Source organism: Clostridium nigeriense (assembly GCF_050585265.1).
In the GTDB taxonomy this organism is placed as follows: domain Bacteria; phylum Bacillota; class Clostridia; order Clostridiales; family Clostridiaceae; genus Clostridium; species Clostridium nigeriense_B.
Genome location: NZ_JBNOOE010000007.1, coordinates 57,672 through 173,014, shown reverse-complemented (window position 1 = coordinate 173,014; position 115,343 = coordinate 57,672). Strand labels below are relative to the sequence as shown.

The following is a 115,343-nucleotide window of genomic DNA, read 5'->3' as shown; positions in this document are numbered from 1 at the left end:
TAAAGGGCTAAATTCATTGCAGCTGAATATTGAAGAGCATCGTTATTCATAACCACGGGCTTTTTGTCCTTTGGATGAACTATACAACGCTTAAGTTCAAAATCTGGTTCCTTACTCGATAAGGAATCTAGTAGTACTGCCAAAAATGTCATATCATAATTTAAAACCATTCTAGGTATATTGCCTGCACCACTTTTTAAATGTAGGCATAATCCACAATAATAACTTCTGAATTTTGTAAAATCCTTTACTTTAAGTTCTGCTTTTAGAGGAGTTACGTATCCAAACAATAAAAAACACTCCTTAATATTAGTTTAGATTAATTATACAAAAATAAAATATCATTAACAATAATTTAATAAAAAATTAGGAATTATTAAAATATAGAAAGAACTAAAATTATATTGACAAAAAAAAGATGCGATGTTATATTTTGGATATATTTATAAAAATGGAGGAATTATGAAAAAGTTTTTTATAGTTATTTCAATAATAGTGTTTATAATATGTTTATTAGCTTTTGTAGGGAAAGATTTTTATAATAATATTGGAACCCATGTAGAAGAAAATAATACTGATAAAAATAAAATAATAGAAAATAATGAAGATAATAATGCTGATAAACTTAATGAAGAAAATGTAGAAGAAAAAAAAGATGATTACATAACTTTAGATATAAATGAAGTGAGGATTCCGATACTTATGTATCATTCTATATCAGATTTAGATCCTAATAATAGTTTGTTGGTTCCGGTAAAACAATTTGAATCAGAAATTAAATGGTTAAAAGAAAATGAATTTACTCCAATGTTATTAGATGATGTTTTAGAGGCGTATAGTACTGGATATGTTCCAAAGAAGCCAGTTGCAATAACTTTTGATGATGGATATGCGGATAATTATACAGATGCATATAGAATTTTAAAAGAAAATAATATGAAAGCAACATTTTTTATTATTACAGATAAGACGGATGTAGATAGTTTTTATATGAATTCAACTATGCTTAAAGAAATGAGAGATGCTGGAATGGGGATTGAAAATCATACTTCAAGACATATTGAGTTCACAAATATTTCTAGAGAAGAAAAAGCTATTATAATTCAAGAAGGTATAGATGCATTAAAGGAAAAGGTTGGAGTAGATAGTAAATTTATTTGTTATCCAGTGGGAAGATATGATGAAGAAACTATAGAAGTAGAAAAAGAAATAGGAATAAAAGCAGCGGTTACAACAAAACCAGGAATATCTACTGTTAATGATGGGATGTACTCTTTAAAAAGAGTTAGGATTGCTCCAATGGAAATCGATTCATTCAAAGAAATATTTCAAGAGTTTTTATAAAAATGAATTTTGATGAGGAACTAAATTTTAGTTCCTTTTTTGTACTTATAAATTAAAAAGTAATATAGTATATTCTTTGATTAGTTTTAGAAATTATATATGGTATATCTAGCTGATTAAAGGGAAACAATACAATCGTAATGATGATTTAAGTAAATTAGTAAGTGTTTTACTTGTATAGATTTAGGATTAAATATATTATAAACAAAATATAAGTAAATTTAAAAAATAACAAAAATTAATTTAAAGTATTTTAAAAAAGGGCAATTAATGGGGAAAAATAATATTATTTGTTGAAATAACGAATTATATATTGTATAATCTCTTTGAAAGTTCGAAAAATGAGTTTTAGGCACTAACGATAAGGAGGATTTTTATGAAGAAAAAAGTAATAGCTTTAGCATTATCAGCATTAATGGTTACAGGTTTAGTAGGCTGTGGTAACACATCAAGTGCAGAGGGAGAAAAATTAAAAGTAGGTATGGTTACTGATGCAGGAACAATAGATGATAAATCATTTAACCAAGGTACTTGGGAAGGTATATTAAAAGCTCAAAAAGAGTTAAGCGTTGATAGTAACTATATAAAACCTTCTGGAACTACTGAAGCAGATTACATGAAAGAAATAGGAAATCTTTATGATACAGGATATAAATTTATAGTAACTCCTGGATTTAAATTTGAAACAGCAGTATTTAATTCTCAAGATAAATATACAGATGCTAAATTTGTAATAATTGATGGTTCTCCAAACAATGGTAAGACTGGTGAAGAGAGAGTAGAAAAATTAGGAGATAATACAGTTTCTATTTATTTTGCAGAACAAGAAGCAGGATTTTTAGTAGGTGTTGCAGCAGCTACTGAACTAAAAGAAGGAGACTTAGGTTTTATTGGAGGTATGGAAATTCCATCAGTTCAAAGATTTAATTGGGGTTTCCAACAAGGAATTCAATATGCTAATGAAAATCTAGGAACTAATATGACTATTAAAAAAGAAAATATAGTTTACCAAGGTTCATTTGATAATGTTGCAGCAGGACAACAATTAGCAGCTACTATGTATGATAATGGTGTTAAAGCAATATTTGTAGCAGCTGGTGGTGTTGGAGTTGGTTCGATAAATGAAGCAAAAGCTAGAGTTGCATCTGGAAAAGAAGCATGGGTAATTGGAGTTGACGTTGACCAATATGATGATGGTAAATATGATGGAGATAAATCAGTAGTATTAACTTCAGCAATGAAGAAAATTGATACAGCAACTTTTGATGTTATTAAGGATGATTTAGAAGGAAACTTCCCAGGTGGAGAAACATTAACTTTTAATGTTAAAAATGATGGCGTTGGTCTTCCAGATGAAAATCCAAACTTAAGTGCAGAAACTATTTCAAAAGTAGATGAAGTTTATAATAAAATAAAAAATGGTGAAATAGAAGTTAAGAGTGATCAAGGTATTTAATTAAGTAATTTATAAAAGCTTAATAAAAACATAGGAAAGGCGGATTAACCGTCTTTTTCTTCTATAAAGATGTAATTAGATTAATTTAACATAAAAAGATAATCTAACCATTATATATGGAAATAGTAAATAAGAGAGGGAGGATACTCATGAGTTATGTAGTGGAAATGATTAATATCCGTAAAGAGTTTCCTGGTATTGTAGCAAATGATAATGTTACTTTACAACTTAAAAAGGGAGAGATTCATGCTCTTTTAGGGGAAAATGGAGCGGGTAAATCTACATTAATGGGAATGTTATTTGGAATGTACCAACCTGAAGCAGGGAAAATTAAAGTGAATGGAAAAGAAGTTAAAATAACTAGTCCTAATGTAGCAAATGAATTAGGTATAGGTATGGTTCATCAACATTTTAAATTAGTTGAGAACTTTACGGTAACTGAAAATATTATTTTGGGTTTAGAACCTAAGAAATTTCTGACTGTAGATATAAAGAGTGCAGCAAAGAAAATAGAAGAATTATCTAAGGCTTATGGATTAAATGTTGATCCATATGCAAAAATTGAAGATATATCTGTTGGTATGCAACAACGTGTTGAAATTCTTAAGATGCTTTATAGAAATGCAGATGTTCTTATTTTTGATGAACCAACAGCTGTATTAACACCTCAAGAAATTGAAGATTTAATTGTAATTATGAAAAATCTTATAAAAGAAGGTAAATCAATAATTATAATTACACATAAATTAAAAGAAATTAAAGAAGCAGCGGATAGGTGTACAGTAATAAGAAGAGGAAAGTACATTGGAACTGTAGATGTTAAGAAAACTTCAGAAGAAGAAATGGCAAGAATGATGGTTGGAAGGCAAGTATCATTTAAAGTTGAAAAAGATGAATCTAAGCCAGGAGATATAGTTTTAAAAATAGAAAATTTATCAGTTAAAAATAGTAAGAAAGTTTTAGGGTTAAAGAACTTTAATCTTGAAGTTAAAAAAGGTGAGATTGTTGGTATCGCTGGAGTTGAAGGAAATGGCCAAACGGAATTAGTGGAAGCTATAACTGGAATGAGAAATGTAGATTCTGGAAAGATATTTTTTAATGGAAAAGATATTACAAAGGATTCTATTAGAAAGAGAATAGATGAAGGTATAGCTCATATTCCAGAAGATAGACATAAAAGAGGACTTATTTTAGATTATACAATGGAAGATAATATGGTACTTAAAGCTTATAAGAATCAACCTTTTTCAAAGAATGGGTTAATAAATAGAGAAGAAGTAAGAAAGTACTCGGATGAAATTATAGAAACTTTTGATGTTAGATCCGGAGAAGGGGGAGCATCAATAGCAAGATCTTTATCTGGTGGTAACCAACAAAAAGGAATAATAGGTCGTGAAATTTTGTCAAATCCAGATTTGTTAATTGCTGTTCAACCAACTAGAGGTTTAGATGTAGGTTCTATAGAATACATACACAAAAGACTTGTTGAACAAAGAGATAATGGTAAAGCTGTACTTTTAGTATCTCTTGAATTAGATGAGGTTTTAAATGTTTCAGATAGAATAGCTATTGTTAATAATGGTGAACTTGTAGGAATTGTAAATTCTTCTGAAACAGATGAAAATGAAGTTGGACTAATGATGGCAGGAATAAAGAAAGGAGAAAGCTAATGGGAAAAAATCAAGGTATTAAATCCATAATGGCTGTGTTATTAGGCCTTTTAGCCGGAGCTTTATTAATGCTAATTATGGGCTTTAACCCTGTAGAAGGATATAGATATTTATTTAAAGGCGGTTTAATGAATCTAGAAAGAATAGGTAATACTATTGCAACAGCTACACCTTTAATGCTTACTGGACTTTCAGTTGCTTTTGCATTTAAAACAGGATTATTTAACATAGGTACTCCTGGACAAATGTTATTTGGAGGATTTTGTTCTATAGCAGTAGGATTAACTTTAGATTTGCCTAGAGGAATACTACTACCTATAATTGTTCTTTCTGGAGTTCTTGGAGGAGCAGTTTGGGGAATAGTTCCAGGATATTTAAAGGCTAGATTCAATGTTCACGAAGTTGTTTCATCAATAATGATGAACTGGACAGCTTATTGGATAATTTATTATATGGTTCCAAAATATTTTAAAGGAGAGTTCTTAGAAACTGAATCTAAGATGCTAGTAGAATCAGCTACGTTAAGAGTAGATTGGTTAACAAACATATTTAAAGGATCTTATATAAATTTAGGAATTTTCTTAGCTTTAATAGCAGTATTAATAATATGGTTTATTTTAAATAAAACTGTTTTAGGATATGAATTAAAAGCTGTTGGATTTAATAGATTTGGTGCAGAATATGCAGGTATGCCTGTAAATAGAAATATAATTATTTCTATGATGATAGCTGGAGCTTTATCAGGACTTGCAGGAGCTATACAATACACAGGTAATGCTAATATAATGCAAATTGGAGTTATGCCAAGCCAAGGTTTTGATGGGATAGCTGTTGCGTTGCTTGGAGCAAGTAGTCCAATAGGAGTTATATTCTCTTCTTTATTCTTTGGAGTTTTATATGTTGGTAAAGGCTTTATGAATGCTGCTGTAAAAGTACCACCAGAACTTGCAGATACTATAATGGCTACAATAATTTATTTTGCAGCTACAAGTATGGTAATGGACAGAGTAATAAAATGGTTTAAAAAGAAGAAAAACAAAGGAAAAAATGATAAAGATAAATCCTCTGAAAGGGTGGTGGAAAAATAATGTGGAGTATAATTGAACAAATTTTTCCATATGCAGTTTCTTATACAATTCCTTTGCTAATAACAGCATTAGGAGCACTTTATTGTGAAAGAAGTGGTGTTGTAAATATAGGTTTAGATGGACTTATGATAGTTGGATCTTTCGCAGGAGCACTAACTGTTTCTAAATTACAAGCAAATGGAGTTGCAGGAGCTTTATGGATAGGTTTATTAGTGGCAACTTTAGTTGGAGTATTATTTTCATTACTTCATGCATTTGCAAGTATAAATTTAAATGCAGATCAAGTTATAAGTGGTACAGCTATAAATATGATAGCAGGAGCATTAACAGTATTCTTAGCAAGAAATATAACAGGAAGTGGTAATATAAGAGTAACTAATGGATTTATTCCAAAAGATATTCCTGTGCTTTCTGATATACCTGTAATAGGTCCGCTTTTATTTACAAAGAGCTATGCAACTACTTGGTTAGTATTATTAATTTTAATTTTAAGTACATTTATAATTTATAAGACTAGTTTTGGATTAAGATTAAGAGCGTGTGGTGAGCACCCACAAGCAGCAGCGGCAGCTGGTATCAGTGTATTTAAAATGAGATATATAGGTGTTATGATATCTGGAGGACTTTCGGCTTTAGGTGGAGCTATAATTCTAGTAACATATTCAGGAGAGTTTAATGGAAGTGTTTCTGGGCTTGGATTCCTTGCTTTAGCAGCTTTAATATTCGGACAATGGAAACCTCTTGGAATACTTGGAGCAACTTTCTTCTTTGGATTTGCTTCTACTATTGCCAATGTTTCTCAAGCAATTCCATCATTAGCTCAAATACCAGGAGTTATACTTAAGATATTCCCATATGTAGTAACACTAATAGCTTTAGTTCTATTCTCTAAATCATCACAAGCACCAAAGGCAGCTGGTGAACCATTTGATGCAGGAAAAAGATAGGTTTAAAGTTAAATATATTAAGAGTTAGATTATATATGTTATGAATTTAAAAGTAAGAAATACTATATTATTTTAGTGATATTATATGGTATCACAAGATATAGAGTATTTCTTACTTTTTACTATTTTAAAGTTATATTTTTAAATTATTTATGAGAAGTAATAATGGTAAATTATGAAATAAATTAGTATAATGTATATGTTAGCAATAAGTAATTATAGAATTATTAAAAAAATTAAGGGGGAAGCGAAATGAAAAAAGTCAAAATTGCTTTAATGGGGCTAGGCAATGTTGGACGTGGTGTTTGGATGATATTAAATTCAAACACAGAAGAAATAATGAAAAGATCTGGCTACGAAGTAGAAGTAGCCAAAATTTTAGTTAGAGACATTAATAAAAAAAGAGGTTTTGAAGTACCTAGAAATATTTTAACTACAGATTTCAATGATATTATTGAGGATGATTCAATTAAAATTGTAGTTGAAGTAATGGGGGGAATTGAACCAGCTAGAGAATATATGCTGGCAGCTATGGATAGAAAGAAGCACATTGTTACAGCAAATAAAATGCTTCTTGCAACAGGTGGAGATGAACTTTTTGAAAAAGCTGATAAAGAAGGGGTTATGTTCAATTATGAAGCTAGTGTAGCTGGTGGTATTCCAATAATTAATGGAATAAACGAGAGTTTAACAGCTAATAAGGTAGAAAGATTATATGGAATAGTAAATGGAACTACTAATTATATCTTAACAAAGATGGAATATGAGGGGTTAGACTTTTTAGAAGCTTTAAAAGGTGCCCAAGATATGGGATATGCTGAAGCAGATCCTACTTCAGATATTGAAGGATTTGACTCCCAATATAAGCTTGCTATATTATCTTCATTAGCTTTTGGAACTAAAATTAATGTAGAAGATGTATATAGAGAAGGAATAACAAAAATTGAATCTATAGATATTGAATATGCTAAAGAATTTAATAGAGTAATTAAATTACTAGCTATAGTTAAAGATAATGATGGGATTTTAGATCTTAGGGTTCATCCTACCATGATACCGGAAAACCATCCTTTGGCTAATGTTAATGATTCATTTAATGCAGTTTTAATTAGAGGAAATGCAGTTGGAGATTTAATGTTTTATGGTAGAGGAGCAGGAGATCTTCCAACAGGAAGTGCTGTGGTTTCTGATATTGTTTCAATATTAAGAAGTAATATTGATATTGATAATTTAAATCCTGTAGTGAAAAATAACTTATGGAAGAAGAAATTTAATGCTATTAATGAAATTAATAGTAAATACTATATTAGACTAACGGTTGAAGATAGACCAGGAGTATTAGGAGAAATAACTTCAGTTTTTGGTGGAATGAATGTTAGTTTAAAGTCAGTTATTCAAAAAGGAATAGAGTCTTCTGAAAATAAAGTTACTCTAGTATTAGTTACTCATGATAGTAAAGAAGTAAATATTAATAATGCAATAAATAGTGTATGTAAATTAAAATCAGTTTATAAAATAAATAATTTAATTAGAATGGAAGATTTTAGCTGATTTATTAGAGGGGCTAGTTATGATAGCTCCTTTTTGTTATCTAAAATTAGAAATAAAGGAATAACTTAAATATAATGATTAAGTTGAGAATACTAAACTTAAGTACTATAATAGTATAAAAACAATAGGAGATAAGAATATGGGTATTAAATCAATAAATAGTAGTCAAGCTGAAAAACTAATTAAAAATAATAAGGAACTGGTAATTTTAGATGTTAGAAGACCGAATGAATTTAAAGAATCAAGAATAGCAAATTCTATAAATATACCAGTGGAAGAGATTGAGTGGGAGATAGAGGAATTAGAAGAATATAAGAATAAACCTATTTTAGTATATTGTAAAGTAGGTGTAAGAAGTAGCGTGGCTTGCGCATTTTTAGAAGAAGAAGGTTTTGATAATTTATATAATTTAAGAGGTGGGATATTAGATTTTAACGGTGAAATTGAGTAAAATATTATTATATTTACATAAAAATATTGTATAAAAAATTTAATTTTTGTATAAAATAAATATGAGAAAATAATTGACAATAATAAAAAACAATGATAAAATAAATAATGTATTTAAGTAGAAACAGCCGTTTCTCACCTTACGGCAATGCTTAGTAGGGTAATTAGTTGTGTAATAATTACTAGTTGTATTAACTAGATTTTTATAATTACTAGAGGACGGCATTATATGTCCTCTATTTTTGTTGTGTTTTTATTTAAAATTTTGGAGGTGACTTGATATAAGTAAGGATTTTACTTGTAATGAAGCTATAAGAGTTAAGGAAGTTAGATTAATTGATGCAGATGGTGCTCAATTAGGAGTTGTTCCTACAAAGGATGCTCAAAAAATTGCAGATGAGAAGGAATTAGATTTAGTAATGATTTCTCCAAATGCTATTCCACCAGTATGTAAAGTAATGGATTTAGGAAAATATATTTATGAGCAAGCTAAAAAAGAAAAAGAAGCAAAGAAAAAGCAAAAGGTTACTACAATTAAAGAAATAAGATGTAGTTTAACTATTGAAGAAAATGACATTGCTATTAAAGCAAAAAATGCTAGAAAGTTTTTATTAGATGGTGATAAGGTTAAAATCACTGTTAGATTTAAAGGTAGAGAAGCACAATTAGGACATATTGGACAAAGAATTTTAGAAAATTTTGTTTCGAAACTAGAAGATGTTTGTGTAGTTGAAAAACCAGCTAAACATGAAGGAAGAAATATGACAATGGTTTTAGGACCAAAAAAAGCATAACCTGAGAGGAGAATAGTATCATGCCAAAAATGAAAACCCACAGAGGTGCAGCAAAGAGATTCAAGAAGACTGGAACTGGAAAATTAAAAAGAGCTAAGGCTTTTAAGAGTCATATATTAACAAAGAAAAGTTCTAAGAGAAAGAGAAACTTAAGAAAGTCTGCGTACGTTTCAACTACTCAAGAAAAAGCAATGAAGAAATTATTACCATACCTATAATATAGAGGTTTTTTAGGAGGATTAAAATGGCTAGAGTTAAAAGAGCAACAAATGCTCGTAAGAATCATAAAAAAGTATTAAAGCTTGCAAAAGGTTACTACGGTGGAAAGAGCAGATTATTTAAGACTGCTAACGAATCAGTAATAAGAGCTTTAAGAAATGCTTATGTTGGAAGAAGATTAAAGAAGAGAGATTTCAGAAGACTTTGGATAGCTAGAATAAATGCAGCTACAAGAATGAACGGACTTTCATATTCAAAATTCATGAATGGAATTAAGTTAGCTGGAATAGACATGAACAGAAAAATGTTATCTGAAATTGCAATAAACGATCCAAAAGCATTTGCAGAGTTAGTTGAATTAGCAAAAAATTCTGTTAAATAATATATAACTATCTTAGTAGTTTATGCTAAAATTAGCCTATATAGTAGATTATATCTACTATATAGGCTTTTCATAATTTATATAAGAAATAATAAGTTAATTAAATAACGTTCAAAAATTCTAAAAATTTTAATATAATATTAATGAAGTAAAGAGAACAAATGGGCTATAATTAAAATATAATAAAATACAATTACTAACATTATAAAAGAGGGGATTACTATGAAGATAGGCTTAGTTTTATCTGGAGGGGGAGGAAAAGGAGCATATGAGCTTGGGGTTTGGAAGGCTTTAAAGGAACTTAATATAGATAAATACATAGAGGTTTTTTCAGGAACATCAATAGGAGCCTTTAACGCAGTCTTATTTGCTCAGGATAATATGGAAGCTGCTGAAGCCTTATGGGAAGAGGTAACAATGGATAAGCTTGTTCCAATAAGTAAATTTGATTTGTTAAAGAAGGGAATAGGACTTTTTATTGGTGGGAAAAGTATGAATTTTGCTAAAAAATATATGAATCAGAAAATAGATGAGGGATCGGTATCTAAAGATGGTGCTAAAGAAATAATAGATAAGTATTTAGATATAGAAGCGGTTAAAAAGAATAATAAAATATGTTATGCAGCTTGTACTGAACTACCAGATTTTAAGGTTAAATATTTTAGAGTTAATGATCATGATTTAGAATTAGGAAAAAATATTATAATTGCATCAGCATCTCTTCCATTAATATATGAATCAACTGAGGTGTTGGGGGAAAGATATATAGATGGTGGTATAGCTGACAATACACCAATACAGCCGGTATATGGGGAAGGTTGCGATATAATTATAGTAGTATTATTATCAAAAGAAGCAAGAATAGATAGATCATTATATCCAAATACGCATATAATTGAAATTTATCCTAGAAATTTAAATGAAAGTGTTATAAATGGAACATTAAATTTAGATGAAGAAGCTAAGAAAAATAGAATTAGAGAAGGTTATATGGATACAATGGCTCTTATAGAGCCTATTATGAAAATGGCTGAATGTAAAATTAAGATGGAGGAAGAAAAAATACATCCAAGATTATATAAATTTTATAATTTCTTAAAGAAAGTTTTTGAAGAAAATAGAAATGATAAGTTAGTATAAGTATTTATAATGATATTAATATATACTTCTGACCTATATATAGAAATAATAAGATTATTAAAACGGTGTAACTTTATAAGATACACCGTTTTTCATTTTAATAAATAACTTTAATTATAATTGCTAATAAATAAGAGTATAGTTAAAATATTATTTTAAAATTAATATTTTAACTTATTTTATAGTCATAAGTTAATCCTTCATATATAAATTCTTTATGATTAATATTTAATAAATCACTAGGTTTAGTTAAACTAGGAACTTTGTTTGAATCATATATATTACTTTGAATTAACAAATGGGATACAAATTCGGAACAAAAATATCTATTAGGTCTCTTTATAGGTTTTTGCAGTGCTACACCTATTAATCCAAGCAAGCTATACTTGTACTTTTTTTGATCTTTTAAAAATTTTTCAAGCTCTTTTATAAGTAAAGAATATTGTCTATTACTTACTTGAATTTTATAAATCACACATTGACTATTTTGAAATCTTTTATATACTCCATCTTTTAAATTTTCTTCAACAAGCCCTCCTATAAATGGGTTGCTAGGGAAAATTCTTCCGAAGGAATACATTTTCTCAAAAGAATCATCTAAGCTTAAAGAGACATGTACATATTTATCTTTTGTATAATAATTAATACACTTTGATAGTATTGTTCCTGTATTAGAAAATACCAGATATATATACTTTTTACTCATTATAATAAATCATCCTCCAATAAAAATAAGTTTATAAAAGATAAATATATATAATTATATAATATAAATCTTAATATATCCTTAAGAAAATATGAAAAATGTTAAATGTATTAACAAATTATATAAAAATAATAAATTAATTATGAATATATTAAATAAAAAACTCTTTTTTACTAAAAATAGAAATATATAAATTATAAATGTTATAATTTATAAATAAGGATTTACAGTATATTTGTTAAGAGGTGAGAATTTGAAAAAAAATGCAATGCAGAGGGAATTTAAAAAATTAAAATCCCAAATTAATCATATTGAAGAAATTGCTCATAATTCCAAAGTAGGAGCATTAATAGAACTAGAATCTTCCTTAAGAAAAAAAATAAGACAACTAATAGAGATGGGAAGTGAAGGTTTTAAGGAGTATTCAGATGTTAGAGAAAGGTATGAGGATCTTTTAGAATATGTATCTAAAAGATTATTAGATGATTATAATAAGAAAAACAATACTGATTTTGAATTTTATCAAGTTATTAGAGGAAATTATAATAGCTTTATTAATTCGGGTTTTATGTCTGTTTTAACTAAAAAGCATATACCTAAAATAATATCTAAGGAATTTGAAGAAAACTTTCCTGAAAATCCAAAGGATGAGTATAAATTAGCAAGAAATATAATTAGAAAGATATATATTCATTTAGGCGAGACCAATACTGGAAAAACTTATACTGCTATGGAAAGATTAAAGGAAGCAAAGCATGGAGTTTATTTATCTCCTCTTAGAATATTGGCTTTAGAAAATTATGAAAAATTAAATAATAGTAGAATTTTATGTAATCTCTTAACAGGAGAAGAGGAGATTATTAAAGAAGGGGCAACACATACATCTTGCACTATAGAAAAGGTAGATTTAAAAAAGGAATATGATATTGCAATTATAGATGAAATTCAGATGATAGATGATTCCCAAAGGGGTGCAGCGTGGACAAGAGCATTATTAGGATTAAGGTGTAATGAAATTCATATATGTGGTGCTTTAAATGCAAGGGAATTAATTGAAAAAATATTAGAAGATTGTAATGATGAATATGAATTTAAGGAATATAAAAGAAGTATACCATTAAAAGTACAGGACAGAAATTTTAGCTATAAAGATGTTGAAGAAGGGGATGCAATAGTAGTTTTCTCTAAGAAAAAGGTTTTACAAATAGCTCAGCAATATTCTGAAGAAGGAATAAAAGCTAGCATAATTTATGGAGATTTACCACCAGAAGTGAGAAGAAAACAATATGATATGTTCATAAGTAAGGAAAATAAAGTTCTTATAACTACAGATGCTATAGGAATGGGGGTTAATTTACCAATTAAGAGAATAATTTTCTTAGATATTCAAAAATTTGATGGGGAAGAAATTAGAAATTTGACATCACAAGAAGTAAAACAAGTAGCAGGAAGAGCTGGAAGAAAAGGAATTTATGAAACAGGCTATGTAGCTACTGTACGAGATAATCAAAAGTTTATTAAAGAGAAACTTGATGAAAAAGATAGAACAATAAGAAAAGCTGTTTTAGGACCTTCGGAAGCTATCTTAAATATTAAAAGCTTACCTTTAAATGAAAAACTGGCATTATGGGCTACAAGGGAAGATACACTAGATTATTATAGAAAAATGGATATAAATGAATATTTAATTATACTAGATAGAATTAAAAGGTATAAGTTAAAAGAAGAAATTCAATGGGAATTATTAAAAATACCTTTTGATATATCTAAAGATGAAATTATGAATACCTTCTTGGGATATGTAGAAGAATTATTTATTCTTAAAAATAAGGTTATAAATAAACCCCAATGCTTTAAGGGAAATTTAGATGAATTAGAGATTTACTATCAAAGAATAAATATGTATTATTCATTCTGCAAGGTGTTTAATTTAGAATTTGATTTTACATGGATATATGAAGAGAGAATTAAAGTAAGTGAAGAAATAAATGAAATATTAATTAGATTATAGTTATTATGGTATAATATATTTAATTAAGCATCGAAAGGAAGAGATGAATGGAATACAAGTTTAGTTTTGATGAAAAAGAGTACAAATTAGGAGAAGATAATTTAGAATACTTTGCTAATGATGAGAATGAAGAGCTTAATGGAATAGATGTAGGAAAAATTTTAGAACTAATTTCAAATAGTGATGAAGTTGATTTCCAAAATGCCTATTATGAAAGTTGTTGCAGTAACTGCAAAGCTGGAAAAGAAGAAAAGAAAAAAGTATTTGATTTCTTAGAATATTATTTCTATGCATATGGAAAAGACAATAATTTTATAACTAGTAGCATTGATTCTGAATATAATAAAAAGTCCTTTACTAGATTAAATAGAGAAGGTGTAGTAGATAAAAGTTATTTAGTAACTATTATGGTATGTAAGAATTGTGGAACATATGCAATAGAAATTGAAGAGTTTGAAGTTTAATATAGTTAAACAATAAATGTATTAAAATTTATTTAGGGTATAAAATACATTTGAAAGGATGTGTTATTATGCCGAAGAATACTAAAACAGAAACACCTAAACAAAAAGGACAAAGAAGGCAAAGGTTGCATAAAAATCAAAATAACGTAGGAAATGATAAAAATAAATCAGAATATACAGATTTTGATGGAAATCCAATTTAAGAAAAGGGCTGTGAAAACAGCTCTTTTTCTAATAGTTAAGAAAAAATTAAAAATATATTGAGTTAGTAATAAAAATATAAAAGTATGGTAATATTTATTATAATTAAAAAATAAAGAGGTGAAACTTTGAAAAGATATATAGATTTAATAATAGGTATTATTATAATTTTGTATGGGGTAAGTATAAATTTAATATTTGGCAAAATAACTTTTAGTGAAATTTTTCTTCTTATAGGTGTTATATGTGTTATATATCATTTTATGAAAAATAAACTAATGATCTTAATAAGTAGAAATAATATATTGAAAATAGGATATAATGTATTTAGATTTTTACTTTCAATAGGAATAATAGTATTTATAATTATTGAAGCTACAATAATTATTTTCCCTAAACAAAATGATTTATATTCAAATTATGTAGTTATATTAGGTGCTGGTGTAAATGGTGAGACTCCAAGTTTAACCTTAGTACAAAGACTAGAAAAAGCTATTGAATATGTAAATAGTCAAAAAAATGAAGTTAAAATTATTGTATCTGGTGGACAAGGGACAGGGGAAGATATATCAGAATCAGAGGCTATGAGAAGATATTTAGTGGAGAATGGAATAGAAAATGAAATAATAATGGAAGATAAATCTACTAATACTAGAGAAAATCTGCTTTTCTCAAAAGAAATTATAGAAAAGGATTCTAATAAAAATATTGAAGATATAAATATAAAGATAATTACCTCAGATTTCCATGCTTTTAGAAGTAACTTAATTGCTAAAAACTTAGATTATGAAGAGAGTAGTTTCTTAACTAATAAGACATTAACAGCATTAGTACCTGTAATGTATACAAGAGAATTTTTTGCTCTTATTAAATATTTTTTAATAGAAATATTATATATTTTTTAATTATAAAAAGGTAAATTCAACTTTATGTAGAATATAAATTATAGTAATGCAATTTATTAATACTGAAGCTAATATCATAATAGTATTTAGGCTTAAAGGGGGAAAAAGTAATGAGTAAAGTTGCAGAATGTTCTATAATTATAAAAGATGATTTTAATAATATTTTTATAGTTAGAAAGAAGACGAAAAGGAATCAACCACAATTATGGTATATTGTAGGAAGAAAAATAAGAGGAAGAGAAATAGAAGAAAAATGTATATCTCGCGCTGTAAAAGATGATTTAAAGTCTATAGTTTTTAATCTATTAAGAGTAGGAGAATACATATTAGATGAAAATTCAAATGAAGTTTGCGCAGTATATGAAGGGGCATTAAAGGAAAAGGTAGTTTATGGAAGTGATATCGTTGAAGGTAGATGGATTAGCATAAATGAATTAGATAATTTTGATTTTGCAGAGGGTGAAAAAGAAAAAATTTTAATGTATATAAAATAATTAAGTAGACTAAGCACTTCATATAAAAATGAGGTGCTTTTATAAACTTAAAATATTCATAAGAGATTAAGTATTGACATATTTATATGCAATATTTATGATGTAAATATAGAATGATAAATATTCATTTAGGTAGAGATTTTTTATCTTTACTTATTTGATATTATTATCTTTGATAGCATAAAAATAAGTATTTATCTAACAAAAAAGAGAAATCTAATTTGAAAGAAAATAGAAATAGTATATTAATAATAAAGGTTATAAATTAATTTTTAAATATTTTTATTTAAGTTAATAGCTTTTATTATTAATATTTCCTGTTTTCTTTTAGTGGAAGACAGGCTTTTTTATTTTGGGGGAAAAGATATTTCAGTTAATTAATTAGTTTAGGGGAGTGAACTATGAAGATTGGTGTAATAAGTGCAATTTTAGAAAAACCAAGTAAGTGCAATGCAGAATTTAATGAGGTGGTTGCTAGTTTTAGAGGAAGCATAAGAGGAAGAATGGGGATACCATTAGAAAATGAAACCTCAATTATTTCAATAGTAGTTGTTGGAAGTTTAAATGAAATAAATAGTTTAACAGGAAAGCTTGGAAACATAGATGGAGTAACAGTCAAAACAGCTATTAGCAAGAAAGAGATAACATAGCAAAACTTACTAACATATTTATGGAGGTATATTATGAAGGTTAAAAATATTATAGATAAGCTTTATAAAGAGAATAATGCTAGTGAGGAGGAATTATTATTTTTGCTAGATAATTTAAGTGATGAAGATAAAAATTATTTAGTTCAAAAATCTCATGAAACTAGGATGAAAAGCTATGGCAATACAGTTTATATGAGAGGATTAATAGAGTTTACAAACATTTGCAAAAAAAACTGTGTTTACTGTGGCATTAGAAGAGAAAATAAACTTGCGGATAGGTATAGGCTTACTTTAGATGATATTTTAGAATGTGTAGAAATTGGAGATAGACTTGGTTATAAGACATATGTACTTCAAGGTGGAGAAGATGATTATTTTACTGATGAAAGAATGGTAGAAATCATTAAAGAAATAAAAAAGAAATATCCTAAAAATGCTATCACCCTATCATTAGGAGAAAGAAGCTATGAGTCATATAAAAAGATGTTTGAAGCTGGTGCAGATAGATATCTTTTAAGACATGAGACTGCAACTAAAGAACTTTATGAATCTCTTCATCCTGGTGCAAGTTTTGAACAAAGAAGAAAATGCTTAAGAGATTTAAAAGAAATAGGATATCAAGTTGGAGCTGGTTTTATGGTGGGGCTTCCAAATCAAACTAATAAAGATTTAGTTAATGATTTAATATTTGTAAAAGAGTTTGAGCCCCATATGTGTGGAATAGGACCATTTATACCCCATAAAGATACACCATTAAAGGATGAAGAGGCTGGAACTGTAGAAAAGACTACTACAATGTTGGCTTTAATTAGATTATTACTTCCAAATGTTTTATTACCATCAACTACTGCTCTTGGAAGTATAGATCCGGTGGGAAGAGAAAAAGGATTAAAGGCTGGAGGAAATGTAGTAATGCCAAATCTTTCTCCAACTAGTGTAAGAGAAAAATATTCATTATATGATGGAAAAATATGTACAGGTGATGAAGCAGCAGAGTGTAGAAAGTGCATAGAAGGAAGGATAAATAGGGCTGGTTTTAGAGTTGAGGTTACTAGAGGAGACAATATAGCATGGGCTAAAGATAATGGGTACTATAAAGTTACTAAAGGAAATATTCAACTTGAAAATATTCAATTAATATAAAAATTATAATTTAGGAGTGTTTTATATGTTTATTGATCATAAGTATATTGAAAGAATTTTAGAGGAAGCAAAGGGAGCAACAAGTGAAGATATTAAAGGTGTTTTAGAAAAAGCTAAAAAAAGAGAAGGCTTATCTTATGAAGATATTGCAGTTTTACTTCAAGTTGAAGATAAAGAAGATTTAAATGAAATATTTAAATTAGCTGGAGAAATAAAGGATTCTATTTATGGAAAAAGAGTTGTTATTTTTGCTCCATTATATGTTAGTGATTACTGCGTAAATAATTGTGTATATTGTGGATATAAGAGAACTAATGATTTTTGCAGAAGAAAATTAACTATGGAAGAAGTAGCTGAAGAAGTTAAGATATTAGAAAAAATGGGACATAAAAGGCTTGCATTAGAACTTGGAGAGGATCCAGTAAATGCACCTATAGATTATGTGTTAGAGTGTTTAAAAACCATTTATGCAACTCAAAATGATAATGGAGAAATAAGAAGAGTTAATGTAAATATTGCAGCAACTACTGTAGAAAATTATAAAAAGCTAAAAGAAGCAAAAATAGGAACATATATTTTATTCCAAGAAACCTATCATAAACCAACTTATGAGAATATGCATCCAAAATCTTTAAAAGGAGATTATAATTATCATTTAACTTCTTTTGATAGAGCAATGGAAGCCGGAATAGATGATGTTGGAGCAGGAGTATTATTTGGATTAGCTGATCCTAAGTTTGAAGTTATAGGACTTATGATGCATAACAAGCATTTAGAAGATAAGTATGGAGTAGGATTCCATACAATATCTATGCCAAGATTAAAGCCAGCTTCGGGGGTAACATTACAAGAGTTCCCTCATTTAGTTGATGATGAAATGTTTAAGAAGTTAGTTGCAATTATAAGAATAGCAGTTCCATTTACAGGAATAATAATGTCTACTAGAGAAACAGCAGATATGAGAAGAGAATTATTAAGATATGGGGTATCTCAAATAAGTGCAGGTTCAAGTACAGGAGTTGGTGGGTATAAAGAAAGAGAAGAGGGAAAAGAAGCTCTTCAATTTAAAACTTCAGATGATAGAACTCCTTTAGAAGTTATTAAATCTGTTTTAGATGATGGATATATTCCTAGCTATTGTACAGCTTGTTATAGAAGAGGAAGAACTGGAGAAAGATTTATGAAGCTTGCAAAGAGTGGGGAAATTCAAAATGTGTGTGAACCAAATGCAATAACTACTCTTTTAGAATTCGCAATAGATTACGGTGATAAAGAAATTTTAGAAAAAGCTGAATCTGTTATTAATACTGAAAAAGAAAAAATTAAGAGAAAAGATATAAAAGATTTACTAGAAAAGAATTTAGAAAAATTAAGAGCTGGTGAGAGAGATCTATACTTATAGGAGGTGTATGTAATGAATTCGACACCAAATGCAAATAGAAAGCATATTGCTATTTATGGCAAAACTAATGCAGGTAAATCATCATTAATTAATAAGTTTTTAGGTCAAGAAGTATCTTTAGTTTCAGAAAAGGAAGGAACTACTACAGATCCAGTTCAAAAAGCCATGGAATTAATACCTGTAGGACCAGTTCTATTTATAGATACAGCAGGATTTAAAGATGAAAGTATCCTTGGTGAAATAAGAGCTAAAAGAACTCTAGATATTTTAAAGAGAACAGATATAGCAATATATGTTTTTGATGCTATGGACATAGATTTAGAAGAGTTTGAAAATATAAAGAGAAGTTTTAAAAAATATAATATTCCATATATAGTAGTTATTAATCAAATAGATAAATTAAAAAAAGAAGAACTAGATTTGGTAAAAGAAAGAAATAAGAACTATCTGTTTCTATCTTCATTAACAGGAGAAGGATTTGATAATTTAAAGGAAAAGCTTGTTAGCATATTAAAGGAAGAAGAAGAGGAACTTCCTATAGTTGGAGACTTATTACCCTATGGTAGTAAGGTAGTAATGGTTGTTCCTATAGATTCAGAAGCTCCAAAAGGTAGAATAATACTACCACAAGTTCAATGTATAAGAGATTGTTTAGATCATGGAATAAAGAGTTATGTAGTTAGGGATACTGAACTGGAGTCAGCTTTAGAAGATATAAAAAATGTAGATTTAGTTATAACAGATTCTCAAGCATTTAAAGAAGTGGATAAAATAGTTCCTAAAGATATTAGATTAACTAGTTTCTCAATGCTATTTGCAAGGCAAAAGGGAGATTTTGAAGAGTTTATAAAAGGAGCATTTAAAATTAAAGATTTAAATAAAGACTCAAAAATATTAATAGCAGAAAGCTGTACACATAATGTATCTCATGAAGATATTGGAAGAGTGAAAATTCCTAAGTTAATAAATAAATTTGTTGGATCAGAACTAAGTTATGACTATAGTATTTTTCATGATTTTCCAGAAGATATAGATAAGTATGATTTAATTATTCATTGTGGAGCATGTATGATTAACAGAAAAACGGTTATTAATAGAGTAAAAGAATGTAAAAATAAAAATGTTCCTATTACTAATTATGGCATAGTTTTAGCATATTTAAATGGGATATTAGAAAGAAGTTTATCTTTGTTTAATATAAAAATAGATGATATAATATAAAAGCTAAAATTATACAAATGAAAAGGGGGAGTTAGAATGAAAGACTTAGTTTTAGAAGCAAATAGATGTTATCTTTGTAAGAATCCAAGATGTAAAGCAAATTGTCCAATAAGTACTCCTATACCGGAAATAATAGAATTATTTAAGGAAGGACAAATAGCAAAGGCTGGGGAAATATTATTTAATAATAATCCATTATCTTTAGTTTGTTCAATAGTTTGTCCTCACGAGGATCAATGTAAGGGAAATTGTATTAGAGGAATTAAGGGCGAACCAGTTAGATTTTGTGATATCGAAAGGCACATATCAAAATATTATTTAGAAAATATTAAATTAGAAAAAGAAGCAGAGTTAGAAGAACGAATTGCAATAGTAGGTGGAGGACCAGCTGGAATTACTATAGCATTTATTTTAGCACAGAAGGGATATAAGGTTACTTTATTTGATGCTCATGAAAAAATAGGTGGAGTATTGAGATATGGTATTCCAGAATTTAGATTACCGAAAAGTATAATAGATCACTATGAAGAACGATTATTGGAATTAGGGGTAAAAATAAGACCTAATACTTTAATTGGACCAGTATTAACTTTGGATAAGCTTTTTTATGATGGATACAAAGCTATATTTATTGGAACTGGGGTATGGAATCCAAAAACTTTAAACATAAAGGGAGAGACATTAGGGAATGTACATTATGCTATTGATTATTTAAAATCTCCTGAAGTGTATAATTTAGGTAAGAAGGTTTGTGTAATAGGTGCTGGAGATGTGGCAATGGATGCTGCAAGAACTGCTAAAAAGAATGGAGCAGATGAAGTATATATATTATATAGAAAAGGAATGGAAAATATACCTGCAACTAAGGCAGAACTTGAAGGTGCTATTTCAGATGGAATTAAGTTTGAATTATTTAAATCACCAGTTGAATTATTAGAAGAAGGTATAAAATATATTGAAACTAAAAATGAAATAGATGAAAATGGTAAAGTTAATACAGTAAATATTGATGGAAAAGAAGGTATTTTTAAATGTGATTCCATAATAGTTGCAGTAAGTCAATCTCCAAAGAATAATATAGTTTCAAACACAACAGGACTTGAAACTAATAAATGGGGATTGCTATTAACAGATGAATTAGGTCACACTACAAAAGAGGGCGTTTTTGCATCAGGAGATGTTGTAACAGGAGCTAAGACAGTAGTTCAAGCTGCAGCTCATGCTAAGGTAGTTGCTGATGAAATAGAAAAATATATAAAAAGTAATAAATAGAAAGAAAAACTCAAGATTGAATGCTTGAGTTTTTCTTTTTTATGTTCTAGTAAAAAACTTTCTACATATAGATGAAAAAAATTTACTTTATAATGAGCAAGTTATTAAAATACATAAAATTAATAGGAGTAATTTGTTTTACAAATTTTTATTATAATATTAAATAAATGATTATAAACACACTGTTTTCAATAAATTCATAGTAGGAATATTATAAAAAATATGTTATAATAAAGATAAAAATAAAGTAATATGTAAAGAGGAGGAGCTATTAGTGGCTTTGTATAATTTAATTGAAAAGAAAAGAAAAGAGAAAAAAAGAAAATTAGTTAGAACTGCAACAGTTTCAACAGTTATTGGTGGAGCAGTAGGAGTTTTATCAGGAGTATTATTGGCTCCTAAGTCAGGAAAAGAAACTAGAAATGATATAAAAGAAAAAGTCGATGAAGTTAAATCAATGACTATGGAAAAATCAAAGAATATAAAAAGTAATGTAGAAGAAGCTAAGTATAAAATAAAAGATTATTTAAAAGAAAAGAAGGATAATTTAAATAAAGAAGAAATCATAGTTGAAGAAAATAATGAAGGAAATGATTTAGAGTAGGTATAAATAATGTATATTAGTTTAGACGGACTTTATAAATTTACAATTTTTTCACTATTAATATTTACATTAGTATTTGGTATTATTATATTATTTAAGTTAAATAAATTGATAAATAATATTTTTCAGCTAATAGAAAATAATAAAAGAAATATTGAGAATACATGTACTGATTTACCTGTTATAACTAAAAATATAAGTGAAATAACTGAGAATATTAAAGATATAAGTGAGGTAGCAACGGAGTTTACTGCTGATGCTATTGTAACGAAAGAGAATATTGTTAATAATTATGAGATTTTAAAAGATATTTTAAAGATAATAAAATCAGTATTTTTAAAATAAAGAAAAATAAATTTGAAAGAGCCTATTTAATATTTTAGGCTCTTTTTTATTACATTACTTTAAATTTATTATATAATATATATTGAAAAGGATTTATAAAAGGGTGGATGTATATGGTTGCAATGGTTGAATTATTAAAAGAATTATGTGAGGAAACAAAATTAAAAATTAGATTACTAGATAATAACAATAATATAATTTTTGATAACTTGCCTTTAACTGAATCAAATATAACAAGGAAGCTTTCTATAGCTAATAAGACTTTCAAGATAATCTTAGAGCAAGATAATATTAAGCTAATAGCTATGATAGAATATTTACTTAATAAATTAATAGTAAGAGAAAATATTATAGAAGAGCTTATAGAAGGAAGAAAGCAATGGGATGCATTAGAAGAAAAGATTATTGTGAATTCTAGCAAATTATTACTTATAGAAGTAAATAATAAAAATGATGCTATTGAAATAGTAATGGATACCTATGATAATAATGAAGTATATGTGGGAGAAATATACGATAGAATAATATTAATAGGGGAATTAGAAGATGAAGAAGATCATGCTATATCTTTAAAAGAAACTATAGATGAGGTTTTAGGATTAAATGCTAAAATTAGTATTGCAAAATTTGACAAAACCTTTGAAGGCTTTATAAAGGCATATAATGGAGCTGTACAAGCTTTAAAAATAGGTAATAAATTTAAAATGAAGCCTGAAATATATAGCATTAAAGAAATGTATTTAGAAAAGGCAATATATAATTTATCAAAGAATTATTCACAAGAATTAATGGTAGAATATAAAGATGTATTTAAAGGTTTTAATCATGAGTTAATCCAGACTTTAGAAGAAGTTTTAAAATGTGATTTATCTTTAACAAAGGCAGCAAAAAATTTATTTATACACAGAAATACATTAATGTATAGAATTGAAAAAATAAAGAAAGAAACAGGATTTGATATTCGTAATTTCAAAGAAGCAACTTTTCTTTACATATTATATATGAATAGTAAAAATAATATTTGGAAATAAGGAATATGAAAAATAGAATATATTATTGAATAGTTTTATAAGGGGGTAGAATTTTGCCAATAAAAATTCCAAAGGAACTACCAGCGTTTACAGTATTATCAGATGAAAATATATTTGTAATGAATGTAGAAAGAGCACAAACACAAGATATAAGACCATTAAAAATAGCAATTTTAAATTTGATGCCAATAAAAATTCAGGCAGAAAATCAATTGTTAAGATATTTATCAAATACTCCAATTCAAGTTGAAATAAAATTGTTACAAACTAAGACACATACTTCACAAAATACACCTATAGAACATTTAGAAAAATTTTATAATTATTTTGATGAAGTAAAAGATCAAAAATTTGATGGATTAATAATAACTGGGGCACCTGTTGAAACTATGGAGTTTGAAGAGGTTGATTACTGGAATGAATTAAAGGAAATTATGGAATGGAGTAAGAAAAATGTATTTTCAACCTTGCATATATGCTGGGGAGCTCAGGCAGCATTATATTACCATTATAATATAAGAAAAAAAACACTAGAAAAAAAGATTTTCGGAGTTTTCACTCATAAAATAAATAAATATAATGAGAGTTTAACAAGAGGCCTTGATGATATATTTTATGCACCACACTCTAGGCATACTACTACTCTTAAAGAAGATATTGAAAAGATTAAAGAACTTGATATATTAGCTGAATCAGAAGAAGCTGGAGCATTTATTATTGCTACAGAGGATAAGAGGCAAGTATTTATTACAGGGCATTTAGAATACGATAGAGATACTTTAAAGAGTGAATATTTAAGAGATTTAAATAAGGGAGCAGAAATAGATATTCCTAAGAACTATTTTCCAAATAATAATATAAATGAAATTCCATTAGTAAAGTGGAGAGGAAGTGCCAATATAGTTTTTGGCAATTGGTTAAATTACTGTATTTATCAAAATACTCCATTTATGATTGAAAATATAAAATAAATTAGGAAAATGCTATTATAAAATGAATTTAATGTTACAATGACACTTTTTTTAGCTTTAAATAGTATAATATTTTATGAATTATAAAAATGGAGGAAATATGAAATCTAGGGCTATAGTTTTAGGCGAAATTAATGAATATGTATTAGAATTTTGTAAATATCTTATTAAGAATGACTTAGAAGTATATTTAGCTCTTAAAAAGGATCAAGAATTTATTGATTTGAAGGATATTGAAAATACTATACCTATAATAAGATTTAATGACGAATTTGAAGAAATAAGATTTTTATTAAACTCTATTGAGCCAAAAGTTATTTATAATTTATATGGCTTAGAACATAAGAATGAGTTGAAAGAATTATTAGAGAATAGCTATGTAAATGTTATATTATTTTTAGAAGCTTTAAAAACTTCACATAATACTAAGCTAATTAATTTAGTAGATAAAATACAAAGAGATGATAAAGGAAAGCCATTAACTCTTCATACTGCAGTTTTAGATTCTTTAAATAAAGTAACTAAGTTTTACAATGATTTTTATAATGTAAAAGTATTGGTTAAGTCTAAAGATGAGTATAAAATTTAAAGCTACATTTATAATTATTAAATAGTTGAAATAAATATAAATAAAGTATATAGTATTATTTGTATTTAATATTAAATAATAATTTTTATTGGAGCGTGGAGCAGATATGAAGAAATATTTTAATTTATCAATTTTTTATTTAGTTTTAGGACTAGTTATGGGGGTATTCTATAGGGAGTTAACAAAAATTAATGGATTTGAAGGACAAACTATTTTATCAGTTGTTCATACTCATGCATTAACTCTAGGATTTATATTCTTTATTTTGGTATTACTTTTAGAAAAAAGTTTCAATATATCAAATAATAAAGGGTTTAAAGGATGGTGTATACTTTATAATATCTCATTAATATATTTATTAGGAACTCTTACTGCCAGAGGAATACTCCAAGTATTAGGGAATAGTTTTGCTGGCTTAAGTCATATATCAGGACTTGCACATGTATTATTATCAGTTTCTTTAATTTGGTTTGTAATTATAGTTAATAAATCAATTAAAGAATAATAAACTATATATTGGGAAAAATAAATATACTTTAAAATAGAAAGCATTTTTAATTAATAAAATGTTTTTTATTTTTATCTAATTTTGCAGTTTTTATATTTATGTTATATATTTTAATATAAAGTACTTTTTTATAGGATTGGTGCGAAGGGATGAAAGAATTAGTAAAAGCTCAATTAAATAAAATGGAGCTGTTTGATAAAGTAAGTGAAGAAACTAAGGAAGCATTATCTGAATTTGGTGAAACAAAGTGTTATTTAAAGGGAAGCCACATATTTATGGATAAGGAAAAAGTAAACAAGATATATATAGTGTATACAGGAAAGGTTGCGTTATATAAGCTAAATGAATATGCACATAAGAAAGTAGTTTTTATATTAAGTAATGGTGCAATTATTAATGCGGTAGTATTAGATGACTTAGCTTCATCAATAAATTGTGAAATTTTTGAAAAGGCAGAAATATTGTCTTTTGAAAAAGATAAATTTGAAGAACTGATGAAAAGTGATTTTGAATTAACAAAGATAGTTATATCATCTTTAACAATAAAGGTAAGAAGATTATATAGACAATTAAAGAACTCTACTCCAATTAAGGTTGAGAAAAGGGTAGCAGCAAAGCTTTGGAAACTTTCTAAGGATTATGGAATTAAAGTTGAAAAAGGAGTTTTAATTGATTTAAATATAAGTATAACTTATCTTGCTGACATGTTTGGAACTCCTAGAGAAACTATATCTAGGGCGTTGAAAATTCTTCAAGAAAATGATTTAATTATTTTTAAAAATAAAAGGATAATTATTAAAGATAAAGATAATCTCTCTAAATTTTTTAAAGGTATGTCTTAAAATTTAAATTATATAATAAATAGAAATAAAAATAAAAACTGTGATGTTTATCACAGTTTTTATTTTTAATAAGATTTATAATCTAAAAAGAAATTGTTATTTATATAACAATTATTTGTGAGTTTAAAAGCTTTGTATAGTATTTTAAATTTAAAATATTTAAATATATTGATATTTATTTTTAAGTTGATATTTTATAAGTTTAAAAAGCAAATATTAAACTAAGAGGTGTTTAAGATGGGATATAAATTTAAATTAGAGGAATTTAACAAGGGTTTAAAAGAGTTATCGAAGAAATATAAGATATATGCACCAAAGATTTTTGAAGGACAAGGTAAATTTTCAGATACTGATATAGTTAGATATGGTGAAATTTCAAAAATTGAAGAAATTGAATTTAATCAAAAATCAAATTTTTCTTATAAGGAAGTATTACTGCCAATAACTCAAACTTTATTTTTCTTTACAGAAGATGAGGTCAAGGAACCTAATGTAGATGAAAAGTCTATACTAATATTTTTAAGAAGTTGTGATATTCACTCCTTAAGAAGAATTGATGATATATATTTAAAAAATAAATTTGAAGATCCATATTACAAGAAACTAAGAGAAAAAGCAAAGTTTGTACTTATAGGATGTGAAAAAAGCTTTGAAAATTGCTTCTGTGTAAGCATGGGAACTAACAAAACTGATGAATATAGTGCTTATATAAAGAAAAATGGAAATGATGTTTATTTAGATATTAAAGATGAAGAATTTGAAGATTTGTTTAAGAATATAGATAATGAATCCTTGGAAGTTAATCCTGACTTTGTTGAAAGCAATGATGTTAAAGTAAATATCCCAGATAATATAGATTTAAAGATTATAAATTCAAAAGTATGGGATGAGTATTCAGAAAGATGTATAGCTTGTGGAAGATGTAATTTTGTATGTCCAACGTGTACATGTTTTACTATGCAAGATATTTTCTATAAAGATAATGGAAAAGCAGGAGAAAGAAGAAGGGTTTGGGCATCTTGCCAAGTGGATGGTTATACAGATATGGCTGGAGGGCATAGCTTTAGAAAAGAAAAGGGACAAAGAATGAGATTTAAGGTTCTTCATAAGGTTTATGATTATAAAAAGAGATGGGGATATCATATGTGTGTAGGATGTGGAAGATGTGATGATGCATGTCCTGAATATATTTCATTCTCAAATTGTGTAAATAAATTAGAGAAAGCTATGAATGAGGTGAAGTAATATGACTAAAAACGAATATATACCATTTATTTCAAAAATACTAGAAGTTATTAAGCATACTGAAATTGAATATACATTTAGAATGGAATTTAAAGGTGATGTAAAGCCAGGTCAATTTTTTGAAGTATCATTACCAAAGTATGGAGAAGCCCCTATATCAGTAAGTGGGATAGGTGAAAATTATGTTGATTTAACAATAAGAAGAGTTGGTAAAGTAACAGATGAAATCTTTAACAATTATGTAGGAGATAAGTTATTCTTAAGAGGACCTTATGGAAATGGCTTTGATATAAACAACTATAAAGATAAAGAAGTAATAGTAGTAGCTGGAGGAACAGGACTTTCACCAGTTAAAGGAATTGTAGATTATTTTTCAAATAATATTAAGGATTGTAGAAAATTCACTTTAATATCAGGCTTTAAATCTCCAAAAGATATTCTTTTTAAAGATGATATAAAGGAATGGGAGAAGAATATAGATCTTATATTAACTGTTGACGGTGCTGAAGAAGGATATCAAGGAAAAGTAGGACTTGTTACTAAATATGTTCCAGAACTTGATATTGAGGATAAAGAAAATGTACAAATAATTGTTGTAGGACCACCTATGATGATGAAATTTACAGTTTTAGAGTTCTTAAAGCTTGGAATTAAAGAAGAAAATATATGGATTTCACAAGAAAGAAAAATGTGTTGTGGGATTGGTAAATGTGGGCACTGTAAAATAGATGATACGTATATTTGTTTAGATGGACCAGTTTTTAATTATGTAAAAGGAAAAGAATTAATAGATTAGGAGGAGACACTATGGATATCAATACTAAAAAGCTGAAAAAGAATGCCTTTAGAGTAACTAAAAGAAGAGGAATAACAGCTTCTAGAATAAGAGTTCCAGGTGGATTCTTGAAGGCCGAATATTTAGGGTTAATTCAGGAAATTGCAGATAAATACGGTGATGGAACAGTTCATTTAACTACAAGACAAGGCTTTGAAATTCCAGGAATAGATATGGAGGATATTGCTGAGGTTAACATTCTTCTTCAACCTATAATAGAAGGGCTAGAAATAAATCAAGAAGTTCCAGGAAAGGGATATACAGCAGCTGGAACGAGAAATGTATCAGCTTGTATAGGAAATAAAGTTTGTCCATTTGCAAATTATAATACTACAAATTTTGCAAAGAAAATAGAAAAAGCAATATTTCCAAATGATTTACATTTTAAAATAGCATTAACAGGATGTCCAAATGATTGTATTAAGGCTAGAATGCATGATTTTGGTATTATAGGAATGACTGAACCTCAATTTGATAGAGATAAGTGTGTATCATGTGGAGCTTGTGTTAGAGCTTGTACTAAGAAATCAACAGCAGCTTTACATGCAGAAAACTATAGACCAGTCAGAGATCATAGTAAGTGTATAGGTTGTGGTGAGTGTGTAATTAATTGTCCAACAGGAGCATGGACTAGAAGTAAAGAAAAATATTATAGATTAGCTATTATGGGGAGAACAGGAAAGAAAAATCCTAGATTAGCAGAAGATTTTATTGTATGGGTTGATGAAGAAAGCATAATTAAAATAATTTTAAACACTTATAAATATGTTGAACAATATATAGATAAAGCTGCTCCAGGTGGAAAAGAGCATATTGGATATATAGTAGATAGAACTGGTTTTATGGAATTTAAGAAATGGGCTCTTGAAGGAGTTGAACTTTCAGACAAGGCTATACTTAAAAATAATATTTATTGGAGTGGAATAAAATATTAATATAAGTAATTGCTTATATTAATATTAAAATTACCTAGTGGACAAATACAATGTTAAATATGTAAAATAAATATTAGAAGTTTTTAAGACCGCTATATTAGATTAGCGGTCTTAAATTAGTTTATAAAAGAAAAATATATTTAAAATGTAAAAATGAAAAAAATAATTAATCGGTGTATAATAAGGGTAATATAATAAAAACATAGAAGTATATTTGTTTTAGGAGAAAAATTATGATTCAGCTTTTAGGAATTAGGAAAAATACTGGAGTAGAAATAAGAGAAAAACTAACGTTATCTCCAAAAAAGAGAAAAGAATATACAAAGGAGTTACTTCAATATTTTGATGAAATAATTATTTTAAGTACATGCAACAGAACAGAAATTTATTATAATGGTTCTTTAAAGGGAGAAGAAAGCTTATTAAAAATTTTTGAAGTTTTAAATTGGGATATTGATCTTAAAGAAAACTGCTTTTATTTAGACGAAAGAGACACTATAAAGCACTTAATGGAAGTAGTTTGTGGGTTTCATTCTAAGATTTTAGGAGAAGATCAAATTTTGGGACAAATTAAAGAAGCATATTCTTTAGCTATGGAAATAGGATCTTCTAATAGTGAGCTTCAAAGACTGTTCCAAGAAGCAATTACTTGTGGTAAAAAGTTTAGAACAGAAGGAAAATTATATGAAATACCTGTTTCTTCAGCATCTATTGCAGTAAGTGAGGCGATAAAAAGTAACTGCAAAAAAATTATGGTAATAGGATATGGAGAAGTTGGAAGTCTTGTAGTTAAATATGCTCTTTCAAGTAATATAGAAAAGCTAAATTTAGTAGTTAGAACAGTAGAAAAAGTAACTAATATCTATGATGAAAGAGTGGAAGTTATGACTTATGATGAAGGTAGAGAAATAATAAATGAAATGGATTGTGTTATTTCTTGCACATCTGCACCACATTTAATTATAGAAAAAAGACATATTAATGAAGAAGGAAAAGATATAGTTATTTTTGATTTAGCTATGCCTAGAGACGTAGATGAAAAAATTAAAGATTTTAGCAGAATTAAACTTTTTGATATAGATGAAATAAGTTCTATTGATGATGAAAATAAAAATTTAAGAAAAGAAAGAATGCTTCAATATAAAAACATAATTAAGGAACATATAAATAATTTTTGTGAGTGGAAAAACTTAAGAGAAGTATCTGATATAATTAAAAGTATGAAAAAAAATAGCTCTAAAGTTATAAATGAAAGGCAAAAAACATTTGAGCATAAATGTCATGATAAAAAGGATATAGAAATTGCTGAAATTCTTATAAAAAGTACTTCAGATTATTATGTTAATAGAGCTATAGAAGTATTAAAAGAAGAACAATTAAAGGGGCATGGCAAAGAATGTATAAAGATATTGGAAAAGATATTTCTAAAGGAAGTATAGAGTATACATATCTCTCTATTATGTCTAATAAATTTAATGTTGGAATAATAGGTGGAGGCAAGGTTGGATATATTAAAAGTAAAAATTTTTTATCAAAAAAATGCAATGTAGAAGTATTATCCTTAAACTTTGTAGATGATTTTGAACATATAAAAAATATTAAGCTTATTAAGAAAGGGTATTATAAAGAGTTTATAAAAGATAAACATTTAGTTATAATAGCAACTGATAATAAAGATTTAAACTTAAAAATAAAAAAAGATTGTGAGGAAGATTATAAAATATATATATTTGCTGAAGATTACTTAAATAGTATGGCAATTGCCCCCGTACAAAGAAATCTAAATAATATAAGTTTTGCAGTAAACACTAATTACGGAAATCCAAAAGGCTCATTAATGGTAGCCGAAAAAATAATAGAGACTTTAAAAAAATATGATGAATTCATTGGATATTCTTCATTAATTAGAAAAAGTGCAAAAAATATAGAAGAACATAAAAAGCAGATAATAGATTTTGTATGTAGTGAGGATTTTAAATATATGTATGAAAAGAAAAAAGATAAAATAGTTATAGAAATGTTTTTTGGAGAAGAAGTGCTAAATAAAATATATAAGAACTTATAGGAGATATTTTATGGAAATAATAATTGCAACTAGAAAAAGTAAATTGGCTCAAGTGCAAGCAGATAGAGTTATAGAGCTTATTAAAGAAAAAAATAATATAAGCTCAAAAAAACTTTTAGTAGTTACAGAGGGAGATAAAAGACTAGATGTAACACTATCTAAAATAGGTGGTAAAGGCTTATTTGTAAAGGAAATAGAATATGCTCTTTTAAATAAAGAGGCTCATGCAGCTGTCCATAGTATGAAAGATGTTCCTTTTCAATTACCAAAAGGATTTAAACTTTTAGCAATTCCTGAAAGAGAAGATATTAGAGATGTATTTGTATCTAGAAATAATATTCCTTTTGAAGAATTAAAAGAAGGTGCTGTAGTTGGAACTAGTAGTATAAGACGAGCTGCAATGCTTAGAGAAATTAGAAAAGACTTAAAGATAGTTCCAATTAGAGGTAATGTTCAAACAAGATTAGAAAAAATGAAAAATGAAAATATGGATGGTATTATTCTGGCAGCAGCAGGATTAAAAAGACTCAATATGGAGGAGATTATTACAGACTATTTTGATCCAAAGATATTCTTACCAGCAATAGGGCAAGGAGCATTAGGAATAGAAGCTCTAGAAGATGGTGAATATAATCCATATTTAAAAAAATTAGATAATAAAGAAGTTAGAATAGCGGTAGAGGCAGAAAGAAGCTTTATGAAAGCATTAAATGGTGGATGTCATACTGTAATAGGGGTTTATTCCGAAATCAAAGGTAATGATTTATATATGATTGGAATCTTTGATATAGGCGGAAAAATAGTGAAAAAAGATATATTAGGAAATAGGGAAGATAATATTGAGCTTGGAATTAAACTAGCTAAGAAAATAGTGAAAGGATAATTAAAATGAGTAAGGTTTATATAATTGGTACAGGGCCAGGAGATGAGGATTTATTAACTTTAAAAGCTGTAGATACTTTAAAAAAATGTACAGCAGTGTTATATGATAGATTAGTTTCTAATAATATATTAAATTACTTAAATGAAGATTGTAAAATTTTTTATTGTGGAAAGGAGCCAGGAGCTCATTATAAAACTCAAGAAGAAATTAACGATTCTTTAGTAAAATTAGCTAAAGAAGGTCATATAGTTGGAAGAATAAAAGGTGGAGATCCTTATGTTTTTGGAAGAGGGGGAGAGGAGGTCTTAGCCTTAATTGATGAAAATATAGAATTTGAAGTTATTCCTGGGGTAACTTCACCAATATCTGTATTAAATTATGCAGGAATTCCAATTACTCAAAGAGAAATGTCTCAAAGCTTTCATATTATTACAGGTATGACATCGGGAGTTTTAAATATTAATTGGGAAGCTATTGCAAAAGAAAAAGGAACTTTAGTATTTATGATGGGACTTAATAACTTAGGTTCTATAATTGAAAATTTATTGAAATATGGAAAAGATGAAAACACTAAAGTTGCTGTAGTAATGAGGGGAACTTCTTCAAAACAAAGAAAGGTTGTAGGAACTATAAAGGATATAGAAAAAAAAGTTCAAGATGCTAAATTACAATCTCCATGTATAATAGTAATGGGTGAAGTTGTTTCATTAAGTGATAAACTTAATTGGTATGAAAAAAAACCTCTTTTTGGACTAAATATCTGTGTTACAAGATCTAGAGAGCAATCATCTAATTTAAAAAAGAGGTTAAGAGAATTAGGTTCAGAGGTTACAGAAATAAATTCTATAAAAATAGAGCCAAGGAAAGATAATTTAAATGAAGTTAAGGATAAGCTTTCTGATTATGATCATATAATACTTTCTTCGGTAAATGGTGTAAATATGTTCTTTGACTATATTATAGAAAATAATATAGATTTGAGATCAATAAAGGCAAAATTTTCAGTTGTAGGAAAAGCTACAAGAAAGGCTCTTGAGAATAGAGGTATTCAAGCTTTTGCTATGGGAAGAGAATTTGTAGGAGAAGGCTTATTTAAAGCATTAGAACCTCATTTAAGAAGTGAAGAAAAAGTATTGATTCCATGTTCGTCATCAAGTAGAGAATATTTAAAAAACGAAATTGAAAAATTAGGATTAGTTGTAGATAGAATTCATACATATAATACTGTTTGTGGTGAAGTGAAAAATGAAAGAGCATTTGAAGAGGTGGATTTTATATTATTTACTAGTCCAAGTACTGTTAATAATATGATATCATTATTTGGTAAAGATAAAATTAAAGAAAAATATAATATTGCAATTGGTCCTCAAACTTTCAAAGCGTTAAAGGAAAATTCAATAGAAGCACATATGTGTAAAATACATTCGGAGGATGGCTTTTTAGAAGAAATAGTAGAAATATACAAGCATATAAAGAAGGATAAGGTGATTTAAATGATTAAAAGGGGAAGAAGATTAAGAGCAAATTCAGCAATTAGAGATTTAGTAAGAGAAAATGTTTTAAATTCTAATGATTTTATTTTCCCAATTTTCGTTGTAGAAGGAGAAAATATAAAAGAAGAAATATCATCAATGAAAGGAAATTATCATTGGTCTTTAGATAGACTTCCTGAAATAATTAAAGAAGTTGAAGAATGTAATATAAGAGGAGTAATCTTATTTGGATTACCAAATCATAAAGATGATTGTGGATCAGAGAGTTATAAGGATGATGGAATTGTTCAACAAGCAATTAGAAAAATAAGAGAAATTTCTAAGGATTTATATATAATAACAGATGTTTGTATGTGTCAATATACAAGTCATGGTCATTGTGGAATATTAAATGGAAATGAAGTTGATAATGATAAAACTCTTGATGTATTAGGAAAGATTTCATTATCCTATGCTAAAGCTGGAGCTGATATGGTAGCACCTTCTGATATGATGGATGGAAGAATAGGTCATATAAGAGAGGTCTTGGATGAAAATGGATATAAAAATGTAGCTATAATGAGTTACGCAGCTAAATATTCATCAGCATTCTATGGACCATTTAGAGAAGCTGCCCATTCAACACCACAATTTGGTGATAGAAAAACTTATCAAATGGACCCGGCTAATTCAGAAGAAGCATTAAAGGAAATTCAATGGGATATTAATGAGGGTGCTGATATAATAATGGTTAAACCAGCAATGTCTTATTTAGATATTATTAGAAGAGCTAAAGAGTTGGTAAATGTTCCAATTTGTGCGTATAATGTAAGTGGAGAGTTTGCAATGGTTAAATCAGCAGCAGAGGCAGGCCTTATAGATGAAAAATCAGTAGCCTTAGAAATGTTGTTATCTATGAAAAGGGCCGGAGCAGATATTATAATAACTTACTTTGCTTTAGATGCAGTAAGATGGTTAAAGGAGAATTAAGTTATGAGGAATGATGTAATATTTCATGAATCAAAAAAATATATGCCAGGTGGAGTTAATTCACCTGTTAGATCTTACAAAAATACAGGAATGACTCCTCCAATTATAAAAAGTGGAAAAGGGGCAATAATAATAGATGAAGAAGGAAAGGAATATATTGATTTTGTATTAGCATGGGGACCAATGATACTAGGGCATTCTGATAGGGATGTAGTAAAGGCTATAAAGGAAGTGTCAGAAAGTGCAATAGCTTTTGGAGCTCCAACTGAATTAGAACTAGCTATGGCAAAGTTTTTATGTAAAAACTCAGAAAATGTTGAAATGATAAGAATGGTTAATTCAGGAACAGAAGCAACTATGAGTGCTATCAAATTAGCTAGAGGCTATACTAAAAAGAATAAAATTATAAAATTTGCAGGATGCTATCATGGACATTTTGATGGATTTTTAGTAGAGGCAGGTTCAGGTGTATTAACTAATGGAATCCCAGGTTCTTTAGGAGTTCCTGAAGATAGTATTAAAAATACACTAATTGCAGTTTATAATGATAAAGATAGCGTGAAATCTTTATTTGATAAGTATGGAAATGATATTGCAGGAGTTATAATAGAGCCTGTAGCTGGAAATATGGGAGTAATAAAGGCTGAAGAAGACTTTATGAATCTATTAAGAGAAGAATGTGATAAATATGGAGCTTTATTAATATTTGATGAGGTTATGAGTGGATTTAGAGTATCCTATGAAGGGGCTCAAAAACTATTTACTGCAAAGCCTGATTTAGTTACATATGCAAAGATTATTGGTGGTGGTCTTCCTTGTGGTGTATATGGTGGTAAAAAAGAAATAATGGAATGTTTATCTCCAGTAGGTGAAGTTTATCAAGCAGGTACTATGTCAGGAAATCCAATAGTAATGGCAGCAGGGCTTGCAACATTAAATAAGCTTAGAAATAATAAAGAAGAGTATTATGAAAAAATAGATAGTCTTGGAAAGTTATTAGAAGATGGGTTATTAGATATAGCTAAAGAAAAGTCTATTCCATTAACTATAAATAGATATGGTGGAATGCTTACTATATTCTTTACAACTTTAAAAGAAGTAAGAAATTATGAAGATGTAAAAACTTGTGATGCAGAAATTTTCAAGAAGTATTTTAAACATATGATTGAAAATGGAATTAATATACCGCCATCTCAATATGAGGCATTATTTTTAAGTGTTGCTCATACAGAAGATCATATTAATAAATTCCTAGAAGTCTTCAGAAATTTTAATATTTAATAGAGGGATGATTATGTCAAAAGCAATTGTTATTGTTTCATTTGGAACATCTAATTTAGATGGATTAAAAGAGATAGAAGACTTTGAAGAAGAAATAAGAAAAAGTTTTAATGATAAGTACTATGTATGTAAGGCCTTTACATCTAGTATAGTATCTAATATTTTATTTAATAAATATGGAAAGATAGTACCTAGGCTAGAAGAGGTACTATTTAATTTAAGTAATGATAAATATAGAGAAGTATATATACAACCACTTCATATTATAGAAGGTATTGAATTTTTATCTATTGAAAAAACTATAAAAGAATACAATTATTCTTTTTCTAAAATAACTTTAGGTGAAGTTATTATGGGAAATGAAGAAAAATCATTGCATGAAGGATGTAAGTTGATTGTAGATGCTATGGATGAGGATTTAAAGAAAACTCAAAACATAGTATTAGTTGGTCATGGTTCAAAAAGTATAGATACTGAAAGTTATAATGAACTAAAAAATACTTTCATTAAAAAAGGGTTTAAAAGTGTATATATGGGAACATTAGAAGGTGAAATTAAGAAAGCTGATATATTAAAAGAACTTATAAAGAATAATATTGAAGAAGTATCAATGGCTTCAATTTTGATGTTGCCTGGAAATCATATTAAAAAAGATATTTTGGGAGACAAAAACTCTTGGAGAACTTTAATGGAAGAAAATAATATAAAAGTAAATCCAGTAAAAAAATCATTACTAGAATATAAAGAGGTTAGAGAGTTTTATATAAGAAAAATCCATGAAAAAATTAAATAATATAAATGAAAAAAACAAAGTTTTAATTGCAAAACTTTGTTTTTCATTATACAATATTTTTTGGCAAAAATTTAAATTACTACGTTAAGTGATTTGAAAAAAATTAATATTATATAGTGGGGTGCAACATGTACAGCAAAGAAATTCATAATTTAGCCCATTCAGCAGAGGTTAAAAGTAATTTATTAAAAAGAAGTAAGGCTAGATACTTAATAAGTGCTGCTTTAGGAAGCTTATTTGTAAGTTTAGGGATTATGCTAATTTATAGTATAGGTGGAATATTACATCACAATGGAGTAGATACTTATAAAATTCTAATGGGAGCATCTTTTGGAGTAGCACTTAGCTTAGTATTAATGGCAGGTGGAGATTTATTTACAAGTAATGCCATGATTATGACTATGGGAGCTTTAGAAAAAACAGTAACTTGGATAGATGCTTTAAAAATTTGGTTTTCAAGTTGGATTGGAAATATACTTGGAGGAATTATTGGAGCAATTCTATTTGTTCAAGCTGGTTTAGCAAGCGGTAAAAGTGATTATATTGGAGAATTTATAGTTAGTAATGCTCTTGCTAAAATAAATACCCCAGCAGATCAGTTAATTATTAAGGGTATATTATGTAATATACTGGTTTGTTTAGCTGTTTGGATGTGCTATAAGCTAAAAGAAGAAACTGCTAAAATATTAATGATTTTCTGGTGCTTATTTACTTTTATAACTGCAGGATTTGAACATAGTGTTGCAAATATGAGTTTTTTAGCTATGGGTTATTTAATAGATCCAGCAACAATTACTTTGAGGGGATATACATATAATATAGTTTTAGTTTCACTAGGAAACTTTATCGGGGGAGTATTATTTTTAGCTTTACCATATTACTTTATTACTAGTGGAAGTAAAGAAAAATAATTTTGAAAATTAATCTATGAGTAATTTATAAATAAATTATAGAGGGAGATAAAAATCATATTTTTATTGCTTAGAGCTTTAGCAATAGAATAATAAGTATGATTTTTATCTCCTATTTTATTTGTAAGGAATTTGTTAGAAATATTATAGATTATTTTTAAATTTATAACTTAATATATAATTTATAGATGTTATAATTTACATATAATAACTTAAAGCAAAGGGAGAAAAAAATAAAAGTATGGGGAAGTATAATGTTTTAGTAGTTGATGATGAAAAAGAAATAACAGATGCAATTGAAATTTATTTGAAAAATGAAAATATAAATGTAATTAAAGCCTATGATGGAATAGAAGCATTAAATATAGTAAATAAAGAAGATATACATCTAGTTATAATGGACTTAATGATGCCTAAAATGGATGGAATGAGGGCAACTATGAATATAAGAGAAGATAAAAATATACCTATTATAATTTTATCAGCAAAATCTCAAGATACAGATAAAATTTTAGGCTTAAATATTGGTGCAGATGATTATATAACTAAGCCTTTTAATCCTTTAGAGCTAATTGCTAGAGTAAAATCTCAATTAAGAAGATATGTAGATTTAGGTAATTATTCAAGAGAAAATGAGGAGGATATTTTATCCTATGGAATAATAAAACTAGATAAAAAGAAAAAATTATTAGAGTTAGATGGAAAAGAAATAAAAATAACTAAAACAGAATATAGGATTTTAGAATTACTCTTAAGAAGTCCTGGTAGAGTATTTTCTGCAAAAGAAATATATGAAAGAGTATGGGAGGAACCATGCTTTAATACAGATACAGTAATGGTACATGTAAGAAGAATTAGAGAAAAGATAGAAGTAGATCCTAAAAAACCAAGATATATAAAAGTTGTATGGGGAGTTGGATATAAGTTTGAAAAATAAAGGAAACAGCTTAAAGTATTTATTTTTTATTTTATTAGATATTTTACTAATACTATTCATTTATATAGTTCCACAATATAAAACCTTAGTATCTATTATTATACTTTTAACATTATTAAATATTTTAATGTTTATAAAGTTATTTAAAAATAATAGTATGAGCTCTTTTATATGGAGTGGTATTGAAAAGTGGATAAAGGATTTTAAAAATGAAGAAAAATCAAGCTACTATATTCAAAGGGAAGTTTTTAATAAAGAAAATATTGAAATACCTATAGATAGAAATTATTTAAATTTAATAGATAAAATTAATTATATATCCTTAGACTTAAAAAAATCTGCAATAAATATTAGAAAAAATGAAAAAGTTAATATGGAGCTTATAAATAATTTAACAAATAAATTAAATAAGCCATTAGAAGATATAGACACTAATATAAATAAATTAAAGCTAGAAGAAGATAATGATGATGCAATAAAAATTTTAAAGATTAAGTCAAATAACTTAAAAAAATTAGTTGAAGAATTATTTGAAGCTTCTAAAACTGCCACAGGAGATATGGAAATAGAGTTAAATGATATTGAAGTAATAGAGTTCTTAAAGCAAGCAACTATAGAAATAGAAGATAAGTTATTAGATAAAAACTTAATAATTAAGAGTAGTTTTCCGAATGAAGGATTATATATATCCTGTAGTGGAGAAATGCTATGGAGAGTATTTGATATTATTTTTGAAAATATAGTAAAACATTCTTTAGAAAATAGTAGAATTTATTTAGATGTAAAGAGAGAAGATGAAAAAATACATATAATCTTAAAAAATACTTCTAAAAAGGAATTAAATATAGATCCAAAGGATTTAGTATATTTAATTAATAGTAATAAAAGTGAAGATGTTTCTGGCCTTGGCTTAGAAATTGCAAAAAATTTAGTTTTATTACAAAAAGGAGATTTTAAAATAAATATAGATGGAGATTTATTTAAAGTTATTATTACCTTTAATATAAAGTTAATAACAGAAGCTTCCCTAGATAAGGTGGTGAATTAATGTTATTAGATAAGGTGTTATTAAAAAATAATATAAGCTGGCTTAAGGATTATGAAGTTAAAAATTTAAGATTAATAAATGAAAAAGTATTATTAGAGACAATAATAGGTAAGATTTTAATTTTGATTAATTATTTTGTTGTAAGAAAATTAGTTAATACAACAGGTAAAGAGTTTTTACCAAATTACAATACTGAAGGACCTAAATATATAGTTTTATTAACTTGGATAGTTTTCTCTATAATAGTAGCTATTTCAGTAATTCAAATAGTTTTAAAATGTAGAGTGTATAATAAAAGTAATATAGAAGAATATGAAAAGAGATTTTATAAAATAAAAGTATTTGATAGATTAATAAAGATAGTAATTAATGTGATTTTTTATATGATTTTTTATCAAATTATTTTTCAAATAACCATGAAAGGAATAGATATAAAAGAAACTATATTAGTTTGGATAATTATATTAAATACAATTATTGCTATATATCTTTATATAAGTCTTGTGAAAAATAATTTAATAATTAAAAATATAAATTTAGTTTTAGATAAAACGATTAAATATTTAGAAGATGGCAATTTTACTAAGGTTATTGAAATATTGAATGTTAATAAAAGTAATTATGCAATTCTTAATGGAGTTGAGTTTAATATAATGAATAGAGCCATTTTTGATTTTATTTTAATATCTAAGGATATCGAAGATAGAGAAGCTATTTCTAATATAAATAAGATGGATTTAATAACTAATGTATCTCATGATTTAAGAACTCCTTTAACATCAGTAATAAATTATGTTGATTTTTTAAGCAAAGATGATATTAAGATAAAGGATAGAAAAGAATATATAAGTATATTAGAAAGAAAAGCAAATGAAATAAGTGTATTATTAAAGGATTTAAAAGAGTCTATAATTGCAAATTCTGAAACAGTTATTTTAGAAATAAAAGAAATAGACTTAATGGAAGTATTGAATCAAGCTTTGCTTGAAGTAAAGGAGAAATTACTAGAAAAAGAATTAAATATTAATAAAAAGATTTATATTAACTCTAAAGAATTTAGTGTAGAAGAGAAAAAAAAGATTATAGTTAGTGGGGACTATAATAAAATATTAAGAATATATCAAAATATAATATCTAATATTATTAAATATGCCTTAAATCCATCGGATGTTTTTATAATAATTGAATATGATGAAAGTAAGGTTAATAAAAAAAGTAAAGTGATATTTATTAATAAGGTAGAAGAAAATATAAATATAGATGCAGAAAGTTTAGTTGAAAGATTTAAAAGGGGAGATGTTTCAAGAAGTACAGAAGGATCGGGACTTGGATTAGACATTGCAAGGGGATTAGCTGAGGCACAAGGTGGAGATTTAAATATAGAAATTAAAGATAATATGTTTATTGTGAATATTTGTATATAATTACTTTAAATTAAAAGTTCACATATGTAATTTTCCCATGACTTGGAGTGGGTGTATGAATAAGCAAAATTTACATATGTGAATTTTTTTATGGCTTAGTTATCTTTAGATATTTTATCTAAGCAATCATTAAGCCAATCAATGTAATTTTTTTCTCGCATTATAGCTCCGTTTAGAACAATATAGTCCCCAAATCCTGGTGATGATACTTTTGAAACGTCTTTGTCTTTTGATAAATTTTCCATAGCACTTTCTAGATAGGATAATCTTTCAGTATGTTTTATAATAGCACTTTGAAATTGAGCATTTAGTGTTTCTTTATCCATTTCATCACAGAAATAAGCTTTTAATCTAAAAATATCTTTAGGGGTAGGCTCTAAAGGATCATCTTTTTTTAGCCAATTTTGAAGGCTAAGTCTACCTTTTTCAGTAATAGAATATAATTTCTTTTCAAGTTTCTCTCCTTGAATAACAACTTCATAAGAAATTAGTCCTTCTTCTGTTAATTTTTTTAACTCAGGATAAATCTGACTATGTTTTGCATACCAAAACTCAATTAATCCTGAATTAAAAGATTTAGTTATATCATAGCCTGTTAATGGACTTCTATTAACAAGACCTAAGATTGCATATTTTAATGTCCTCATATGTACTACCTTTCTTACAACATTTATATTTAATATTTTAGCATGAAAAAATATAAATTAAAAGATTGATATAAATATAAACATGTAAATATTGACATGTTTATATTGTAGTAATATAATGAATTTGTAAATGTTAATTTTTTAACTAATAGGGGGGAGTTTTATGAATAGATACAAAAAATTATTTGAGCCAGTTAAAATAGGAAAATGTGAAATAAAAAATCGTTTTGCTATGGCACCTATGGGTCCGCTAGGATTATCAGATAGTGAGGGTGGATTTAATCAAAGGGGAATTAACTATTATACTGAGAGAGCAAAAGGGGGAACAGGATTAATAATTACTGGTGTAACTTTTGTAGATAATGTTGTTGAAGAACATGGAATGCCTAATTGTCCTTGTCCAACACACAATCCAGTTCAATTTATTAGAACTGCTAGAGAAATGACTGAAAGAATACATGCGTATAATGCAAAGATATTTTTACAAATGTCAGGTGGTTTTGGTAGAGTTACAATACCTACTAACTTAGGAGAATTTCCACCAGTTGCCCCATCACCGATACAACATAGATGGCTTGATAAAATTTGTAGAGAGTTAACAATAGAAGAAATAAAATCTATAGTTAAGAAATTTGGAGATGGTGCGTATAACGCTAAAAGAGCAGGATTTGATGGAGTTCAAATTCATGCTGTTCATGAAGGATACTTAATAGATCAATTTGCCATATCATTATTTAATCAAAGAAGAGATGAATATGGTGGAAGTTTAGAAAATAGACTTCGTTTCGCTCGTGAAATAGTTGAAGAAATTAAAGAAAGATGTGGAGAAGACTTTCCAGTAACTCTTAGATATTCACCAAAGAGTTTTATAAAGGATTTAAGAGATGGAGCTCTTCCAGGAGAAGAATTCACTGAAAAGGGAAGAGATATAGATGAAGGAATAGAAGCAGCTAGACTACTTGTATCTTATGGATATGATTCATTAGATGTAGATGTAGGATCCTATGATTCATGGTGGTGGAGTCATCCTCCAATGTATCAAGAAAAAGGATTATATAGACCTTTTGCTAAATTAATGAAAGATACAGTTAATGTACCAATAATATGTGCAGGAAGAATGGATAATCCAGATATGGCTCTTGAAGCTATTGAAAATGGAACATGTGACATGATAAGCCTTGGAAGACCATTACTTGCAGATCCTGATTATGTAAATAAGTTAAGAGCAAATAGAATCGAATCAATTAGACCATGTATATCTTGCCAAGAAGGATGTATGGGACGTATTCAACATTATTCTATGCTTAATTGTGCAGTAAATCCTCAAGCATGTAGAGAAAAGGATAATGCTTTAAATCCTATATTAAAAAAGAAAAAAGTTTTAATAGTTGGCGGTGGAGTAGCTGGATGTGAAGCGGCTAGGGTATTAGCATTAAGAGGACATATCCCAGTAGTTTATGAAAAGAGTGACAAATTAGGTGGAAATTTAATTCCAGGCGGTGCACCAGATTTTAAAGAGGATGATATTGCGTTAGCTACTTGGTATAGTAATACTTTAAAAAATTTAGATGTTGAAGTAAATTTAAATATAGAAATTACAAAGGAAGATATTCTTAATTCAAATGCAGATGAGGTAATAATTGCAACAGGTTCTACGCCAAAAGTATTTTCTCTTGGTGATGATAGTAAAGTATATACAGCAGCAGACATATTAATTGGAAAAGAAGATTGTGGAGATAATACTGTTATAGTAGGTGGAGGATTAGTTGGTTGCGAACTAGCACTTGATCTTGTAAAGAAGGGAAAGAAAGTTACAATAGTTGAAGCACTTGATAAAATATTAGCAGTAAATGGACCTTTATGTTCAGCAAATAGTGAAATGCTAGAAAGATTAATTCCATTTAATAATATAGATGTAAAAGTAAATTCAAAGGTTAAATCATATAATAATGGAGTTCTTAAAATAGAAAGAGAAAATGGATTAGAAACTATAAAATGTGATTCAGTTATTCTTGCTATAGGATATAAAGAAGAAAATTCATTATACAATGAGTTAGAGTTTGAAGTGTCTAATATCCACCTTTTAGGAGATGCTCGTAAAGTTTCTAATATAATGTATGCGATTTGGGATGCTTATGAAGTAGCAAATCATATTTAGTTATAAAAAATGATGTATCATCAATGTATGATACATCATTTTTTATAATATCTTAAAATTTTAAAAATAATAAATTATAATTAGTTTACTTCAAAAATCCAACCATCTGGTGCTTCAACATCACCAAATTGAATTCCACAAAGTATCCTATAAAGTTCTTTTATAATAGGGCCAACTTCCTTTTCGCTATAAAATACATGAAGTTTATCATTATATTCTATACCACCAATAGGAGTTATAACAGCAGCAGTACCACAAGCACCAGCTTCTTTAAACTCATCTAGATTATCTACATAAACATCTCTTTCATATACAGGCATATTTAAATAATCTCTAGCAATATCCATTAGGGAGTATTTGGTTATACTTGGAAGGATTGATGGTGATTTTGGGGTAACAAATTCATTGTTTTTAGTTATACCAAAGAAATTTGCAGCACCAACTTCTTCAATTTTTGAATGGGTTGCAGGATCTAGATAGATACAATCAGCAAAACCTCTTTCAGCAGCAATTAAATGTGGATGCAATGAAGCTGCATAGTTTCCACCTACTTTTTGTCCACCTGTTCCTTGTGGGGCAGCTCTATCATAATCTGCTATCATAAAGTTACATGGTGATAAACCTTCTTTAAAATATGGACCTACAGGCACTGCAAACACGCAAAATATGTATTCAGGTGCAGGTTTAACACCAATATTATTTCCAACACCTATCATAAAAGGTCTTAAATATAATGTAGCACCAGTGCCATATGGGGGAACATAATGTTCATTAGCTTTTACAACTTGCATACAAGCATCTATAAATTTTTCTTCTGGTAGTTCTGGCATAAGTAATTTCTTAGTGCTATCATTCATTCTTTTAGCATTTCTATTTACTCTAAATAATTGAACTTTACCGTCTTTTCTTCTATAAGCTTTTAATCCTTCAAAGCATTGTTGACCATAATGGAGAGCTGTTGAAGCTTCACTTATAGTTAACATATTATCTTCAGTAAGCTTACCTTCGTCCCATTTTCCATCTTTCCAAACTGATATATATCTGTAATCAGTTTTAATATAGTTAAAACCAAGATTATCCCAATCAATTTTAACATCTTTATTCATAAATACTACCTCCCTCAGAATTTTAATATTATTTTATCACTTATTAATAAAGTATTAAAGTTTTTATTGGAAAAATATTAAACTAATATAAAAAAATAAAATAAATTACTATAAGAAAAATAAATTGATTTATTTTATGTTGAAGTTTTCTTTGAAACAGTGTATAGTTTTATTAGTAAAAAATGGATATGGATATTTTAAATAAAATCCAATAAAAAATACATAAAAGAAAGGGAGTATATTATATGAAAAAAGAAATTATTTCAACTCCTAATGCTCCAGCAGCAATAGGACCTTATTCTCAAGGAATTAAAATAGGAGATATGGTATTTACTTCAGGTCAAATTCCAGTCAATCCAGTAACGGGAGAAATTGCAACAGAAATAAAGGCTGCTACGAGGCAATCTTTAGAAAATGTTAAAGCTATTTTAGAAGAAGCTGGTACTAGTCTAGATAAGGTAGTTAAAGTAGTAGTATTTATTAAGGATATGAATGACTTTGCAAAAGTAAATGAAGTTTATGGAGAGTATTTTACTGAAAATACTCCAGCAAGAAGTTGTGTAGAAGTTGCAAGACTTCCTAAGGATTGTTTAGTAGAAATAGAAGCTATAGCAACACTTTAATTTTAATAGGGGATACAGTACCCTATTAAAATTAAAATGAATAATTATTTATAAATCACTAAAATTTAAAACCATTAAATCTTAGTGATTTTTTAGTTCTGTTAGGTTATTCCAATATCTTTTAGGCATTGATCTTTTTTGAAGTTTTAAATTATTTCTTTCTTTTATTGAGGTAGATTTAAAATAATTTCTCCAAAGGTTCTCAAATTCATCATTATAATTTTTAAAATAATTATATAAATCATTATTCATTTCTATTACCTCCCAAGAAATCTTATTGTAGATAGAAGCAATATTTCTTTTAACATCATGAATAATCCAATATTCATTAATAAATCTACTTTTAAAATGAGGAGATATTAATTCAAGAATATTATTATCAGGTTCTATTTGAGAATATAAAATTTTATTATTTATTAGTGAAAAACGAACAAACCCAATAAATCTATGGGCTTCTAGGGAAACACGTCTTTCTATTAAGTCTAGTTCTCTAACTTCATTTATATATAAGTGCTTGTGTATATTTGTTCCTAATTTAAAGGCTAGTTTTAAATATTTATAGCATAGTAATCCTTTATTTTTATAATTTGATAAATAAAGTTTATATATTTTATTTAGGGCAAGAGGATCAATTTTTAAAACTATAGAATCTTTAACTTTTTTATATTTTTCTATATCTGTTTCTACATATTCAATTATAGTTAACATATCAACATCAAAATCATCATTAATTTCAATAGAAGTTACTTCTTCTTTAGAGTAAAAAGCATTATAAATTGCACTTAAAAAACCTTCAAAGGAGTCTTCATAAATTAATTTTAACATAAATTCACCACCTTATAATTCTCCAGTAATAGAAGTAAATTTATCATTTGGAAGTATAATCTTTTTAGATTCTGGAATAAGAATTTTACTTTTAGAACTAGTATAGATATCATCAAAAAAGGATAATTGTTTAGAGTTTTCATTATCTAATTTAGGTTTATCCATATACAAAAGCCTAGTTCTAATTTTTTCATCATTAAAGGACACATCTCCATAGTATTTTCCTTTGCAAGTAATAAAATATTTAGCTCTTTTTAAAACTACTCCTATCTTTTTTAAATCTTCAAATGAAAGGGAGTGAACTTTTCGAGCCATTAAAATTCTTTGTGCAGAACGAACTCCTACTCCAGGAATCCTAAGAAGTTCATTATAGGAAACTTTATTTACTTCCATAGGAAAACTATTTATATTATTTAGAGCCCAAGAAGTTTTAGGATCAAAATTTAAATCAAAGTTTTCGCTTTCATTTTTTAATAATTCATTAGCTTTGAATCCATAAAACCTTAATAACCAATCTGCCTGATATAATCTATGTTCTCTAACTAAAGGTGGATGAGTTATATCTGGCAGAGCTTTTTCATCTTTAACAACAGGAACATAAGCTGAGTAATAAACTCTTTTTAAATTAAATTTATTATATAGATTTTCTGATAGATTCAAAATCTTATAGTCACTTTCTTTGGTAGCACCTACAATAAGTTGGGTACTTTGTCCCCCAGGAACAAATAAAGGAGTAGATTTTATATTCCTTTTTAAGTCTTTATTTTCTAAAATTGAATTTTTAATAATTCCCATAGGAGCTAATATATTTTCTTTAGTTTTTTGAGGTGCGAGAAGTTTTAAACTAGAAGAGGATGGAAGCTCGATATTTACACTCATTCTATCAACAAATTTTCCAGATTCTTTAATTAAATACTCATCTGCTCCAGGAATAGCTTTTAAGTGAATATATCCATTAAAATTTTCTTCTAATCTTAGCTTTTTAACAACTGAAAGTAAAAGCTCCATTGTATAATTAGGATTTTTAAAAATAGCAGAGCTTAAGAAAAGTCCTTCAATATAGTTTCTTTTGTAAAAATTAATAGTTAAATTTACAACTTCTTCAGGAGTGAAAGCAGCTCTAGGAATATCCTTAGAGGAAGCATTTACACAATATTTGCAGTTATAAATACAGTAATTAGTTAATAAAATTTTTAATAGAGAAATACATCTTCCATCTGCTGCAAAACTATGGCAGATACCACTATTAGAAGCATCCCCCAAACCATTATTAGTATTTTTCCTTTTAGAACCGGAAGAAGAACAAGATACATCATATTTAGCAGCTGCTGAAAGAATAGTTAGTTTTTCTTTTATATTCATAAAATCACCTACTTAAATTAATTAAGATCATTATACCGAACAAATGTTCTTATTTCAATAGAAATATAAATATAAAAATGTATAAAAAAGAAAATACTAAAATATATAAATTATATGGATATATTTTACTTGCAATAAATAGAATACACTTTATAATAATTATTAGAAAATAATTATTATATTTGAAAGGAAGATTATTAATGAAAAAATCTATTAAGATTTCCGCACTAATTTGTAGTTTAGTTTTAACTTTTGGATTATTCGCAGGTTGTCAAAAAAGTAATAAAAAAACTATAAATGTACTAAACTATGGGGAAAACATATCAGATGGAATAATAGAAGAATTTGAAGACAAGTATAATGTAAAAGTGAATTATAAAACTTTTGATGATATGGAAACTATGTATATAGAAGTTTCTTCAGGAAAAACTAATTGGGATGCAGTTTTAGTATCTGATTATATGGCTGATAGAATGATTCAAGAAGGACTACTTCAAAAGATAGATAAGGATAAAATCCCTAATTTAGAAGAAATGAATGAAAGTGATATGGGGCAACCATATGATCCAAATAATGATTATACTGTTCCTTATATGAATGGTACTATTGGTATTATATATAATAAAGACTTAGTATCTGATCCTGTAGATAGCTGGGATATAATGTGGAATGAAAAATACAAGAAGCAAATCTTTGTATTAGATGCTCAAAGAGATGCTATAGGAATGGCATTAAAAAAATTGGGTTATTCTTTAAATACAACTGATGAAAAAGAATTAGAAGAAGCTAAGAATGAATTAATTGAACAAAAGCCATTAGTATTAAAATATGGTGCTGATGAAGTTAAGGATTTAATGACTTCAGGTGAAGTAGCTATTGCTATGATATGGTCTGGAGAGGGTTTAACTTTATCAGATGAAAATGAAAATTTAGAATATGTAATTCCAAAAGAAGGGGCTAATTATTGGTTAGACTCTTGGGCTATTCCAACTAATGCAAATGATAAGGAAACTGCAGAAGAGTTTATAAACTTTGTAAGCAGTAAAGATAATGCTTACAAAATTGCAGAAGAAATAGGATATACAACTCCAAATAAATTAGCTATGGAAGAGCAGCCAGAGGAAGTAAGAAATAATGAAGGAGCATATATGCCACAAAATATTATGGAAAAATGTGAAGTTTATAAATACTTACCTCAAGAAAAGCTTAAGTTATATGAAAGTGTTTGGGATTCAGTAAAGGCAGCAAATTAATTAAAATTTTATTAAAAAATATTAATATTAAATTAAGTCAATAGAATAAAGTGAGGATTAATAGTATAATATTAATAACATCTATTAAACATATAGGAGTTGATTAATATTATGGATAGAATTATAGATTTTAATGAATTAAAAAATAGAGTAAATGACAAAGATATAGATAAATTTGAATCATATATTTATAATTTATATTATGATATGTCTTCTGGAAAATTAAATATGTCAGATTTCACTAAAAAAATGATGGAGTATATGGAAGAAAATAATATATCCCAAGATAAGTTTCTAAAAATGCAAACTAAGCTTATGGAAAGATATGGATTTGATTCATCTGGAATTGAGGAACAAATTAAATCTTTAGGATTAAGTAATGTTATTCCAGGTGCAGGAGACATTGAAAAAATAAGAAAAAATATGAGCTTTCAAGAAAAATATAAAGATGGAATAAAGGTTTCTACAGTTAATGGTTATTCTATAAAGAATGATAAAAATGATTTAAATATATTAACAGATGGAGAAAAAATTATTTTAACTAGTAAAGGAAAAATAGATTTAAATGATATAGAATTAAATGACTTTTTATGTTCTTATAAAAAAGTTATAGATGATAAAACTTTAAGTATTTCTATTTGTGAAAATGTAAAAGAATATGAATACTAAAATTGTTAAAAAAAATCTATTTATTTTCTTAGATTATAGTTTATAATAGGTAAGGTATGATAATAATCATACCTTATTTTTGTAAAAAATAATTAAATTTTTAATAAATAGATATAACTACGGGAGGCTAGTAAATGAGCGTATTAACAGTTAAAGATATGAGCCATGGCTTTGGTGATAGAGCTATATTTGAAGATGTGTCCTTTAGATTATTAAAGGGGGAACACGTTGGATTAATTGGTGCCAATGGTGAAGGAAAATCAACTTTTATGAGTATAGTTACAAATAAACTTATGCCAGATGAGGGAAAAGTTATTTGGTCAAACAATGTTAGAGTTGGATATATGGATCAACATGCAGCTTTAGAAAAAGGACAAAGCATTAGAGATTCACTAAGAGATGCTTTTAAATATCTTTTTGATTTAGAAACAGAGATGAATTCTCTTTATGAAAAAATGGGAGATTGTACACCAGAAGAATTAGAAAAGATGTTAAATAGAACAGCAGTTATCCAAGATCTTTTAGATCATAATGGATTTTACATAATAGATGCAAAGGTAGAGGAAGTTGCAAAAGGACTAGGTCTTTTAGAGTTAGGGTTAGATAGGGATGTAGATGATTTATCAGGAGGTCAAAGAACTAAGATACTTTTAGGTAAGTTGTTACTACAGAATCCAGATATACTACTTCTAGATGAGCCTACCAACTACTTAGATGAAGAACATATAGAATGGCTTAAGAGATATCTTCAAAATTATGAAAATGCATTTATATTAATTTCTCACGATATACCATTTTTAAATTCAGTAGTTAATTTAATATATCATGTTGAAGAAAGAAAACTAACTAGATATGTTGGTGATTACTATGAATTTAAGAGATTATACGATGAAAATAAAAAGAGATTAGAAGCAGCTTACGAAAAACAGCAAAAAGAAATAGCTAGATTAGAAGATTTCGTTGCAAGAAATAAAGCAAATGTTGCAACTGCTAATATGGCTAAGTCAAGACAAAAGAAGTTAGATAAGATGGAGATTATAGAACTTTCTAAAGAAAAACCAAAACCAGAGTTTAACTTTAAAATTGCAAGAACTTCAGGAAAGACTATATTTGAAACTAAAGACTTAGTTATAGGATATGATTCACCACTTACAAAACCTTTAAACCTTTATATGGAAAGAGGTCAAAAGATAGCTTTAGTTGGAGCTAATGGACTTGGAAAAAGTACATTATTAAAGAGCTTACTTGGAAAAATTCAACCTTTAAGCGGAGAAGTTTATTTAGGAGACTATCAACATATAGGATACTTTGAACAAGAAGATAGAGAAAAAAATACAAATACATGTATAGAAGAAGTATGGCAAGAGTTCCCAAGTAAGACACAATACGAAATAAGAGCAGCCCTTGCTAAATGTGGATTAACAACTAAACAATTAGAATCAAAAATAATGGTTTTATCAGGTGGAGAAGCAGCAAAGGTAAGATTATGTAAGATATTAAATACAGAAACAAATATATTAATCCTTGACGAGCCTACAAACCATTTAGATGTAGATGCTAAGGATGAATTAAAGAGAGCATTAAAAGAATATAAAGGTTCAATTTTACTAGTATCTCACGAACCAGAATTCTATAGAGATGTTGTAACGGAAATATGGAACTGTGAGGATTGGACAACTAAAATAGTATAATAGCTTGCTTTAGTACTATTGGATTTAGGATTATAAATAGTGAATCGTAACCAAATTAAACAGTTAAATTTTATATTTGGCCATGAGAACTTGCTCATATAAAGATACAAGAATTATTTCTTGCTTTAGAAGATATAGAATATATTTTTAATGGGACAATACATTGATTTCGGAGGAATAATATTGATATTATACCTAGAAATTGAGGCATATCTGACAAACTTAAAATTCTGTAGTAAAATAAATGTGTAATAGAATAGTTTAAGTAATTTATTTGAAAAGGAAAGTTATACTATGGGAGAAAATATAAAAATGAGATACCCAGGATATTTTAAAGAATTTAAGTGTATAGGTGGAAACTGCAAAGATAGCTGTTGTGTTGGTTGGGATATAGATATAGATAAGGCTACCTTCAAACAATATTATAAAATTCAAGATAAAGAAATGAAAAGAATGTTTCAAAAAAATGTTCATAACAATGATTTTTGTACAAGTTATGATGTAGATTATGGGAAAGTAAAGTTAAAAGCTGATAAAAGGTGTCCTTTTTTGGATGAAGAGAATTATTGCATTATTTATTCTAAGCTTGGAGAAGAATATCTTTCAAATGTTTGTACATCTTTTCCTAGAATAATTAATAAAATAGATGGTTATTATGAAATGTCCCTTGATGTAGCCTGTCCTGAAGCTGCAAGAATTCTTTTGTTAAAGGAAGAGGGAATTAAGTTTAAAGAAAGTGAAGAAAACTTAGGAAAACATATAGTATCAAGTGATATTGATACTAAATCTAAAAAATATAATAAGTCACCAATAAAGTATTTCAAAGAAATTAGAGATCTTAGTATTAAAATAATACAAAACAGAAAATTAAATTTAAGTAAAAGGCTTTATATATTAGGTGATTTTATTAATACATTAGAGGACGAGCTTAAAGATAATTATAGTAATGTACCTAAATTTATTAAAAAATATGATATAAATTTAGTTAATGATCATTATGAAAAAAATCAATTAAATTATCTTATTCAAATTGATTTTTTAAAAAAAATGTTAGAGTTTTTAAATGTATCTAAAAATGTGGATAGCTTTTCTTTTAAAGAATATACAAAGCAAATTATAGTTGGATTTAAGTTTGATGAAAATGTTGAAATAAGTGAATATTCAGGATTATACATAAAAGCATTTGAAGATTATAATGAAAATTTCATTAATAATAATAGCTATATTTTTGAAAATTATTTAGTAAATTTCATATATAATAATATTTTTCCATTTTCTGAATCTGAATCAATATTTGATGGATATATTATGCTTTTAACAAGATATTCATTTATTAGATTTTATTTGGTTGGGAAATATATATACAATAAACAGGAATCTAAAGAAAGCATAGTTGAATTTATCCAAGTTTTTTCTAAAACTATAGAACATCATAAAAGTTATTTAATTGATTCATTAGAGTACATAAAAGAAAATGAATTTGATAATATGGAATTTGCTAAAATACTTTTATAATAAATTAATCGGTAGTTCTTTTCCAATTGAATTTGAATTAAATAAAATATTGATTTTATAGTTTAAAGTTATAATTAAATTAGGATAGTATAGAATGAACCGGACCTCAAACAAATGAAATATTTGTAAAAATTTGACATGTGATAAATAAGGAAAGCTTAGTGTTACATCACTAGGCTTTCTTTAGGATATTTATTCGATTACTTTGTTTTCTAAGTTGCTACGTCTACAGTCCAGGGGGTTTAAGTTTATGTGATGTACAGTTTCAGATTCAGTAGGATTCATTATAAGTTTATCTAAAGGAATTCTACCTTGTGGAGTATTTGCAATAACCATGATAACTCCATTCTTTTTATATTGAACCCAGCTAAACTCATCAGTTATAACAGTGTGTAAATCTTCAGAAGAAATTAATGCTCTAGCATGTGGAGTGCCGTATTTATTAGTTAAGATGATAGCAATTGTGTTATCATCAACTTTTTCATAATGATTTTTCTGAGCCCTTGGGACTATTTCTAAATTAGATTTTCTGTTATCTAGCATATTTTCATTAATATGTTTAACAGGAGCTTTTTGATTAGTATTTAAAATAACTGTTTGAAGACTTTGTTTTAAAGGTTTAGTTCCTTTTGATTTGCTTATATTTTGAATTGTATAAGCATTAAAGTCTTTATTCCATTCAGCAAACCAAGTTCCCATAGATTTTATTCTTTCAACATCATCAGCATCTATTAGGAAAACTAATTCACTTCCATCTTTCTTTAAAATAGTGGCATAAGCAATGTTTTCTTTAACATCAAATTTATTTTCAAAAGTTTTATAATTCATTAAATATGTACCTTCTTTCATAATATCTAAATGAAAGTATAACATAGGATGAGTAAATTAGCTCTGTTATCTTTCAATTAATTAACATAATTTAAATAAAATTTTGAGAGAGTTAACAAATAACTCAGAAGCTTTTAAACAATAAAAAAACCTTACAGTAAGAGTAAGGTTTTGGTTGCGGGAGCAGGACTTGAACCTACGACCTTTGGGTTATGAGCCCAACGAGCTACCAACTGCTCCATCCCGCGATATTATGTTTACATATTGGCTTAGCCAACTTGTATTATTAGTATATGTCTAATAAAGAGTTATGTCAAAGAGAGATATCATCATATTGTGGAATATGATGATAAGAGGTAGCTTAGCATGTCATATGATATCAAATGCTACGAAATAGGAAAAAGTAAAAAAGTATGAGGTTTTCCACTAATACTTTTTAATTAATAATTAATTCCTGCTGACTTTATGTTATTAATATCACTTTGAGAACATGGAGTAATTGCGTAAGTCATTTTACAATTTGGACAAACAGTTACAAAAGTCTCCATTACACACTCTTCTCCACATGAACATTTTATTGTATAAGGAGTAGTTAGTTTTAAATTTGCTTTTCCTTTTTCTCTTAATCTATCAACAATGGCTTTTCCGTCTTTAGTATTTGTTCCACAACCACAACTCATAATTTTACCTCCGAAATTTTAAATTAATAGTATCCTAATAGTAATTATATATAAAATATTAATTTAAGTATGTAACAATAGTTACCTAGGAGAGCTTTTTATTTATTTTGAGAAAGTTTTTCAAAGCAGGATTTACACATGCAAGATTTTCCTCTTTTTTCTTGTGGAACCATTTCTAAAATTTCTTTTGTAAATTTCACAGTATGGCACCAACATTCTTTTTGTCCAACTTGACAATTATTATCTTTTCCACATATAGGACATGTTTTATTTGGTTTATGTTCGCTCATTATAATCACTCCTTAGCAAATAATAGAACTTTAATTTTACTATACAATAGTACTATAAATTATAAGCTTTTTAAATGAAATCATATAAAATTTTATTTCTTATTTGATTTTAGAATTGCTTTACATAGGTACGTAATTATGTAATATATAATATATAGTAATAAAAATAATTAAATTTTAAATTTAGTAGAAAGACTTTTGATTTGATATTATAAAGGTATATACAAATAAAGAAGAGGGATTTATATATGGCTATAAGTGTGAAAGAAATTCTTGTTGAGGGATTACTAGAATTATGTGAAATAAAATCTTTAGAAAAGATAACTATTAAAGAGCTTTTAATTAAAACTGGAGTGAGTCGTCAAACTTTTTATAATCATTTTTTAGATAAGAACGATTTAATTCAGTATATTTATTTAAGCAAGATAATTCCTGAATATAGTAATAATTCATCAGAAAATATGAATTTTCATGATTCATTACTAGCTTCACTAAAAAGAATGAAGGAGTATCATAATTTTATGAAGCAAGCTTGTTTAATAGATACTCAAAACTGTTTGAAAGATTATATATTCGAACATTGCAAAGAATTTGATTTAAAATGGCATCAAGAGCTTTATGGTAAAAAGGAAATGTCAAATTCATTACGGTTTGCAACTGAATATCATGCAATGGCATCAAGTAGTATGGTGTTATCTTGGATATTATCAGATATGCCTGCTTCATGTGAAGAAATGGCGGATTTAATTAATCAGCTTAGAAGTATAGGGATGGAAAAGCTATTTAAAGATGGAGAAATAGGGAAAAATCCATATATAAGATAGGTTGACATTTTTATAGAAATGTCAAGATATTGATTTTACTTTAGCTTTGTAAATTTTATTATTAATTAATATTTTTTATAATAATTTTATAAATGAAAGGTGGTAAGATTAATGAAATATATAAAGCTTGGTAATTCAGATTTAAATGTATCTCGTATTTGTATGGGCTGTATGGGTTTTGGAGATTCTAGAAAAGGTCAACATACATGGACTTTAAATGAAGAGGAGTCTAGAAAAATTATTAAAAGAGGATTAGAGCTGGGAGTTAATTTTTTTGATACTGCTATTGCGTATCAAGGAGGAACTAGTGAAAAGTATTTAGGAAGAGCACTTAGAGATTATGCAAAAAGAGAAGATATAGTTGTAGCTACAAAATTTTTGCCACGTACAAAAGAGGAAATAGAGAAAGGTATAAGTGGCCAAGAGCATATTGAAAATATGTTGAATCAAAGCCTTGAGAATCTTGGAATGGACTATGTGGATTTATATATCTATCATATGTGGGATTATAATACTCCACTCTATGAAATTATGGATGGACTAAATAGAATGGTAAAGGCAGGAAAGGTTCGTTATATTGGTATTTCTAACTGCTTTGCATGGCAGATAGCAAAAGCAAATGCTTTGGCAGAAAAAGAAGGATTTGCAAAGTTTATTTCTGTACAAGGACATTATAATCTTATTTTCAGAGAAGAAGAAAGAGAAATGGTTCCTTATTGTAAAGAAGAAAATATTTCACTGACTCCTTATAGTGCATTAGCTGGGGGAAGACTTTCTAAGTATCAAGGAGAAAAGTCCGAACGCCTGCAACAGGATAATTATGCAAAGTCTAAGTATGATGCATCAAAGGAACAAGATGAGATAATTATTGATAGAGTAGCAGAATTATCTAAAAGAAAAGGAGTATCTATGACAGAAATATCATTAGCATGGCTATTGAGTAAAGTAGCTTCACCGGTAGTTGGAGCAACAAAACTTCATCATATTGAGGGAGCAGTTAGTGCTGTTAATATAGAGTTAACAGATGAGGAAATTTTATATTTAGAAGAAGCTTATGTTCCACATAGCTTAGTAGGAGTTATGGCGGAAAACAGGTAAAATTTAAAAAGTATAATAGAAAATAAGCTCTATTATACTTTTTTCATTATTTTCTTATTATCTTTCGTAGAAAGATCCCATATAGGATATAAATTCATCTTCAGTATGATTAGCTTTCCAATTGTGAATATTAGCTTTGTTATGTTCACCTGCAATAATAGAGAATTTCTTTCCTAAGTTTTGAAAAGCTTCTTCAACACAAGCCTCTGGGGTTAATGCAGATTTCATTACTGCTTCTCCAGCAGGGCCTCCAGGAAGATTCTTAAGTAAACTAGGAGTTATTGTTGTGCCAAGTGTTATTACATCTACATCAACATTAGTTTTTGAAGCTTCATAAGCTACGGCTTCAGTTAACTTAAGTATATAAGATTTTCCAGCACCATATTGAGCGTTATATGGAGATGAACTAATTCCAGTAAGCGAAGATACATTTATTATTGCTCCACGATCTTGCTTAGAAAAAATATCCATATAATGATAGAAACATTTTAAAAATGTTATTATATTGACATTTAGCATTTGTTCATGCTTTTCCCAAGGAGTATCTTGAAGTTTTCCAAAGGTATGGAAGCAAGCTACATAGGACATAAATCCCATATCTAAATCTTTAGTTTTTTCAAATATTTCATCTGCAGAATTAGAGTCAGAAAAATCTGCTTTAATTACTAAGTGTTCAACACCGTACTTAGATGAAATATCTTCACCTAAATCTTTTAGCATTTCTTCTCGTCTACCAACCATAACAACATTCATACCTTCAGAAGCGATTTTTTCACAGAAAGCTTTTCCAACACCTTCTGTAGCACCTAGAATAATTCCCCATTCACCATATTTATCTTTTAGCTTCATTTATACCACCCCTTAATTTTTTATAGCTATATATTTAACAAAAACTAATAAATTATTATTAAGTTAAAATATTGATTTTTTTATCTTTTTTATAAAATTAGAATAAAAGAATATACATTTTTATCGGTATTAATATATAGATAAGTAAACGCATATAACATATCATATGCGCTTGCTGCTTTAGTATTCCAGCAATATGAGAAAACTTTTTTATTAATTCACTCATTAAAGTCCATATTATTTATTTTATATATTCCACTAAATAAATGGATTAGGGAATATCTTGCCATATTGCTAATGATTAGCCTTTTATTTAACCACTTTATTTTAATTGTTAAAGTCTTTATTCAAGTTAAGATTTTTGCTTATATTCCGAAAGGGGAAATCTTTAAGAGTTAATCTATTTGTTACAACTTTTTGGTATAATTAAGAAAAGATATTTATTATAATATGCTGTAAAAATTAATAAATATTTGTTGGAGGATATATGAAAATTAATATTAAATACTTACTAGCTTTCATTATTTTATTCTTAATTGAGGCTGGAATTGCACTTTTTATAAATGATAGAATTATTAGAACATATATTGGAGATATACTTGTAATTATTTTAATGTATACTTTTATAAAAAGTTTTATTAAAAAGGATATAAGACTTTTAGCTATATATTTATTTGCTTTTGCAACATTTGTTGAAGCAATACAACTATTTAATATTTTGGAGTTAATGGGATTACATAACAATAGAATACTTTCAATTATTCTTGGAAGTACATTTGATTTTAAGGATATTCTATGTTATCTAATTGGAAGCATAATTTTATTAATATGTGACAAAAGATGAAAATAAAGTGAAATATTAAAAATTTTAATTTTATATTTTAAATTTCTAGGCATATTTATTTAGAAAATTTAATGTACTAAAAAATCATCTTTTAAGGAAGAATATAATCAAGTATTACTTTTGAAAGGATGATTTATATGAATAAGGAAAAAGTTGCATATTATAAAAATAAACTTAATAAAGAAAAAAAGAGAGTTGCTGATGTCATTAAACAACTAAGTGATAATGGAATGACTAAATTTAATTCTGAGACTGCGAGTGAATTATCCTTTTATGATAATCACCCTGCTGATATGGGAAGTGAAAATTTTGAAGTTGTGAAAGGTAGAGCACTTGAAGCAAATGAAGCATCATTACTAGATAAGATAAATGATGCATTAAATGCAATAGAGGATGGAAGTTATGGTGAGTGTAAAATATGTGGCAAAGATATAGATGAAGGTAGGTTAGAATTTTTACCTTATGCAGTAAATTGCATTGAATGCCAAGATACAATTAGTGATGTACAAACTTATAATTCTAATCAAAGAGTTGTAGAAGAAAGTGTAATTGGTAACCCTTTTGGGCATAAATCTGATCATGGTGATAAAGATGAGGTGGGTTTTGACGAAGAAGATAGTTACCAAGCTGTAGGAAGATTTAATGAAATAAGAAATTCTCCAGAATACGATTATAATTATACTGATAATAATTACAATGACAATGACAATGGTTATGTTGAGGATATTGAAAGAATAAGTAATCAAGAATATAAGAATCAACTACCTGATTAAATTTTATTTTATGAAGTATAAGTTATAAAAAATAGTAGCTAATTTAAGCTACTATTTTTTTAGTTATAAGAAAGTATTTTGTATTTTTTCATTCTAATTAAACTTATCTAGCTAATAAATATTTGCAAAAAAATATTTATGATATATAATTAAGTAATAAACAATAAGTAATAAGTAGTAAGTAAATGTAAAAAAATTACTTAATATAATTAAAAGAGGTGTTTATTTATGAGAGAATTAAAATTATCACAAAATTTTTCGATGATTGCTTTGAATGCACAGGATAGTGTTAATATGACAACTATTAAAAAGGTATCACTTCATGCAATTGCGGCTGCTGTTGTTTTAGAGTCATATTTAGATGGATATTTTGAAGAAGTAGATGGAAAGTTAGTATTGAATAAATCATTTTTAGATGATCCTAATATTACCTTATATCAGGAAACTATTTTTAAACCTCTTTTTAATAAAAAGGAATATATAAGAGAGGATTTAAAGTGGTGGCTATATAAATCTTCAAATCTTTCAAGAAAGCATTTGAAAGCTCTTGAAATTGCTATGTCAGATTCTTTAAAAGGTTATGATTATATGGAGGAAATACCTAATTTACTAGGGTGTGATATGTATTATCAAACAGCAGGATTATCATTAAAAGAGTATAGAAGTAATGGTAATGAATATTCTAGAATTATTGAGGGACTGAAGGCAGATGTTCTTGAAGAAGGTGAAATAAGCGATGAAAGTATAATTATGTTATGGCTATTAAGAGAAAGTGGTTGTATTCAGGATGTATTTTCAAAGGTAGATTTAGAAATAGTATATAAAAATATGTATAATTTATTTATCAATAATAGATTTTCTAAAGAGCTTTATAATATTCATATTTATCATGGTATTGAAATAGCAGCAAAAAGTTTTTTAAGAATGAAGAAAAATGCAATTAAAACTCCTATAGGAACTGGTTTTAATTTTATATTTCCAGTACTTGAACGTTCTCAATCAATATTTATTGATACAGAAGAATGGTTTCCGAATTCAAGAGAGAGATTCGATAGTGTTAAAAAAAGGTTAGAAGAAAATGGTCATATTTATACTATTGTACGTTTGGGAGATGTACCTTTAATAAAAATAGACAATGTATTATATGAAGCTATACCAGAAGCTGTTAGAGGGAGAGTACCAATACATGGAGTACGTCTTAGAAGATATCCAATTTAAAGGAGTTGAAAATTAATGTCTAGACAGCGTTCTATGGAAAAAATATTGGAATCTGAATATGTTACAATTGGGGAACTTGTTAGAATTACTAATTCAAGATACAGTACTCTTAAATTTTATACTGAAGAAGGAATGTTACCTTTTGAACAAGAGGAAGAAAAATTAACAAGAAGGTTTCCAAGAGAAAAAGCTGTAAAAAGAATAGATGAGATTAAAGAATTAAAAAGACAAGGGCATAGAGTAGATGAAATTAAGAAATTATTATTAGAAAAATAAAAAAATAGTGTTCAGTTATAAATAATAATATAATTTTAATTTTTGTAAAATGAGGCTGCTTGAAACAGCCTCATTTTCATTCTTTTAAAGATATTGCTTTTCCTACAGTTCCCCCTAATTTTCTCCAAAAGTAATTATGTTCATTAACAGCTTTAGAAAAGTCATTATTTTCCCATCTAGTAAGTACTTCTAACATATAGTCTCTATCTTGATAATCAACTTTTTCTATTAGGCTTTTTAATGAAGTAATATATTCAGGATCCATTTCTATCATTCCCCAAATTTGATTATCTTCAGCAACTATTTTAGTATTACTCATTCTATGCATAATATCATAGATTTTTTCTATAGGGTAATATTCGCTATCTTGGATTTCAGATGAATCTTCATTAGTAATTTCTTTATCTATTTTTTGAATTTCAGATATATTTGATTTAGCGTCTAAATTTCCAGATTTAATTTCCTTATAAAATAGAAAAGAAAAAATACCAATTGCAATTATAAGAATAATAACTAGAATTATTATAAAGACCTTATTTCTAAATAAATTTTTTATGAAAATTACCTCCTTTGTAATAAAATATAATAATATTATATTCCAAAAATTGTATAATTAAAATATGTAGATATAAAAATTACAAATTAAATTGAGTTAATATTAATATGAAGTATAATACAATTAATTAAAGGTGATTTATAATAAAGGCTATGAATTTAATGACTTTTTATAAAGTTAAGTAATGAGGGGGAAATAATATGAAAGATGCAAAGAAAAAAATCTGCCCAATTTGTGGTGAAGTAATGAAAGAGTATGAATATGCATATGATAACAACCAATATGGTAAGAAATATTATAAATGTAGTGAATGTGGACATAAAGAAAATACTATGAATTAGATTGTATTTAAATAGGTACTTGATTAAATTTAACAGCTATGCTTATTTGGTTAGTTAAAAGCATTATTTAATAATTTGATTAATTAATATATTTTGTTAACATAATTTAAATATGTGAATAAAATGTAGCATAGAGGGTGATTTAATATGAATTTAGATTCGTCAAGATTTAAAAATTATGGATTATGGGTATCTATTTTTGCATTAATACCAATTATATTAAATTCTTTTGGAATAAAAGTAGTGCCGGATGAGTATCAAGCGATTTCAAATGCTATTTTAACTATTTTAGTTGCACTGGGAATTATAAGTAACCCAACTACTGAATGTAAGTGGTATATAGATGATAATAAAAAAAATAAAAAAGATAGCTTAAAAAAATAATTATAAATAGAAGTTATATGTATTAGTTCAGAATAAAAAATAGGAGGTACAAGGGATTAACCTTGTACCTCTAACCATTTTAGCAAATTAAGTATTTTATCTTCTTGAGGTATATTAACATCTCCTACAGTACCATGAGATATATCACTTGGAATGCCATGACAGTCAGAGCCACAAGAAATATATAAATTCATTTTTATGGCTAAATCTAAAAATTTACGAGTATCAGATTTAGTATTTTTATAATAAATTGCCTCAAGTCCATCAAAGCCTAGCTTTAGTAAATCTTCTACAGGAGTTTTCTTAACTAATACGGGATGAGCTAGGAAAACTAAAGCATTAAATTCCTTTAATAGCTTAATTCCATCTATAGTAGATAATTTAGTAGAAGGTACATATGCAGGACAGTCATTTCCTATAAAATTTTTGAATATATAGTCATGATTATAGGGATAGCCAGCATCTATAATAGCTTTTGCTATATGAGGTCTTGCAATAGTATCTTTTCCGTTAGATAGAACCTTATTTATATCTAATTCTATATTATGAAATTTTTTTAAGTTTTCAACTATCTTATATGCTCTTGAAATTCTCTTTTCTTTAAATTCATCTAATATAATGTTAAGTTTAGGATTATTATAGGTTTCTTTATTAAAAAATCCTAAAACATGAATTGATTCACCATTATATTCTGTAGATAATTCAATACCAGGAATAAAATTTACATTAAGTTTTTCAGCTTCTTTCATAGCAGCATTTGTACCTGATAGAGTATCATGGTCAGTTAAAGAAATATAATCTAAATTTTTATCTTTTGCCATTTGTATTATTTCTTCTGGCTTAAATCTTCCATCTGAGCAAATTGAATGGGTATGCAAATCACACTTAAACATCTTATCTCCTTTCAATTTAACAAATTATTATGATATAATTTATTCATTAAAAATATTTTAACATAGAAACATGATTTTTAATACAAAACTTGGAGGATATAAATGCTTTTAATGATAGATAATTATGATTCCTTTGTATTTAATTTAGTTAGATATATTGAAGAACTAGGTGAAGAAGTTTTAATTTATAGAAATGATAAGATTTCAATAGAAGAAATTAAAAAATTGAATATTGATGGAATAATTATTTCACCAGGACCTAAATCTCCAAAAGAAGCTGGGGTATCTTTAGATATTCTGCATAGTTTTAAAGGGGAAAAGCCCATTCTTGGAATATGCTTAGGACATCAATGTATAGGATACTATTTTAATAATAAAGTGATTAAAGGAAGAGAGCCTGTGCATGGAAAAATAAGTTATATTAATCACAATGGTAAGGACTTATTTAAAGGAGTCAAAAATCCACTAAGAGTAACTAGATATCATTCTCTTATAATTGAAAATGATAATCTTAATAAGGATATAGAGGCTACTAGTTATACAGATGACAATATAATTATGGGAGTTAGACATAGAAAGTATCCTATTTTTGGAGTTCAATTTCATCCTGAGGCTGAAATGACTGAAGAGGGACATAAGATACTAGAAAATTTTATAAATATAACAAAAGAATTTAAGGAGGATAAAAATGCTTAAAGTAAGAGAAGTAAAGATAGATTTTAATCCTCTTGAAATATATAATATTTTTAAAAATGAAAAAGATACTATATTACTTGATTCTTCGAAGGAAGATGAAAATTTATCAAAGTTTTCCTTTATTGGATTAAATCCATTTATGATATTTGAATCTAAAGCAAATAAAGCTTTTATAGATGGAAAAGAAGTAGATGGAGATCCATTTCTTGTTTTAGATAATCTTATAAGAAAATATAAAGTTTCTGAAGATATTTTTACTAGTATACCATTATTATCTGGAGCAATTGGGTATATTTCCTATGATGTTTGTAGAATATTAGAGAACATACCTGATAGTAGTGAAGAAGACTTTAAAATTAGTGATATGAAATTTATTTTCTATAATAATATTATTATTTTTGATTTGAAAAATAATAAGCAGTACATAACTTCCTTAAATGGTGAAGATGAAGAAATTAATGATATTCAAAATAAAATTAAGGAAGCAATTCATTTAGCGGAAGAGATAGTACAAGAAGTTAATAAAGAGTTTATATCTAATTTTAATAAGAAAGATTATAAATCAGCTATAAATAAGTTAAAAAACTATATAGTAAGTGGAGATGTTTATATCGCTAATATGACTCAGAGATTCTATACAGAAAATATTGAGGATTCATTTGAAATATATAAAAAGCTAAGAAGTATAAATAAGGCTCCTTTTTCAGCATTTATGAACTTTGAAGACTTTCAAATTATAAGCTCTTCTCCTGAAAGGTTCCTTGAAATAAATAATAGAAAAGTTATTACAAGACCAATTAAGGGAACAAGACCTAGAGGGAAAAATAAAGAGGAAGATATAAAAAATAGCTTAGAACTTTTAAATAGTGAGAAAGACAAAGCTGAATTGTTAATGGTTGTAGATTTAGAAAGAAATGATTTAAGTAAAGTATGCAAACCACATTCTGTAAAGGTAACAGAATTATTTAAGTTAGAAACTTATGCAACAGTATTTCATTTAGTTTCTACAGTTGAGGGAATATTAAAGGATGATGTTTCATCTATAAAATGTATTAAGGAATGTTTTCCAGGTGGCTCTATTACTGGAACTCCTAAAATAAGAGCCATGGAGATTATAGAGGAATTAGAGGGATTAAAAAGAAATATATATACAGGGTCCATAGGATATTTTGATTTTAGAGGGAATGCAGATTTTAATATAGCTATAAGAACTATAGTTAAAAAAAATAATAAGGCTTATTTCGGAGTAGGTGGCGGTATTACTTATGATTCTATAGAAGAGGATGAGTATAATGAAACTTTAGATAAGGCTAAGGCGCTAATGAGGGTATTATAATGAGAGATATAATATTTAATGATAATAAAATTAATTTAGATAGTGGATATTTCTTTGGAAGAGGTGTATTCGAAACTATTTTAATTAAGGATAAACCTATATTTTTAAATGAACATATTTCTAGATTAAATGAGGGCATTAAGATTTTAAATATTGGAGAGAAAGTAAATCAAGAAGATATTTTAAAGATAATTAATAAATATGATATTAAATATTGTGGACTTAAAATTGTAGTTACTGAAAGAAATATAGTTTTAGAAAAAAGAGATATACCTTATAAAGCTGAAGATTATTTAAAGGGATTTGCTTTAAAAATTTCTAATTTAAATAGAAGTTCTAAATCCAAGATATCTTATATAAAATCAATAAATTATTTAGAAAATATTTTAGAGAGGGAAGAAGCTTTAAAGAATGGATATAATGAAGTTTTGTTTTTAAATGAAAATGGATATTTATCTGAAGGTAGCATGTCTAATATATTTATTGTAAAAGGTGAAAAAGTTTATACACCAAGTATTAAATGTGGATTGCTACCAGGTATAGTTAGAAATTTTCTTATTAGAGAATATAAAATAATAGAAAAAGAACTTACAATTGAAGATGTAATGATGGCTGATGAAATATTTATTACAAATAGTTTATTAGGTATAATGGGAATAAGTAAATTTGAAAATAAGATTTTGACAGAAAATAAAACAACTACTATGCTTAGAAAAGAATATGAAGCAAGAATTGAAATTTAGGAGGAGAATTAATGATAGATAAGGAAAAAATCAAAGAGGGAGTTAAGCTTATCATTGAAGGGATTGGAGAAGATATTAATAGAGAAGGCTTATTAGAAACTCCTGATAGAATAGCAAGGATGTATGAAGAAATTTTTTCAGGGATAGGACAAACAGCAGAAAAAGAATTATCAAAAACTTTTACAGTTGAAGGTAATGATTTAGTATTAGAAAAGGATATTACCTTTTACTCTATGTGTGAACATCATTTTGTTCCATTCTATGGGAAAGCACATATAGCTTATATTCCGAAAGGAAAAGTAGCAGGACTATCAAAGCTTGCTAGATGTGTTGAAGTTTACGCTAAGAAACCACAACTTCAAGAAAGACTTACAACGGAAGTTGCAGATGCATTAATGAACTATTTAAATGCAGAAGGAGTTATGGTTGTTATTGAAGGTGAGCATATGTGTATGACTATGAGAGGTGTTAAAAAACCAGGAGCAAAAACAATTACAACTACTTATAGGGGCTGCTTTAAAGAAAATTTACAATTAAGAAAAGAAGTAATGAGTTTAATTAAATAACCTATATAAAGAAGGTGAAAATGTGGAGAACGTAAATAAAATTCTACACCATACTAAGTATAAATCATTATTAGAAGAACTAAATGAGTTAGAAAAGGATAGAGAGTTTTGTAATCATACATTAGAACATTTTTTAGATGTTGCTAGAATTGCATATATTAAAGTATTAGAAGAAGGATTAAATTATAATAAAGAGGTAATTTATTCTATTGCACTATTACATGATATTGGAAGAGTGCTACAATATAATAAAGGAATAGATCATAATGAAGGAAGTGGAATAATAGCTGATGAATTATTAAAAGAAACTTCTTTTAATAAAGAAGAGAAGGATCAAATTATTAAGGCTATTAAAGAGCATCGAAAAGAAAGTGAAGATAAATTATCTAAGATAATTTATGAAAGTGATAAGCTTTCAAGAAATTGCTTTAACTGTAATGCCTATAAAAATTGTTATTGGGGGGAGGAAAAGAAAAATAAAATTATAAAATTATAGCAAAGGGTGAGAAAAATGAAAATAGGTAATAAAATTATAAACTTAGATGAAAGAACATATGTTATGGGAATATTAAATGTAACTCCAGATTCCTTTTCAGATGGTGGTAACTATAATGAAGTAGATGCAGCAGTAAAAAGGGCAAAGGAAATGGTGGAAGAAGGTGCTGATATTATAGATATTGGTGGTGAATCTACAAGACCTGGAGCAAGCTATGTATCAGAAGAAGAAGAAATAGAGAGGGTTATTCCCATAATAAAAGCTATAAAAAAAGAGCTAGATGTGTTAATTTCAATAGATACGTATAAAAGTAAAACAGCAGAAGAGGCAATTAAAGCTGGTGCTGATATAATAAATGATGTATGGGGATTAAAAAAAGATAGTAATATGGCAAAGGTTGCAGCTGAATATAATGTCCCATGTATATTAATGCATAATAGGGAACCAAAGCCCTATGATAATTTAATGAAAGAAGTATTAGAAGATTTAATAGAGAGTATTAATATAGCATTAGATGCAGGAATAAAAAGAGAAAATATTATCTTAGATCCTGGTATTGGCTTTGCTAAAACTTATGAAGAAAATCTAATAGTTATGGATAATTTAGAAAAAATTGTAGATATAGGATTTCCAGTTTTATTAGCAACATCTAGAAAGTCAATGATTGGCTTAGCTTTAGATTTACCAGTAGATGAAAGAGTAGAGGGAACCGTTGCAACTACTGTTATAGGAATAATGAAGGGATGCAAAATAGTTAGAGTACACGATGTTTTTGAAAATAAGAGAGCTTGTGTTATGACTGACAAAATAATAAATAGGAAATAGAGGAATAACCATGGATAAATTGTACTTAAAAGATGTAGAAATATTTGCTAATCATGGCGTGTTTCAAGAAGAAAAATCTTTAGGACAAAAGTTTATTATGTCTTTAGAATTAGATGTAGATTTGAGAGAAGCGGCGGTAACTGGAGATTTAAGTAAATCTATTCATTATGGAGAGCTATGCCATAATATAGAGAAAGAATTTCAAAAGGAAAGCTATGATTTAATTGAAACAGCAGCAGAAAAGGTAGCAGAATATATTTTATATAATTATGATTTAGTAAATGGAGTTAAGGTTTTATTAAAGAAACCTTGGGCTCCTATAGGAAGACACTTAGACACAGCAGCTGTTGAGATATATAGAAAATGGCATAAAGCATATATTTCTATAGGAAGTAATATGGGAGAAAAAGAAGATAATATCAATACTTCTATAGAAAAGCTTAAAGAAGTAAATGAAATAAAAGTTACAAAAGTTTCAAGTATAATAGAGACAGAACCTTGGGGATATGAAAATCAAGATAGCTTTAAAAATGCAGCTATTGAAATAAAGACTTTTTTAAATCCAAGAGAACTTATGACTATATTATTAAATATAGAAAAAGAAATGAAAAGAGAAAGAATAATAAAATGGGGTCCAAGAATAATAGACTTAGATATAATATTATTTGATGATTACATAACATCTGATGACTATGTAACTATACCACATCCAAGGATGGAAGAAAGAGAATTTGTGCTATTACCATTAAATGAAATTGCACCAAATTTAATACATCCATTAACCCAAAAAAGAATATTTAGAATGCTAAGTGAGATTCAAAATCTTTGATTTTGTTAATCGAACTTACTCCTACGAACAAAGTGAGTAGTGAGTTACATAAATTGATTCAAAATCTTTGATTTTGATAATGGAAAATCATATAGCTCAAATAGAAACTCAAAACTAAAATTTTGAGTTTCTATTTAGTTTATAACGAGATCTAGAATAGTTAGCCTTCAAAACCTCTAGAAACTTTCTTTATATATTCGCAGAACTTATATAGATTATAATAATCTGGAATACCTTCCATGGAAATAGTATCTTCAGGATAGACACCATCCCATGGATAAATTGAAATTAACTTATCATTATAAGTATTTATTATATATTTTTCTTTATCAAATTCAATTATAATTTTATATTCAGGAGTTATATCTTTAGGTATTTCAACTCCATAGTTTTCATTATTTAAATCATCTATAAATTCTGGAAGGACACTATGTTCATCTTTGCTTACTTCATAATACTTATATATATTTAAATCAAATACTTTAATAGTATAATCTTCATTTTCATTTATTTTTTCTTTAATTTCATTAGTATAATAATTTGAAGTAGGTTTAGCATTTGGCCTTATGTATTGAGATTCATTAAAATTACAACCAATTAATAAAGATGTAATTAGAATAGATATAATAAAAAAAATATACTTTTTCATAGAAACCTCCTTTAGGATTACGCTCTATATTAATTTATTCTTTTAGAAAAGACTTTAGAACATTTTAATTGAAAAGAGAATAAAATGAAACAATAATAAGTTTATCTTGGAGGTATAGTGAAATACGGGATTGATATTAATAATGAAAGGATTTTTAAGGCTATATCTGAAGGGTTAAAAGACAGAGGAAACTTTATTGTTGATCTAACTGAACATGAAAATATAATTATTGGAAAAATGCTTTTGAAAAAAGTATTAATTGCTAATGTAACTAATATAGATTTTTATTTTGCTATTGAATTTAAAAATTCATGGTTTAATTGTGAAATATTTTATGAAGAGGGTACTAGTTCAAAAATTTATGGTGAAAAGATTAAGAATCTTTTAAATAGTAGATTTAAAAATACAGTCTGTAACGATGGACAGCATCTTTATTTATTAAAAAACACAAAGGCACCAGTAGTTTATGTAAAAATACCATTGCAGTATGAAGAAAAATTAGATGGATCATTTTTAGATGAATTAATTAATATATTAAGAAGTATTGAATTATGAAAAAAGAAATCTATTAAATATAATTTTATAAGATTATATTTAATAGATTTTGTAATAAAAAAATTAATTTCATAGTAAAGATAAATGATAATAATATTGTGGAGAGTAATATGAACATAATTGCAACTATAGGTCCAAAATCAATGGATAAATGGGTTATAAAAGATCTTATTGAAAATGGAGTAAATATATTAAGATTGAACTGTTCCCATTTTAATAAAGAGGAATTTGAAACTGTTGTAAGATATTCTAGAGATATAAAAAGTGATGTACATATATTAGTTGATTTATCAGGAAAAAAAATACGAATATCTAAGAATTTAAAGTATATATACAAGGTTTATAATAATCAGGAAGTATATTTTTGTGGCGAAGACTACTATAACAAATTAAATATAAAGGAACTAAAAGATAAAAAGTATATTCCAATAAGTATAGAAACGGAGAGAATAAATAAAAGTAATATTTATTCTATATCTATGAAAGATAATACTATGAAGTTTGAAGTTGTAAATAAAAAAGATGGTGTAGTAAGAGCTAAAGTTTTAAATGGTGGAATAATAAGAGGGGGAAAAGGGTGTAACATATCAGAGATATACGATAATAATAGTAATTTAAGTAAAAATGATATTGAAAATATAATCTGGGCTTTAGAAAATAATTTAGATATAATATGTCAGTCTTTTGTTGAAGAGAGAGAAGATATAGAAATAATAAGAAATTTAATTAAAGAAAGAAATAAATCTTGTGATATTTGGGCAAAAGTTGAGACTCCTGTTGGCATAAGTAATCTTAATGAAATATTAGAAGTAGTAGATACTGTTATAATAGGAAGGGGTGATCTAGTTCCTGAAGCAGGAGTATTAAATTCAGTTAGTCTTCAAGAAAAAGCCATAAAAGCAATTAAAGAAAAAAATAAAAAAGTTATTATAGCAACACACTTGTTAAACAGTATGAAAAATGGGTATTTAGCAACATTACCAGAAATAGAAAGTATATATAAGTTCATTAATTATGAAGTAGATGGATTTCTTTTAGCTGGAGAAACATCTATAGGAAAGGCTCCAATTCAAACAGTTAAATTTTTGAAGAATGCTATAGATTATTATATAGAGGAAGAGGATCATGAATAAAGCTAAAATAATAAATATAGTACTATGGATAATGTTAGGGGGATTTTTAATACTAGCTCTTTTATATGTGTATAATTTGATATTAAGATTTTAGTAACTAAAAAGAAATAATTTCTTATTACTTTTGTAACAATATTGACATATAGTCATAGTATTATATAAATATAGTTGTTAGTGCTTAACAATTAGTTATTTATCCCCTTAATGAAAAAATGATATCCTTTCGAGGATATCATTTTTAATTTATACTATTTTTTAGAAAAGCTCTCACAATTAGTTTCACTGTATAAATTAGCTCCATTACCTGAAATATTTATAGAATCAAGAGAGCATAATTGATTTTCGTTATATTTACAGCTATTAACATTACATACTAAGCAATCACAAGGTTCCCCATTTTGAAATACATTGTTTGTTAAAGTCCCATAAGTTTGACTATCTAAAAATGAAGCACAGGAAGTATTTCTATCGGTATTCGAATTTATTCCTACAATATTTATTCTGTTAGAATAACAAACTTTTTCTTTATTATGAGAACAGTTAACTGCATTACAATTTATAATTTGCATTAAAATCTCTCCTTTATTTAAAATATCTATTTAACAAGCCTTTAAAAGCACATCCATGTCTAGCTTCATCTTTACACATTTCATGAACCGTATCATGAATAGCATCTAAATTTAATTTTTTTGCTAAATCAGCAAGTTGCTTTTTACCGTCGCAAGCACCATATTCAGCTTCAACTCTTGCTTGCAGATTAGCTTTAGTATCAGAAACTACAACTTCACCTAAGATTTCAGCAAATTTACATGCATGCTCAGCTTCTTCATATGCAATTCTTTTATAGGCCTCAGCTACCTCAGGGTAACCTTCACGATCAGCTTGACGAGACATTGCTAAATACATACCAACCTCAGTACATTCAGCTGTGAAATTAGATCTTAGAGCTTCTAACACCTCAGAATCAAGATCAGTTATAGTTCCAATTCTGTGCTCATCGGCCCAATTCATTTCCTCTTTAATTTCTTTAAATTTTTCAGGACCTACTTTACAAACAGGACAGATTTCAGGTGGGGTATCTCCTTGATGGATATAACCACAAACAGTACAAACAAATTTTTTCATTAATATTCCTCCTTTTAGTAAATTTATCTAATATCTAAAAGACAATAGTATTATTTACTAAAAAATATAAAATATACATAAAATTATTGTTATAAACAATTTTTATAAAAAGGTTACTGATACAAAAGATAAAATATAAATAATATGGGAATATATCACATGGAGTTGGATAAAATATCTAATAAGTATAATTACATTTAAATAAATATAAGATTATGATATTAAGATTTTAATTGTACCTTATTTTATGATTTGTTAAAATATAGAAGGAATTTAAATACATAGGGGAGAGTTATATGAGATTTATAAGAAAAATTTTTGACTTAGTTGAAGATAGCTTTAAGATTAAATTAGGAATATGCATATTTCTTATAGTTATCTTAATTACAGTAGTAGTAAGTGGAATATTTTATTCAAATGATTTAAATAGTAAAAATTTAGCTTTTCAAGTAATTAAAAAGAATAATTCTACTGGAAAAGATACTAAAGTGGATAAAGATAAAGAAGAAACTAAAAAGAAGAAAAAATTAGAAGATATAAAAAGTAAAATAAAAGAATTAGATGAAAGTATAGACTTAAATATAACTGAAGGAGATATAGATAAAGATATATTATGAAAATCTTTATAATGAGTTATTGACTAATAAGGAAGATGAGGGAGACGAGGAAAACAAAGAAGAAACTTCTGTAGATAATACCTATAGTGATGAAACGTATTATGAGTCTAGTGGAAGTACTAGTACTTGGGAAAATAATAATACTGTAACACAAACATCTCAAGTATCAAATCCACCAGTTACTAAACCTGAAACTACAAAGCCGTCAGAAGATACCGCTGTGGATGAGAATGATAAGAAACCTGAGATTGATGAAAGTTATAAAGAAGAAGAAAAGGAGCCGGAAGAAGAAAAAGATCCCGAAATTCCATTTCCTTCAGAGCCAGGAGAAGAAAACACAGGTGATAGCAATGCTCATACAAATGATAATAATAATTCTCAATTAATTGAGGATAATAATAGATTTGAGCAATAATAAATAATATATATTTAAAATAAGGACTACCTGTTTAATTGGGAGTCCTTATTTTATTATTTAGGAAATTATAAGGTGGTTATTCTTTTGATAATCCTTATATTTTCAATAGATAGATAATTTTTTCTTTACAAAAGAACGTTTGTTCGCTATAATTTTATTAAGATTTACCAATATAGGGGTGTTATTATGAAAGTTGTAGCAAAACCAATACAAATGATAGCATGGTTTAATAAAGATGGATCTATTAATCCTATTAGATTTAAGGTTGAAGAGGATGGGGATAAGGTTATTAAGGTGGATAGAGTATTAAAAACAGAGAGGGAAAGATTAGCAGGAAACATAATGGAGAAATTTACTTGCTCTAGTGTGATAGATGGGATAGAAAAATTATATGAAATAAAATATGATTCTAATACCTATAAATGGATATTATTTAAATATTAGAAAGGTAGATAAATACTATGAATGAAAGAGTGATATTTCATATAGATGTAAATTCAGCCTACTTATCTTGGACTGCCGTAAGAATGTTACAGTTAGGGGAAACTACAGAAGATATTAGAGATATTCCATCTATAATTGGAGGAAATAGTGATGAAAGACATGGGATAGTATTAGCAAAATCTATACCTGCAAAGAAGTATAAAATTCAAACTGGAGAGCCAGTAGTAGATGCATTAAAGAAATGTCCTGAACTTAAGATATTTAAACCTAATTACAAATTATATATGGAGTCTAGCAATGCTATGTTTAATTTATTAAGTGAATATTCGCCTAAAATACAAAGATATAGTGTAGATGAAGTATTCATGGATGTAAGTCATTATAAAGAAAATTACATTGAGAAGGCTGGAGAAATTCAAGATAGAATAAGAAAAGAACTAGGCTTTAATGTTAATATAGGGATAAGTACAAATAAATTATTAGCAAAGATGGCTAGTGATTTTAATCCTAAAAATTCTATTCATACATTGTTTCAAGATGAGATAATGGATAAAATGTGGCCTTTACCAGTTGAGGACCTGTTTATGGTGGGAAAGGTAACAAAAAGAAAATTAGATAAATTAAATATAAATACTATAGGTGAATTAGCCCTATTTGATTTTGATATTTTAGAAAATATATTTAAGAGTCATGGTAAAGTTATAAAAAATTATGCAAATGGAATTGAAAATTCAGAAGTTAAAAAATATAACTATATAGAAGTAAAAGGTATAGGAAATTCTACAACTATTGCTTGGGACGTAATTTCAAAAGAAGAAGCATTAAAGATAATATTATCTCTAACTGAATCCGTATGTAGCAGGTTAAGAGTCACTAATAGTTTATGTAAAGTAGTATCTGTATCTTTAAAAGATTATGGATTTAATAGATATACACATCAAAGAACTATATCCAATTATACTGACTCAACAGAAATAATATATAAGGAATTAACTAATGCATTTATTGAAATATGGAAAGGGGAACCTATTAAGCAAATAGGTGTAAGAGTAACGAAACTATGTAGTAATGAATTCTTCCAAGGTTCATTATTTGATGATAAAAGATTAGATAAACAAAAAGCTTTAGACAAGACTATTGATAATTTAAGAGAAAAATATGGAAAAAATTCAGTGATAAGATCTACATTTCTTCATTCTGGAATAAAAGCTATAAATGGTGGAAATGAGGAATCTGATTATCCAATGATGGGAAGTATATTATAAATTATAGAATTATTACAAAAAAGTATGAGAAATAATATTGTTAATAATAAATGTTAAATAAACAAATGACTCTATTAAAAGGTAATTAAACCAAGTAATAAAGTCATTTCTTATAATTATTGGTGCCGGCAGAGGGAATCGAACCCTCACGGTAAAACCGCATGATTTTGAGTCATGTGCGTCTGCCAGTTCCGCCATGCCGACTTAAGACAAAAATAATTATAACAAAATAGGATTAAAATAGCAAGAGATAATTTTTAAAAAAGAAAACATAAGTTTTTTATAAGAAAATATTGTTAGACCTTTTGACATCTGTTATTATAGATATAGGATAAATATGCCCATAGTGGGGCTTTGTTTGTCCCGATTAAAGTAGCATAAGTTTAAGTGGAGCTATAAAAATACGATGGCTACAGAGATCTATAATTAGGGAGGAGATATAATATGATGTATTCAAGAGAAGTGGAAGAAATGTGCGTTGTTGCTAAGGGACCCAATCATGGACCTGCACCAATTCCGGTTGAAGGAAGATGGGTACAAGCTAAAGAAGTAAAGGACATTTCAGGATTAACTCACGGTGTTGGTTGGTGTGCACCACAACAAGGAGCTTGTAAATTAACTTTAAATGTTAAGGATGGAATAATAGAAGAAGCATTAGTTGAAACAATAGGATGTTCAGGAATGACTCACTCAGCTGCTATGGCTTCAGAAATATTACCAGGAAAGACAATATTAGAAGCTTTAAATACTGACTTAGTTTGTGATGCAATTAACACAGCTATGAGAGAATTATTCCTTCAAATAGTATATGGAAGAAGTCAAACTGCATTCTCAGAAGGTGGACTACCTATAGGAGCTGGACTTGAAGATTTAGGAAAGGGGCTTAGATCACAAGTTGGTACTATGTACGGAACAGTTGCTAAGGGATCAAGATACTTAGAAATGGCAGAAGGCTATGTAACTAAAATAGCTTTAGATGCAAACAATGAAATAATTGGATATAGATTTGTTCACTTAGGAAAGATGATGGAAATGGTTGCTAAGGGAATGGATGCTAATGAAGCTATGGAAAAAGCTACAGGACAATACGGTAGATTTGACGAAGCAGTTAAAGTTATCGATCCAAGACACGAATAATTTGAAGGGGGAACAGTATTATGCCATTATTTGAAAGTTATGAAAGAAGAATAAATCAAATCATTCCTGTATTAGAAAAATACGGTATGACTAAAATAGAAGATGCAAAGACAGTTTGTGATGAAAAAGGTATAGATGTTTACGAAATCGTAAAATCAACTCAACCAATAGCATTTGAAAATGCTATGTGGGCTTATACTTTAGGAGCTGCTATAGCTATTAAAAAAGGATGTACAAAAGCTGCTGATGCTGCTGAAGCTATTGGTGAAGGTTTACAAGCTTTCTGTATCCCAGGTTCAGTTGCAGATGATAGAAAAGTTGGTTTAGGACACGGAAACTTAGGAGCTATGCTTTTAAGAGAAGAAACTAAATGTTTTGCTTTCTTAGCAGGACACGAAAGTTTTGCAGCAGCAGAAGGTGCTATTAAGATAGCTGAAAAAGCTAACAAAGTAAGAAAAGAACCACTAAGAGTTATTTTAAATGGTTTAGGAAAAGATGCTGCATACATCATATCAAGAATAAATGGATTTACTTATGTTGAAACAAACTTTGATTTCTTTACAGGTAAATTAGAAATAGTTAGAGAAGTTCCATATTCAAATGGACCGAGAGCAAAAGTTAAATGCTATGGTGCTAACGATGTTAGAGAAGGTGTTGCTATAATGCATCACGAAGGAGTTGACGTATCAATTACTGGTAACTCAACTAATCCAACAAGATTCCAACATCCAGTTGCAGGAACATATAAGAAAGAATGTGTAGATCAAGGAAAGAAATATTTCTCAGTAGCATCTGGTGGTGGTACAGGAAGAACTCTTCACCCAGATAATATGGCTGCAGGTCCAGCTTCATATGGTATGACAGATACTATGGGAAGAATGCACTCAGATGCACAATTCGCAGGATCATCATCAGTTCCAGCTCACGTTGAAATGATGGGATTAATTGGAATGGGAAATAATCCAATGGTAGGTGCTACAGTTGCTGTTGCAGTTGCTATTGAAGAAGCAATGAAATAGAGTAAAATCAATTGTTTAAAAACTATTGAAAATTTAATTTTGTCAACAGAATGTCAACGGAATTTTATATACGTTGATATAATGGTGGCAGATAATAAGAGGGTGACTAATTTATTAGTTGCCCTTTTTAAAATAAAATGTTTAAAGATATTAATTTAAATTTCATATAGAGTTTTCATGTATTTTACTTAAGTTGCATATAAAAATATTTCTTATTCAATTTCTTTTGTATCTCATTAATATCCTTATCAAGTTGTCTACTTACTTTTAAAACCTCATTTGAAAGTCCACTAGATTCATAAAGCTTTTCAAGTTCATATCTAATTTGATTAATTTTAGAATACATAAAATCCTACTCTAAATGCAAAATATATAAAAAATTTACAATTGCAATCAAGGAAATAGAATTGTGAAAAATAAAGAAAAACTTTAAAAAATTAGGGTATTTTTAAAGGAAATTAATATATATATAAATGTATATTAATTTATTATACTAAAATTATAAATGGAGATAAATTTATGATTTTAGACTTGATAGTAAAATATAATAAACTTTTAAAAATATAGACATATCCCAAAAAGGTGATAAAATAATATGGTAATTTTATCATTTAAGGGGGACTTATACAAATGAAGAAGTTAATACAAATACTTCATATTATTATGGGGTCTATAGCTGTTTATCTAAGTATATTATTTTTAACTATTGCTATAGATTCACCATTTTTAGCAGTTATAGGCTTAGTTATTGCACCAGCATCTATAATTTATTTCAATAAGAAATTTAAAGTGAAGGCATTGAAATATTATTCAACTTTATTTGGAATTATGGTAGTTACTATAATAGTAGTTATTGGTATAATTAATCCAACAGATTCAAATCTAAGCAATCAGCAAGAAATAGTAAATAACAATAAAAATGAAGTAACTGAAACTAAAGAAGATGCTAAGATCGAAGATGATTCAAAAAATGAAGAAGTTAAAGAAAATTTAAATGTTGAAGAAACTAAATTAAATTCAACAGATATCCAAGAAGATATATTTGAAGGATATAGATTAATTGAAGTTGATGGTGGAAATCTATCTGGATACAGAGAGCCTAATGTTGTAGTTGATATTGGGTTTGGTGATAGAGAATATTATGCTTTTACTAATGAATACGGTCAATTAGTTAAAGTAATAGCTAAGAAGATTATATTGCAAGATGATTCAACAGAGCCTGTTAATTCTAATGGAAGATATTATTCAGATGAAGCAAAGGTTCCTGGTGTTGAAAGTGAAAATTTAGATGAGGGACATGTTATAGCAGATTCTCTTGGTGGTGTTTCTAATGCATATAACATAACTCCTCAAAATAGTACACTTAATAGACATGGTGATCAAGCTTATATGGAAAAGGTCATAAGAGATGCTGGGGGATGTACGGATTTTGTCGCAATAATAACATATCCAGACACTACAACACAGATTCCAAGCCACTATAGTTATACATATACGATTAATGGTAATGTAATAAATGATGAGTTTGATAATATAAATCCAGATGAATATAATGCTAGTTTAGAATCAAATACATCATCTAATAATTTAACTTCTACTAATAATGGTAGCAGTAATACTAGTAATTCAACAGCAAGCAATATAACTACAAGCAATAATACTACTGAAAATAATAATACTCAAAGTAGTATTAATAGCTCAGAAATAGTTTATTGGACACCTGGTGGAAAGAGTTATCATACTACTAAAAATTGTCCTACTCTATCTAGAAGTAAAACTATTTTAGAAGGAACAATACAAGAAAGTGGAAAATATGATCCATGTGATAAATGTCATTAATCATAAACAATATTATAAAAAATTAATTGTATAACAATTAAAGAGTATATATAACCTTTTAAAAGAATAAAAAATATCTCTTATTGAAAAAATATTTTATCTATGGTATAATAACTTCAAGGTGGAGAAAAATAATATTAATAAATTAAAGAGGTATTAAAATATGAGTGATAGCATTAAAAGTTTGTTATATATTGTAGGTACAATATTCGTTATTGGAGTAGTAGGAGTTATAGCTTTTAAACTTTTATTAGTATTGCTTCCAGTTATAATAGCTTTATGGGTTATCTTTAAAGTAAAAAATTATTTTGGAAGAAAAAAAGGGACTAACTCAACAGGTAACTATACTCCTGAATATAAGTCTTCTTATACTAATGAGAATATAGATGATTCTATTGGTGAAGTTATTGATGTTGATTATGAAGATGTAAAGAAATAATAATATAAGAAAAACTCAGCCTTGGCTGAGTTTTTTATTATTTTAAAAGGGGAGAAAATAGTGAATTTTAGAAAGCTTAAAATTTTTTATGAAACAGCAAGATATTTGAATATGACAAAGGTTGCTAAAGAAATGTATATAAGTCAGCCGTCTATAAGTCAAAGTATTCATGAATTAGAATTAGATTTAGGGGTTAAATTATTTGATAGAATAGGAAAAAAATTATTTTTGACTCATGAGGGAGAGGTATTTTTAAACTACACTAGAAGAATTCTTAATTTATATGATGAGGGAGTTAAAACTATAAGGGATTTTAACAGTAATGAAAAGGGAAAAATAGTTATAGGTGCAAGTACTACTATAGGAATATACATACTACCAGAGATAATAAAGGATTTTTCAAATAAATTTAAGGATATAGAAATATCTTTAATAATCGAAAATACTAAAAATATAGAAAATTTGATTTTAGAAAACAAAGTAGATTTTGCTTTTGTAGAAGGGGATATACATTCAGAAGAAATAGCAAAAGAAGTTATTTGGAAAGATGAATTAGTTTTTATCTGTGGAGAGCAAAATCGAATTAAAGATTTTAATGAAATTCCAGGGAAAATGCTTGAAGATGAGAAGCTGATTATGAGAGAAACTGGGAGTGGGACAAGAGAACATATGGAGTTATTCCTTAAGAAAAATAAAATAAAATTTAATACATTCCTAGAGTTAGGAAATACAGAAGCTATTAAGAAGACAGTAGAAGCAAATTTAGGAGTTGGATGTCTTTCTTATAGAGTTATAGAAGATAAGGTCAAAAGTGAAGAATTATTTATGTTTAGATTATTAGAAGGAAGAATAGAAAGAGATTTATGCTTAATAATGCATAATGATAAATTTATTTCTAATAATATGAAAACCTTTATTGACTATTCAAAAAGTTATATATAGGTAAATAGTTATTATAATAATAAAATAATAGTATTTTAACTTTTAAGAAATAATATCTATAATGAATTTTAGTAAATAGTTTATAGATATTGAGGTGTTAAAATTGAAAAAAGTAACAAATATTTTACCGGGAATAGTTATTTGTTTAATTATTGGAATTATATCAGAAGTACTTGGTAAAAAGTTTTCTACAGTTGGAGCAGCTACCTTTGCTATTTTTATAGGTATAGTTGCAGGTAATACTATATTTAAAAATAAAAAGTATGATGAAGGAACTAAATTTGCAGAAAAAGACTTATTAAACTACTCAATAGTTTTAATGGGAGCAAATTTAAATCTTGCAGAAATAATGGGATTAGGCTTAAATGGTTTATTTTTCATTGTTTTGCAAATGACTTTAACTATTGTTACAGCATATTGGATAGGAAGAAAATTGAAATTTAATGAAAAATATTGCTTATTGATGGCTTCAGGCAATGCAGTTTGTGGATCTTCTGCAATAGGAGCAACAGCTCCAGTAGTTAAGGCTAATGATTCTGATAAGGTGATAGCAATTACTATTGTTAATGTAATAGGTACAATACTTATGATTTTATTACCATTTATAACATCAGCATTATATAATAATGAGACTTTACATACATCTGCTATGATGGGTGGTATATTGCAATCTGTAGGTCAAGTAATAGGATCAGCTAAGTTTGTATCGGATGATGTTGTGAATCTAGCAACTGTATTTAAAATTATTAGAATAATATTGCTTGTAGTTGTGGTTTTAGTATTTGAAAAAATAGATTTAACTGTTGATGAAGTACCCCATGAAAATGATGAAGTTATTCATATTGATAAAAAAAGAAAAGTAAATATTCCTTGGTTTATAACAGGATTTTTCATTATATGTATACTGTATACAGTTGGATTTATTCCACAATCAATTTCAAAATTATTTAAATGGATAAGTAGCAACTTTGAAATAATAGCTTTAGCTGGTATAGGTATGAGGGTAAAAATTTCAGATTTGGTTAAAGAAGGACCTTTAGCAATGCTTTATGGAGGAGCAGTTGGTGTTTGTCAAATTGCTTTTGCGATAATTCTTATTAGTATTTTCTTTTAAAAGATGTATATTATTAAATAATTTTAAATTAAAAAACTTACTTAAGAGTTTTTTATAAAATAAACTTTTAATAGTTTTAAATAAATAATTTTTATCTTTTAAATAGGCTATCATTGAGATAGCCTATTTTATATTTACCAAAAAGAAAGATAATTGTAAAAACATAGGTAATAAGGTATAATTAATTTATTAAAAATTTGAATTGGGGGGCTAAAAATGGAAAAAATTAAAATGATAAATCCATTAGTTGAAATGGATGGAGATGAAATGACAAGAATCTTATGGGGCACTATTAAAGATGAATTGTTATATCCATTTATTGATTTAAAAACAGAATATTATGATTTAGGTTTAGAATATAGAAATGAAACTAATGATGAAGTTACTTCATTAGCAGCAGAAGCTATTAAAAAATATGGAGTAGGAGTAAAATGTGCTACAATAACTCCCAATGCTGCAAGAATGAAGGAATATAATTTAAAAGAAATGTGGAAAAGTCCAAATGGAACTATTAGATCTATATTAGATGGTACTGTATTTAGAGCACCTATTATAGTTGATTCTATAAAACCTTATGTTAGAACATGGGAAAAGCCTATTACTATAGCTAGACATGCCTATGGAGATATTTATAAAGATGTGGAAATGAAATTAGAAGGTAAAGGAAAAGCTGAATTAGTTTTTATTAGTGAGAGTGGAGAAGAAAAGAGGGAATTAATTCATAGTTTTAATGGAGATGGAGTAGTTCTAGGAATGCACAATTTAAATAAATCTATTGAAAGTTTTGCTAGAAGTTGCTTTAATTTTGCATTAGATACAAAACAAGATCTTTGGTTTTCTACTAAGGATACTATTTCTAAAAAATATGATCATACATTTAAAGATATTTTCCAAGACATATTTGATAATGAATATAAAGAAAAATTTGATGAATTAAATATTGAATATTTTTATACATTAATAGATGATGCTATAGCAAGAGTTATAAAGTCTAAAGGTGGATACATATGGGCTTGTAAGAATTATGATGGTGATGTAATGAGCGATATGATAGCTACTGCTTTTGGATCTTTAGCAATGATGACATCTGTTTTAGTTTCACCTGAAGGATACTATGAATATGAAGCAGCGCATGGAACAGTTCAAAGACATTACTATAATCATTTAGAAGGAAAAGAAACTTCGACTAATTCTATTGCAACTATATTTGCATGGACAGGAGCTCTAAGAAAAAGAGGAGAATTAGATAATAATAATGAATTAATGGAATTTGCTAATAACTTAGAAAAAGCTTCTATGCAAACAATAAATGAAGGTTATATGACCAAGGATTTAGCCTTACTTTCTGAGCTAGATAATGTTACAGTAACTAATTCTTCTGAATTTATTAAGGAAATAAGAGTAAGATTAGAAAAAATATATAATAATTAATAAATTAAGTAGTTGCAAGGTTTTGCAGCTACTTTTTTCCTAGAATAAAAAGCACCTTAAATATTAAAACTATCTATGGAGGTGTTGATAATGGCTCATAAAAATAATAAGAATTCAAAGAAAAATAAAAAATCAAGTCAAAAAACTAAAGCTGAATTAAAAAAGATGCAGGTTGAGACAGCAGATGAAGTAGGATATTCAAAAGAATCTAGAAAACTTGGAAAGAACAAACCAAGAAAAGAGGATAATTAGGTAAAAATAATCAATTAGAAGAATATTGGATATAAAAAAAGCTGAGTTTCCTCAGCTTTTTTACATTGCCCAGTTTCCGTTTTTAAAGATTTGAATTTCTTTATTATCTGAAGTATAGCCAACAATGTTCAAATCTTTTGTACCTACCATAAAGTCAACATGAACGATAGAAGAATTAGCACCTTTTTTAGCCAAGTCTTCTTTAGATAAGTTTTCACCATTTACTAAACAAGTTGGATAAGCTTCACCAAAAGCTAAGTGACAAGCTGCATTTTCATCAAATAGTGTATTATAGAAAATTATGTTTGAATTAGAGATTGGTGAGTCATATGGAACTAAGGCAACTTCGCCTAAGTATCGAGCTCCTTCATCACTATCTAATAAGTCTTTTAGTGCATCATATCCTTCTTCGGCTTTAAAATCAATTACTTGACCATCTTTAAAAGTCAATGAGAAGTTATTAATTAAGTTACCACCATAGCTTAAAGGCTTAGATGAAGTAACTATACCATTAACACCATCTTTCTTAGGAAGTGTGAATACTTCTTCAGTTGGCATATTAGCATTAAATTCTATTCCTGAAGTACATTTTTCAGAACCTCCAAGCCAGATGTGATCTTCAGGAAGTTCAATAGTTAAATCTGTACCTTGAGCATTTGTGTAGTGTAGTTTTTTAAAGTTATATTTATTTAAAAATTCTAGTTTTTTATCTATGTTTGTATTATGTTCATCCCAAGCTTTAATTGGATCATCATTATTTAATCTAACAACATTAAATATAACATTCCAAAGCTTATCTACAGCTTCTTCTGCATTTGATTCATTAAATACTTTTAAAGCCCAAGCTTCTGTTGGAACTGAAACTACTGTCCAACGAATTTTATTAGACATAGAGTAAGTATAATATTCTTTTAGTGCTATTTGTCTGCTCTTTTGATATGCAGATATTTTTTCCATAGGAATTCCTTTATATGCGTCTGGATCAGAAGCTGAAATTGAAATTACACAGCAGCCTTCTCTTGCATAAGATATATATGATTCAGCAACCCAGTTTGGAACATCCTTTAAGGTATCTATACTTGCATGTTGAAGCTTAAGTCTTTGTATATTTTGATCAGCATAATGAACAATGACATCTTTTGCTCCTTCTTCATAAGCAACCTTTGTAATAGCTCTTGCAAAATCTACGCATTCTATAGGAGAATTTATTAATAAAACTTGATCCTTTTGTAAGTTAACTCCTTTTTTTACTGCTAGTTTTGCATACTTTTCTAACATATTTTTCATATTCATAAAATCACCTCAATAGTAAATTAAATTCTTTATACTATTTATTCTTACATAATATAGAAAAATAGTCTAGTTAAAAATATATAAGTATAAATTTCCTTGTGTATAATAATAATTATTAATATAATATATATTACGAAAAGCATAGGAAAAATAAGAGGTGAAAGTTTATGTTTAATTTATTAAATACACTAGTAGAAAAAAATAGAGAATATGGTAAAGAGGGAAAGCTTGCATCTTATATTCCTGCGTTATTAGAGGCAAATCCAAATGACCTTGGAATATATATAGTAGATTCTAGGGGAAAGGAGTATTACTCAGGGGAGTATGATAAAAAATTTACTATGCAAAGTATTTCAAAGATAGTTACTTTGATATTGGCTATAAGAGATAATGGGAGATATAATGTGTTTAAAAAAGTGGATGTAGAGCCAACTGGAATGGGATTTAACTCAATAGTTAATTTAGAGGCTAGTGATACTGGAAAGCCTTATAATCCAATGATTAATGCTGGAGCTATAGTAACCACTTCATTGATAGATGGAAAAGATGTAGAAGAGAGATTTGAAAAAATATTAGATTTTATGAAAGCTGTAACTAATAATGATAAAATTACAGTAAATGAAAGTGTATATTTATCAGAAAAAGAAACAGGAAATAGAAATAGAGCCTTAGCTTATTTTATGAAGAGTACTGGAGCTTTAGAGGGGGATGTAGAAGAAATATTAGATTTATATTTTAAGCAATGTTCGATAGAACTAACAGCAAGAGATTTAGCAAGATTTGGGGCAGTACTTGCTAATGATGGAGTTATACCATGGACAAATGAAAAAATAATTCCAAAGGAAGTATGTAGAATAGTAAAGACTATTATGGTTACATGTGGAATGTATGATGCTTCTGGTGAATTTGCAGTTAATGTAGGAATACCGGCGAAGTCAGGTGTAGGCGGTGGAATAATTGCAACAGTACCAAGAAAATATGGAATAGGTATTTATGGTCCAGCTCTTGATGATAGAGGTAATAGTATAGCGGGAATAAATCTAATTAAAGACTTATCACAGGAATTAGATTTAAGTATTTTTTAAGCTATATATTTATGAAAATATAATGATTTATTTTCATAAAAATAGTATAATTTATATAAAAATACCTTTAAGGAATTTATCCCTTAATTTGGAGGAAAATATGGAAAGATTATTAATTTTAGATTCAAATGCTCTTTTAAATAGAGCTTTTTATGCAATTCCAGAGCTTACAACGTCAGAAGGCATTCATACTAATGCTGTTTATGGTTTTGTAAATATGTTATTTAAGATGAAAGAAGAATTAAAGCCAGATTATATAGTAGCAGCTTTTGATAAAAAAGGACCTACTTTTAGACATAAAGAATATGAAGATTATAAGGCAGGAAGAAAGAAAATGCCTTCAGAATTAGCAGAGCAATTTCCTATAATAAAGGAGTTGCTTGGCTTATTATCAATAACAAAATATGAATTAGATGGATTTGAAGCAGATGACATTATTGGATCTCTAGCAAAATATGCAGAAAAAAATAATATTGAAGTTTTTATAGTAACAGGAGATAGAGATGCTCTTCAATTAGCTTCAGAAAATATAAATGTAGTAATTACAAAGAAGGGTGTAACAGAAACTGCAACATATAACTATAAAAGCTTTGTTGATGAATTTGGAGTTACACCAACTCAATTTATAGATGTTAAAGGACTTATGGGAGATAAGTCAGATAATATTCCTGGAGTGCCTGGGGTTGGTGAAAAAACAGCGTATAAATTAATTCAAACATATGGTTCTATTGAACAAGTATTAAATAATATAGATAATATTAGTGGTAAAAAGCTAAAAGAAAATTTAGAAACATATAGGGAGCAGGCTATTTTTAGTAAAAAATTAGCTACTATAGTTACAGAAGTACCAATAGAATTTAATTTAGATGAAATTAAGAGTCAGGAATCTTATGATAGAGATGGATTAAAGAAATTATTATTTAAATTACAAATGAAATCTATGATTGATAAGTTATCAAAGGGGAATGAGATAGAAGAGGAGAGCTTAGAGGAAGCTATAGATATAACATATATAAATAGTTCTGAATCATTTTTAGAGTTATCTAAGGATTTAAAAGGTGAAATTTATATAACATATGAAACTATTAATAGTGAAAAATATTCTGAAATTATATTGAAGAATATTTACTTATCAAGTGATAGTAAAACATATTTTATAAAGTTTGATGAAATTGTAAATGAAGATAAAGATAATGCTTATCTATCTTTAAAAACTATTATGGAAAACAAGGATATAAAAAAAGTTATTCATAATGGAAAATCATTAATTACTATATTAAATAAGCTTAATATTTCTATTGAAGGTTTTGAGTTTGATACAGCAATAGCAGCATATTTAATTAATTCAGCAAGAAATGCCTATGATTTATTATCTTTAATAAATGAATACCTTGGCGAAGATGTAAATGGTAGTGATGATGAAATTAAATGTAAGGTAAATAGTAAGTTAAAGGATATTTATAATATACTTCATGGAAAAATAGAAGATGAAAAGATGGAAGAACTTTATTATAAAGTTGAACATCCTTTAATATTTGTATTGTCTTCCATGGAATCTTTAGGATTTAATATTAATAAATCTATGTTAGAGGATTTAGCTGTAAAATTTAAAGAAGAAATTACAACAACAGAAAAAGAAATATTTGATTTAGCGGAAGAAGAGTTCAATATTAATTCACCAAAGCAATTAGGAAAAATACTTTTTGAAAAGCTTGACTTACCAGTTATTAAGAAAACAAAAACAGGATACTCAACTAATGCTGAAGTTCTAGAAAAACTTCAAGATAAGCATGAAATAATACCTAAAATAACTTATTATAGACAAATAACAAAACTTAATTCTACTTATGTGGAAGGCCTAAAAAATGTTATTGATGTAGATGGAAAAATACATTCAACATTCAATCAAACAGTAACTACTACAGGAAGACTATCAAGTACAGAACCTAATCTTCAAAATATACCTATTAAATATGAAATGGGAAGAGAAATTAGAAAGGTATTTATACCTGATGAATCTGAAGATGTATTATTATCTTGTGATTATTCTCAAATAGAGCTTAGAGTTTTAGCTGAAATGTCTCAAGATGAAAATATGATAGATGCTTTTAAACATCACAGTGATATTCACAGAAAAACAGCTTCAGAAGTATTTAAAGTTCCAGTAGAAGAAGTTACATCTTTAATGAGAAGTAGAGCTAAGGCTGTTAATTTTGGTATAGTTTATGGTATAAGTGATTTTAGTCTTTCACAAGATCTTCATATAACTAAGAAGGAAGCTGCTGAATATATGGAAATATATTTTGATAGATATCCAAAGATTAAAGGATATTTGGATGGATTAATTGAAGAAGCAAAAGAAAATGGATATGTACTTACTATTTTAAATAGAAGAAGATTTATACCAGAAATTAAAGCTTCTAATAGAATAGTTAAAGCTTTAGGTGAAAGATTAGCTATGAATGCACCTATTCAAGGAAGTGCAGCAGATATAATTAAGTTAGCCATGGTAAATGTATATAATAAACTTAGAGAAAAAGAATTAAAAAGTAAGATTATTTTACAAGTCCATGATGAACTTATTTTAAATGTTAAGAAAGATGAATTAGAAGAAGTAAAAAATATTGTAAAAAATGAAATGGAAAAGGTATTAGAAATGAAAGTACCTTTAGAGGTAGATATAAATATAGGAAAGACATGGTATGAAGCTAAATAGGGAGGGCCTAACTAAAATGATAAAAATAGGGTTAACAGGAGGAATTGGTTCAGGTAAAAGCACTGTATCAAAAATGTTAATTGAAAAGGGGTTTAAGATAATTGATGCTGATGTTATAGCAAAAAATGTTTTAATTAAATATCCTGAAATAATTGATAAAATTAAAATTGAATTTGGATCAGGCTTTTTTGATTGGAGAGGTGAATTTAGAAGACGAGAGTTTGGTAACCATATATTTAGATTTCCAAAGCAAAGAAAAAAATATGAAGATATTATACTTCCATATATAAATAAAGAGATATTTGCTACTTTAGATGAGTATGAACAGGCTGGTGAAAAAATAGTAATTATTGATGCACCAACTTTAATAGAAAATAATCTTCATACATATATGGATTATATTATAGTAGTTTGGGTTGACAATAATACTCAAATAATTAGAATAAAAAATAGAGATAGATTATCTAGAGATGAGGCTATAAATAGGCTTAATGCTCAACTATCATTAGATAAAAAAAGAGATTATGCCCATATAATTATAGATAATAACGGAGAATTATTAAAAACTAAGGAGCAGGTAGATAAGGTAATTGATTTTCTAAATGTAATTAATAAGTAAGGAGAAAATAATGAAATTTAAGCGTATATTAACCATTTTAATTGTAGCAATTATAGCTTATTTTGGACTTATGTTTGCAATGAAGAGGTATGTATATCCTTACAAATACGCTGAGTATGTAAATAAATATAGTGAGGAATATGAATTAGAGCCCTATCTTGTTTTGGCAGTAATAAAAACAGAAAGTAATTTTAATGAAGGCGTTGTATCTAATAAAGATGCAAAAGGTTTAATGCAGATAATGGATACTACTGGTGAATGGGTAGCAAAGGAATTAGAAGTCGATGATTTTGAAACTTCTATGCTTTTTGATCCAGAAATTAATATAAAAATAGGTTGCTGGTATTTAAAAAATTTAGAACATGAATTTGATGGAAATTTAGATTTGATTTTAGCAGCCTATAATGGTGGTAGTGGAAATGTGAATAAATGGTTAAGTCAGGAAGAGTATTCTTTAGATGGAGAAAATTTAGATTATATTCCTTTTCCAGAAACAAAAAAATATGTAGATAAGGTAAAAGCTAATTATAATATATATAAATTCTTTTACGATAAATAAAAAATGCACCTTTTGGTGCATTTTTTATTTAAATATAGCTGTCATCCATTCATTAGTTTGATATTTTTCTTGTAATTCAAATCCATAGTTTTCAATTATAGATTTCACTTTATCAAAACTCCACTCAACAAGTCCTGATACTAATAGGCTACCATTAGGTAGTAAATGCTCTTTTATTAGATCCATAAATAATTCAGTTTCTTCACCACCGATATTTATATAAATCCAATCAAATTTATCATTAATTTGAACTTCGCCATTAAGTGCATTACCAACTAAGGTTTCAACGTTGTAAAGGCCATTTAATGCTGCGTTTAATTCAACTTCTTCTCTTACATCTCTTATATCTAATGCAGTTACTTTAGAAGCACCGATTATTGCAGAGGCAATAGATAATATTCCTGATCCAGTACCAATATCTAAAACTTTTTTATTATCTAAATCTATTTTAGTTAAAATAACATTTAATAAGTCTTTGGTAGTTTCATGTAAACCTGTTCCAAAAGCACCTTGAGAAATAAAAGAAATTTTACTTATATTTTTATCATTTATATCCTCGTTAGGGGAGGCTAGTACCCAATTATCATTTATATGAACCACTGGAAAATCATAAGTTTCATAATTATTATGAATTTCTTCTATTAAAATACAATCGCTGTTTAATAATGAGGTAAGTTTGTCTTTGAATAAGCCTAAACCTTCCTTATCTTCATCAAAAGCAACCTTAATATCGATTGTATTAACTTCTTTTTCTAAATAGCCATATCCATATTCATCAGTTGTAATCTCTAATGGGCTTTCATAAAAAACATTAAAAATATCGTTGATTTGTAAAGTTTCAATTTTTTCATCTAGCTCTTTAAATTTAATATTATAAGTTAATATAAACATACTACGTATCCCCCGAATTAATTCATTTCAATATAATTGAGTATAGATAGATTTTTAATTAATGTCAAGGAAGCTATTGGAATAATCATAAAATATACAAATAAAATTATATGTAATTTTAACCAATAAAATATTTTATTTTTTTCTTTTCTTCTTTTTTATAGAGTATCCAAAAGAACCTAGAGGCTTAGCATTTAAGCCATAATATTCACCGTGATTATAACAAATTAAATTAGCTTTGTTAAAGCAGATTTTCCCTTTTTCATCTATTATTTCTTCATTTACCTTAACATTAATAACATCTAATAAGAATAGATCATGAGTTCCAAGGGGAGTTATACTTTTTACTTTACATTCAAGAGCAACAGGGGATAAATCTATGGATGGAGTGTTAATAGCTACACCATCATTTAATTTATAACCAAAATGCTTTATTTTATCTATTTTTCTTCCAGATACAACTCCACAGTAATCTAGAAATTTCACCATATCTCTTGAAGGTAAATTAATAACACATTCACCACTTTCTTTTATATACTCATAAGAAAGACGTTCTGGTCTAACCCCCATAGCAAGTATTGGTTCTTTAGTACATACAGTACTTATCCATCCTACAGTAAAAGCATTTACTTTATCTTCTCTATTTTTACTAGTAACTATTACTACTGGTGTAGGATTTAACATTACGCTACCTTTGAAATTTTGCTTTTTCATAAATTTAACCATCCTTTAATTTTTGATTTTATAAAAAGATAAAAACTCCCTTAGGAGTTTTTAAAATAAAATTATTATTTATTCGTAATTTCTAATAGTATCTTCTTCTACTTTTTCTTTTTTTAGTATTAATTATTTTAATAATTAATACTACTAGAACTACTACTATAACTAAAATTAATAATGATAATAAGTATAATGGTAAATTAGCCTTTATAAGCTCCATAGATGAAATTTTAATTGTTCCAGTAATATCTTGAGAATAACCAGGCGTTGAATAAGTTAATGTAACTTCTTTGTTACCACTTAATTTCCATGCATCTTTTATATTACCATTATATGATATAGCTGCATTTTCATCATTAAAATCATTTTTATAGTATTCTACATCTTCAGTTAAGTATATTGGAGCAGTTATTTGTTTTTCAGCACCAAAAAATTTAAAAGTTTTATAAGTTAGGTCCACAGTACCTACTTCATCACCAGAATTTTTATATATATCTTTCTCTAAAGAGTAGCTATAATCAGCTATTTTTTCTGTATCTTCAAATACATTTAAGCCAGTTGAACCATATTCTGATTTTAAAACTACAGTAACTAAGTCTCTACCATCTTTTTCAAAGAAACCAACGAAACAGTGCCCTGCTAAAGTTTCAGTACCAGTCTTTCCACCAATATTTCCATCTTTACCAAGAATTTTATTTCTAGATTCGATAATTATTGGAGAGCCAGATAGGTTAATACTAGTTTCAATATTCTTAGGGGACATGGTTTCTTTAATCCAATCATTTTTAAATGCTTCAATAGCAATTTTAGCTAAGTCATAAGCTGTAGTTTGATTTATTGTTGTATTAGTTGGATTTAAAGGATCTTCTTCTAGGCCAGAAGGGTTTTCAAAATGAGTATTTGTAAGCCCTAGTTCAGAAGCCTTTTCATTCATCATATTAACAAAATTATCAACTGTTCCTCCTACGGATTCTGCCATTAAGTATGCAGCATCATTAGCAGAATAAATAAGTACAGCCTTCATTGTATCATCAGCAGAAATTGTATCTCCAGCATGTAATGATACATAATTATTTAATGCAGTTTCTGTTACCTTTAAGACATTATCAGAAAAAGTTAAAACATCTGTTTTAGACTTATTTTCTGAAAATAGTAATGCAGTCATCAATTTAGTAGTACTTGCTGGTGATAGCTTCACATCTGCATTTTTAGAATAAATAACTTCTCCAGTATCAATATCCATAGTTATGGCAGCTTCGCCCATAATTTCTGGAGTTTGAATATTTGTCTCTTGTGCACTAACTTTATTAGCAATAGGAGCTAATAATGAAACTGAAAGAGCAAATGCTAGCGTTTTTAATAAGTGTTTTACTTTCAAGTTCATCTCCCCATTTCATTAGAATTTCAATTATGTATACGACTTAAACACTGTTTACAGTATATCATCTAAAATAAATAATAACAATATTTTATACATATGTTAAGTAGTTTAAATTATATATAATATAAAATTAATAATTGCATAAAATAAAACTGACGTAAGGAGGTGTTATTATAATAAAGTTTAAAAAATTTTTCATATTCTTTCTTTTAATTTTCAGTATTAATTATATCCAAGTTTCGGCTATATATACAGAATTTTCTGAGAAGACAGTCTATATAACTTTTGATGATGGGCCATCTATAAAGATAACAAAAGATATTATAGATATATTGAATGAGAATAATATTAAAGCAAGTTTCTTTGTAGTAGGAGGTTCAGCTAGTATATATCCATATTTATTAAAAGATTTGGATAATAATAGAATGTGCATAATGCCTCATTGTAATGTTCATGATTATAGAAGTATATATAAAAGTGAAAATGAATATTTTAAAGATTTAGAAGCTTGCAAGAAAAATATAGAAGATATTATAGGAAAGAAGAAAATGAATTTTATAAGAATGCCAGGAGGGTCTGATAATCAGATGTGTGAAAAGGAGGTTTTATCTAATATAAAAAAAAGAATCATAGAAAATGGAGAAAATTATATAGATTGGACAATAGCAGTTGGAGATACAGAGTCAGATGGAGTTTCTTCAGATTTTTTAAAGTCAAGAGTAAGAGATGAAGGTGGCTTATATAATGTAGAAATAGTACTTATGCATGATTTAGGTGGTAAAAAAGTAACAGTTGAGGCCTTGCAAGATATAATTAACTTTTACAAAGAAAGAGGATATGTCTTTAAAACTTTATATGAAATAGAGCCTTGGGAAATACAATATCTTAAAGAAATTAATGTTTTAAATAAATAAAATGGCAAGATAGATTAATCTTGCCATTTTATTTATTTCTTTTCTAACTTATCTATTATTACTTTTTTGGCTTTAAGTTCTAAAGCATCATCTAAAGGAGTTAGGTCGATATCTCCATATTTTTTAGTTAATGCAATTTTTAGAAATCTATCAGCTAATTCAGGGTTCTTTGATAGAAGAGAACCATGGAAGTAGGTACAGTAAGTATTTTTATATATACATCCTTCATATCCGTCCTCTCCGTTATTACCATAACCATGAAGGCATTTACCTAGAGGTTTTAGATTATTTATATAGGTTCTTCCAGAATGGTTTTCAAAGCCTACGTAAGTTTCGTTAAACTCTTCATTATAAATTACAGTATTACCTATAAAACGTTTTTCTCCACCTTCTGTATATATATCTAAGATTCCAAGACCTTCAATTTTTTCTCCATTAGGAGCTATATAATAATTACCTAAAAGTTGATATCCACCACAAATTGCAATAACTACTTTTTCATTTTCTATATATTTTTGTAAAGCAGTTTTCTTTATATTTTTTAAATCATCAGATACTATTGATTGTTCAAAATCTTGCCCACCACCAAAAAATAAGATATCCGTATTTTCTGAATCGAATTTATCATTTAATGATGAGTTTATTATATTAACCTTTATTCCTCTTTCTTCAGCTCTATGTTTTAGTATTAATATATTACCAACATCGCCATATACATTAAGTAAGTCAGGATAAAGATGACAAATATTTAATTCCATTTAATAGACTCCTTTCTTACCAAAGCTTTTTAATATAACCTTTTGAGTATAGGTATTTTCTATAATTAATCATTGCAGTATAAGTAGCAAGAATATATATTTTATTATTTTTACCACATTTAATTTTTTCAGTTAGTAATTGGAAGCTTTCTTCAATTATGAAATTTTCCTTATTTAATCCAGCAACTTTAAGTCTTACTGCCATATCGTAACATCTAATACCAGAAATAAATATTTCATCTATATTCAAATCATGAAGCTTTTCGAAATCAACATCCCAAATCCAAGAAACATCAGTACCGTCTGCATAATTATCATTTAATAAAAATGCAGCAGCAAAGTTATCCTTATTTAAGCAAAGAGTATCTAAAGCTTGATTATATCCAGCTGGATTTTTAACTAATATAATTTTAACATCTTTTCCATCAATATTTAAAGACTCTTGTCTTCCAAAACTTGAATCTTGATTTTGTAATGATTTTTTTATTGAATTATCATCAATTTCAAGCTCCTTAGCAATAGAGTATGCACATAAAGCATTATAAATATTATAAACTCCTGATTGACTTATAGTAACTTCTAAGTCATTTAATTTAACAGTAGAGCTATTTGGAGTTAATTCTAATATTTCATTTACAGCATACTTTAACTCAGCTCTTTTAAATCCACAGCCTGTACAGTAAAAATCACCTAAGTGATTATATGTAATATGATTATATTTATAAGGAGACTTACAGAACTTACAGAACTTTGCATCTGCATTAACATCGATATTTTTATTTTCGTTTATTTTTGCATTAAAACCATAAAATACAGTTTTATTAGGAAGATCAAGTTTACCTAATAGAGATTCATCACCATTTAAAGCTAATGTGGTACTTGGTGAAAGTTTGATACCCTCTAAGATTTTACTTAGAGTAGTGTATACTTCGCCATACCTATCTAATTGATCTCTAAAAAGATTAGTTACTGTAATTATTTCTGGAGAAATATATTCAGTAATATATTTTAGGTTTGCTTCATCTACTTCAATAATTGCATAAGAATCTTTAGGCGTACTAAAGAATTTGTAATTATCAATAAATGTTGTTACTATACCAGGGAAAAGATTGGCACCGGTATTATTTGTAATTACTTCTTTTCCACTTTCTTTTACTATATTGTATATCATGCTTGTTGTTGTAGTTTTACCATTAGTTCCTGTAACTAAAACTACCTTGTAACCTTTTGATACTTTTTTTAGTATATTTTTATCTATTTTTAAGGCCACTTTTCCTGGAAATGTCGTTCCCCCTTTTAGTATTGTTTTTGTTAGAAAAATTGTTAATTTTGAAGCTATAATGCTTACTATAGATTTAATACTAATCTTCTTCACCACCTTATAATACTTATCCAATATTATGTACAATAATATTAAGAGATAATCAAAATTAAAATAATTTTTGATTTTTACTATGAATAGTATATCATAACTTTATATACTTAAAAATAAAGTTATGATAAGATTTTATTAAGAATATTATAAAGGAGAGTATTTAAGTGGAAAAACATAATTTCACCAATAAAGAAGGTTCGATTATAACTTATTACAAATGGGGAAACAATGATAGTCCTAAGGCTATAATTCAAATTGTACATGGAATGTCTGAGTGGGTAGGAAGATATGATTATTTTGCAAATAAATTAGTTAATGAAGGATATATAGTTTATGGTCATGATCATAGTGGACATGGTAATAGTTCTAAGAGTGTAAATTACTTAGGTTATATAAGTGAGAATAATAGATTTTATACTATGTTAGAAGATATTAAAACTTTAAATGATATTATTAAGAATGAAAATAGAAATGTTCCAGTTGTTTTATTTGGACATAGTATGGGCTCTTTTTTAAGTCAAAGGTATCTAGAGGAGTATGGAGATAGTATAGATGCATTAATACTATCTGGTAGCAATGGAAAACCAAAATCATTTACTAAGTTGGGATTATTAGTTTGTAGAAATGAAATGCGAATAAAAGGTAAAGGCAATAGAAGTAAACTTATGGATAAGCTATCCTTTGGAGGGTTTAATTCAAGTGTAAAAAATCCAGATACTGATTTTGACTGGTTATGTGGAAATTTAGATGAAGTAAATAAGTATATTGAAGATGAATTTTGTGGATTTATTTATCCAACAGAATTTTATTATGATTTAATAAATGGACTTTGGGATATTCATAAAGATGAAAATTTAGAAAAAGTTAAGAAGTTAAATATACCAATTTTTATTTTTGCAGGAGATAGGGATCCAGTAGGTTATTTAGGAAAGGGTATTATTAATTTATATAATACATATAAAAAAATAGGAGTTAAGGATTTAGAATATAAATTATATAAAGATGGTAGGCACGAAATGTTAAACGAAGATAATAAAGATGAAGTTATATCAGATTTATTATCTTGGTTAAAAAAACATGAGTTTTAAAACAAAAAGGAGGATTATATCCTCTTTTTTTGCTTATTTTATATTAATATACAAAAGTTTACAATTATATTCACAGAATTAAAAAAATGATGTAAAATTATGTAGTGATTATATTTGGGTGAGGGGAAAAGCGTGGATTATAATAATTTTAAAGAAAAAATTTATTATATGAATTTAAGAGATGTATTAATGTATATTTTTATTACTACGATAACATTTTTATTAGTAATTATAATAGCATTATTCAATAAAGAAATAGCACATGATTTAACAGGACTAATAGGATTAATAATGGCAATGGTTTTACTTATGTTTGCAATTCATTTAAAGAGTTTAACTAATAGAAATATATATGGATTGTTTCAGATATTTCTTCTTATAAATTGCATTATTTATCTAGTCTACCTAACTCCTTATGGACAATTTATATCTTTTAAATCATTTCTAGAAAAATTAGGTTATAACAAAATTTATAGTATTAGATATATGAACATTATTATGATTTATTATATGATAGCTAAGTATAGAAAACAAGAAAATGCAAGTAAAATTATTTATATTGAATATACATTTTTACTTATAGTATCTAGTGTTATAGCTTATTTACGTAATGTATATTCATGGTTACCAATATCGATAATACATATGTTGTTATTAGTGATGTTTATTTTATTTGCTTATAAAAATATATATTATTTTGAATTTAGGGTAAATGAAAAGATAGACTTATTAAAGTTAAATGTATTTTTAGCATTAATTACTTTCTTATTAAAATTAGTGTCAAAAATATTTAATATACATGAAATAAACATTATTGCTAGTGCAATTATGCAAATAGTATTTATATCTACATTGATATCTATAATATTTAATATATCCAAAGAAAACTATAATTTTGTTTTTAAAGAAACTATAGATACAAGTAAGTATCTTGAATCTATAAATAGGAAAATAATAAAAAATAATAATAAACTAGAGGAAACATACAATAAGTTAAAAGATAGACAAAGATTATATAAGAGCTTTTTAGGAAGTTTACCTAATCCAATAGTAATAGTAAATCATAATCTTAGGATTTCTTATTGTAATTCAAAGTTTATATGTGAAATAGGAAAGAAGAATATTAAAGAAGTTGTAAATAGAAGAATAGATAATTACATTGATTTTAATTTGGATTTGAAAAATGTAGTATTAGATGATGAAGGACCACAAACAGCTACTATAGATATTAATGCAAAAAAAGTTGAAGTAAGATTTTTTCATTTAGATAATGATGAAAAAGAATGTATAATGTTATTTAAAGATTTGGCAGAAGAAACAAAATTATCTACTATGAGGGAAGAACTTGAAAGTATTAGGCTTAGAGAAGAAATAAAGAAAAACTTTTTATCTAATATATCTCATGATATTAAGATACCAGTTAATGTTATATATTCAGCTATTCAATTAGAAAAAATATTAATTTCAAATAATGATATTAAAAAGATGAAGGATTATAACGAAATTAGTAAAGAAAATTGTTTTATACTTACAAAATTCACTAATAATTTAATTGATATAAGTAAAATTGATTCTGAAAATCTAGAAGCTAATATGATTTTAGATAATATAGTTGAATTCATTGAAGAGTATTTAGTTTCCTTAACACCTTATATTAATAATAGTGGTATTGATGTTATATTTGATACTGATGAAGAAGAAATATATATATATTTTGATAAAGAGATGATGCAGAGGGTGGTACTAAACTTGGTATCAAATTCTATTAAATTTACTAATCCTGGGGGAGTAATTTCTATAAATATAAAAAATTCCTTAAATACTGTTTTTATTGAAGTTAAGGATAATGGTTCAGGAATGAGCAAGGAGTTTATAAATAAAGCATTTAATAAATATGAAATGGAGAATAGATCTAGAATGAATAATCCAACTGGATCTGGTGTAGGATTATTTGTTGTATATAATTTAATTAAAGCACAAAATGGGAATATAGAAATTAATAGTGAGGTAGATAAAGGTACTACGTTCATTATACATTTAAATAAGTGAAGGGTGTTTGTGTAATATATGATTAAAGGGATGATTAATTATAGGTATAGAGGATTAATGGCTCATATGTTTGCTCCTATAATTTTAGTTCTTACTATACTTAAAATAATTTTTAATATGACTGAAGAATATATTTCTATAACTAGAATATTATGTTTATCTATATCGGTATTAATTTTTATTATAAGTATAGTTAAGGTTAATAACAAAGAAAAAGGTATTTTAAGGTATTATGGGGCAGGTTGCTTTTTTATATCTATACTAAGATTTATTGATATAGAAGTATCTAAGTACATAATGAATATAAATATTATTATGACTTTTACACAACTTATAACTTATTTAGAATTATTGAATAGTATTTTAAGCATATACTTTTATTACAAAAATTATTCACTTAAAAGATTAAATTCTATATTCATTATATTAATACCTATAGGTTACTTTATATTGATAAATGAAGGGAAAGTATTATATTATCTATCGTGGATATGTACAAATATAAAAGGAATAATAATAAATCAAATAGCAATATTTATCCTATTTATTATAGTATTAAATTTATATAGGAAGATTGGAACTAAAGAAAAAGATAATTGGATTGTTTTTTTTAGTTTTTTAATACTATTAAGTAATTCTTTTTCCTGTATTTCAAGAATACTTAACTTAGAATTAACATTTTTAATATGGCTTACTAAATTATTAGCATATTTTATAGCATATAATAAGTTTGAGGAAAGTTTATTATTTAATGCATACTCCAGTGCATATGAAAATTTGAATAAAGCGAAAGAAACTAAAAAGAACTTAAATAAAAACTTGAAAAGAAGGGAAAAAGAATTAAAGGAGCTAAACCTAGTATTAGAAAAAAGTGAGAAGAAGTATTATGATGTTGTACATGCTTTTTCTAAAGGCTTATTACTTTTTGAAAATGATATATTAACATATTCCAATAATTATGAAGAAACTTATTATAATGAAAATGATGAATTTAATTTTGAAGGAAAGTTTTTTACACTTAATAGTATTTTAAATAAAATTACTGGCAATGAATATCCAAATGAAATGGATATAAATGAATTTACAACTGAAATAGAAATAACAAACACAGATGATGAAAAAAGGGTTATTGAAATATATTTGATGAAAATCTATGGAAATAAAAAAATTCTTGTGTTTAATGATATTACTGAAATATTCAATAAAAGAGAAGAAATAATAAAAATAGAAAATAAAATTACTGAAGAAAATATAAAAGAGGAGTTTTACTCCAATATATCCCATGAGTTAAGAACTCCTATTAATGTAATTTATTCTGCATTACAATTAAATGATATATATTTACAAAATAAAGAATTAAATAAAATAAGCAAGAACAATGATATTATTAGACAAAATTGCTTAAGACTTATTAGGACTATAAATAATTTTATAGATAGTAATAAGCTTTCAGAAGGTTATTTAGATATGGATTGTAAATATTATAATTTAGTAGATATAATTGAAAATGTTGTTTTATCTTGTGATTTTTATATGAAGCTTAAGAAAACGAACTTAATATATGATCCACAATATGAAGAAATATATTTATATTGTGATAAAAATCATATAGAAAGGATAATGCTTAATATTTTATCAAATTCATTGAAATATGGAAAAGAAAATGGAAATATTTATGTCACAGTTAAAATATATAGAAATGAAAAAATAATAATAGAAGTAACGAATGATGCAGAAGCGATTCCAGAGGATAAAAGAAATGTTATTTTTGATAAATTTACAAAAGTAAATACTTCTTTAAATAGGCCTTCTGAAGGAAGCGGTTTAGGGCTTTATTTAACAAAGGGACTAGTTGAACTTCATAGCGGAGAAATTAGTATTAGTGCAGGAAGAGAATATGGGAATATATTCAAAATAGTATTACCATATAACAAATCTATAGAAGAAAATATTACTTTGAAAAATAATAATATAGAGATTAATGAGTTACAACAAAAAATAGATATTGAGTTTTCTGATATTTATTTTTAATAACATAACTTAATTATTTAATGCATATATAATAAGGAATATTTTATAGGGGTGCATTATATGAAAAAAAAATTAAAAAGCAATGTTAGAATTATTCCTTTAATAGTAAATATATTAATTCCGATACTAGGATCAGTTATTGTGGGGTATATAAATAGAAATTCTATTGATACATATAGATCATTAAAAAAGTTTTTTTTAACTCCTCCAGATATAGTATTCATAATAGTTTGGGAATTATTATATTTATTAATGGGGATTGCTGCATATAGAATCTATATTAAAAATAAATCATCTGTAGATGATAATGGTGCCTACTTTTTTTATTTAATTCAACTTATATTAAATTTTATGTGGAGTTTTATCTTTTTTACATTCAGATTATATGGAATTTCATTTTTATGGATAATATTATTATTTATATTTGTTTTAATAACTTTCATAAAATTTATAAAAATAGATATAAAAGCTGGACTTTTACTGATTCCATATATACTGTGGCTTATTTATGCAGGAGTTCTTAACTACTTTATATGGTTTTTTAATGAAATGTAAATAAATTTGTAGTATAATAAAAATAGACCTTCTTATGAAGGTTTATTTTTGTTTAGAAAGGAAGTTTCTATGGGAAAAACTTTATTTATTGCAGAAAAACCTTCAGTAGCAATGGAATTTGTTAAGCTACTAAATGTAAAGGGAAAAAGAAATAATGGATATATAGAAGGTGAAAGAAGCATATTTACTTGGTGTGTTGGGCATATGGTAACAATGAGTTATCCAGAAGTTTATGATGAAAAATTAAAATTTTGGAGTTTAAGAGACTTACCTTTTTTACCAAAAGAATATAAGTATGAAGTTATTCCTTCAGCATCTGCTCAATTTAATGTAGTTAGTAGATTAATGAATAGAGATGATGTGGAGACAATTTATGTCTGTACCGACTCAGGACGAGAAGGAGAGTATATATATAGACTTGTTGACGATATGGCGGGAAATCCTAAAAAGATAAAGAAAAGAGTATGGATAGACTCACAAACAGAAGAGGAAATAAAAAGAGGTATAAAGGAGGCAAAGCCTTTAGAAGAATATGATTCATTAGCTCATTCAGCTTACTTAAGAGCTAAAGAGGATTATATTTTTGGTATAAATTTTTCAAGGCTTTTAACATTACAATATGGAAAAACCTTAGCTAATGCGCTTCAAAAGGATAAAAATGTAGTGGTAGCTGTTGGTAGAGTTATGACTTGTGTCCTTGGAATGGTTGTAGAAAGAGAAAGGGAAATTAGAGATTTTAAGAAAAAATCTTTTTATAAGATTTCTGGGAATTTTTCTAAGGAAAATGATAATGCTGAAATTATAGCTGATTGGAAAGCTCTAAGTGGTTCTGATTATTTTGAATCTCCTAAACTATATAGTGAAGTGGGTTTTAATAAAAAAGAAGATGCAGAGAATTTAATATCTAATCTAAGAGACCTTGGACATGGAATTATTAAAGAAGTTAAGAAAACTAAGGAAAAGAAAAATCCTCCATTGTTATATAACTTAGCAGAACTTCAAAATGAATGTACTAAAAGATTTAAAATTAGCCCAGATGAAACATTAAAGATAGTTCAAAATCTTTATGAAAAAAAGATGGTTACATATCCAAGAACTGATGCTAGGGTATTATCTACGGCTGTAGCAAAGGGCGTAAAGGGAAATATTATTAAACTTAAAAATATGCCTATTGGTGAGACCTTATCTAATGTGGCAAATGAGATATTAGAAAAGGATTATACAAAGGGAATATTAAAAAGCAAATATGTAGATGATAGCAAAATTACAGATCACTATGCCATAATACCAACTGGTGAGGGTAGAGATACTTTATTAAAATTACCTAATTTAGATAAACAAGTTTACTTTGTAATTTTGAAAAGATTTTTATCTATATTTTATCCCCCAGCTCAATACAGTAAAATGGCTATAACGATATTAGTGGGAAAAGAACACTTTATATTAAATAAAAAGATTTGTATTGATAAAGGATATTTAGTTATTCTTGGGAATGATAAGGAAGAAGTTGAAGAAGCATTTCCAGAGAATCTACGAAAAGGTACAGCAGTTAATATAAATGACTTAGAAATAAAAGAAGGGGAGACTTCACCACCTAAAAGATATACTACTGGATCAATGATTATAGCTATGGAAAACGCAGGTAAGCTTATTGAAGATGAAGAGCTTAGAGAGCATATAAAAGGAGCAGGAATAGGAACTTCTGCAACTAGAGCAGAAATACTTAAGAAGCTAATTAATATTGAATATATGCAAGCAAATAAGAAGACTCAAATTATAACTCCGACTAACCTTGGAGAAATGATTTATGAATCAATTAAAGTTTCTATACCTTCACTTTTAAATCCTTCACTAACAGCTTCTTGGGAAAAGGGATTAAAGCTTGTAAATGATAAAGAAATAGAACCAGAGGAATTTATGACTAAGCTTGAAGCTTATACAATAAAGAATACTGAAAGAGTATTAAAAGCTTCGAATATTGGTTTATTAAATACAAAGTTATTAAAAATCAAGAATAAATAGAAAATGGCTGTCCTAAAGATAGCCATTTTCTATTTATTCTTTAAATTAGTTATGCAAAGTAGTTTTTATAATTCTAAATAGAATAAGTAATTATTGCCTTAAGTTTGTAGAAGTAAATATTTTGAATTAGGGCAACTTGGAGCTTATAAAGGAAGAACTAATGTAACATATTTAGTTCTTCTTTTATTTTATAAATATTGATAATAATGCATAGCAAGCAGGAGCTAAAAATACTGTCATTATTCCTGCAATTCCTATTGATAATGAACTCATAGCCCCTTCAGTTTCACCTATTTCTAAAGCTTTTGTAGTTCCAAGAGCATGTGAAGATGTTCCTAGAGCTACTCCAACAGCAACTTTATCTGTTATTTTAAATATTTTACATAATACTGGCCCAATTACGGCTCCAATTATTCCAGATAGAATAATTGCTAAGACTGTAACAGGAGCTAAACCACCAAGTTGATTTGTAATTTCAATACCAATAGGTGTTGTAACAGATTTCGATAGTAAGGATATAGTTAATATTTTTTCTAAACCAAATATACTAGCTAATAATATTATAGAGGAAATACCTATAGTACTACCAAATAAAATACCTAAAACTATTGGAACTAAATGTTTTTTTAGTAATTGTAGCTGTTTATACAAGGGTACAGCTAAAACTACAGTTGCTGGGCCTAAAAACATATTTATAAAATCTCCACCTTTATTATACACATCTACATCAATATTAAAAATTAATAAAAAACTAATTACTAATGCAATTGCAATTAATAAAGGATTGAATAGAGGAAATTTAGTTTTTTTATAAATAAATAATCCTATTTCAAAAGCTATTAGTGAAATTATTACTCCAAATAAAATGTTTTCTGATAAAATTTCCATTATTCTTATTTATCCTTTCTTAATTTTATTACTTTTCATTTTTATTATAAATTGAACAATTAGTCCTGTGCTAATTATTACTATAGAAGTAGTAATAATACATAAGATTAAAATATATACTAAACTATCCTTTATAGAATCAAAGGATGATATTAAAGCCACTCCAGCAGGAATAAAGAAAAATGAAAGATGGTCTAAAAAGAAAGTGGATATATTTTCTATTTTTTCAACTTTAATAATTTTTGTACATAACAATATCAATAAAATAATCATTCCAATAATATTACCTGGCAATGGTAAGGAAAAACCTTTAGATATAAGCTCTCCTATTAAATATATACTAAGAACTATTATTGCTTCTCTAAAAATTTTCATTTATTTAACCTCCTTAAACTATCAATTAATAATTTATCACTATTGATTAGATATGTAAATGCAAAATAACATTTACATTTCAATAAAATTTATAAAATGTAAAAATTAATTATAATTTTTTGTTTTTTAACAAAATTTGATATTATCTCATATTATGAAGCATAGAGAAATTATAAATCTTTAAGGAGGTTTAAATGAAAAGTAAATTAATTAAAATTGCTTCAATAGTTGCTTTATTAGGAGTAGTATCTTTAAGTTTAGTTTCTTGTAATAAAAAAACTGTTGATACAGAAAAAAAATTAACTAAAGTTAGATTAAATGAGGTTGTACGATCAGTTTTCTATGCTCCAATGTATGTTGCAATAAATGAAGGATTTTTTGAAGAAGAAGGTATAGAAATAGATCTATCAACTGGACAAGGTGCAGATAAGACGATGCAACAAGTTTTGAGTAAGAATGCAGATATTGGTTTTGCAGGGCCTGAACAAACTATATACATTAATAATCAAGGCAGAGAGGATTATCCAATTATTTTTGCACAATTAACTCAAACTGATGGAGCCTTTATAGTTGGAAGAGAGGCAAATGAGGATTTTAAATGGACGGATTTAAAGGGGGCAGAAGTTATTGGTGGAAGACCTGGTGGAGTTCCTGAAATGGCTTTTGAGTATGCACTTAAGTTAAATGGATTAGATCCAAAAACAGACGTTAACTTGGTTACAAATATAGATTTTACAGCTACATCAGGAGCTTTTAAAGCAGGTACTGGTGAGTATGTAACTTTATTTGAGCCAACTGCATCAATGATTGAAAAAGAGGGTAGTGGACATATAGTTGCATCTATTGGTAAAGAAGTTGGAAATCTTCCATATACTGCTTTCTTTGCTACCAAGTCTTATATTGATGAAAATCCAGAAATAATACAAAGATTTACTAATGCAATATATAAAGGACAATTGTGGGTTGAATCTCATAGTAATGAAGAAATCGCTGATTCAATAATATCATTTTTCCCTGGAACTGATAAAGATATTATTATTTCAGTTGTAAAGAACTACAAAGATATTAATGCAATAGCAACTAAACCAACTATAGAAGAGGAAGATTTAAATAGACTTATGGATGTAATAGAAAGTTATGATAGCAGCTTGTTACCAGAAAGACCTTCTTTTGAAAAAATAGTAAACAATAGTTTTTCAGAAGAAGCAATGAAATCTAAGTAGTTTTGTTAAGCTAGCCCTATATAGGGCTAGCTTAGAAAAAAATAATTACTTTTACATAATTAGAAAGGAGGAAGGAAGATGAGTTTAATAAATATTTCTAACATAAGATTAACTTATCATTCTTTAAAGGGAGAAACTAAAGCAATAGATAATTTGAATTTTTCAATAAAAAAAGGAGAGTTTATAAGCATAATTGGTCCATCTGGTTGTGGAAAGTCAACTTTATTAAATATCATTAGTGGCTTATTAAAGCCATCAGATGGAAAGATTATTTATAATGATAAAGATATTAAAAATAGATTAGATAAAATGGGGTACATGTTTCAGAAAGATTATTTATTTGAATGGCTTTCAGTTAGAAGTAATGTCATGCTTGGACTAAAGATAAAGGGATTAGATACAGAAGAAAATATTAAAAGAACAGATAAGTTATTAGAAAATTATCAATTAGATAGGTTTAAAAATCATAAACCTTCAGAATTATCTGGTGGAATGAAACAAAGAGTTGCATTAATAAGAACACTTGCTTTAAATCCTGATGTACTACTGTTAGATGAACCATTTTCTGCTTTAGATTATCAGACCAGATTAAAAGTATGTGATGATGTTAAAGGGATAATTAAAAAAGAAGGTAAAACAGCCATAATGGTTACACATGATTTAGGGGAGGCAATAGCAACCTCTGATAGAATAATAGTTCTTACTAAAAGACCAGCAAAAGTTAAGTTAGATGTAAAAATTGATTTTAAAAATAAAGAAGCCACTCCTTTTCAAAGGCGAAAAGAGCCTGAGTTTAATGAATATTTTAATTTATTATGGAAGGAGCTTGACACAGTAAATGAGTAAGGAACATTTAGAATATATAAAAAAGGTAAAATTAGAGAGGTTAAAGATTACTATATTTAGAGTTGCTATATTGGTTGTATTTATAGTGTTATGGGAAATATTGGCACAATTAAAGATTTTAGATACCTTCTTGACTTCTAGTCCTATTAGAATAGTAGAGTCGTTAATTTCTTTTATTAAAGAGGGAACTTTATTTTCACATATATTAATAACCTGCTATGAAACAATATTAGGATTTACATTAGGAACAATATTAGGAGCAATAATTGCAGTTATATTATGGGCCTTTCCTTTTATATCAAAGGTATTAGATCCATATTTAGTAGTATTAAATGCATTACCTAAAGTAGCATTAGCTCCTATAGTTATATTTTGGGTAGGAAATGGTATTACTGCAATTATAGTTATAGCACTACTTATATCTATAGTAACAACTATTATAACAGTTTTAACTGGATTTAAAGAAGTTGATAAAGGAAAGTTAAAGCTTATGGAAACTTTGCAAGCAAATAAATTTCAAACCTTGCGTTATTTAGTTTTCCCAGCAAATATTCAAGTTATTATTTCAGCATTGAAAATAAATGTTGGATTATCATGGGTTGGAGTAATTATGGGAGAATTCTTAGTTGCGAGAAAGGGATTGGGATTTTTAATAGTTTATGGAGGACAAATATCTCAATTAGATATGGTTATGATGAGTATAGTGATACTTTCTATTATAGCCTTTATAATGTATAAAATAGTAGCAAAGATAGAAGATAAATTGAAGAGTATAAATTAAATAAGGAATAAAAAGCTAGTATTATTAAAAGTAGTATTAGCTTTTTAAATTTATATTAATATAATAGTAATAAAATATTAATTGTAAAAACTATAAATTTTTGATAGAATCAATATGTATAAAATCCTATGGATAGAGTAATTTGGAGGGAAATATGAAAGAAGTAAAAAAGCTTTTTTCTAAGTTCGATAAAGGTGTAAAATTGTTTATCAATAAAGTTAAAAGTGTATGTAAACCAGTTCACAGAAAGTTGAATAATATTTGTAAAAAAATAAGCAATAAATATAGACAGGTAAATTCAAAGAATAAATATATAGAACCAATAATAGTAATAAGTACTTCCTGCTTATTTGTTCTAATGATGATTTTAGGAATTAAGAATTTTACAACAGTAGAAGAAATAAGTATTACAAGTAATCAAGCAGAAAATTTATATTATGAAAATAAATATGATGAAGCTATTGAAGAATACAAAGAAATGCAAAATGAAGATAATTGGCCAATATGGACAGTTAAGATTGCAGATATATACTCTTTAAAGGGTGAAACTGATAAATCAAGTACCTTATTAAAAGAAGTCATAGTAAAAAGAGATAAGATAATAAATGATGAAGGATATGATAAAAATAAGGAAAGAGATTTAGAGTTAATTAATTTAATGCTATTTAGTTTTACATTAAATAAGCAATATGATGAAGCTATTTCCTTTGGAGAGCAATATATTAATGAATATGGAGAAAATAAGGACATACTTAAGACTTTATTTTTAGCATATGTTGCAAATAACCATACATATAAAGCAGAAGAAATTTCTGAAAATTATCCTTTAGATGAAGGTTCTGCATATGATATTTCAGAATTAGCAAGTATGAATATGATGGTTGATAGATGGGATAAAGGAATAGAATTGTTAAAAGATGCATGGACATTAGATAAAAATGAATTAAAAATATATAGTGTATTAGAAAGTATGTATTTATTTAATAAAGATTCTTTAATTAGTACACTAGAAGATAAATTACAAGAATCTAATGAGGATGCTTATAAAGTATTTTTAGCTAAAACATATTCAATGAGTAAAGATACTTCAAATAAAGGATTAGATATAATCAATGAATTAGATGATGAAGAAATAAATAATATAGGAACTGATTTAATTAATTATGAAATTAATAAGAATTTAAATAATGTAGATGAAGCAAGTGATTACTTAAATGGAGCTATAAGCAAATCTGAGGCTATAAATAAAGAATCGTACACTACATATTATTTATTATCTCTTAGAGCTATAAATAATGCTAAATATGATGAAGCATTAATTTATGCTAAAAAAAGTATTAATGCAAGTAGTAATAATGCTGATAGTTATGGGGTTTTAATACCACAGATATTAATTAATAAGCAAGAATTTAATTCTGTAGAATCTTATTATAGAACTGCATTACAAAAAGAACCTTATAACTATAAATTAATAAGAAATTTAGCGGATTATTATAATAGTGTTGTTTCTAATAATAATAAATCGAGATATTATTATGAACTTGCTTTAGATATAAGAAAAGATGATAGTAGCTTATATTTAAAAATATTTGATTTAGATATAAAAGAGGGAAAAACTGATGAAGCAATAGAAAAACTAGAGGAAGCTATTAAGTTAGATGAAGAAAACCCAGTTTATTATAGAACTTTAGGAGCTTTATATCTAGAACAAGGTCTTAATGAAGAAGGAATAGAGCTTATACGTAAAGCTTATTCAATGAATGAAAAAGATTCAATTACATTAAATAATGCAGGTTGGTATTATTTAATGGTGGAGAACGATATTGCAAGAGGTTATGAAAATATTAAAGGTGCTTATGATGATATGTCAGCATCTTTAGATGAGGATAGTAAAAAGATAATAATTGATAATTACAATAATGCAAAAAAAGTTTACCAAGAATTCTTAAGTAACGATTCTCAAGAGTTTGACCTTAGTGGAATTAAATTAATATATTAAAAGTGCTATTTAGCACTTTTTTTATATGTAATAAACTTTAAAAAGGTCTAGTAAAAATATAAAATAATAAAATTTTAATATTTTAAGTAATAGACAGTATTTGTTTATAAAGGTATAATAAACTTTGTTGTAAGAGATGAAGTGATAAGGGAGGAAAAGTAATGGGTTTAGATTTTATCTATATACTTAAAGCTATAATAATAGCAATAGTTGAAGGTCTTACAGAATTTGTACCGGTATCATCAACAGGTCATATGATATTAGTTGGAAGTTTAATTGGATTTAGGTCTGGAGCAGCTGGAGCTGCAGAGTTTGCTTCAATGTTTGAAGTTGTAATTCAGCTTGGTGCTATATTAGCTGTAGTAGTATTATATTGGAATAAGCTTTGGGGAGCAGTGGTAGATTTCTTTACTTTTATATTTTCAGGAGGAAAAAAAGGAGAATCAGGCTTTAAATTTGGAATTAATGTAATAATTGCTTCTATTCCAGCTTTAATAGTTGGACTAACTTTATATGATAATATAAAAGGATTATTTAAGCCTTCAGCAGTAGTTGTTGGATTTATAGTTGGTGGTATATTATTACTAGTTATAGAAAATAGATTTAGAAATAGAGTATCAAAAATAGGAAAAACTCCAACAACAGATGTATTTGAAATTACACCTGTTCAAGCTATAAAGGTGGGATTGTTCCAAGTTCTATCTATGTGGCCAGGAATGTCAAGAAGTGCTTCAACAATTATGGGTGGTTGGATAGCAGGGCTTTCAACACCAGTAGCAGCAGAATTTTCATTTTTCTTAGCAGTTCCAGCTATGGTTGGATCTTCTGCAATGGATTTAATTAACTTTGATTACTCAATAATGAACTCTACTTATATAGTAGCATTAATAGTTGGATTCTTAGTTGCTTTTATAGTGTCAATAGTTGTTATGGATATGTTTGTAAGCTACTTAAAGAAGAAACCTATGAGAATATTTGCTATATATAGAATAATTGCAGGTATAGTATTATTTGGATTATCTGTTGCTGGAATAGTAACATTAACTATATAAATAATAGGGTTTATAAAGCCCTATTATTTTTTTACTTTTAATTTTCTTATTCTATTTTTAGAAATTCTTTATTAAAATATACATATTACCATTAGGAACCAAGACTAATGAATATATTATTAGTTAAATAATACTGATTGATAATAGTTTTAGTAAAATATTATAAAGTACTAATAGGTTTTGTTATATATTTTCTAAATTAAAAAAATCTTAAAAATATAAATAAATTCACTTTTCAGCATAATATCTTTATGATATTATAAAGATGATAAGAAAAGCAAAGAAATGAAAACAATTGCACATAAAAAGAAGAAGAAATATTTTTTTTAATTAGAATTGACAGAAAATTTCAAAAGTATAGTCAATTTAACAGTAACTAAATGGGTAGGGGGAATTTTTATGACACAACAAATAAAAAAAATAGCATTACTAACAGGTGGTGGTGATTGTCCAGGGTTAAATGCAGTAATAAGAGCCGTAACGAGAACAGCTATATTAGATTATGATATGGAAGTAATAGGCTACAAGTTTGGTTATAGAGGATTATACAACAATGATTTTGTATCTCTAACATTAGACAGCGTTTCAGGAATACTCCATAGAGGAGGGACTATTTTATATAGTTCAAATAAAGATAATTTATTTGACTATTCAATTGAAGAAAATGGTGTTATGGTTAAAAAGGATGTTTCATATGTAGCGGTAGAAAATCTAAAAAAAGAGGGAGTAGACGTTTTAGTTGTAATTGGAGGCGATGGAACTTTAACTTCTGCAAGAGATTTTGCAAGAAAAGGTGTTAAGGTTATAGGAGTTCCTAAAACAATTGATAATGATTTAGCTTCTACAGATGTTACTTTTGGATTTAATACTGCTATAGATGTGGCTACAGAAGCTTTGGACAGGCTTCATACAACTGCAGAATCACATCATAGAGTTATGATTTGTGAAGTTATGGGTAGAGGTGCTGGATGGATTGCACTGGAATCAGGTATTGCAGGATCAGCAGATGTTATACTTTTACCTGAAATTCCATATGATATTAATAAGATTGTCGAAAAAGTTAAAGAAAGAGAAGATTCGGGAAAAAGGTTTAGTATAATAGTGGTTGCAGAAGGGGCTAAGCCTAAAGATGGAGAAGTGGTTGTTGCTAAGATTGTTGCTGATAGTCCAGATCCTATAAGATTAGGAGGAATAGGTAATAAATTAGCAAATGATTTAGAAAAATTATTACCTGATAAAGAGGTTAGATGCACTGTTCTTGGACATATCCAAAGAGGTGGAATAACATCAACATATGATAGAATTCTTTCAACTAGGTATGGGGTAGGAGCAGTTGAATTAATAAATCAAGAAAAATTTGGTGATATGGTTTGTTTAAAAGATGGTAAAATCTCAAGTGATAGCTTAGAAAATGTTATTGGTCAAAAATCAAAACTAGTTAATCCAGAAGGGGAACTAGTTCAAATTGCAAAGAAAATAGGAATTTCTTTTGCAGATTAGGGTATTATAAGTGGTGGAGATTTACTTCACCACCTTTTTGTCTAAATAATTATAATGAATACTTCAAAATTTTCTGACAATATGATATAATTGTAATAGGCAGAGAATACGGTAAGAAAGCTGGAGGGTATTATGAAAGAGATAAAGAAATATTTAGAATCAAGAATTGGAACATATGGATTTTTCTTTGAGGATTTAAAGAGTGGTTACATTTATGGGTACAATGAAAACGTTCAGATGATAGCAGCAGGTTGTATGAAATTGCCTATAGCTGTATCGTTAATAAAATCAGTTGAAGATAAGAAGATAGACTTTTTAGATAAGATAAAAATAGATGGTAAAGATAAGGTTTATGGGACAGGGATAATTCACGAATTTAATGAAAGAGAGTATACAGTTTTTGAATTATTAGTTGCAATGTTAATTCAAAGTGATAATACAGCTGCAAATAAAATTATTGACATAGTTGGTATGGATAATATCAATAGAGATATTAAAGCTATGGGATTAAAAAATACTGTTTTAAATAGAAAGACTACAGATGAAAGAAAATCTAAAGATGAAGTTGAAAATATGACATCAGCTTATGATCTTGCACAAGTATGGAAGAATTTATATAATGGAACATTCTTAAATGAAGATAATAGCCAAATGCTAATAGATATACTAATGAGACAGCAAATTAAAAATAAATTAGCTCTATATATTCCAGATGACTTGAAATATGAGATTTCTAGCAAAACTGGAGATAAAAATGGGGTAGAGAATGATACAGAATTAATTAGATTACCAAAAGGTAATTTTTCTTTCACAGTATTATCAATGGGAATACCTAATAGTGTGTATGGTACTGTAACTCTTGCAAAATCAGGAAAAATGATGTGGGATGAGGTTATCAATAATTGGCATTAAAATAGTAAGTCTTATAGCTCCTAGAATTCTAGGGGTTATTTTATTTTTAGAAAATTATAAGGGTTACTCTGTCAATGAAATTTAAATTTATAGATATTTTTCTAATTAAATAACATAATTTATTTTAATTAATATAATGAATATAGAAAGTAATTAAAAAGATAAATTATTATTAAAAACAAAGGTGGAATTTAGAGTGGAAAATATATATGGAATAGATGTAAGTGTATGGCAGGGTAATTTTAATTTTAGACAAGCTGTATCAGAAGGTGTTAAATTTTCGATATTAAGAGGTGCTTATAATATAAGTAAGGATACTAGATTTGAGGAGTACTATAACAATGCTAAAGCGGTGGGATTAAATGTTGGTGTTTATCAATATAGTATGGCAATATCTGCACAAGCGGCTTTAGAAGAAGCAAAATTTTTAGAAAAAAATGTTTTGATTAATAAGAAATTTGAACTCCCTATATATTTTGATATAGAGGATAATATTCATAAAAATTTAAGCAGAGAACAGGTTTCTAATATTGCAAAGGTTTGGCTAAATTATTTACAGGATAAAGGCTATTTTGTTGGAGTTTATTCAAGTAAGTATTTTTTAGAAACTTATTTGAATAATGAAATAAAGAATAATTATTCTATATGGGTTGCTCAATGGTCAGAAAAATGCACCTATCAAGGTCAATATGGAATGTGGCAATTTGGTGGAGAAACTAACTTGATTAGAAGCAATAAAGTTGCTGGAGTAGTCTGTGATCAAAATTATATGCTTGTAGATTATCCAAGTATTATATTAGAAAAAAAGATGAATGGTTATGGAACTTCAAATAATAATGGGGAAAGTAATTCCAATGAAAATAGCAATTCTATTTCTATAATAAATTATGTAGTTAAATCAGGAGATACATTATCAGAAATAGCACAAAATTATGGAACAACTTATCAAGAAATAGCAAGGTTAAATGGAATAAGCAACCCTAATTTAATATATCCAGGACAAGTTTTAAAAATACAAGTATCAAATAACAACTCTAATTCAGGTACGGTATATTATACTGTAAAATCAGGAGATACATTATCAGAAATAGCACAAAATTATGGAACAACTTATCAAGAAATAGCACGATTAAATGGAATAAGTAATTCTAATTTAATATATCCAGGACAAGTTTTAAAAATAAAATAGTAAAGATAGAATGGAGCTGTTTGTGCGACAGCTTTATTCTTAATATATAAATAGTTTCTTGACAATAGATATTATAAGTGTTATTCTAGTGAAAAGATAACCTTTAACTTAATCCAGAGAGATTAATAAGGGAGATACGAAGTAATTTAAATGCTTAGGTTTATTATATCTTCCTTTAATATAAGGAAGTTTTTTTATGCACCAAAATAGCAAAACCTTTAAATTTAACACAGAGATGTTAACAAGGAGTGATAATATGAAAAACAAACATTTAATAGATCCAATGGATTTTTCTAAAGAAGAATTAGAAGAAATATTTAATTTAGCACGTCAAATTATATCAAATCCAAAAGAATACTCACATGTATGTGATGGAAAGATATTAGCTACACTTTTTTACGAACCAAGTACTAGAACAAGATTTAGTTTTGAAGCTGCAATGATGAGACTTGGAGGAAAAATATTAGGTTTTTCAGAACCAAATTCAAGTTCAACAGCAAAAGGGGAAACTTTAGCAGACACTATTACTATGGTATCTATCTATTCAGATATAATAGCAATGAGGCATCATATGGAGGGATCAGCAAGACTTGCTAGCATGTACTCACAAGTTCCAGTAATTAATGCAGGAGATGGTGGACATCAGCATCCAACTCAAACTTTAACAGATCTACTAACTATTAGTTCTTTAAAAGATGGTTTATATAATCATACAATCGGAATATGCGGTGATTTAAAAAATGGAAGAACGGTTCATTCATTAATAAAAGCAATGTCTAGATATGAGGGAACTAAGTTTGTACTAATATCACCTAAGGAATTATCTATACCAGATTACATAAGAGATGAAATATTACTTAAAAATAACATAGAATTCAAGGAAGTTGAAAAATTAGAAGAAATAATTAATGAGCTAGATATTCTTTATATGACAAGAATTCAAAAAGAAAGATTCTTTAATGAAGAAGAGTATTTAAGGCTTAAAGATAGTTATATATTAGATGTAGAAAAGATGAATTTAGCAAAAGATGATATGATTGTACTTCATCCACTACCAAGAGTAAATGAAATAGCAATTGAAGTAGATAAAGATAGCAGAGCATGTTACTTTAAGCAGGCTGAATTTGGTATGTATGTAAGAATGGCATTAATTGCAAAACTTTTGGGGGTGCTATAGATGTTAGAAATAACTAGTATAAAAGATGGATTAGTAATAGATCATATAAAGGCAGGAATGGGAGTAAAAATATTTAATTATTTGAAATTAGATAAGGTAAATAGTCAAGTTGCATTAATCATGAATGTAAAAAGTAAGAAGATTGGTAAAAAAGATATTATTAAAATAGAAAATTCTTCAGAGATTAATTACACTATATTAAGTTTGTTATCGCCACATTTAACTATTAATGAAGTCAAAGATGGAGAAATATGTAGAAAACTAATACCAGAATTACCAGAAAGGGTAGTGGATGTATTAAGATGTAATAATCCTAGATGTATAACTACTGTAGAAAATTATGTTCCCCATACATTTAGTTTAATTAATGAAGATAGAGGAACTTATAAATGTGATTTTTGTGATAATATAACAAAGCTATCTGACTTATAAGGATAAGAGGTGTAATTATGGATTTGATAATAAAAAATGCTAGAATAGTCGATTGTTCGCAGGATTTTATTGGAGATATTTATATAGAAAAAGGAATAATAAAAGAAGTAGGATTAAATAT

122 protein-coding genes and 2 tRNA genes (2 of these 124 cut by a window edge) are annotated in these 115,343 nt (G+C 27.0%); 98 read left to right on the top strand and 26 right to left on the bottom strand.

The features are described from left to right. A protein-coding gene (locus ACQPVP_RS08690) for a DUF5685 family protein (RefSeq protein ID WP_430849108.1) crosses the window boundary here: on the bottom strand, window positions 1-290 show its start. The gene continues 610 nt to the left of window position 1, outside the view; the window shows 290 of its 900 coding nt (coding positions 1-290); the start codon lies at window positions 288-290; its stop codon lies off the left edge, out of view. 172 nt (window positions 291-462) lie between these two features. On the opposite strand from ACQPVP_RS08690, the gene ACQPVP_RS08685 reads away from it, so the two are divergent. The 11 genes from ACQPVP_RS08685 to ACQPVP_RS08635 all read left to right on the top strand — a co-directional run bounded on the left by ACQPVP_RS08685 (window position 463) and on the right by ACQPVP_RS08635 (window position 11,041). Then, the gene (locus ACQPVP_RS08685) at window positions 463-1,344 is read left to right on the top strand and encodes a polysaccharide deacetylase family protein (RefSeq protein ID WP_430849106.1); all 882 of its coding nucleotides are present in this window, start codon (window positions 463-465) and stop codon (window positions 1,342-1,344) included. A gap of 376 nt (window positions 1,345-1,720) precedes the next feature. Beyond that, entirely contained in the window at window positions 1,721-2,800 is a 1,080-nt protein-coding gene (locus ACQPVP_RS08680; protein ID WP_430849104.1) for a BMP family lipoprotein, read from the top strand. 149 nt (window positions 2,801-2,949) lie between these two features. Continuing rightward, the gene (locus ACQPVP_RS08675) at window positions 2,950-4,470 is read left to right on the top strand and encodes an ABC transporter ATP-binding protein (RefSeq protein WP_430849102.1); all 1,521 of its coding nucleotides are present in this window, start codon (window positions 2,950-2,952) and stop codon (window positions 4,468-4,470) included. After that, window positions 4,470-5,558, top strand: coding sequence for an ABC transporter permease (locus tag ACQPVP_RS08670; protein ID WP_430849100.1), 1,089 nt, complete (start codon window positions 4,470-4,472; stop codon window positions 5,556-5,558). Before ACQPVP_RS08675 ends, ACQPVP_RS08670 begins: the two co-directional genes overlap by 1 nt. Beyond that, window positions 5,558-6,505, top strand: a complete 948-nt coding sequence (locus tag ACQPVP_RS08665) for an ABC transporter permease (RefSeq protein ID WP_430849098.1) — start codon at window positions 5,558-5,560, stop codon at window positions 6,503-6,505. The genes ACQPVP_RS08670 and ACQPVP_RS08665 overlap by 1 nt, the downstream gene beginning before the upstream one ends. A gap of 252 nt (window positions 6,506-6,757) precedes the next feature. Continuing rightward, on the top strand, window positions 6,758-8,056 hold the full coding sequence (locus ACQPVP_RS08660; protein ID WP_430849096.1) for a homoserine dehydrogenase: 1,299 nt from the start codon (window positions 6,758-6,760) through the stop codon (window positions 8,054-8,056). A 139-nt stretch (window positions 8,057-8,195) separates the two neighbouring features. Beyond that, entirely contained in the window at window positions 8,196-8,507 is a 312-nt protein-coding gene (locus ACQPVP_RS08655; RefSeq protein ID WP_430849094.1) for a rhodanese-like domain-containing protein, read from the top strand. 280 nt (window positions 8,508-8,787) lie between these two features. Further along, entirely contained in the window at window positions 8,788-9,300 is a 513-nt protein-coding gene (gene infC / locus ACQPVP_RS08650; protein ID WP_430839521.1) for a translation initiation factor IF-3, read from the top strand. Between the two features lie 20 nt (window positions 9,301-9,320). Beyond that, on the top strand, window positions 9,321-9,518 hold the full coding sequence (gene rpmI, locus ACQPVP_RS08645) for a 50S ribosomal protein L35 (protein WP_195265317.1): 198 nt from the start codon (window positions 9,321-9,323) through the stop codon (window positions 9,516-9,518). Between the two features lie 26 nt (window positions 9,519-9,544). Continuing rightward, on the top strand, window positions 9,545-9,901 hold the full coding sequence (rplT, locus tag ACQPVP_RS08640) for a 50S ribosomal protein L20 (protein WP_430849092.1): 357 nt from the start codon (window positions 9,545-9,547) through the stop codon (window positions 9,899-9,901). Window positions 9,902-10,123: 222 nt separating this feature from the next. After that, window positions 10,124-11,041, top strand: coding sequence for a patatin-like phospholipase family protein (locus ACQPVP_RS08635; protein WP_430849090.1), 918 nt, complete (start codon window positions 10,124-10,126; stop codon window positions 11,039-11,041). Between the two features lie 169 nt (window positions 11,042-11,210). Here the strand turns inward: ACQPVP_RS08635 and ACQPVP_RS08630 are convergent, their stop codons facing one another. Then, complete coding sequence (locus tag ACQPVP_RS08630) at window positions 11,211-11,747, bottom strand: hypothetical protein (RefSeq protein WP_430849088.1); 537 nt, start codon at window positions 11,745-11,747, stop codon at window positions 11,211-11,213. Window positions 11,748-12,000: 253 nt separating this feature from the next. On the opposite strand from ACQPVP_RS08630, the gene ACQPVP_RS08625 reads away from it, so the two are divergent. The 31 genes from ACQPVP_RS08625 to ACQPVP_RS08475 all read left to right on the top strand — a co-directional run bounded on the left by ACQPVP_RS08625 (window position 12,001) and on the right by ACQPVP_RS08475 (window position 41,219). Next, window positions 12,001-13,758, top strand: coding sequence for an SUV3 family DEAD/DEAH box RNA helicase (locus tag ACQPVP_RS08625; RefSeq protein ID WP_430849087.1), 1,758 nt, complete (start codon window positions 12,001-12,003; stop codon window positions 13,756-13,758). 47 nt (window positions 13,759-13,805) lie between these two features. Further along, entirely contained in the window at window positions 13,806-14,222 is a 417-nt protein-coding gene (locus tag ACQPVP_RS08620) for a DUF3785 family protein (RefSeq protein ID WP_430849085.1), read from the top strand. A 68-nt stretch (window positions 14,223-14,290) separates the two neighbouring features. Then, window positions 14,291-14,425, top strand: a complete 135-nt coding sequence (locus tag ACQPVP_RS08615; RefSeq protein ID WP_268873132.1) for a clostri-philic family protein — start codon at window positions 14,291-14,293, stop codon at window positions 14,423-14,425. Between the two features lie 126 nt (window positions 14,426-14,551). Beyond that, window positions 14,552-15,328 (top strand): YdcF family protein, encoded by a 777-nt coding sequence (locus ACQPVP_RS08610; RefSeq protein WP_430849083.1) that lies wholly within the window; start codon window positions 14,552-14,554, stop codon window positions 15,326-15,328. A gap of 110 nt (window positions 15,329-15,438) precedes the next feature. Then, window positions 15,439-15,822 carry an NUDIX domain-containing protein gene (locus ACQPVP_RS08605; RefSeq protein ID WP_430849081.1) on the top strand — a complete coding sequence of 128 codons (384 nt, stop codon included), beginning with the start codon at window positions 15,439-15,441 and terminating at the stop codon, window positions 15,820-15,822. A 401-nt stretch (window positions 15,823-16,223) separates the two neighbouring features. Then, complete coding sequence (locus tag ACQPVP_RS08600; RefSeq protein ID WP_430849079.1) at window positions 16,224-16,472, top strand: TM1266 family iron-only hydrogenase system putative regulator; 249 nt, start codon at window positions 16,224-16,226, stop codon at window positions 16,470-16,472. A 33-nt stretch (window positions 16,473-16,505) separates the two neighbouring features. Continuing rightward, window positions 16,506-17,615 (top strand): [FeFe] hydrogenase H-cluster radical SAM maturase HydE, encoded by a 1,110-nt coding sequence (gene hydE, locus ACQPVP_RS08595; protein WP_430849077.1) that lies wholly within the window; start codon window positions 16,506-16,508, stop codon window positions 17,613-17,615. A gap of 25 nt (window positions 17,616-17,640) precedes the next feature. Next, a complete protein-coding gene (gene hydG / locus ACQPVP_RS08590) occupies window positions 17,641-19,017 on the top strand; it encodes a [FeFe] hydrogenase H-cluster radical SAM maturase HydG (protein ID WP_430849075.1) in 1,377 nt (458 codons plus the stop codon). A gap of 12 nt (window positions 19,018-19,029) precedes the next feature. Continuing rightward, window positions 19,030-20,238 carry a [FeFe] hydrogenase H-cluster maturation GTPase HydF gene (hydF, locus tag ACQPVP_RS08585; protein ID WP_430849073.1) on the top strand — a complete coding sequence of 403 codons (1,209 nt, stop codon included), beginning with the start codon at window positions 19,030-19,032 and terminating at the stop codon, window positions 20,236-20,238. Between the two features lie 36 nt (window positions 20,239-20,274). Beyond that, window positions 20,275-21,510 (top strand): NAD(P)-dependent oxidoreductase, encoded by a 1,236-nt coding sequence (locus ACQPVP_RS08580; protein ID WP_430849071.1) that lies wholly within the window; start codon window positions 20,275-20,277, stop codon window positions 21,508-21,510. Between the two features lie 274 nt (window positions 21,511-21,784). Next, window positions 21,785-22,114 carry a YtxH domain-containing protein gene (locus ACQPVP_RS08575; RefSeq protein WP_430849069.1) on the top strand — a complete coding sequence of 110 codons (330 nt, stop codon included), beginning with the start codon at window positions 21,785-21,787 and terminating at the stop codon, window positions 22,112-22,114. A 9-nt stretch (window positions 22,115-22,123) separates the two neighbouring features. Beyond that, window positions 22,124-22,459 (top strand): hypothetical protein, encoded by a 336-nt coding sequence (locus ACQPVP_RS08570; RefSeq protein ID WP_430849067.1) that lies wholly within the window; start codon window positions 22,124-22,126, stop codon window positions 22,457-22,459. A gap of 113 nt (window positions 22,460-22,572) precedes the next feature. After that, window positions 22,573-23,490, top strand: a complete 918-nt coding sequence (locus ACQPVP_RS08565) for a PucR family transcriptional regulator (protein WP_430849065.1) — start codon at window positions 22,573-22,575, stop codon at window positions 23,488-23,490. A 53-nt stretch (window positions 23,491-23,543) separates the two neighbouring features. Next, entirely contained in the window at window positions 23,544-24,461 is a 918-nt protein-coding gene (metA, locus tag ACQPVP_RS08560; RefSeq protein ID WP_430849063.1) for a homoserine O-acetyltransferase MetA, read from the top strand. Between the two features lie 100 nt (window positions 24,462-24,561). Then, a complete protein-coding gene (locus tag ACQPVP_RS08555) occupies window positions 24,562-25,050 on the top strand; it encodes an NAD-dependent dehydratase (protein ID WP_430849061.1) in 489 nt (162 codons plus the stop codon). 106 nt (window positions 25,051-25,156) lie between these two features. After that, the gene (locus tag ACQPVP_RS08550; protein WP_430849060.1) at window positions 25,157-25,555 is read left to right on the top strand and encodes a DUF2871 domain-containing protein; all 399 of its coding nucleotides are present in this window, start codon (window positions 25,157-25,159) and stop codon (window positions 25,553-25,555) included. A 152-nt stretch (window positions 25,556-25,707) separates the two neighbouring features. Continuing rightward, window positions 25,708-26,400 carry a Crp/Fnr family transcriptional regulator gene (locus tag ACQPVP_RS08545; protein ID WP_430849058.1) on the top strand — a complete coding sequence of 231 codons (693 nt, stop codon included), beginning with the start codon at window positions 25,708-25,710 and terminating at the stop codon, window positions 26,398-26,400. A gap of 237 nt (window positions 26,401-26,637) precedes the next feature. Beyond that, entirely contained in the window at window positions 26,638-27,645 is a 1,008-nt protein-coding gene (asrA, locus tag ACQPVP_RS08540; protein ID WP_430849056.1) for an anaerobic sulfite reductase subunit AsrA, read from the top strand. 1 nt (window position 27,646) lies between these two features. Beyond that, the gene (gene asrB / locus ACQPVP_RS08535) at window positions 27,647-28,441 is read left to right on the top strand and encodes an anaerobic sulfite reductase subunit AsrB (RefSeq protein WP_430849054.1); all 795 of its coding nucleotides are present in this window, start codon (window positions 27,647-27,649) and stop codon (window positions 28,439-28,441) included. A gap of 11 nt (window positions 28,442-28,452) precedes the next feature. Continuing rightward, window positions 28,453-29,415 carry a sulfite reductase subunit C gene (gene asrC, locus ACQPVP_RS08530; protein ID WP_430849052.1) on the top strand — a complete coding sequence of 321 codons (963 nt, stop codon included), beginning with the start codon at window positions 28,453-28,455 and terminating at the stop codon, window positions 29,413-29,415. Window positions 29,416-29,648: 233 nt separating this feature from the next. After that, window positions 29,649-30,854, top strand: a complete 1,206-nt coding sequence (gene hemA / locus ACQPVP_RS08525) for a glutamyl-tRNA reductase (RefSeq protein WP_430849050.1) — start codon at window positions 29,649-29,651, stop codon at window positions 30,852-30,854. Then, the gene (locus ACQPVP_RS08520) at window positions 30,812-31,480 is read left to right on the top strand and encodes an NAD(P)-dependent oxidoreductase (RefSeq protein ID WP_430849049.1); all 669 of its coding nucleotides are present in this window, start codon (window positions 30,812-30,814) and stop codon (window positions 31,478-31,480) included. The genes hemA and ACQPVP_RS08520 overlap by 43 nt, the downstream gene beginning before the upstream one ends. A 10-nt stretch (window positions 31,481-31,490) precedes the next feature. Then, window positions 31,491-32,363, top strand: coding sequence for a hydroxymethylbilane synthase (gene hemC / locus ACQPVP_RS08515; RefSeq protein ID WP_430849047.1), 873 nt, complete (start codon window positions 31,491-31,493; stop codon window positions 32,361-32,363). Window positions 32,364-32,368: 5 nt separating this feature from the next. Continuing rightward, entirely contained in the window at window positions 32,369-33,856 is a 1,488-nt protein-coding gene (cobA, locus tag ACQPVP_RS08510; RefSeq protein WP_430849045.1) for a uroporphyrinogen-III C-methyltransferase, read from the top strand. Beyond that, window positions 33,857-34,825, top strand: coding sequence for a porphobilinogen synthase (gene hemB / locus ACQPVP_RS08505; RefSeq protein ID WP_430849043.1), 969 nt, complete (start codon window positions 33,857-33,859; stop codon window positions 34,823-34,825). A gap of 3 nt (window positions 34,826-34,828) precedes the next feature. Further along, window positions 34,829-36,106, top strand: a complete 1,278-nt coding sequence (gene hemL, locus ACQPVP_RS08500; protein WP_430849041.1) for a glutamate-1-semialdehyde 2,1-aminomutase — start codon at window positions 34,829-34,831, stop codon at window positions 36,104-36,106. A 13-nt stretch (window positions 36,107-36,119) separates the two neighbouring features. After that, window positions 36,120-36,899: a sirohydrochlorin cobaltochelatase gene (locus ACQPVP_RS08495; protein ID WP_430849039.1), complete on the top strand. Its 780-nt coding sequence runs from the start codon at window positions 36,120-36,122 to the stop codon at window positions 36,897-36,899. A 128-nt stretch (window positions 36,900-37,027) separates the two neighbouring features. Beyond that, entirely contained in the window at window positions 37,028-37,810 is a 783-nt protein-coding gene (locus ACQPVP_RS08490; RefSeq protein ID WP_430849037.1) for a formate/nitrite transporter family protein, read from the top strand. Between the two features lie 241 nt (window positions 37,811-38,051). Continuing rightward, the gene (locus ACQPVP_RS08485) at window positions 38,052-38,747 is read left to right on the top strand and encodes a response regulator transcription factor (protein ID WP_430849035.1); all 696 of its coding nucleotides are present in this window, start codon (window positions 38,052-38,054) and stop codon (window positions 38,745-38,747) included. Beyond that, window positions 38,737-39,795 carry a sensor histidine kinase gene (locus ACQPVP_RS08480; RefSeq protein WP_430849033.1) on the top strand — a complete coding sequence of 353 codons (1,059 nt, stop codon included), beginning with the start codon at window positions 38,737-38,739 and terminating at the stop codon, window positions 39,793-39,795. Before ACQPVP_RS08485 ends, ACQPVP_RS08480 begins: the two co-directional genes overlap by 11 nt. Continuing rightward, window positions 39,795-41,219: a sensor histidine kinase gene (locus ACQPVP_RS08475; protein ID WP_430849031.1), complete on the top strand. Its 1,425-nt coding sequence runs from the start codon at window positions 39,795-39,797 to the stop codon at window positions 41,217-41,219. The genes ACQPVP_RS08480 and ACQPVP_RS08475 overlap by 1 nt, the downstream gene beginning before the upstream one ends. Window positions 41,220-41,314: 95 nt before the next feature. On the opposite strand, the gene ACQPVP_RS08470 is transcribed toward ACQPVP_RS08475, so the two are convergent. Then, entirely contained in the window at window positions 41,315-41,866 is a 552-nt protein-coding gene (locus tag ACQPVP_RS08470; RefSeq protein WP_430849029.1) for a PadR family transcriptional regulator, read from the bottom strand. Between the two features lie 163 nt (window positions 41,867-42,029). Between ACQPVP_RS08470 and ACQPVP_RS08465 the strand changes: the two genes are divergently transcribed. Then, complete coding sequence (locus ACQPVP_RS08465; RefSeq protein WP_430849027.1) at window positions 42,030-44,024, top strand: FAD-dependent oxidoreductase; 1,995 nt, start codon at window positions 42,030-42,032, stop codon at window positions 44,022-44,024. Between the two features lie 80 nt (window positions 44,025-44,104). Here the strand turns inward: ACQPVP_RS08465 and ACQPVP_RS08460 are convergent, their stop codons facing one another. After that, window positions 44,105-45,130: a branched-chain amino acid aminotransferase gene (locus tag ACQPVP_RS08460; RefSeq protein ID WP_430849025.1), complete on the bottom strand. Its 1,026-nt coding sequence runs from the start codon at window positions 45,128-45,130 to the stop codon at window positions 44,105-44,107. Window positions 45,131-45,375: 245 nt separating this feature from the next. On the opposite strand from ACQPVP_RS08460, the gene ACQPVP_RS08455 reads away from it, so the two are divergent. Further along, window positions 45,376-45,753, top strand: coding sequence for a RidA family protein (locus tag ACQPVP_RS08455; protein WP_430849023.1), 378 nt, complete (start codon window positions 45,376-45,378; stop codon window positions 45,751-45,753). An 81-nt stretch (window positions 45,754-45,834) separates the two neighbouring features. Here ACQPVP_RS08455 and ACQPVP_RS08450 read toward each other — a convergent pair whose 3' ends face one another. Beyond that, window positions 45,835-46,578, bottom strand: coding sequence for a TIGR03915 family putative DNA repair protein (locus tag ACQPVP_RS08450; RefSeq protein ID WP_430849021.1), 744 nt, complete (start codon window positions 46,576-46,578; stop codon window positions 45,835-45,837). 12 nt (window positions 46,579-46,590) lie between these two features. Further along, on the bottom strand, window positions 46,591-47,940 hold the full coding sequence (locus ACQPVP_RS08445; RefSeq protein WP_430849019.1) for a putative DNA modification/repair radical SAM protein: 1,350 nt from the start codon (window positions 47,938-47,940) through the stop codon (window positions 46,591-46,593). Between the two features lie 200 nt (window positions 47,941-48,140). Between ACQPVP_RS08445 and ACQPVP_RS08440 the strand changes: the two genes are divergently transcribed. The 4 genes from ACQPVP_RS08440 to fliB all read left to right on the top strand — a co-directional run bounded on the left by ACQPVP_RS08440 (window position 48,141) and on the right by fliB (window position 53,068). After that, complete coding sequence (locus ACQPVP_RS08440) at window positions 48,141-49,193, top strand: ABC transporter substrate-binding protein (RefSeq protein WP_430849017.1); 1,053 nt, start codon at window positions 48,141-48,143, stop codon at window positions 49,191-49,193. Window positions 49,194-49,301: 108 nt separating this feature from the next. After that, window positions 49,302-49,862, top strand: coding sequence for a DUF3867 domain-containing protein (locus ACQPVP_RS08435; protein ID WP_430849128.1), 561 nt, complete (start codon window positions 49,302-49,304; stop codon window positions 49,860-49,862). 134 nt (window positions 49,863-49,996) lie between these two features. Next, window positions 49,997-51,553: an ABC-F family ATP-binding cassette domain-containing protein gene (locus ACQPVP_RS08430; RefSeq protein WP_430849015.1), complete on the top strand. Its 1,557-nt coding sequence runs from the start codon at window positions 49,997-49,999 to the stop codon at window positions 51,551-51,553. 294 nt (window positions 51,554-51,847) lie between these two features. Beyond that, window positions 51,848-53,068 carry a flagellin lysine-N-methylase gene (gene fliB / locus ACQPVP_RS08425; RefSeq protein WP_430849013.1) on the top strand — a complete coding sequence of 407 codons (1,221 nt, stop codon included), beginning with the start codon at window positions 51,848-51,850 and terminating at the stop codon, window positions 53,066-53,068. A 192-nt stretch (window positions 53,069-53,260) separates the two neighbouring features. On the opposite strand, the gene ACQPVP_RS08420 is transcribed toward fliB, so the two are convergent. The 4 genes from ACQPVP_RS08420 to ACQPVP_RS08405 form a co-directional block, all read right to left on the bottom strand. Beyond that, window positions 53,261-53,896: a hypothetical protein gene (locus ACQPVP_RS08420; protein ID WP_430849012.1), complete on the bottom strand. Its 636-nt coding sequence runs from the start codon at window positions 53,894-53,896 to the stop codon at window positions 53,261-53,263. A gap of 172 nt (window positions 53,897-54,068) precedes the next feature. Continuing rightward, window positions 54,069-54,144: transfer RNA gene (locus ACQPVP_RS08415), tRNA-Met, on the bottom strand. A 192-nt stretch (window positions 54,145-54,336) separates the two neighbouring features. After that, entirely contained in the window at window positions 54,337-54,576 is a 240-nt protein-coding gene (locus ACQPVP_RS08410) for a hypothetical protein (RefSeq protein ID WP_430849010.1), read from the bottom strand. Between the two features lie 98 nt (window positions 54,577-54,674). Then, complete coding sequence (locus ACQPVP_RS08405) at window positions 54,675-54,866, bottom strand: cysteine-rich CWC family protein (protein ID WP_430849008.1); 192 nt, start codon at window positions 54,864-54,866, stop codon at window positions 54,675-54,677. A gap of 248 nt (window positions 54,867-55,114) precedes the next feature. Between ACQPVP_RS08405 and ACQPVP_RS08400 the strand changes: the two genes are divergently transcribed. Together ACQPVP_RS08400 and ACQPVP_RS08395 are read left to right on the top strand one after the other, a co-directional pair. Beyond that, window positions 55,115-55,690 (top strand): TetR/AcrR family transcriptional regulator C-terminal domain-containing protein, encoded by a 576-nt coding sequence (locus ACQPVP_RS08400; protein WP_430849006.1) that lies wholly within the window; start codon window positions 55,115-55,117, stop codon window positions 55,688-55,690. Between the two features lie 111 nt (window positions 55,691-55,801). Further along, window positions 55,802-56,788 (top strand): aldo/keto reductase, encoded by a 987-nt coding sequence (locus ACQPVP_RS08395; RefSeq protein ID WP_430849004.1) that lies wholly within the window; start codon window positions 55,802-55,804, stop codon window positions 56,786-56,788. Window positions 56,789-56,845: 57 nt separating this feature from the next. On the opposite strand, the gene ACQPVP_RS08390 is transcribed toward ACQPVP_RS08395, so the two are convergent. Further along, window positions 56,846-57,637, bottom strand: coding sequence for a 7beta-hydroxysteroid dehydrogenase (locus ACQPVP_RS08390; protein ID WP_430849002.1), 792 nt, complete (start codon window positions 57,635-57,637; stop codon window positions 56,846-56,848). Between the two features lie 487 nt (window positions 57,638-58,124). Here ACQPVP_RS08390 and ACQPVP_RS08385 point away from each other — a divergent pair, with 487 nt between their 5' ends. From ACQPVP_RS08385 to ACQPVP_RS08370, 4 genes are all read left to right on the top strand, one after another. After that, window positions 58,125-58,481 carry a DUF2809 domain-containing protein gene (locus ACQPVP_RS08385; protein WP_430849000.1) on the top strand — a complete coding sequence of 119 codons (357 nt, stop codon included), beginning with the start codon at window positions 58,125-58,127 and terminating at the stop codon, window positions 58,479-58,481. A gap of 137 nt (window positions 58,482-58,618) precedes the next feature. Continuing rightward, complete coding sequence (locus ACQPVP_RS08380; protein ID WP_430848998.1) at window positions 58,619-59,254, top strand: TraR/DksA C4-type zinc finger protein; 636 nt, start codon at window positions 58,619-58,621, stop codon at window positions 59,252-59,254. 228 nt (window positions 59,255-59,482) lie between these two features. Next, complete coding sequence (locus ACQPVP_RS08375; RefSeq protein WP_430848996.1) at window positions 59,483-60,472, top strand: hypothetical protein; 990 nt, start codon at window positions 59,483-59,485, stop codon at window positions 60,470-60,472. A 15-nt stretch (window positions 60,473-60,487) separates the two neighbouring features. Continuing rightward, the gene (locus ACQPVP_RS08370; RefSeq protein ID WP_430848994.1) at window positions 60,488-60,748 is read left to right on the top strand and encodes a helix-turn-helix domain-containing protein; all 261 of its coding nucleotides are present in this window, start codon (window positions 60,488-60,490) and stop codon (window positions 60,746-60,748) included. Window positions 60,749-60,824: 76 nt separating this feature from the next. Here ACQPVP_RS08370 and ACQPVP_RS08365 read toward each other — a convergent pair whose 3' ends face one another. Next, a complete protein-coding gene (locus ACQPVP_RS08365) occupies window positions 60,825-61,067 on the bottom strand; it encodes a DUF6241 domain-containing protein (RefSeq protein WP_430848992.1) in 243 nt (80 codons plus the stop codon). Window positions 61,068-61,504: 437 nt separating this feature from the next. On the opposite strand from ACQPVP_RS08365, the gene ACQPVP_RS08360 reads away from it, so the two are divergent. Together ACQPVP_RS08360 and ACQPVP_RS08355 are read left to right on the top strand one after the other, a co-directional pair. Further along, window positions 61,505-61,645 (top strand): hypothetical protein, encoded by a 141-nt coding sequence (locus ACQPVP_RS08360; protein ID WP_430848990.1) that lies wholly within the window; start codon window positions 61,505-61,507, stop codon window positions 61,643-61,645. Window positions 61,646-61,792: 147 nt separating this feature from the next. Beyond that, window positions 61,793-62,029: a phage holin gene (locus tag ACQPVP_RS08355; RefSeq protein WP_430848988.1), complete on the top strand. Its 237-nt coding sequence runs from the start codon at window positions 61,793-61,795 to the stop codon at window positions 62,027-62,029. A gap of 56 nt (window positions 62,030-62,085) precedes the next feature. On the opposite strand, the gene ACQPVP_RS08350 is transcribed toward ACQPVP_RS08355, so the two are convergent. Beyond that, window positions 62,086-62,922, bottom strand: a complete 837-nt coding sequence (locus ACQPVP_RS08350; protein ID WP_430848986.1) for a PHP domain-containing protein — start codon at window positions 62,920-62,922, stop codon at window positions 62,086-62,088. A gap of 102 nt (window positions 62,923-63,024) precedes the next feature. On the opposite strand from ACQPVP_RS08350, the gene ACQPVP_RS08345 reads away from it, so the two are divergent. Genes ACQPVP_RS08345 through folK form a run of 7 tightly spaced genes read left to right on the top strand, consistent with a single transcriptional unit; the run spans window position 63,025 to window position 68,413 of the window. After that, complete coding sequence (locus ACQPVP_RS08345; RefSeq protein ID WP_430848984.1) at window positions 63,025-63,618, top strand: anthranilate synthase component II; 594 nt, start codon at window positions 63,025-63,027, stop codon at window positions 63,616-63,618. After that, window positions 63,611-64,954, top strand: coding sequence for an aminodeoxychorismate synthase component I (pabB, locus tag ACQPVP_RS08340; protein ID WP_430848982.1), 1,344 nt, complete (start codon window positions 63,611-63,613; stop codon window positions 64,952-64,954). The genes ACQPVP_RS08345 and pabB overlap by 8 nt, the downstream gene beginning before the upstream one ends. Then, window positions 64,954-65,697 (top strand): aminotransferase class IV, encoded by a 744-nt coding sequence (locus ACQPVP_RS08335; RefSeq protein ID WP_430848980.1) that lies wholly within the window; start codon window positions 64,954-64,956, stop codon window positions 65,695-65,697. The genes pabB and ACQPVP_RS08335 overlap by 1 nt, the downstream gene beginning before the upstream one ends. Window positions 65,698-65,708: 11 nt before the next feature. Then, window positions 65,709-66,263 (top strand): GTP cyclohydrolase I FolE, encoded by a 555-nt coding sequence (gene folE / locus ACQPVP_RS08330; RefSeq protein ID WP_430848978.1) that lies wholly within the window; start codon window positions 65,709-65,711, stop codon window positions 66,261-66,263. A gap of 22 nt (window positions 66,264-66,285) precedes the next feature. After that, a complete protein-coding gene (locus tag ACQPVP_RS08325) occupies window positions 66,286-66,759 on the top strand; it encodes an HD domain-containing protein (RefSeq protein WP_430848976.1) in 474 nt (157 codons plus the stop codon). Window positions 66,760-66,774: 15 nt separating this feature from the next. Then, window positions 66,775-67,584, top strand: coding sequence for a dihydropteroate synthase (folP, locus tag ACQPVP_RS08320; RefSeq protein ID WP_430848974.1), 810 nt, complete (start codon window positions 66,775-66,777; stop codon window positions 67,582-67,584). Window positions 67,585-67,594: 10 nt separating this feature from the next. Further along, window positions 67,595-68,413 carry a 2-amino-4-hydroxy-6-hydroxymethyldihydropteridine diphosphokinase gene (gene folK, locus ACQPVP_RS08315; RefSeq protein ID WP_430848972.1) on the top strand — a complete coding sequence of 273 codons (819 nt, stop codon included), beginning with the start codon at window positions 67,595-67,597 and terminating at the stop codon, window positions 68,411-68,413. 160 nt (window positions 68,414-68,573) lie between these two features. Here the strand turns inward: folK and ACQPVP_RS08310 are convergent, their stop codons facing one another. Then, window positions 68,574-69,062, bottom strand: coding sequence for a DUF4883 family protein (locus ACQPVP_RS08310; protein ID WP_430848970.1), 489 nt, complete (start codon window positions 69,060-69,062; stop codon window positions 68,574-68,576). A 117-nt stretch (window positions 69,063-69,179) separates the two neighbouring features. On the opposite strand from ACQPVP_RS08310, the gene ACQPVP_RS08305 reads away from it, so the two are divergent. Continuing rightward, window positions 69,180-69,617: a hypothetical protein gene (locus ACQPVP_RS08305; protein ID WP_430848968.1), complete on the top strand. Its 438-nt coding sequence runs from the start codon at window positions 69,180-69,182 to the stop codon at window positions 69,615-69,617. A 110-nt stretch (window positions 69,618-69,727) separates the two neighbouring features. Then, window positions 69,728-70,750, top strand: coding sequence for a pyruvate kinase (locus ACQPVP_RS08300; RefSeq protein ID WP_430848966.1), 1,023 nt, complete (start codon window positions 69,728-69,730; stop codon window positions 70,748-70,750). Between the two features lie 248 nt (window positions 70,751-70,998). Here ACQPVP_RS08300 and ACQPVP_RS08295 read toward each other — a convergent pair whose 3' ends face one another. Both ACQPVP_RS08295 and ACQPVP_RS08290 read right to left on the bottom strand, forming a co-directional pair. After that, complete coding sequence (locus ACQPVP_RS08295) at window positions 70,999-71,319, bottom strand: DUF1540 domain-containing protein (RefSeq protein WP_430848964.1); 321 nt, start codon at window positions 71,317-71,319, stop codon at window positions 70,999-71,001. Window positions 71,320-71,332: 13 nt separating this feature from the next. Next, complete coding sequence (locus ACQPVP_RS08290) at window positions 71,333-71,875, bottom strand: NADH peroxidase (protein WP_430848962.1); 543 nt, start codon at window positions 71,873-71,875, stop codon at window positions 71,333-71,335. 296 nt (window positions 71,876-72,171) lie between these two features. Between ACQPVP_RS08290 and ACQPVP_RS08285 the strand changes: the two genes are divergently transcribed. From ACQPVP_RS08285 to ACQPVP_RS08270, 4 genes are all read left to right on the top strand, one after another. Further along, complete coding sequence (locus ACQPVP_RS08285) at window positions 72,172-72,492, top strand: hypothetical protein (RefSeq protein WP_430848960.1); 321 nt, start codon at window positions 72,172-72,174, stop codon at window positions 72,490-72,492. A 19-nt stretch (window positions 72,493-72,511) separates the two neighbouring features. Beyond that, window positions 72,512-72,907: a hypothetical protein gene (locus tag ACQPVP_RS08280; RefSeq protein ID WP_430848958.1), complete on the top strand. Its 396-nt coding sequence runs from the start codon at window positions 72,512-72,514 to the stop codon at window positions 72,905-72,907. A 189-nt stretch (window positions 72,908-73,096) separates the two neighbouring features. Further along, window positions 73,097-73,354, top strand: a complete 258-nt coding sequence (locus ACQPVP_RS08275; protein ID WP_430848956.1) for a hypothetical protein — start codon at window positions 73,097-73,099, stop codon at window positions 73,352-73,354. Between the two features lie 17 nt (window positions 73,355-73,371). Beyond that, complete coding sequence (locus ACQPVP_RS08270) at window positions 73,372-74,619, top strand: Y-family DNA polymerase (RefSeq protein ID WP_430848954.1); 1,248 nt, start codon at window positions 73,372-73,374, stop codon at window positions 74,617-74,619. Between the two features lie 120 nt (window positions 74,620-74,739). On the opposite strand, the gene ACQPVP_RS08265 is transcribed toward ACQPVP_RS08270, so the two are convergent. Continuing rightward, window positions 74,740-74,823: transfer RNA gene (locus tag ACQPVP_RS08265), tRNA-Leu, on the bottom strand. Window positions 74,824-75,063: 240 nt separating this feature from the next. Between ACQPVP_RS08265 and ACQPVP_RS08260 the strand changes: the two genes are divergently transcribed. After that, window positions 75,064-75,756, top strand: a complete 693-nt coding sequence (locus tag ACQPVP_RS08260; RefSeq protein WP_066894354.1) for an iron-sulfur cluster assembly scaffold protein — start codon at window positions 75,064-75,066, stop codon at window positions 75,754-75,756. 20 nt (window positions 75,757-75,776) lie between these two features. After that, entirely contained in the window at window positions 75,777-76,775 is a 999-nt protein-coding gene (locus ACQPVP_RS08255; protein WP_430839199.1) for a GGGtGRT protein, read from the top strand. 184 nt (window positions 76,776-76,959) lie between these two features. On the opposite strand, the gene ACQPVP_RS08250 is transcribed toward ACQPVP_RS08255, so the two are convergent. Then, on the bottom strand, window positions 76,960-77,121 hold the full coding sequence (locus tag ACQPVP_RS08250; RefSeq protein ID WP_430848952.1) for a Spo0E family sporulation regulatory protein-aspartic acid phosphatase: 162 nt from the start codon (window positions 77,119-77,121) through the stop codon (window positions 76,960-76,962). A 284-nt stretch (window positions 77,122-77,405) separates the two neighbouring features. Between ACQPVP_RS08250 and ACQPVP_RS08245 the strand changes: the two genes are divergently transcribed. The 6 genes from ACQPVP_RS08245 (at window position 77,406) to ACQPVP_RS08220 (ending at window position 82,792) form a co-directional block, all read left to right on the top strand. Next, entirely contained in the window at window positions 77,406-78,614 is a 1,209-nt protein-coding gene (locus ACQPVP_RS08245; protein WP_430848950.1) for a DNA/RNA non-specific endonuclease, read from the top strand. A 163-nt stretch (window positions 78,615-78,777) separates the two neighbouring features. Beyond that, window positions 78,778-79,053: a hypothetical protein gene (locus ACQPVP_RS08240; protein ID WP_430848948.1), complete on the top strand. Its 276-nt coding sequence runs from the start codon at window positions 78,778-78,780 to the stop codon at window positions 79,051-79,053. A gap of 60 nt (window positions 79,054-79,113) precedes the next feature. Then, entirely contained in the window at window positions 79,114-79,995 is an 882-nt protein-coding gene (locus ACQPVP_RS08235) for a LysR family transcriptional regulator (RefSeq protein ID WP_430848946.1), read from the top strand. A gap of 103 nt (window positions 79,996-80,098) precedes the next feature. Next, entirely contained in the window at window positions 80,099-81,109 is a 1,011-nt protein-coding gene (locus ACQPVP_RS08230; RefSeq protein WP_430848944.1) for a YeiH family protein, read from the top strand. A 216-nt stretch (window positions 81,110-81,325) separates the two neighbouring features. Beyond that, on the top strand, window positions 81,326-82,540 hold the full coding sequence (locus ACQPVP_RS08225) for an NADP-dependent isocitrate dehydrogenase (RefSeq protein ID WP_430848942.1): 1,215 nt from the start codon (window positions 81,326-81,328) through the stop codon (window positions 82,538-82,540). 90 nt (window positions 82,541-82,630) lie between these two features. Next, the gene (locus ACQPVP_RS08220) at window positions 82,631-82,792 is read left to right on the top strand and encodes a small, acid-soluble spore protein, alpha/beta type (protein ID WP_430848940.1); all 162 of its coding nucleotides are present in this window, start codon (window positions 82,631-82,633) and stop codon (window positions 82,790-82,792) included. 60 nt (window positions 82,793-82,852) lie between these two features. On the opposite strand, the gene ACQPVP_RS08215 is transcribed toward ACQPVP_RS08220, so the two are convergent. Beyond that, window positions 82,853-84,085, bottom strand: a complete 1,233-nt coding sequence (locus tag ACQPVP_RS08215; RefSeq protein WP_430848938.1) for an aminopeptidase — start codon at window positions 84,083-84,085, stop codon at window positions 82,853-82,855. Between the two features lie 167 nt (window positions 84,086-84,252). Here ACQPVP_RS08215 and glsA point away from each other — a divergent pair, with 167 nt between their 5' ends. The 4 genes from glsA (at window position 84,253) to ACQPVP_RS08195 (ending at window position 89,064) form a co-directional block, all read left to right on the top strand. Continuing rightward, on the top strand, window positions 84,253-85,170 hold the full coding sequence (glsA, locus tag ACQPVP_RS08210; protein WP_430848936.1) for a glutaminase A: 918 nt from the start codon (window positions 84,253-84,255) through the stop codon (window positions 85,168-85,170). A 100-nt stretch (window positions 85,171-85,270) separates the two neighbouring features. Continuing rightward, entirely contained in the window at window positions 85,271-87,886 is a 2,616-nt protein-coding gene (polA, locus tag ACQPVP_RS08205; protein WP_430848934.1) for a DNA polymerase I, read from the top strand. Window positions 87,887-87,902: 16 nt separating this feature from the next. Next, window positions 87,903-88,505, top strand: a complete 603-nt coding sequence (gene coaE / locus ACQPVP_RS08200) for a dephospho-CoA kinase (protein ID WP_430848933.1) — start codon at window positions 87,903-87,905, stop codon at window positions 88,503-88,505. A 10-nt stretch (window positions 88,506-88,515) separates the two neighbouring features. Beyond that, window positions 88,516-89,064 carry a lytic transglycosylase domain-containing protein gene (locus ACQPVP_RS08195; RefSeq protein WP_430848931.1) on the top strand — a complete coding sequence of 183 codons (549 nt, stop codon included), beginning with the start codon at window positions 88,516-88,518 and terminating at the stop codon, window positions 89,062-89,064. 24 nt (window positions 89,065-89,088) lie between these two features. Here the strand turns inward: ACQPVP_RS08195 and ACQPVP_RS08190 are convergent, their stop codons facing one another. The 3 genes from ACQPVP_RS08190 to ACQPVP_RS08180 all read right to left on the bottom strand — a co-directional run bounded on the left by ACQPVP_RS08190 (window position 89,089) and on the right by ACQPVP_RS08180 (window position 92,059). Further along, a complete protein-coding gene (locus ACQPVP_RS08190) occupies window positions 89,089-89,955 on the bottom strand; it encodes a 50S ribosomal protein L11 methyltransferase (protein ID WP_430848929.1) in 867 nt (288 codons plus the stop codon). A 135-nt stretch (window positions 89,956-90,090) separates the two neighbouring features. Next, window positions 90,091-90,669 (bottom strand): flavin reductase family protein, encoded by a 579-nt coding sequence (locus tag ACQPVP_RS08185; RefSeq protein ID WP_430848927.1) that lies wholly within the window; start codon window positions 90,667-90,669, stop codon window positions 90,091-90,093. Window positions 90,670-90,760: 91 nt separating this feature from the next. After that, on the bottom strand, window positions 90,761-92,059 hold the full coding sequence (locus tag ACQPVP_RS08180) for a D-alanyl-D-alanine carboxypeptidase family protein (RefSeq protein ID WP_430848925.1): 1,299 nt from the start codon (window positions 92,057-92,059) through the stop codon (window positions 90,761-90,763). Window positions 92,060-92,226: 167 nt separating this feature from the next. On the opposite strand from ACQPVP_RS08180, the gene ACQPVP_RS08175 reads away from it, so the two are divergent. Further along, a complete protein-coding gene (locus ACQPVP_RS08175; protein ID WP_430849126.1) occupies window positions 92,227-92,970 on the top strand; it encodes a polysaccharide deacetylase family protein in 744 nt (247 codons plus the stop codon). Between the two features lie 32 nt (window positions 92,971-93,002). Here ACQPVP_RS08175 and ACQPVP_RS08170 read toward each other — a convergent pair whose 3' ends face one another. Beyond that, window positions 93,003-93,728, bottom strand: a complete 726-nt coding sequence (locus ACQPVP_RS08170) for a type 1 glutamine amidotransferase (protein WP_430848923.1) — start codon at window positions 93,726-93,728, stop codon at window positions 93,003-93,005. A 16-nt stretch (window positions 93,729-93,744) separates the two neighbouring features. Then, window positions 93,745-95,103, bottom strand: coding sequence for a MurT ligase domain-containing protein (locus ACQPVP_RS08165; protein WP_430848921.1), 1,359 nt, complete (start codon window positions 95,101-95,103; stop codon window positions 93,745-93,747). A 164-nt stretch (window positions 95,104-95,267) separates the two neighbouring features. Between ACQPVP_RS08165 and ACQPVP_RS08160 the strand changes: the two genes are divergently transcribed. The 5 genes from ACQPVP_RS08160 to ACQPVP_RS08140 all read left to right on the top strand — a co-directional run bounded on the left by ACQPVP_RS08160 (window position 95,268) and on the right by ACQPVP_RS08140 (window position 102,848). After that, window positions 95,268-96,191, top strand: coding sequence for a lysophospholipase (locus ACQPVP_RS08160; protein WP_430848919.1), 924 nt, complete (start codon window positions 95,268-95,270; stop codon window positions 96,189-96,191). A 132-nt stretch (window positions 96,192-96,323) separates the two neighbouring features. Beyond that, window positions 96,324-98,240 (top strand): ATP-binding protein, encoded by a 1,917-nt coding sequence (locus ACQPVP_RS08155; RefSeq protein ID WP_430848917.1) that lies wholly within the window; start codon window positions 96,324-96,326, stop codon window positions 98,238-98,240. 18 nt (window positions 98,241-98,258) lie between these two features. Further along, window positions 98,259-100,271: an ATP-binding protein gene (locus ACQPVP_RS08150; protein ID WP_430848915.1), complete on the top strand. Its 2,013-nt coding sequence runs from the start codon at window positions 98,259-98,261 to the stop codon at window positions 100,269-100,271. Between the two features lie 60 nt (window positions 100,272-100,331). Beyond that, window positions 100,332-100,826, top strand: coding sequence for a TspO/MBR family protein (locus tag ACQPVP_RS08145; protein ID WP_430848913.1), 495 nt, complete (start codon window positions 100,332-100,334; stop codon window positions 100,824-100,826). A gap of 69 nt (window positions 100,827-100,895) precedes the next feature. Beyond that, window positions 100,896-102,848, top strand: coding sequence for a DNA topoisomerase (locus ACQPVP_RS08140; RefSeq protein ID WP_430849124.1), 1,953 nt, complete (start codon window positions 100,896-100,898; stop codon window positions 102,846-102,848). A gap of 183 nt (window positions 102,849-103,031) precedes the next feature. Here ACQPVP_RS08140 and ACQPVP_RS08135 read toward each other — a convergent pair whose 3' ends face one another. Both ACQPVP_RS08135 and ACQPVP_RS08130 read right to left on the bottom strand, forming a co-directional pair. Next, on the bottom strand, window positions 103,032-103,736 hold the full coding sequence (locus tag ACQPVP_RS08135; RefSeq protein ID WP_430848911.1) for an LrgB family protein: 705 nt from the start codon (window positions 103,734-103,736) through the stop codon (window positions 103,032-103,034). 9 nt (window positions 103,737-103,745) lie between these two features. After that, entirely contained in the window at window positions 103,746-104,111 is a 366-nt protein-coding gene (locus ACQPVP_RS08130) for a CidA/LrgA family protein (protein WP_430848909.1), read from the bottom strand. A gap of 194 nt (window positions 104,112-104,305) precedes the next feature. On the opposite strand from ACQPVP_RS08130, the gene ACQPVP_RS08125 reads away from it, so the two are divergent. The 11 genes from ACQPVP_RS08125 to ACQPVP_RS08075 form a co-directional block, all read left to right on the top strand. Further along, on the top strand, window positions 104,306-105,334 hold the full coding sequence (locus ACQPVP_RS08125; protein WP_430848907.1) for an ABC transporter substrate-binding protein: 1,029 nt from the start codon (window positions 104,306-104,308) through the stop codon (window positions 105,332-105,334). Window positions 105,335-105,412: 78 nt separating this feature from the next. Next, entirely contained in the window at window positions 105,413-106,180 is a 768-nt protein-coding gene (locus ACQPVP_RS08120) for an ABC transporter ATP-binding protein (RefSeq protein WP_430848905.1), read from the top strand. Next, window positions 106,173-106,961, top strand: a complete 789-nt coding sequence (locus ACQPVP_RS08115; RefSeq protein ID WP_430848903.1) for an ABC transporter permease — start codon at window positions 106,173-106,175, stop codon at window positions 106,959-106,961. Before ACQPVP_RS08120 ends, ACQPVP_RS08115 begins: the two co-directional genes overlap by 8 nt. 154 nt (window positions 106,962-107,115) lie before the next feature. Further along, window positions 107,116-108,960 carry a tetratricopeptide repeat protein gene (locus ACQPVP_RS08110; protein ID WP_430848901.1) on the top strand — a complete coding sequence of 615 codons (1,845 nt, stop codon included), beginning with the start codon at window positions 107,116-107,118 and terminating at the stop codon, window positions 108,958-108,960. Window positions 108,961-109,121: 161 nt separating this feature from the next. Continuing rightward, the gene (locus ACQPVP_RS08105) at window positions 109,122-110,012 is read left to right on the top strand and encodes an undecaprenyl-diphosphate phosphatase (protein WP_430848899.1); all 891 of its coding nucleotides are present in this window, start codon (window positions 109,122-109,124) and stop codon (window positions 110,010-110,012) included. A gap of 399 nt (window positions 110,013-110,411) precedes the next feature. Then, window positions 110,412-111,512 carry a 6-phosphofructokinase gene (locus ACQPVP_RS08100; RefSeq protein WP_430848897.1) on the top strand — a complete coding sequence of 367 codons (1,101 nt, stop codon included), beginning with the start codon at window positions 110,412-110,414 and terminating at the stop codon, window positions 111,510-111,512. 132 nt (window positions 111,513-111,644) lie between these two features. Next, the gene (locus ACQPVP_RS08095) at window positions 111,645-112,424 is read left to right on the top strand and encodes a serine hydrolase (protein ID WP_430848895.1); all 780 of its coding nucleotides are present in this window, start codon (window positions 111,645-111,647) and stop codon (window positions 112,422-112,424) included. A 196-nt stretch (window positions 112,425-112,620) separates the two neighbouring features. Continuing rightward, window positions 112,621-113,613 (top strand): LysM peptidoglycan-binding domain-containing protein, encoded by a 993-nt coding sequence (locus ACQPVP_RS08090; protein WP_430848893.1) that lies wholly within the window; start codon window positions 112,621-112,623, stop codon window positions 113,611-113,613. A gap of 256 nt (window positions 113,614-113,869) precedes the next feature. After that, window positions 113,870-114,790: an aspartate carbamoyltransferase gene (gene pyrB / locus ACQPVP_RS08085; RefSeq protein ID WP_430848891.1), complete on the top strand. Its 921-nt coding sequence runs from the start codon at window positions 113,870-113,872 to the stop codon at window positions 114,788-114,790. Continuing rightward, window positions 114,791-115,222, top strand: coding sequence for an aspartate carbamoyltransferase regulatory subunit (locus ACQPVP_RS08080; protein WP_430848889.1), 432 nt, complete (start codon window positions 114,791-114,793; stop codon window positions 115,220-115,222). A 17-nt stretch (window positions 115,223-115,239) separates the two neighbouring features. After that, window positions 115,240-115,343, top strand: partial view of a dihydroorotase gene (locus tag ACQPVP_RS08075; protein WP_430848887.1) — the beginning only. The gene runs 1,093 nt beyond the window's last position; 104 of the gene's 1,197 nt are visible here — the first part of the coding sequence; the start codon lies at window positions 115,240-115,242; its stop codon lies beyond the right edge, outside the window.

Excerpts from the sequence above, each read along its gene's own strand:
- ACQPVP_RS08685 (WP_430849106.1), top strand. The coding sequence starts at position 463 with ATGAAAAAGTTTTTTATAGTTATTTCAATAATAGTGTTTATAATATGT.
- ACQPVP_RS08680 (WP_430849104.1), top strand. The coding sequence starts at position 1,721 with ATGAAGAAAAAAGTAATAGCTTTAGCATTATCAGCATTAATGGTTACA.
- ACQPVP_RS08675 (WP_430849102.1), top strand. The coding sequence starts at position 2,950 with ATGAGTTATGTAGTGGAAATGATTAATATCCGTAAAGAGTTTCCTGGT.
- ACQPVP_RS08670 (WP_430849100.1), top strand. The coding sequence starts at position 4,470 with ATGGGAAAAAATCAAGGTATTAAATCCATAATGGCTGTGTTATTAGGC.
- ACQPVP_RS08665 (WP_430849098.1), top strand. The coding sequence starts at position 5,558 with ATGTGGAGTATAATTGAACAAATTTTTCCATATGCAGTTTCTTATACA.
- ACQPVP_RS08660 (WP_430849096.1), top strand. The coding sequence starts at position 6,758 with ATGAAAAAAGTCAAAATTGCTTTAATGGGGCTAGGCAATGTTGGACGT.
- ACQPVP_RS08655 (WP_430849094.1), top strand. The coding sequence starts at position 8,196 with ATGGGTATTAAATCAATAAATAGTAGTCAAGCTGAAAAACTAATTAAA.
- rpmI (WP_195265317.1), top strand. The coding sequence starts at position 9,321 with ATGCCAAAAATGAAAACCCACAGAGGTGCAGCAAAGAGATTCAAGAAG.
- rplT (WP_430849092.1), top strand. The coding sequence starts at position 9,545 with ATGGCTAGAGTTAAAAGAGCAACAAATGCTCGTAAGAATCATAAAAAA.
- ACQPVP_RS08635 (WP_430849090.1), top strand. The coding sequence starts at position 10,124 with ATGAAGATAGGCTTAGTTTTATCTGGAGGGGGAGGAAAAGGAGCATAT.
- ACQPVP_RS08630 (WP_430849088.1), bottom strand. The coding sequence starts at position 11,747 with ATGAGTAAAAAGTATATATATCTGGTATTTTCTAATACAGGAACAATA.
- ACQPVP_RS08620 (WP_430849085.1), top strand. The coding sequence starts at position 13,806 with ATGGAATACAAGTTTAGTTTTGATGAAAAAGAGTACAAATTAGGAGAA.
- ACQPVP_RS08615 (WP_268873132.1), top strand. The coding sequence starts at position 14,291 with ATGCCGAAGAATACTAAAACAGAAACACCTAAACAAAAAGGACAAAGA.
- ACQPVP_RS08605 (WP_430849081.1), top strand. The coding sequence starts at position 15,439 with ATGAGTAAAGTTGCAGAATGTTCTATAATTATAAAAGATGATTTTAAT.
- ACQPVP_RS08600 (WP_430849079.1), top strand. The coding sequence starts at position 16,224 with ATGAAGATTGGTGTAATAAGTGCAATTTTAGAAAAACCAAGTAAGTGC.
- hydE (WP_430849077.1), top strand. The coding sequence starts at position 16,506 with ATGAAGGTTAAAAATATTATAGATAAGCTTTATAAAGAGAATAATGCT.
- hydG (WP_430849075.1), top strand. The coding sequence starts at position 17,641 with ATGTTTATTGATCATAAGTATATTGAAAGAATTTTAGAGGAAGCAAAG.
- hydF (WP_430849073.1), top strand. The coding sequence starts at position 19,030 with ATGAATTCGACACCAAATGCAAATAGAAAGCATATTGCTATTTATGGC.
- ACQPVP_RS08580 (WP_430849071.1), top strand. The coding sequence starts at position 20,275 with ATGAAAGACTTAGTTTTAGAAGCAAATAGATGTTATCTTTGTAAGAAT.
- ACQPVP_RS08570 (WP_430849067.1), top strand. The coding sequence starts at position 22,124 with ATGTATATTAGTTTAGACGGACTTTATAAATTTACAATTTTTTCACTA.
- ACQPVP_RS08565 (WP_430849065.1), top strand. The coding sequence starts at position 22,573 with ATGGTTGCAATGGTTGAATTATTAAAAGAATTATGTGAGGAAACAAAA.
- ACQPVP_RS08555 (WP_430849061.1), top strand. The coding sequence starts at position 24,562 with ATGAAATCTAGGGCTATAGTTTTAGGCGAAATTAATGAATATGTATTA.
- ACQPVP_RS08550 (WP_430849060.1), top strand. The coding sequence starts at position 25,157 with ATGAAGAAATATTTTAATTTATCAATTTTTTATTTAGTTTTAGGACTA.
- ACQPVP_RS08545 (WP_430849058.1), top strand. The coding sequence starts at position 25,708 with ATGAAAGAATTAGTAAAAGCTCAATTAAATAAAATGGAGCTGTTTGAT.
- asrA (WP_430849056.1), top strand. The coding sequence starts at position 26,638 with ATGGGATATAAATTTAAATTAGAGGAATTTAACAAGGGTTTAAAAGAG.
- asrB (WP_430849054.1), top strand. The coding sequence starts at position 27,647 with ATGACTAAAAACGAATATATACCATTTATTTCAAAAATACTAGAAGTT.
- asrC (WP_430849052.1), top strand. The coding sequence starts at position 28,453 with ATGGATATCAATACTAAAAAGCTGAAAAAGAATGCCTTTAGAGTAACT.
- hemA (WP_430849050.1), top strand. The coding sequence starts at position 29,649 with ATGATTCAGCTTTTAGGAATTAGGAAAAATACTGGAGTAGAAATAAGA.
- ACQPVP_RS08520 (WP_430849049.1), top strand. The coding sequence starts at position 30,812 with ATGTATAAAGATATTGGAAAAGATATTTCTAAAGGAAGTATAGAGTAT.
- hemC (WP_430849047.1), top strand. The coding sequence starts at position 31,491 with ATGGAAATAATAATTGCAACTAGAAAAAGTAAATTGGCTCAAGTGCAA.
- cobA (WP_430849045.1), top strand. The coding sequence starts at position 32,369 with ATGAGTAAGGTTTATATAATTGGTACAGGGCCAGGAGATGAGGATTTA.
- hemB (WP_430849043.1), top strand. The coding sequence starts at position 33,857 with ATGATTAAAAGGGGAAGAAGATTAAGAGCAAATTCAGCAATTAGAGAT.
- hemL (WP_430849041.1), top strand. The coding sequence starts at position 34,829 with ATGAGGAATGATGTAATATTTCATGAATCAAAAAAATATATGCCAGGT.
- ACQPVP_RS08495 (WP_430849039.1), top strand. The coding sequence starts at position 36,120 with ATGTCAAAAGCAATTGTTATTGTTTCATTTGGAACATCTAATTTAGAT.
- ACQPVP_RS08490 (WP_430849037.1), top strand. The coding sequence starts at position 37,028 with ATGTACAGCAAAGAAATTCATAATTTAGCCCATTCAGCAGAGGTTAAA.
- ACQPVP_RS08485 (WP_430849035.1), top strand. The coding sequence starts at position 38,052 with ATGGGGAAGTATAATGTTTTAGTAGTTGATGATGAAAAAGAAATAACA.
- ACQPVP_RS08475 (WP_430849031.1), top strand. The coding sequence starts at position 39,795 with ATGTTATTAGATAAGGTGTTATTAAAAAATAATATAAGCTGGCTTAAG.
- ACQPVP_RS08470 (WP_430849029.1), bottom strand. The coding sequence starts at position 41,866 with ATGAGGACATTAAAATATGCAATCTTAGGTCTTGTTAATAGAAGTCCA.
- ACQPVP_RS08465 (WP_430849027.1), top strand. The coding sequence starts at position 42,030 with ATGAATAGATACAAAAAATTATTTGAGCCAGTTAAAATAGGAAAATGT.
- ACQPVP_RS08460 (WP_430849025.1), bottom strand. The coding sequence starts at position 45,130 with ATGAATAAAGATGTTAAAATTGATTGGGATAATCTTGGTTTTAACTAT.
- ACQPVP_RS08455 (WP_430849023.1), top strand. The coding sequence starts at position 45,376 with ATGAAAAAAGAAATTATTTCAACTCCTAATGCTCCAGCAGCAATAGGA.
- ACQPVP_RS08450 (WP_430849021.1), bottom strand. The coding sequence starts at position 46,578 with ATGTTAAAATTAATTTATGAAGACTCCTTTGAAGGTTTTTTAAGTGCA.
- ACQPVP_RS08445 (WP_430849019.1), bottom strand. The coding sequence starts at position 47,940 with ATGAATATAAAAGAAAAACTAACTATTCTTTCAGCAGCTGCTAAATAT.
- ACQPVP_RS08440 (WP_430849017.1), top strand. The coding sequence starts at position 48,141 with ATGAAAAAATCTATTAAGATTTCCGCACTAATTTGTAGTTTAGTTTTA.
- ACQPVP_RS08430 (WP_430849015.1), top strand. The coding sequence starts at position 49,997 with ATGAGCGTATTAACAGTTAAAGATATGAGCCATGGCTTTGGTGATAGA.
- fliB (WP_430849013.1), top strand. The coding sequence starts at position 51,848 with ATGGGAGAAAATATAAAAATGAGATACCCAGGATATTTTAAAGAATTT.
- ACQPVP_RS08420 (WP_430849012.1), bottom strand. The coding sequence starts at position 53,896 with ATGAATTATAAAACTTTTGAAAATAAATTTGATGTTAAAGAAAACATT.
- ACQPVP_RS08410 (WP_430849010.1), bottom strand. The coding sequence starts at position 54,576 with ATGAGTTGTGGTTGTGGAACAAATACTAAAGACGGAAAAGCCATTGTT.
- ACQPVP_RS08405 (WP_430849008.1), bottom strand. The coding sequence starts at position 54,866 with ATGAGCGAACATAAACCAAATAAAACATGTCCTATATGTGGAAAAGAT.
- ACQPVP_RS08400 (WP_430849006.1), top strand. The coding sequence starts at position 55,115 with ATGGCTATAAGTGTGAAAGAAATTCTTGTTGAGGGATTACTAGAATTA.
- ACQPVP_RS08395 (WP_430849004.1), top strand. The coding sequence starts at position 55,802 with ATGAAATATATAAAGCTTGGTAATTCAGATTTAAATGTATCTCGTATT.
- ACQPVP_RS08390 (WP_430849002.1), bottom strand. The coding sequence starts at position 57,637 with ATGAAGCTAAAAGATAAATATGGTGAATGGGGAATTATTCTAGGTGCT.
- ACQPVP_RS08385 (WP_430849000.1), top strand. The coding sequence starts at position 58,125 with ATGAAAATTAATATTAAATACTTACTAGCTTTCATTATTTTATTCTTA.
- ACQPVP_RS08380 (WP_430848998.1), top strand. The coding sequence starts at position 58,619 with ATGAATAAGGAAAAAGTTGCATATTATAAAAATAAACTTAATAAAGAA.
- ACQPVP_RS08375 (WP_430848996.1), top strand. The coding sequence starts at position 59,483 with ATGAGAGAATTAAAATTATCACAAAATTTTTCGATGATTGCTTTGAAT.
- ACQPVP_RS08370 (WP_430848994.1), top strand. The coding sequence starts at position 60,488 with ATGTCTAGACAGCGTTCTATGGAAAAAATATTGGAATCTGAATATGTT.
- ACQPVP_RS08365 (WP_430848992.1), bottom strand. The coding sequence starts at position 61,067 with ATGAGTAATACTAAAATAGTTGCTGAAGATAATCAAATTTGGGGAATG.
- ACQPVP_RS08360 (WP_430848990.1), top strand. The coding sequence starts at position 61,505 with ATGAAAGATGCAAAGAAAAAAATCTGCCCAATTTGTGGTGAAGTAATG.
- ACQPVP_RS08355 (WP_430848988.1), top strand. The coding sequence starts at position 61,793 with ATGAATTTAGATTCGTCAAGATTTAAAAATTATGGATTATGGGTATCT.
- ACQPVP_RS08350 (WP_430848986.1), bottom strand. The coding sequence starts at position 62,922 with ATGTTTAAGTGTGATTTGCATACCCATTCAATTTGCTCAGATGGAAGA.
- ACQPVP_RS08345 (WP_430848984.1), top strand. The coding sequence starts at position 63,025 with ATGCTTTTAATGATAGATAATTATGATTCCTTTGTATTTAATTTAGTT.
- pabB (WP_430848982.1), top strand. The coding sequence starts at position 63,611 with ATGCTTAAAGTAAGAGAAGTAAAGATAGATTTTAATCCTCTTGAAATA.
- ACQPVP_RS08335 (WP_430848980.1), top strand. The coding sequence starts at position 64,954 with ATGAGAGATATAATATTTAATGATAATAAAATTAATTTAGATAGTGGA.
- folE (WP_430848978.1), top strand. The coding sequence starts at position 65,709 with ATGATAGATAAGGAAAAAATCAAAGAGGGAGTTAAGCTTATCATTGAA.
- folP (WP_430848974.1), top strand. The coding sequence starts at position 66,775 with ATGAAAATAGGTAATAAAATTATAAACTTAGATGAAAGAACATATGTT.
- folK (WP_430848972.1), top strand. The coding sequence starts at position 67,595 with ATGGATAAATTGTACTTAAAAGATGTAGAAATATTTGCTAATCATGGC.
- ACQPVP_RS08310 (WP_430848970.1), bottom strand. The coding sequence starts at position 69,062 with ATGAAAAAGTATATTTTTTTTATTATATCTATTCTAATTACATCTTTA.
- ACQPVP_RS08300 (WP_430848966.1), top strand. The coding sequence starts at position 69,728 with ATGAACATAATTGCAACTATAGGTCCAAAATCAATGGATAAATGGGTT.
- ACQPVP_RS08295 (WP_430848964.1), bottom strand. The coding sequence starts at position 71,319 with ATGCAAATTATAAATTGTAATGCAGTTAACTGTTCTCATAATAAAGAA.
- ACQPVP_RS08290 (WP_430848962.1), bottom strand. The coding sequence starts at position 71,875 with ATGAAAAAATTTGTTTGTACTGTTTGTGGTTATATCCATCAAGGAGAT.
- ACQPVP_RS08285 (WP_430848960.1), top strand. The coding sequence starts at position 72,172 with ATGAGATTTATAAGAAAAATTTTTGACTTAGTTGAAGATAGCTTTAAG.
- ACQPVP_RS08275 (WP_430848956.1), top strand. The coding sequence starts at position 73,097 with ATGAAAGTTGTAGCAAAACCAATACAAATGATAGCATGGTTTAATAAA.
- ACQPVP_RS08270 (WP_430848954.1), top strand. The coding sequence starts at position 73,372 with ATGAATGAAAGAGTGATATTTCATATAGATGTAAATTCAGCCTACTTA.
- ACQPVP_RS08260 (WP_066894354.1), top strand. The coding sequence starts at position 75,064 with ATGATGTATTCAAGAGAAGTGGAAGAAATGTGCGTTGTTGCTAAGGGA.
- ACQPVP_RS08255 (WP_430839199.1), top strand. The coding sequence starts at position 75,777 with ATGCCATTATTTGAAAGTTATGAAAGAAGAATAAATCAAATCATTCCT.
- ACQPVP_RS08250 (WP_430848952.1), bottom strand. The coding sequence starts at position 77,121 with ATGTATTCTAAAATTAATCAAATTAGATATGAACTTGAAAAGCTTTAT.
- ACQPVP_RS08245 (WP_430848950.1), top strand. The coding sequence starts at position 77,406 with ATGAAGAAGTTAATACAAATACTTCATATTATTATGGGGTCTATAGCT.
- ACQPVP_RS08240 (WP_430848948.1), top strand. The coding sequence starts at position 78,778 with ATGAGTGATAGCATTAAAAGTTTGTTATATATTGTAGGTACAATATTC.
- ACQPVP_RS08225 (WP_430848942.1), top strand. The coding sequence starts at position 81,326 with ATGGAAAAAATTAAAATGATAAATCCATTAGTTGAAATGGATGGAGAT.
- ACQPVP_RS08220 (WP_430848940.1), top strand. The coding sequence starts at position 82,631 with ATGGCTCATAAAAATAATAAGAATTCAAAGAAAAATAAAAAATCAAGT.
- ACQPVP_RS08215 (WP_430848938.1), bottom strand. The coding sequence starts at position 84,085 with ATGAATATGAAAAATATGTTAGAAAAGTATGCAAAACTAGCAGTAAAA.
- glsA (WP_430848936.1), top strand. The coding sequence starts at position 84,253 with ATGTTTAATTTATTAAATACACTAGTAGAAAAAAATAGAGAATATGGT.
- polA (WP_430848934.1), top strand. The coding sequence starts at position 85,271 with ATGGAAAGATTATTAATTTTAGATTCAAATGCTCTTTTAAATAGAGCT.
- coaE (WP_430848933.1), top strand. The coding sequence starts at position 87,903 with ATGATAAAAATAGGGTTAACAGGAGGAATTGGTTCAGGTAAAAGCACT.
- ACQPVP_RS08195 (WP_430848931.1), top strand. The coding sequence starts at position 88,516 with ATGAAATTTAAGCGTATATTAACCATTTTAATTGTAGCAATTATAGCT.
- ACQPVP_RS08190 (WP_430848929.1), bottom strand. The coding sequence starts at position 89,955 with ATGTTTATATTAACTTATAATATTAAATTTAAAGAGCTAGATGAAAAA.
- ACQPVP_RS08185 (WP_430848927.1), bottom strand. The coding sequence starts at position 90,669 with ATGAAAAAGCAAAATTTCAAAGGTAGCGTAATGTTAAATCCTACACCA.
- ACQPVP_RS08180 (WP_430848925.1), bottom strand. The coding sequence starts at position 92,059 with ATGAACTTGAAAGTAAAACACTTATTAAAAACGCTAGCATTTGCTCTT.
- ACQPVP_RS08170 (WP_430848923.1), bottom strand. The coding sequence starts at position 93,728 with ATGGAATTAAATATTTGTCATCTTTATCCTGACTTACTTAATGTATAT.
- ACQPVP_RS08150 (WP_430848915.1), top strand. The coding sequence starts at position 98,259 with ATGATTAAAGGGATGATTAATTATAGGTATAGAGGATTAATGGCTCAT.
- ACQPVP_RS08145 (WP_430848913.1), top strand. The coding sequence starts at position 100,332 with ATGAAAAAAAAATTAAAAAGCAATGTTAGAATTATTCCTTTAATAGTA.
- ACQPVP_RS08140 (WP_430849124.1), top strand. The coding sequence starts at position 100,896 with ATGGGAAAAACTTTATTTATTGCAGAAAAACCTTCAGTAGCAATGGAA.
- ACQPVP_RS08135 (WP_430848911.1), bottom strand. The coding sequence starts at position 103,736 with ATGGAAATTTTATCAGAAAACATTTTATTTGGAGTAATAATTTCACTA.
- ACQPVP_RS08130 (WP_430848909.1), bottom strand. The coding sequence starts at position 104,111 with ATGAAAATTTTTAGAGAAGCAATAATAGTTCTTAGTATATATTTAATA.
- ACQPVP_RS08125 (WP_430848907.1), top strand. The coding sequence starts at position 104,306 with ATGAAAAGTAAATTAATTAAAATTGCTTCAATAGTTGCTTTATTAGGA.
- ACQPVP_RS08120 (WP_430848905.1), top strand. The coding sequence starts at position 105,413 with ATGAGTTTAATAAATATTTCTAACATAAGATTAACTTATCATTCTTTA.
- ACQPVP_RS08115 (WP_430848903.1), top strand. The coding sequence starts at position 106,173 with ATGAGTAAGGAACATTTAGAATATATAAAAAAGGTAAAATTAGAGAGG.
- ACQPVP_RS08110 (WP_430848901.1), top strand. The coding sequence starts at position 107,116 with ATGAAAGAAGTAAAAAAGCTTTTTTCTAAGTTCGATAAAGGTGTAAAA.
- ACQPVP_RS08105 (WP_430848899.1), top strand. The coding sequence starts at position 109,122 with ATGGGTTTAGATTTTATCTATATACTTAAAGCTATAATAATAGCAATA.
- ACQPVP_RS08100 (WP_430848897.1), top strand. The coding sequence starts at position 110,412 with ATGACACAACAAATAAAAAAAATAGCATTACTAACAGGTGGTGGTGAT.
- ACQPVP_RS08095 (WP_430848895.1), top strand. The coding sequence starts at position 111,645 with ATGAAAGAGATAAAGAAATATTTAGAATCAAGAATTGGAACATATGGA.
- pyrB (WP_430848891.1), top strand. The coding sequence starts at position 113,870 with ATGAAAAACAAACATTTAATAGATCCAATGGATTTTTCTAAAGAAGAA.
- ACQPVP_RS08080 (WP_430848889.1), top strand. The coding sequence starts at position 114,791 with ATGTTAGAAATAACTAGTATAAAAGATGGATTAGTAATAGATCATATA.